The sequence below is a fragment of the Chitinophaga varians genome (assembly GCF_012641275.1).
Taxonomy (GTDB): Bacteria; Bacteroidota; Bacteroidia; order Chitinophagales; family Chitinophagaceae; genus Chitinophaga; species Chitinophaga varians_A.
The window spans coordinates 1,728,337-1,843,679 of sequence record NZ_JABAIA010000002.1 but is presented as its reverse complement, the minus strand read 5'-3'; the positions used below and the strand labels follow the sequence as shown (position 1 = coordinate 1,843,679).

101 protein-coding genes and 1 tRNA gene (2 of these 102 only partly in view) are annotated in these 115,343 nt (G+C 52.2%); 49 read left to right on the top strand and 53 right to left on the bottom strand.

All coding sequences use genetic code 11. The annotated features are described in order from the left end of the window. A protein-coding gene (locus HGH92_RS22265; RefSeq protein WP_168872947.1) for an aldo/keto reductase crosses the window boundary here: on the top strand, positions 1-533 show its 3' portion. Its footprint begins 457 nt before the window's first position; the window shows 533 of its 990 coding nt (coding positions 458-990); its start codon lies beyond the left edge, outside the window; the stop codon is at positions 531-533. A gap of 53 nt (positions 534-586) precedes the next feature. Here the strand turns inward: HGH92_RS22265 and HGH92_RS22260 are convergent, their stop codons facing one another. Beyond that, complete coding sequence (locus tag HGH92_RS22260) at positions 587-3,742, bottom strand: glycoside hydrolase family 2 TIM barrel-domain containing protein (RefSeq protein ID WP_168872946.1); 3,156 nt, start codon at positions 3,740-3,742, stop codon at positions 587-589. Positions 3,743-3,913: 171 nt separating this feature from the next. Between HGH92_RS22260 and HGH92_RS22255 the strand changes: the two genes are divergently transcribed. The 5 genes from HGH92_RS22255 (at position 3,914) to HGH92_RS22235 (ending at position 11,481) form a co-directional block, all read left to right on the top strand. Further along, positions 3,914-4,801 (top strand): AraC family transcriptional regulator, encoded by an 888-nt coding sequence (locus HGH92_RS22255; protein WP_168872945.1) that lies wholly within the window; start codon positions 3,914-3,916, stop codon positions 4,799-4,801. Positions 4,802-4,885: 84 nt separating this feature from the next. After that, complete coding sequence (locus tag HGH92_RS22250) at positions 4,886-7,606, top strand: DUF1553 domain-containing protein (RefSeq protein ID WP_168872944.1); 2,721 nt, start codon at positions 4,886-4,888, stop codon at positions 7,604-7,606. 8 nt (positions 7,607-7,614) lie between these two features. Continuing rightward, positions 7,615-9,105, top strand: coding sequence for a DUF1501 domain-containing protein (locus HGH92_RS22245; RefSeq protein WP_168872943.1), 1,491 nt, complete (start codon positions 7,615-7,617; stop codon positions 9,103-9,105). A 16-nt stretch (positions 9,106-9,121) separates the two neighbouring features. Then, positions 9,122-10,036 carry a twin-arginine translocation signal domain-containing protein gene (locus HGH92_RS22240; protein WP_168872942.1) on the top strand — a complete coding sequence of 305 codons (915 nt, stop codon included), beginning with the start codon at positions 9,122-9,124 and terminating at the stop codon, positions 10,034-10,036. Further along, positions 10,036-11,481: a c-type cytochrome domain-containing protein gene (locus HGH92_RS22235; RefSeq protein WP_168872941.1), complete on the top strand. Its 1,446-nt coding sequence runs from the start codon at positions 10,036-10,038 to the stop codon at positions 11,479-11,481. Before HGH92_RS22240 ends, HGH92_RS22235 begins: the two co-directional genes overlap by 1 nt. Here the strand turns inward: HGH92_RS22235 and HGH92_RS22230 are convergent. Further along, the gene (locus tag HGH92_RS22230) at positions 11,478-12,095 is read right to left on the bottom strand and encodes an HPP family protein (RefSeq protein WP_168872940.1); all 618 of its coding nucleotides are present in this window, start codon (positions 12,093-12,095) and stop codon (positions 11,478-11,480) included. The two genes, HGH92_RS22235 and HGH92_RS22230, sit on opposite strands and share 4 nt — an antisense overlap. A 232-nt stretch (positions 12,096-12,327) precedes the next feature. On the opposite strand from HGH92_RS22230, the gene HGH92_RS22225 reads away from it, so the two are divergent. The 4 genes from HGH92_RS22225 to HGH92_RS22210 all read left to right on the top strand — a co-directional run bounded on the left by HGH92_RS22225 (position 12,328) and on the right by HGH92_RS22210 (position 17,044). After that, positions 12,328-12,446 (top strand) — tRNA-OTHER (locus HGH92_RS22225). Positions 12,447-12,526: 80 nt separating this feature from the next. Then, complete coding sequence (locus tag HGH92_RS22220; RefSeq protein ID WP_168872939.1) at positions 12,527-14,755, top strand: hypothetical protein; 2,229 nt, start codon at positions 12,527-12,529, stop codon at positions 14,753-14,755. Between the two features lie 116 nt (positions 14,756-14,871). Next, complete coding sequence (locus HGH92_RS22215) at positions 14,872-16,032, top strand: BamA/TamA family outer membrane protein (protein ID WP_168872938.1); 1,161 nt, start codon at positions 14,872-14,874, stop codon at positions 16,030-16,032. A 103-nt stretch (positions 16,033-16,135) separates the two neighbouring features. Next, positions 16,136-17,044, top strand: a complete 909-nt coding sequence (locus HGH92_RS22210) for a DNA/RNA non-specific endonuclease (protein WP_168872937.1) — start codon at positions 16,136-16,138, stop codon at positions 17,042-17,044. On the opposite strand, the gene HGH92_RS22205 is transcribed toward HGH92_RS22210, so the two are convergent. The 7 genes from HGH92_RS22205 to lgt all read right to left on the bottom strand — a co-directional run bounded on the left by HGH92_RS22205 (position 17,041) and on the right by lgt (position 23,135). Beyond that, entirely contained in the window at positions 17,041-17,805 is a 765-nt protein-coding gene (locus HGH92_RS22205; protein WP_168872936.1) for a LytR/AlgR family response regulator transcription factor, read from the bottom strand. The genes HGH92_RS22210 and HGH92_RS22205 overlap by 4 nt on opposite strands. Next, positions 17,802-18,839, bottom strand: a complete 1,038-nt coding sequence (locus HGH92_RS22200) for a sensor histidine kinase (RefSeq protein WP_168872935.1) — start codon at positions 18,837-18,839, stop codon at positions 17,802-17,804. The genes HGH92_RS22205 and HGH92_RS22200 overlap by 4 nt, the downstream gene beginning before the upstream one ends. A 30-nt stretch (positions 18,840-18,869) precedes the next feature. Next, a complete protein-coding gene (locus tag HGH92_RS22195; protein ID WP_168872934.1) occupies positions 18,870-19,544 on the bottom strand; it encodes a hypothetical protein in 675 nt (224 codons plus the stop codon). Between the two features lie 146 nt (positions 19,545-19,690). After that, positions 19,691-19,903, bottom strand: a complete 213-nt coding sequence (gene xseB, locus HGH92_RS22190) for an exodeoxyribonuclease VII small subunit (protein WP_247654996.1) — start codon at positions 19,901-19,903, stop codon at positions 19,691-19,693. After that, on the bottom strand, positions 19,878-21,317 hold the full coding sequence (gene xseA, locus HGH92_RS22185; protein WP_168872933.1) for an exodeoxyribonuclease VII large subunit: 1,440 nt from the start codon (positions 21,315-21,317) through the stop codon (positions 19,878-19,880). The genes xseB and xseA overlap by 26 nt, the downstream gene beginning before the upstream one ends. A 47-nt stretch (positions 21,318-21,364) precedes the next feature. Beyond that, entirely contained in the window at positions 21,365-22,327 is a 963-nt protein-coding gene (locus HGH92_RS22180) for a CobW family GTP-binding protein (protein WP_168872932.1), read from the bottom strand. Beyond that, positions 22,308-23,135, bottom strand: a complete 828-nt coding sequence (gene lgt / locus HGH92_RS22175; RefSeq protein ID WP_168872931.1) for a prolipoprotein diacylglyceryl transferase — start codon at positions 23,133-23,135, stop codon at positions 22,308-22,310. Before lgt ends, HGH92_RS22180 begins: the two co-directional genes overlap by 20 nt. Before the next feature lie 138 nt (positions 23,136-23,273). Between lgt and HGH92_RS22170 the strand changes: the two genes are divergently transcribed. Continuing rightward, positions 23,274-24,071 carry an MBL fold metallo-hydrolase gene (locus HGH92_RS22170; protein ID WP_168872930.1) on the top strand — a complete coding sequence of 266 codons (798 nt, stop codon included), beginning with the start codon at positions 23,274-23,276 and terminating at the stop codon, positions 24,069-24,071. Here HGH92_RS22170 and HGH92_RS22165 read toward each other — a convergent pair. Further along, positions 24,031-24,600 (bottom strand): hypothetical protein, encoded by a 570-nt coding sequence (locus HGH92_RS22165; protein ID WP_168872929.1) that lies wholly within the window; start codon positions 24,598-24,600, stop codon positions 24,031-24,033. The two genes, HGH92_RS22170 and HGH92_RS22165, sit on opposite strands and share 41 nt — an antisense overlap. Positions 24,601-24,678: 78 nt before the next feature. Here HGH92_RS22165 and HGH92_RS22160 point away from each other — a divergent pair, with 78 nt between their 5' ends. Together HGH92_RS22160 and HGH92_RS22155 are read left to right on the top strand one after the other, a co-directional pair. Next, positions 24,679-25,134: a PA2169 family four-helix-bundle protein gene (locus HGH92_RS22160; protein ID WP_168872928.1), complete on the top strand. Its 456-nt coding sequence runs from the start codon at positions 24,679-24,681 to the stop codon at positions 25,132-25,134. A gap of 92 nt (positions 25,135-25,226) precedes the next feature. After that, positions 25,227-27,542: a patatin-like phospholipase family protein gene (locus tag HGH92_RS22155; protein ID WP_168872927.1), complete on the top strand. Its 2,316-nt coding sequence runs from the start codon at positions 25,227-25,229 to the stop codon at positions 27,540-27,542. A gap of 25 nt (positions 27,543-27,567) precedes the next feature. Here HGH92_RS22155 and HGH92_RS22150 read toward each other — a convergent pair whose 3' ends face one another. Further along, positions 27,568-28,458: a DUF4349 domain-containing protein gene (locus HGH92_RS22150; protein WP_168872926.1), complete on the bottom strand. Its 891-nt coding sequence runs from the start codon at positions 28,456-28,458 to the stop codon at positions 27,568-27,570. A 108-nt stretch (positions 28,459-28,566) separates the two neighbouring features. On the opposite strand from HGH92_RS22150, the gene HGH92_RS22145 reads away from it, so the two are divergent. Beyond that, positions 28,567-29,325 (top strand): hypothetical protein, encoded by a 759-nt coding sequence (locus HGH92_RS22145; protein ID WP_168872925.1) that lies wholly within the window; start codon positions 28,567-28,569, stop codon positions 29,323-29,325. Here HGH92_RS22145 and HGH92_RS22140 read toward each other — a convergent pair. Next, on the bottom strand, positions 29,322-30,296 hold the full coding sequence (locus HGH92_RS22140) for a helix-turn-helix transcriptional regulator (RefSeq protein ID WP_168872924.1): 975 nt from the start codon (positions 30,294-30,296) through the stop codon (positions 29,322-29,324). The two genes, HGH92_RS22145 and HGH92_RS22140, sit on opposite strands and share 4 nt — an antisense overlap. Before the next feature lie 158 nt (positions 30,297-30,454). Between HGH92_RS22140 and HGH92_RS22135 the strand changes: the two genes are divergently transcribed. Next, a complete protein-coding gene (locus HGH92_RS22135) occupies positions 30,455-31,264 on the top strand; it encodes a lysophospholipid acyltransferase family protein (protein ID WP_168872923.1) in 810 nt (269 codons plus the stop codon). Positions 31,265-31,450: 186 nt separating this feature from the next. Here the strand turns inward: HGH92_RS22135 and HGH92_RS22130 are convergent, their stop codons facing one another. Further along, positions 31,451-31,924, bottom strand: a complete 474-nt coding sequence (locus HGH92_RS22130) for a cold-shock protein (RefSeq protein ID WP_168872922.1) — start codon at positions 31,922-31,924, stop codon at positions 31,451-31,453. A 312-nt stretch (positions 31,925-32,236) separates the two neighbouring features. Further along, positions 32,237-33,079, bottom strand: a complete 843-nt coding sequence (locus HGH92_RS22125; protein ID WP_168872921.1) for a hypothetical protein — start codon at positions 33,077-33,079, stop codon at positions 32,237-32,239. Positions 33,080-33,197: 118 nt separating this feature from the next. Here HGH92_RS22125 and HGH92_RS22120 point away from each other — a divergent pair, with 118 nt between their 5' ends. The 6 genes from HGH92_RS22120 (at position 33,198) to HGH92_RS22095 (ending at position 45,903) form a co-directional block, all read left to right on the top strand. Further along, on the top strand, positions 33,198-33,788 hold the full coding sequence (locus HGH92_RS22120; protein WP_168872920.1) for an RNA polymerase sigma factor: 591 nt from the start codon (positions 33,198-33,200) through the stop codon (positions 33,786-33,788). A gap of 90 nt (positions 33,789-33,878) precedes the next feature. Then, positions 33,879-35,084, top strand: a complete 1,206-nt coding sequence (locus HGH92_RS22115) for a FecR family protein (RefSeq protein WP_168872919.1) — start codon at positions 33,879-33,881, stop codon at positions 35,082-35,084. 273 nt (positions 35,085-35,357) lie between these two features. Next, complete coding sequence (locus tag HGH92_RS22110; protein ID WP_168872918.1) at positions 35,358-38,705, top strand: TonB-dependent receptor; 3,348 nt, start codon at positions 35,358-35,360, stop codon at positions 38,703-38,705. Between the two features lie 10 nt (positions 38,706-38,715). Then, a complete protein-coding gene (locus HGH92_RS22105; RefSeq protein ID WP_168872917.1) occupies positions 38,716-40,110 on the top strand; it encodes a RagB/SusD family nutrient uptake outer membrane protein in 1,395 nt (464 codons plus the stop codon). A 35-nt stretch (positions 40,111-40,145) separates the two neighbouring features. Further along, the gene (locus HGH92_RS22100; RefSeq protein ID WP_168872916.1) at positions 40,146-42,311 is read left to right on the top strand and encodes a T9SS type A sorting domain-containing protein; all 2,166 of its coding nucleotides are present in this window, start codon (positions 40,146-40,148) and stop codon (positions 42,309-42,311) included. Positions 42,312-42,324: 13 nt separating this feature from the next. Then, entirely contained in the window at positions 42,325-45,903 is a 3,579-nt protein-coding gene (locus tag HGH92_RS22095) for a hypothetical protein (protein ID WP_168872915.1), read from the top strand. 1 nt (position 45,904) lies between these two features. On the opposite strand, the gene HGH92_RS22090 is transcribed toward HGH92_RS22095, so the two are convergent. Together HGH92_RS22090 and HGH92_RS22085 are read right to left on the bottom strand one after the other, a co-directional pair. Beyond that, positions 45,905-46,393 (bottom strand): molybdopterin-dependent oxidoreductase, encoded by a 489-nt coding sequence (locus HGH92_RS22090; RefSeq protein ID WP_168872914.1) that lies wholly within the window; start codon positions 46,391-46,393, stop codon positions 45,905-45,907. A gap of 4 nt (positions 46,394-46,397) precedes the next feature. Next, positions 46,398-47,444: a cytochrome-c peroxidase gene (locus HGH92_RS22085; protein ID WP_168872913.1), complete on the bottom strand. Its 1,047-nt coding sequence runs from the start codon at positions 47,442-47,444 to the stop codon at positions 46,398-46,400. A 166-nt stretch (positions 47,445-47,610) separates the two neighbouring features. Between HGH92_RS22085 and HGH92_RS22080 the strand changes: the two genes are divergently transcribed. After that, on the top strand, positions 47,611-48,888 hold the full coding sequence (locus tag HGH92_RS22080; protein WP_168872912.1) for an OmpA family protein: 1,278 nt from the start codon (positions 47,611-47,613) through the stop codon (positions 48,886-48,888). A gap of 31 nt (positions 48,889-48,919) precedes the next feature. Further along, the gene (locus tag HGH92_RS22075; RefSeq protein WP_168872911.1) at positions 48,920-50,116 is read left to right on the top strand and encodes an alpha/beta hydrolase family protein; all 1,197 of its coding nucleotides are present in this window, start codon (positions 48,920-48,922) and stop codon (positions 50,114-50,116) included. Here HGH92_RS22075 and HGH92_RS22070 read toward each other — a convergent pair whose 3' ends face one another. Then, on the bottom strand, positions 50,117-51,997 hold the full coding sequence (locus HGH92_RS22070; protein ID WP_168872910.1) for a M1 family metallopeptidase: 1,881 nt from the start codon (positions 51,995-51,997) through the stop codon (positions 50,117-50,119). A 119-nt stretch (positions 51,998-52,116) separates the two neighbouring features. Here HGH92_RS22070 and HGH92_RS22065 point away from each other — a divergent pair, with 119 nt between their 5' ends. Both HGH92_RS22065 and HGH92_RS22060 read left to right on the top strand, forming a co-directional pair. Next, positions 52,117-52,332: a hypothetical protein gene (locus tag HGH92_RS22065; protein WP_168872909.1), complete on the top strand. Its 216-nt coding sequence runs from the start codon at positions 52,117-52,119 to the stop codon at positions 52,330-52,332. 190 nt (positions 52,333-52,522) lie between these two features. Then, positions 52,523-53,188, top strand: a complete 666-nt coding sequence (locus HGH92_RS22060) for a hypothetical protein (protein ID WP_168872908.1) — start codon at positions 52,523-52,525, stop codon at positions 53,186-53,188. Here HGH92_RS22060 and HGH92_RS22055 read toward each other — a convergent pair. Next, positions 53,178-54,002: an alpha/beta hydrolase gene (locus HGH92_RS22055; protein ID WP_168872907.1), complete on the bottom strand. Its 825-nt coding sequence runs from the start codon at positions 54,000-54,002 to the stop codon at positions 53,178-53,180. The genes HGH92_RS22060 and HGH92_RS22055 overlap by 11 nt on opposite strands. A 153-nt stretch (positions 54,003-54,155) precedes the next feature. Here HGH92_RS22055 and HGH92_RS22050 point away from each other — a divergent pair, with 153 nt between their 5' ends. From HGH92_RS22050 to HGH92_RS22035, 4 genes are all read left to right on the top strand, one after another. Then, on the top strand, positions 54,156-54,686 hold the full coding sequence (locus HGH92_RS22050; protein WP_168872906.1) for an RNA polymerase sigma-70 factor: 531 nt from the start codon (positions 54,156-54,158) through the stop codon (positions 54,684-54,686). A 79-nt stretch (positions 54,687-54,765) separates the two neighbouring features. Continuing rightward, complete coding sequence (locus HGH92_RS22045) at positions 54,766-55,947, top strand: FecR family protein (protein ID WP_168872905.1); 1,182 nt, start codon at positions 54,766-54,768, stop codon at positions 55,945-55,947. Between the two features lie 99 nt (positions 55,948-56,046). Continuing rightward, a complete protein-coding gene (locus tag HGH92_RS22040) occupies positions 56,047-59,625 on the top strand; it encodes a SusC/RagA family TonB-linked outer membrane protein (protein WP_211092687.1) in 3,579 nt (1,192 codons plus the stop codon). A 17-nt stretch (positions 59,626-59,642) separates the two neighbouring features. Beyond that, positions 59,643-61,151, top strand: a complete 1,509-nt coding sequence (locus tag HGH92_RS22035; protein ID WP_168872904.1) for a SusD/RagB family nutrient-binding outer membrane lipoprotein — start codon at positions 59,643-59,645, stop codon at positions 61,149-61,151. Between the two features lie 84 nt (positions 61,152-61,235). Here the strand turns inward: HGH92_RS22035 and HGH92_RS22030 are convergent, their stop codons facing one another. The 15 genes from HGH92_RS22030 to HGH92_RS21960 form a co-directional block, all read right to left on the bottom strand. Beyond that, positions 61,236-63,638 (bottom strand): WG repeat-containing protein, encoded by a 2,403-nt coding sequence (locus tag HGH92_RS22030; RefSeq protein WP_168872903.1) that lies wholly within the window; start codon positions 63,636-63,638, stop codon positions 61,236-61,238. Next, entirely contained in the window at positions 63,635-65,926 is a 2,292-nt protein-coding gene (locus HGH92_RS22025) for a WG repeat-containing protein (protein WP_168872902.1), read from the bottom strand. Before HGH92_RS22025 ends, HGH92_RS22030 begins: the two co-directional genes overlap by 4 nt. 22 nt (positions 65,927-65,948) lie before the next feature. Further along, positions 65,949-67,151 carry a WG repeat-containing protein gene (locus HGH92_RS22020; RefSeq protein ID WP_168872901.1) on the bottom strand — a complete coding sequence of 401 codons (1,203 nt, stop codon included), beginning with the start codon at positions 67,149-67,151 and terminating at the stop codon, positions 65,949-65,951. Between the two features lie 149 nt (positions 67,152-67,300). Continuing rightward, positions 67,301-67,849 carry a hypothetical protein gene (locus HGH92_RS22015; protein WP_168872900.1) on the bottom strand — a complete coding sequence of 183 codons (549 nt, stop codon included), beginning with the start codon at positions 67,847-67,849 and terminating at the stop codon, positions 67,301-67,303. A 5-nt stretch (positions 67,850-67,854) separates the two neighbouring features. Beyond that, complete coding sequence (locus HGH92_RS22010; RefSeq protein ID WP_168872899.1) at positions 67,855-70,053, bottom strand: peptidase domain-containing ABC transporter; 2,199 nt, start codon at positions 70,051-70,053, stop codon at positions 67,855-67,857. Next, positions 70,054-73,194, bottom strand: coding sequence for a lantibiotic dehydratase (locus HGH92_RS22005; RefSeq protein ID WP_168872898.1), 3,141 nt, complete (start codon positions 73,192-73,194; stop codon positions 70,054-70,056). Positions 73,195-73,227: 33 nt separating this feature from the next. Beyond that, positions 73,228-74,433 carry a lanthionine synthetase LanC family protein gene (locus HGH92_RS22000; RefSeq protein ID WP_168872897.1) on the bottom strand — a complete coding sequence of 402 codons (1,206 nt, stop codon included), beginning with the start codon at positions 74,431-74,433 and terminating at the stop codon, positions 73,228-73,230. Positions 74,434-74,564: 131 nt separating this feature from the next. After that, positions 74,565-74,765, bottom strand: coding sequence for a class I lanthipeptide (locus HGH92_RS21995; RefSeq protein ID WP_168872896.1), 201 nt, complete (start codon positions 74,763-74,765; stop codon positions 74,565-74,567). Between the two features lie 68 nt (positions 74,766-74,833). Next, a complete protein-coding gene (locus HGH92_RS21990) occupies positions 74,834-75,016 on the bottom strand; it encodes a class I lanthipeptide (protein WP_168872895.1) in 183 nt (60 codons plus the stop codon). A 79-nt stretch (positions 75,017-75,095) separates the two neighbouring features. Next, on the bottom strand, positions 75,096-75,284 hold the full coding sequence (locus HGH92_RS21985; protein WP_168872894.1) for a class I lanthipeptide: 189 nt from the start codon (positions 75,282-75,284) through the stop codon (positions 75,096-75,098). Positions 75,285-75,323: 39 nt separating this feature from the next. Continuing rightward, positions 75,324-75,524 (bottom strand): class I lanthipeptide, encoded by a 201-nt coding sequence (locus HGH92_RS21980; RefSeq protein WP_168872893.1) that lies wholly within the window; start codon positions 75,522-75,524, stop codon positions 75,324-75,326. Positions 75,525-75,553: 29 nt separating this feature from the next. Continuing rightward, positions 75,554-75,730 carry a class I lanthipeptide gene (locus HGH92_RS21975; protein ID WP_168872892.1) on the bottom strand — a complete coding sequence of 59 codons (177 nt, stop codon included), beginning with the start codon at positions 75,728-75,730 and terminating at the stop codon, positions 75,554-75,556. A gap of 46 nt (positions 75,731-75,776) precedes the next feature. Then, entirely contained in the window at positions 75,777-75,941 is a 165-nt protein-coding gene (locus HGH92_RS21970) for a class I lanthipeptide (RefSeq protein ID WP_168872891.1), read from the bottom strand. A 61-nt stretch (positions 75,942-76,002) separates the two neighbouring features. Then, positions 76,003-76,200: a class I lanthipeptide gene (locus HGH92_RS21965; protein WP_168872890.1), complete on the bottom strand. Its 198-nt coding sequence runs from the start codon at positions 76,198-76,200 to the stop codon at positions 76,003-76,005. A gap of 60 nt (positions 76,201-76,260) precedes the next feature. Further along, the gene (locus HGH92_RS21960; RefSeq protein WP_168872889.1) at positions 76,261-76,440 is read right to left on the bottom strand and encodes a class I lanthipeptide; all 180 of its coding nucleotides are present in this window, start codon (positions 76,438-76,440) and stop codon (positions 76,261-76,263) included. Positions 76,441-76,886: 446 nt separating this feature from the next. Here HGH92_RS21960 and HGH92_RS21955 point away from each other — a divergent pair, with 446 nt between their 5' ends. Then, entirely contained in the window at positions 76,887-79,523 is a 2,637-nt protein-coding gene (locus tag HGH92_RS21955) for a prolyl oligopeptidase family serine peptidase (RefSeq protein WP_168872888.1), read from the top strand. 62 nt (positions 79,524-79,585) lie between these two features. Here HGH92_RS21955 and HGH92_RS21950 read toward each other — a convergent pair whose 3' ends face one another. Genes HGH92_RS21950 through HGH92_RS21920 form a run of 7 tightly spaced genes read right to left on the bottom strand, consistent with a single transcriptional unit; the run spans position 79,586 to position 90,605 of the window. Next, the gene (locus HGH92_RS21950) at positions 79,586-80,656 is read right to left on the bottom strand and encodes a dipeptidase (RefSeq protein ID WP_168872887.1); all 1,071 of its coding nucleotides are present in this window, start codon (positions 80,654-80,656) and stop codon (positions 79,586-79,588) included. Between the two features lie 11 nt (positions 80,657-80,667). Next, on the bottom strand, positions 80,668-81,705 hold the full coding sequence (locus tag HGH92_RS21945; protein ID WP_168872886.1) for a sugar kinase: 1,038 nt from the start codon (positions 81,703-81,705) through the stop codon (positions 80,668-80,670). Positions 81,706-81,759: 54 nt separating this feature from the next. Then, the gene (locus HGH92_RS21940) at positions 81,760-82,224 is read right to left on the bottom strand and encodes a RidA family protein (RefSeq protein ID WP_168872885.1); all 465 of its coding nucleotides are present in this window, start codon (positions 82,222-82,224) and stop codon (positions 81,760-81,762) included. Between the two features lie 22 nt (positions 82,225-82,246). Continuing rightward, complete coding sequence (locus HGH92_RS21935) at positions 82,247-83,566, bottom strand: gluconate:H+ symporter (RefSeq protein WP_168872884.1); 1,320 nt, start codon at positions 83,564-83,566, stop codon at positions 82,247-82,249. Between the two features lie 44 nt (positions 83,567-83,610). Then, the gene (locus HGH92_RS21930; RefSeq protein WP_168872883.1) at positions 83,611-85,863 is read right to left on the bottom strand and encodes a family 20 glycosylhydrolase; all 2,253 of its coding nucleotides are present in this window, start codon (positions 85,861-85,863) and stop codon (positions 83,611-83,613) included. Positions 85,864-85,865: 2 nt separating this feature from the next. Next, entirely contained in the window at positions 85,866-87,413 is a 1,548-nt protein-coding gene (locus HGH92_RS21925; RefSeq protein WP_168872882.1) for a SusD/RagB family nutrient-binding outer membrane lipoprotein, read from the bottom strand. 24 nt (positions 87,414-87,437) lie between these two features. Continuing rightward, a complete protein-coding gene (locus HGH92_RS21920; RefSeq protein WP_168872881.1) occupies positions 87,438-90,605 on the bottom strand; it encodes a SusC/RagA family TonB-linked outer membrane protein in 3,168 nt (1,055 codons plus the stop codon). Positions 90,606-90,946: 341 nt separating this feature from the next. Here HGH92_RS21920 and HGH92_RS21915 point away from each other — a divergent pair, with 341 nt between their 5' ends. The 6 genes from HGH92_RS21915 to HGH92_RS21890 all read left to right on the top strand — a co-directional run bounded on the left by HGH92_RS21915 (position 90,947) and on the right by HGH92_RS21890 (position 97,359). After that, positions 90,947-91,732: a DeoR/GlpR family DNA-binding transcription regulator gene (locus tag HGH92_RS21915; RefSeq protein ID WP_247654995.1), complete on the top strand. Its 786-nt coding sequence runs from the start codon at positions 90,947-90,949 to the stop codon at positions 91,730-91,732. Positions 91,733-92,136: 404 nt separating this feature from the next. After that, a complete protein-coding gene (gene leuC, locus HGH92_RS21910) occupies positions 92,137-93,540 on the top strand; it encodes a 3-isopropylmalate dehydratase large subunit (RefSeq protein ID WP_168872880.1) in 1,404 nt (467 codons plus the stop codon). Positions 93,541-93,578: 38 nt separating this feature from the next. Continuing rightward, positions 93,579-94,175 (top strand): 3-isopropylmalate dehydratase small subunit, encoded by a 597-nt coding sequence (gene leuD, locus HGH92_RS21905; protein WP_168872879.1) that lies wholly within the window; start codon positions 93,579-93,581, stop codon positions 94,173-94,175. Between the two features lie 18 nt (positions 94,176-94,193). Further along, positions 94,194-95,717 carry an alpha-isopropylmalate synthase regulatory domain-containing protein gene (locus tag HGH92_RS21900; RefSeq protein ID WP_168872878.1) on the top strand — a complete coding sequence of 508 codons (1,524 nt, stop codon included), beginning with the start codon at positions 94,194-94,196 and terminating at the stop codon, positions 95,715-95,717. A 10-nt stretch (positions 95,718-95,727) separates the two neighbouring features. Next, positions 95,728-96,801 (top strand): 3-isopropylmalate dehydrogenase, encoded by a 1,074-nt coding sequence (gene leuB, locus HGH92_RS21895; protein ID WP_168872877.1) that lies wholly within the window; start codon positions 95,728-95,730, stop codon positions 96,799-96,801. A 99-nt stretch (positions 96,802-96,900) separates the two neighbouring features. Next, positions 96,901-97,359: an SRPBCC domain-containing protein gene (locus tag HGH92_RS21890; RefSeq protein WP_168872876.1), complete on the top strand. Its 459-nt coding sequence runs from the start codon at positions 96,901-96,903 to the stop codon at positions 97,357-97,359. A gap of 90 nt (positions 97,360-97,449) precedes the next feature. Here the strand turns inward: HGH92_RS21890 and HGH92_RS21885 are convergent, their stop codons facing one another. Next, entirely contained in the window at positions 97,450-98,100 is a 651-nt protein-coding gene (locus HGH92_RS21885) for an RNA polymerase sigma factor (protein ID WP_168872875.1), read from the bottom strand. Positions 98,101-98,254: 154 nt separating this feature from the next. Between HGH92_RS21885 and HGH92_RS21880 the strand changes: the two genes are divergently transcribed. Continuing rightward, positions 98,255-98,596, top strand: a complete 342-nt coding sequence (locus HGH92_RS21880; protein ID WP_168872874.1) for a hypothetical protein — start codon at positions 98,255-98,257, stop codon at positions 98,594-98,596. 294 nt (positions 98,597-98,890) lie between these two features. Continuing rightward, positions 98,891-100,108 carry a TCR/Tet family MFS transporter gene (locus HGH92_RS21875; protein WP_168872873.1) on the top strand — a complete coding sequence of 406 codons (1,218 nt, stop codon included), beginning with the start codon at positions 98,891-98,893 and terminating at the stop codon, positions 100,106-100,108. A gap of 18 nt (positions 100,109-100,126) precedes the next feature. Here the strand turns inward: HGH92_RS21875 and HGH92_RS21870 are convergent, their stop codons facing one another. After that, the gene (locus HGH92_RS21870) at positions 100,127-100,837 is read right to left on the bottom strand and encodes an ATP-grasp domain-containing protein (RefSeq protein ID WP_168872872.1); all 711 of its coding nucleotides are present in this window, start codon (positions 100,835-100,837) and stop codon (positions 100,127-100,129) included. An 88-nt stretch (positions 100,838-100,925) separates the two neighbouring features. On the opposite strand from HGH92_RS21870, the gene HGH92_RS21865 reads away from it, so the two are divergent. The 3 genes from HGH92_RS21865 to HGH92_RS21855 all read left to right on the top strand — a co-directional run bounded on the left by HGH92_RS21865 (position 100,926) and on the right by HGH92_RS21855 (position 102,947). Further along, positions 100,926-101,597, top strand: coding sequence for an ArsR/SmtB family transcription factor (locus HGH92_RS21865; protein WP_168872871.1), 672 nt, complete (start codon positions 100,926-100,928; stop codon positions 101,595-101,597). A gap of 5 nt (positions 101,598-101,602) precedes the next feature. Continuing rightward, the gene (locus HGH92_RS21860; RefSeq protein ID WP_168872870.1) at positions 101,603-102,568 is read left to right on the top strand and encodes a helix-turn-helix domain-containing protein; all 966 of its coding nucleotides are present in this window, start codon (positions 101,603-101,605) and stop codon (positions 102,566-102,568) included. Positions 102,569-102,659: 91 nt separating this feature from the next. Then, positions 102,660-102,947, top strand: coding sequence for a thioredoxin family protein (locus HGH92_RS21855; RefSeq protein WP_168872869.1), 288 nt, complete (start codon positions 102,660-102,662; stop codon positions 102,945-102,947). 84 nt (positions 102,948-103,031) lie between these two features. Here the strand turns inward: HGH92_RS21855 and HGH92_RS21850 are convergent, their stop codons facing one another. The 4 genes from HGH92_RS21850 to HGH92_RS21835 all read right to left on the bottom strand — a co-directional run bounded on the left by HGH92_RS21850 (position 103,032) and on the right by HGH92_RS21835 (position 104,896). After that, positions 103,032-103,172, bottom strand: a complete 141-nt coding sequence (locus HGH92_RS21850; RefSeq protein ID WP_168872868.1) for a hypothetical protein — start codon at positions 103,170-103,172, stop codon at positions 103,032-103,034. 213 nt (positions 103,173-103,385) lie between these two features. Next, positions 103,386-103,919, bottom strand: coding sequence for a hypothetical protein (locus HGH92_RS21845; RefSeq protein ID WP_168872867.1), 534 nt, complete (start codon positions 103,917-103,919; stop codon positions 103,386-103,388). 12 nt (positions 103,920-103,931) lie between these two features. Further along, positions 103,932-104,492, bottom strand: a complete 561-nt coding sequence (locus HGH92_RS21840; protein ID WP_168872866.1) for a hypothetical protein — start codon at positions 104,490-104,492, stop codon at positions 103,932-103,934. A gap of 44 nt (positions 104,493-104,536) precedes the next feature. Beyond that, a complete protein-coding gene (locus HGH92_RS21835; protein WP_168872865.1) occupies positions 104,537-104,896 on the bottom strand; it encodes a DUF4180 domain-containing protein in 360 nt (119 codons plus the stop codon). A 123-nt stretch (positions 104,897-105,019) separates the two neighbouring features. Between HGH92_RS21835 and HGH92_RS21830 the strand changes: the two genes are divergently transcribed. Then, positions 105,020-107,461 carry an SEL1-like repeat protein gene (locus HGH92_RS21830; protein WP_168872864.1) on the top strand — a complete coding sequence of 814 codons (2,442 nt, stop codon included), beginning with the start codon at positions 105,020-105,022 and terminating at the stop codon, positions 107,459-107,461. A gap of 82 nt (positions 107,462-107,543) precedes the next feature. Here HGH92_RS21830 and HGH92_RS21825 read toward each other — a convergent pair whose 3' ends face one another. The 3 genes from HGH92_RS21825 to HGH92_RS21815 all read right to left on the bottom strand — a co-directional run bounded on the left by HGH92_RS21825 (position 107,544) and on the right by HGH92_RS21815 (position 108,472). Further along, positions 107,544-107,783: a hypothetical protein gene (locus tag HGH92_RS21825; protein WP_168872863.1), complete on the bottom strand. Its 240-nt coding sequence runs from the start codon at positions 107,781-107,783 to the stop codon at positions 107,544-107,546. Positions 107,784-107,807: 24 nt separating this feature from the next. Beyond that, positions 107,808-107,987 carry a hypothetical protein gene (locus HGH92_RS21820; RefSeq protein WP_168872862.1) on the bottom strand — a complete coding sequence of 60 codons (180 nt, stop codon included), beginning with the start codon at positions 107,985-107,987 and terminating at the stop codon, positions 107,808-107,810. 128 nt (positions 107,988-108,115) lie between these two features. Then, on the bottom strand, positions 108,116-108,472 hold the full coding sequence (locus tag HGH92_RS21815) for a winged helix-turn-helix transcriptional regulator (protein WP_168872861.1): 357 nt from the start codon (positions 108,470-108,472) through the stop codon (positions 108,116-108,118). Positions 108,473-108,579: 107 nt separating this feature from the next. Between HGH92_RS21815 and HGH92_RS21810 the strand changes: the two genes are divergently transcribed. Further along, positions 108,580-109,503, top strand: a complete 924-nt coding sequence (locus tag HGH92_RS21810; RefSeq protein ID WP_168872860.1) for an alpha/beta hydrolase — start codon at positions 108,580-108,582, stop codon at positions 109,501-109,503. Positions 109,504-109,539: 36 nt separating this feature from the next. Here HGH92_RS21810 and HGH92_RS21805 read toward each other — a convergent pair whose 3' ends face one another. Then, complete coding sequence (locus HGH92_RS21805) at positions 109,540-110,052, bottom strand: GNAT family N-acetyltransferase (RefSeq protein ID WP_211092686.1); 513 nt, start codon at positions 110,050-110,052, stop codon at positions 109,540-109,542. A 129-nt stretch (positions 110,053-110,181) separates the two neighbouring features. After that, positions 110,182-110,697, bottom strand: coding sequence for a GNAT family N-acetyltransferase (locus HGH92_RS21800; RefSeq protein ID WP_168872859.1), 516 nt, complete (start codon positions 110,695-110,697; stop codon positions 110,182-110,184). A gap of 205 nt (positions 110,698-110,902) precedes the next feature. Here HGH92_RS21800 and HGH92_RS21795 point away from each other — a divergent pair, with 205 nt between their 5' ends. After that, positions 110,903-111,448 (top strand): hypothetical protein, encoded by a 546-nt coding sequence (locus tag HGH92_RS21795; RefSeq protein ID WP_168872858.1) that lies wholly within the window; start codon positions 110,903-110,905, stop codon positions 111,446-111,448. On the opposite strand, the gene HGH92_RS21790 is transcribed toward HGH92_RS21795, so the two are convergent. Further along, the gene (locus HGH92_RS21790; RefSeq protein WP_168872857.1) at positions 111,445-112,122 is read right to left on the bottom strand and encodes a class I SAM-dependent methyltransferase; all 678 of its coding nucleotides are present in this window, start codon (positions 112,120-112,122) and stop codon (positions 111,445-111,447) included. The two genes, HGH92_RS21795 and HGH92_RS21790, sit on opposite strands and share 4 nt — an antisense overlap. A gap of 139 nt (positions 112,123-112,261) precedes the next feature. On the opposite strand from HGH92_RS21790, the gene HGH92_RS21785 reads away from it, so the two are divergent. The 4 genes from HGH92_RS21785 (at position 112,262) to HGH92_RS21770 (ending at position 114,501) form a co-directional block, all read left to right on the top strand. Further along, positions 112,262-112,492, top strand: a complete 231-nt coding sequence (locus tag HGH92_RS21785) for a thioredoxin family protein (RefSeq protein WP_168872856.1) — start codon at positions 112,262-112,264, stop codon at positions 112,490-112,492. Positions 112,493-112,558: 66 nt separating this feature from the next. Next, positions 112,559-113,281, top strand: coding sequence for an AAA family ATPase (locus HGH92_RS21780; protein ID WP_168872855.1), 723 nt, complete (start codon positions 112,559-112,561; stop codon positions 113,279-113,281). Then, positions 113,278-114,018, top strand: coding sequence for a YggS family pyridoxal phosphate-dependent enzyme (locus tag HGH92_RS21775; RefSeq protein WP_168872854.1), 741 nt, complete (start codon positions 113,278-113,280; stop codon positions 114,016-114,018). Before HGH92_RS21780 ends, HGH92_RS21775 begins: the two co-directional genes overlap by 4 nt. A gap of 36 nt (positions 114,019-114,054) precedes the next feature. Next, positions 114,055-114,501 carry a GNAT family N-acetyltransferase gene (locus HGH92_RS21770; protein WP_168872853.1) on the top strand — a complete coding sequence of 149 codons (447 nt, stop codon included), beginning with the start codon at positions 114,055-114,057 and terminating at the stop codon, positions 114,499-114,501. Positions 114,502-114,551: 50 nt separating this feature from the next. Here the strand turns inward: HGH92_RS21770 and HGH92_RS21765 are convergent, their stop codons facing one another. Then, positions 114,552-114,719 (bottom strand): class I lanthipeptide, encoded by a 168-nt coding sequence (locus tag HGH92_RS21765; RefSeq protein ID WP_168872852.1) that lies wholly within the window; start codon positions 114,717-114,719, stop codon positions 114,552-114,554. Between the two features lie 139 nt (positions 114,720-114,858). Here HGH92_RS21765 and HGH92_RS21760 point away from each other — a divergent pair, with 139 nt between their 5' ends. Then, on the top strand, positions 114,859-115,343 hold the 5' portion of the coding sequence (locus tag HGH92_RS21760; RefSeq protein ID WP_168872851.1) for a Crp/Fnr family transcriptional regulator. 85 nt of this gene lie beyond the right edge of the window; only the first 485 of its 570 coding nucleotides appear in the window; its start codon is at positions 114,859-114,861; its stop codon lies beyond the right edge, outside the window.

Sequence of the window (115,343 nt, the reverse complement as noted above, 5' to 3'; positions counted from 1 at the left end):
AGGCCACAGCGGAAGAGATCAGAAGAGCGCACGCTGTTACGCCACTCACCGCTGTGCAAAGTGAATACTCTATTATGGAGCGGCAATTTGAAGCCGACGTGATCCCTGTCTGCGAAGCGCTGAACATTGGCTTTGTTCCGTTCTCCCCTTTGGCCAACGGTTTTCTCTCCGGCAAAATCAGTGCTGACACCACTTTCAAAGGTATCGATGCCCGGAGGGTGATCACCCGTTTCGACAAAGACAACATCAAAGCTAACCAGCCATTGCTGGACCTGCTGCATCATTTTGCCAGGGAAAAAAACGCTACGCCGGCACAGATTTCACTGGCCTGGATGCTGCATAAAAAAGATTTCGTGGTACCAGTCCCTGGATCACGCAACCGGGAAAGGATATACGAAAATTTTGGCGCCGCGGCGGTAACGCTCTCCCGTGATGAGTTTGCCGCCATTGAAACAGCCCTGTCGACAATAAAAATTCACGGTAACCGTACTGATGAAGACCTTGCCCGGCTACGGACATTGACAGCCGAATGATCAAAAAAAAATGCGCCACTATAAAAGTGGCGCATTTTTTTATAAGGAGATGATCACATAACTGGTTTTATCCAGAAGCTATATTCCTGGTTGCGGAAAGGTATCCGGTATTGTTCCAGCGGCCATGCGCCCCAGCTGTCGATGCCCTGTACGCCGGACTGCTGAAGGTCAATGTGCATGTAGATTTCAGGCCTTGCCACCAGTTCACCGGAATGGTATTGTTTTTTGTCTGCTTCCGGATCGAGGTCGTTCAGGCTGTAAGGCAACGCTGAGAAATTGAGCAGGCTGTCAGCGTATTCAAAGCGGAGGCCTTTGCCTTTTTTGTTGGTCATGGCCACCCAGCGTACATCTGATTTGTTACCGCTTTCCTGTGGCCTTGCATACGGGAAATATTGCTGATCAACAGACTGATGATAAATGCCGACGAAAGAAGCTGTTTTCCGGTCCCAATAATTTTCCCATGGGCCGCGGCCGTAGAAATCGATCTGGTTAAACTGTTGTTGCAGCTGCAGATCGTTGCCCAGGCGCATGAGCAGCGCGTGTTTGCCTTTTACCGCAGCGAAGCCGTTGGTCACTTTCAGGCTGCCATTGCCGTATACAGCGATGGTTTGCGTCACTACTGCATCCCCGTCAACGATTTCTTTTTTCAGTACTACTTCGTAGCCGTTGGCGGTTTTGTTGACCGCAGCTTCCAGCAGTTTACCGTCAGCATAGGCGTTGCGCCATTTGCGCAGGGAGTGGTTAAAACCTGCGCCGATGTCATTGTCGGTAGGCGCACGCCAGAAAGCAGGCTGCAGGCTGCCTTTCAGCAGTTCTTCTCCTTTCAGTTCGTATTTCTCAAGGGCGCCTTGTTGCAGGTTGAAGCTCACGGAGAAGCCGTTGCCTTTGATCACCGCGTGGCCCGCCTCCTGTTGCAGTGTCAGCTGTCCCGGTTGGATGGCCGCAGGCGCTACTGCCTCACCTTTGCCCCAGGCAAATTGTTCTGCGGCTATTTCAAAACCGGCAGGCAGGAAAGGCTCCTGTTGCTTCAGGACATAACGCACATTGAGGAAATATTCTTTTCCTGCACGCACAGTGCTTTTCACTGGCAGGTGGATGGCCGCTGTTTGTTGCGGGGCCACAGACAAGGCTTTTACGGCGCCTTTTTCGATGATCTTTCCATCTTCCAGCAGTTCCCAGTTGAGCTGGTAGTTGGCCAGGTCCCTGAAGAAATAGCCGTTGCGAACGGTTACCGTATTGTTGCCATCATAGCTGCTTTTGATATGCTGGTATACTTTCTTCACTTCTATCGCCATGGGGGTGAGCCCGCGATGGGCGGTCACCACGCCTTTCACGCAGAAATTATTATCGCTGAAAGTCTCGTTCACCGGGCCGCTCAGCGGGAAGTCGCCGCCATAGGCGAGTATCCGTTTACCATTCTTCACAGTGTCTATGCCCTGATCTATCCATTCCCAGATAAAGCCGCCCTGGAGGAAAGGATGGTTCTCGATAGCGGTCCAGTATTCCTGGAAGTTACCGAGACTGTTGCCCATGATGTGGGCATATTCGCTCATGATCATCGGGCGGTCAGGATTGCGGCCGGAATATTTCACGAGCCAGTCCGGGTCGGGATATTGCGGCACGATGATATCGGTATTATAATCCATTTCAGCGCGTTCATACTGTACGGGGCGGGTATCGTGCGCTTTCAGCCAGTCGTAGGCTTCATAGAAGTTGGTACCGTTGCCTGCTTCGTTGCCCAGTGACCACGTCACTACGCTGGGATGGTTTTTATCGCGTTCGTACATACGCAGTACTCTTTCGAGATGCGGCGTGCGCCACTGTTTGTCGTTGGCCAGCGTATAGGCGAGATCGTAGTAGCGGCCATGTGATTCGATGTTGGCTTCGTCGATCACGTACAGGCCGTATTCATCGCAAAGTTCCATCCAGTAAGGGTCCGGAGGGTAGTGCGAATGACGTACGGCATTCACATTGAGCTGTTTCATCATCTCCATGTCTTTGCGCATGTCTTCGCGGGTGAGCGTGTGGCCTTGTGTGGCGTTGTGCTCGTGACGGTTCACCCCTTTGAGGAACACCCGTTTTCCGTTGACCAGGAAATTGCGGTCTTTCAGCTCGATGCTGCGGAAACCGATGCGTTGCGGCACTACTTCCAGCACGTCACCGGCTTTGTTTTTCAGTGTCAGGTAAAGCGTGTAGAGATATGGTTTTTCGGCCGACCAGCTTTGTACGCCAGGCACTTCCTGATGAAACTGTATATTGGTTTTATAGTTGCCCAGCACGGGTTTCAGTCCACTGTTTTCTTCTTTCAGCACTGTTTTGCCGGTGGCGTCCACCAGTTCCATGGCCACTGCGAAAGTGTCCGGTTTACTGTGGTTTGTTTTTTTGTCTATCCTGTAGTTGCTGACTTCCAGGTTGATGTCCAACACGCCGTTGGCATAAGATTTATCCAGTGACGCGGCGATTTTAAAATCGCGCATGTCCAGTTTGGGCGTAGCATAGAGGAATACTTCGCGTTCGATACCGGAAATACGCCACATGTCCTGGCACTCCAGGTAAGAGCCGTCGCTCCAGCGGTACACCTGTAATGCGACTACGTTCTGCCCGGGTTTCACGAAACGGGTGATGTCAAATTCGGCGGCCAGTTTGCTGTCTTCGCTATAGCCTACTTTCTCTCCGTTGATCCAGATAAAAAAGGCAGACTTAACGGCGCCGAGATGAATAAATACCTGTTTACCGTCCCAGTCCTTCGGCAGGTCAAATTTTTTCCGGTAAGATCCTACCGGGTTGTTGTCTTCCGGAATATCGTAAGGTGGTTTTAAAGCGGCGCCCATTTTAGCGCGGCCGGTAAACTCATACGGATGGTTGACATAAATGGGCAGGCCATACCCGTTTACTTCCCAGTTGGCGGGCACTTTGAAATTGTCCCATCCGCTGTCGTTAAAATCCGTTTTGTAAAAATCGACTGGACGTTTACGCGGGTCCTGTACCCAGTTGAATTTCCAGGTACCGTTGAGCGACAGGAAATTGCCTGATTTGGTTTTATCACGCTGGCCGGCCAGTGCCTTGTTTTCAAAGGCAAAGGCGGAAGCCCGCATGGGCAGGCGGTTTACGGACACTACTTCCGGCGTTTGTAATTCCGATGGAAGCTGTTGCGCCCACCCTGCCGTGGCGGCAGCGGTAAGCGCCAGGGTAAGTAATCTTTTTTTCATTGTTCTGTGCTACGATGATAATAAGCGTATAAAGTACGTGTAATTATATTTAAAAACGTAAACAAATACACGAACGGGAAAGGAGATAATGCAGATGGCGACCGATTTACCGAACAACCTTTCTTTCCCTGATGGATTTTCTTACTTTTATTGGAAAGAAATCCCGCTTACATGATCAGAAAAGGAGAAGGCTTCAAAGGTCAGCGCGCTATCGTCATCCCCCGCAATATTTTGCAGGAGAAATGCGCCGCCGACCCGGTGATGCAGACGATGTACATCACGGACATCGGCTATTATCCCAAAGCGAAGTTCCACTACCGTAAACGCCCCAACGGCGCGCCGGAGCATATCCTGATCTACTGTACCGAAGGCCGTGGCACTATCCGGACCAATAAAAAAGACCATCCCATCAAGGCGGGCGACTGTTTCATCATCCCGAAGGGCTGGCCCCACGCCTACCAGGCGCATGAATCGGACCCGTGGACCATCTACTGGGCACACTTTGCCGGCCAGACCGCTGATGCGATCGTGCATACCGCCATGCAACAGCCTGGCAGCCACCAGACATATCTGCCACATGCGCAGGAGCGACTGGCGTTGTTTGATAATATCTATCAACAACTGGAAAGGGGTTACCGCACGGAGAACCTGGTGTATGCCAGCATGAGCTTCTGGGCTTTCCTCGCTTCGTGTATTTATCCCAGCGCCTATCTCCCGGGGAAAACAAAGGCAGGGCAGGATACTATCGATAACGCCATCGACTATATGAACCAGCACCTGGACCGTATGCTGACGCTGGAACAGATGGCGCGGTCCATCAACCTGTCCATCTCTCATTTCTCTACTTTGTTTAAAAGCAATACCGGGTATTCACCGATCGAATATTTTAATCACCTGAAAGTACAGAAAGCCTGTCAGTACCTGCATTTCACCCATCTGCGGGTAAAAGAGATCGCGTCGCTGCTGGGCATGGAAGACCCCTATTATTTCTCCCGGCTGTTTACCAAAGTAATGGGTATTTCACCAGCGCAGTACCGCACCAAAAAACAGGAACCGTAAAATAATCCATCAAATTCCGCAGATCCTCTATCCGCTTAGTACCGGCAGACGATTACTTTTACAGTGGTTCAATGAAAAAAACACATGCGCTCTACATCCACGTTCAGGGCAGCTCTGCTGCTGTCCGTTGTTGCCGGTATGGTGGTGACAGCCTGCCATTCACGCAAGCGCACTGACTTCAGCGCGGAAGTCAAGCCTATACTCAACAAACACTGTATCAGCTGCCATGGCGGCGTTAAACAAAGCGGCGGCTTCAGCGTCCTTTTCCGGGAAGAAGCCCTTGGCAACACCAAATCCGGCAAACCCGCCATCATCCCCGGTCACCCGGAGAAAAGCGAATTTATCCGCCGCCTGACCTGTAAAGATCCTAAAGAACGGATGCCACAGAAAGGCGAGCCGCTCACCGCTGCAGAAGTGGAAGTCCTCACCCGCTGGGTCAAAGAAGGCGCCGAATGGGGCGAACACTGGGCTTATGTTCCCCTGAAACCCGTTCCGGTGCCGGATATCAACGTCGAGAACGGAAATGATATCGACCGGTTTATTATAGAAAAACTCAAACACGAAGGACTGAAACCCTCCAAACAGGCAGACCCGATGACGCTGCTGCGCCGCGTCAGTCTCGACCTGACCGGCTTACCCCCCACGCCCGCCATGGCGGCGGCCTTCCAGTCAGACCACAGTCCCGCTGTCTATCAACGTATCGTCGACTCCCTGCTGCAGTCGCCGCATTATGGCGAACGCTGGGCCTCCATGTGGCTGGACCTGGCCCGCTATTCCGACACCAAAGGTTATGAAAGAGATGCCAGCAGGAATATCTGGCGCTATCGTGACTGGGTCATCGACGCGTTTAACCAGGACATGCCGTACGACAGCTTCACCATCGCGCAACTGGCCGGTGACCTGCTCCCGCATCCAACCAACAGCCAGCTGATAGCGACAGCTTTCAACCGCAATACCATGACCAACGACGAAGGTGGCACACAGGACGAAGAGTTCCGCACCGCCGCCGTCATGGACCGGGTGAGCACCACCATGGACGTATGGCAGGGCGTCACCATCGGCTGCGTGCAATGCCACAGCCATCCCTACGACCCATTCCGGTTTGAAGATTATTACAAGCTGCTCGCCTTCATGAACAATACCCGTGATGAAGATACCCACATGGAACACCCGAAGCTGCGCCTGTACGACAGTATTGGCCTCGCAGAGGTGAACCGTATCAGCCAATGGGTGCAACAACACGGCAACACCGCACAGGTGGCCGATGTACAGCAGTTCATGAAAGTACTGGAGCCTAAAGTACATGCGCACGACTGCGACAACTACGTGAACGGCGCTTTGTATGATACCAAATACCTGGGCGTGCGCCACAACGGCAGCTGCCGCCTTCCCGCACAGGCTACCGGCGGTAAAACACAGCTGCTGATGAACTACTGGACCGGCAACAAAGGCGGCACGCTGGAATGCCGGCTGGACAGCCTCAACGGCCCGGTGTATTTCACGCAGGCACTGGCACCCACCAACGACCGCCGGGTGATTTCCATCCCGCTAAAACCCACTACCGGCAGACATGACCTGTACCTGAAGTTCCGCAACGCTTCACTGAAGCCTAACGACCCGGTATGTATGGTAGAATGGTTCGCCTTCCGTGACGACCTGCCAGGTAAAGGGCAACCCGGCTATGACTCCATCAACAACCAGCTCCTGGCACTGGTGAACACGCAACCACAGGACATCCCGGTGATGATAGAAAACCCACCGGCCATGCAGCGCACCACCCGTATTTTTGAACGGGGCAACTGGCTCGTGTTAGGCAAGGCCGTCACCCCGGACGTACCGCACTCCCTGAATCCTTTCCCTGCCAAAGCCCCGCGCAACCGCCTCGGGCTGGCCGAATGGATCACCGATCCCGGCAATCCGCTCACAGCGAGGGTGATGGTCAACCGTCTATGGGAACAAATATTCGGCACCGGTATCGTGGAAACCGTGGAAGACTTTGGCACACAGGGCTTCCTGCCTTCCCATCCCGCATTGCTGGACTGGCTCTCTTACCAGTATATTCATCAATACCGCTGGAGCACCAAGAAACTATTGCGCGAAATCGTATTATCAGCCGCTTATCAACAGGACGCCGCCACTACTCCTGAATTACAGGAGAAAGACCCTGCCAACCGCCTGCTGGCCAGAGGCCCGCATTTCAGGCTCACCGCCGAAGAAGTGAGAGACCAGGCGCTGGCCGTGAGCGGGCTGCTGAACCGTAATATGCACGGTCCCGCTATCATGCCATACCAGCCGGAAGGCATCTGGCAAAGCGTGTGGAGCGGAGAATACTGGAACCAGGCAAAGGACGGCAACCAATACCGCCGCGCTATCTACGTGTTCCAGAAACGTACCAGTCCATACCCGTCCATGATCACGTTCGACGGTTCCAGCCGCGAAGTATGCCTGCAACGGCGTATCCGGACCAACACGCCCCTGCAGGCGCTGGTGACGCTCAATGACCCCGTGTATGTGGAAACCGCCCGCGCGCTTGCACAAAATATGCAGCGCAACAGCAACAACGACGCCCCTACGGGTATCCGTTGGGGTTACCAGGCAGCAGTATGCCGGCAGCTGACCGATAAAAAACTGGCGGTGCTGCAAAGGCTGTACAACCAGGCATTGCAGCAGTATAAAAAATCCCCTTCCGATGCAAAAGCATTGCTGCAATGCAAGGACGCGCCGCCACAGCTGGCCGAACTGGCCGCGCTGACAGTAGTGGCCAACGCTATTATGAACCTCGATGAATTTCTGATCAAATCATAACTAACGATATGTCAAGTTTGCACGATAAACTACTTCGGGAAGCCAATGAAGAAACATTGCGCTTCGTCACCCGCCGGCATTTTCTGCTGGACTGCGTGACCGGTCTTGGCGCGGCAGCACTGGGCTCTTTCCTGACCAGCTGCGGCAGCAGTTCCGTCAAACAACCGGATTTCAGTGCCGACCCTATGGCGCCCCGTGCCCCGCATTTTCCCGGCAGGGCAAAAAGCGTGATCTACCTGCATATGGCCGGCGCACCTTCACAGCTGGAACTGTTCGACTATAAACCAGACCTGCAAAAGCTGCATAACCAGCTCTGTCCGCAGTCCCTGCTGGAAGGAAAAAAATTCGCTTTCATCCGCGGCGTTCCTAAAATGCTGGGGCCTCAGGCCGTATTTGCGCAACATGGCGAATCACGGGCATGGGTATCCGACCATCTGCCGCATTTCGCCACCATGGCTGATGAAGTGAGCTTTCTCAAAGCCGTGCAGACGGACCAGTTCAACCACGGCCCTGCGCAGTTGCTGATGCAGACCGGCAGCGCCAGGCTCGGCAGGCCCAGTATCGGTTCCTGGGTGACCTATGGCCTCGGCACGGAAAACAGCAACCTTCCCGGATTTGTGGTGCTCACCTCCGGCGGTAAAACGCCCGATGCCGGCAAAAGCGTGTGGGGCAGCGGTTTCCTGCCATCTGTGTACCAGGGCGTGCAATGCCGCACCAAAGGCGATCCCGTGCTGTTCCTCACAGACCCTGAAGGCATGGACCGCAACCTTCGCAAGCAGTCCATCGAAGCCATCAACGATATCAACCGGCAGGAATATGAAAGTTTCGGCGACCCCGAAACAGTGGCCCGCATTGCACAGTACGAGCTGGCCTACAAAATGCAGATCTCTGTTCCCGATGTCATGGACATCAACAAAGAGCCGGCATATATTCATGAGATGTACGGCACGCAGCCCGGCAAAGAGTCCTTCGCCAACAACTGCCTGCTGGCCCGCAAACTGGTAGAGAAAGGCGTACGTTTCGTACAACTGTACGACTGGGGCTGGGACAGCCACGGTACCGACGAGAACCTGGCCATTGATTACGGGTTCCGTAACAAATGCCGCGAGATAGACCGCCCTATCACCGCACTGCTGAAAGACCTTAAACAACGCGGCCTGCTCGACGAAACGCTGGTAGTATGGGGCGGTGAATTTGGCCGTACGCCCATGCAGGAAAACCGTGACGGCAAAGACACCCCTTACCTGGGCCGCGACCACCACGTAGAAGCCTTTACCATGTGGATGGCCGGCGCCGGCATTAAAAAAGGATTTACCTGGGGAGAAACAGATGAAATAGGTTACGCCGCCGTCAAAGGCAAAGTGGCCATCAACGATATACACGCCACTATCCTGCAACAGCTGGGATTCGACCATGAGAAGCTGACCTATCAGTTCCAGGGCCGCCCCTTCAGGCTGACTGACGTAGGCGGGCATGTGATCACACCGATTCTGGGTTAATATTTAAAATCAACCAATGCATACCAGCAGAAGAAATTTCCTCCGGCAGTCTGCCGTTATGAGCGGCGCACTGGCCCTCTCCTCCCTTCCCTCTTTTGCAGCCCGGCCGGCCAATGGCTACCGGTTGACCGTCATGGCCACCAACTGGGGATATCCCGGCAGCATCGGTGATTTCTGTCGGGATGCCAAAGACGCTGGTTACGACGGCATCGAGCTATGGTGGCCGCAGGACAAAGCAGCGCAACAGGCGCTGTTCGCCGCCCTCGATCAATACAAACTGCAGGTAGGCTACCTCGCCGGTGGTCACGACAGCGACTATACGAAACATGCCAATCAGTTTGAAGCTAATCTCTCTGCCGCCACCAGCACCGGTCCACGGCCGCTATACATCAACACACAATCCGGCAAAGACTATTTCACCTTCGAGCAGAACGCCGCCCTCATTGATATCAGCACGCGTATCACGCAGCGCAACGGCGTTCCCATCTACCACGAAACACACCGCTCCCGTATGTTGTTTGCTGCGCATATAGCGCGTCAGTTCATTGAGAAGAAGCCCGACCTGCGCCTGACGCTCGATATCTCCCATTGGTGCAACGTGCATGAGTCGCTGTTGGAAGACCAGGCCGAAACGGTGAGCAAAGCACTGGAACGCGCAGGACATATACACGCGCGTATCGGTCACCCCGAAGGACCGCAGGTCAATGATCCCCGGGCACCTGAATGGGGGAAAGCCGTGCAGGCGCATTTCAACTGGTGGGACCAGATAGTGCGCCGCCACCAGGAAGCAGGCAAGCCGCTTACCATACTGACCGAGTTTGGCCCGGCCGATTATATGCCCACGCTGCCCTATACGCGGCAGCCGCTTGGCAATCAGTGGGACATTAACGTATTTATGATGCATCAACTCAAACAGCGCTACGGGAAGTAATGAAGATATTAGCCGCAACCGGAAACTGGAATCTATTCATTGGCAGGATTCATCCGCTGATCGTACACCTGCCGATAGGTATCCTGATCATCGCTTTTATACTGGCGTTGCTGTCACGCAGCAGCAAGCGCGCCGGCCTGCGGGCCGCGCTGCCGTTGTTACTGTTGACAGCCGCCCTCTCGGCCGTCGCCAGCTGCGTGGCAGGTTACCTGCTATCGCTCGACGGCGGTTACGACGAACAGTTGTTGAACACTCACCTGTGGCTGGGTATAGGCGTAGCCGTTAGCAGCACCCTGCTGTACCTGCTGTGCATTGTCCCTGCCGGCAAACGGCTGGTACGGTTACAGCTGCCGCTGCTGGCAGTGGTGCTGGTACTGGTGTCCGCCGCAGGCCACTATGGAGGGTCGCTCACGCATGGAGACGACTATCTTGTGCAGGCTATGCCGCCCGCTTTACAGGCTTTCAGCGGCAAACCGAAAACAGCTGATAACGCGCCTGCCTATACGAACGTAGCCGATGCACGGATATACGAAGACCTGGTGGCGCCCGTACTTTCCTCCCGTTGCTACGGCTGTCACAATGCGCAGAAACTAAAAGGAGGGCTGCGCCTGGAAACGCTGGCGCTGATCCGCCAGGGCGGAGAACACGGACCGGTAATAAAAGACAGTATGCCAGAAGAAAGTGAACTGTTCAAAAGACTGGTGCTGTCAGACAACGACGAGCACCGGATGCCGCCTAAAGGCAAGCCCCAGCTGGCCCCCCGCGAGGTAGAGCTTCTTTATTGGTGGATAGCGCAGGGCGCGCCCACCGGTAAAACGGTAAAAGAACTGAAGCCCAACCCACGTATACAGCTGGTGCTGGAAGCCATGACGCCGGGCAAATCACTGGACCATAATGAGTTTGTGCCGGACGCAGCGCCGTCTGCGCCGGATAAAAAGAGTGTGGCGGCCCTGGAGGCCAAAGGCGTGAAAGTGTTGCCGGTAGCTGCCAACAGTCCTTTTGTTTCCGTTACTTGTATCAACGCGACGGGCTTCAGCGACGCAGACATGACGTTGTTGCACCCGTTGCGGTCACAGCTGGTGTGGCTGGACCTGTCCGGCACCCGTATCACCGATGCGGCGTTGCCAGCTATCGGTCAGCTGACCGCCCTCACGCGGCTGGAGCTGAAACACACGGCTGTCAAAGGTTCCGCGGCCACGCCGCTGGCAGGCTGCCAGGAGCTGCGGTTCCTGAACCTGAGCGGCACCGCCTGTACGCCCGCTTTCCTGAACACACTGGGGAAGAATAAAAAACTACAGCAGCTGTATTTATACCAGGCTAACGCCGACGCCAACACGTTGCGGCTGCTGCAGCAGCAACTGCCCAAACTGCGTATCGATACCGGCGGTTACCGGCTGGAGCAGCTGGCATCAGATACCATCATCTATAAAAAGAAAACTGTTTAAAACCATTTACCCTTGTCAGGGTATTGCCGGATGTTGGTCATATTGTTGACGATCACCGCTATCAGCAGCAGTATGGCCACTCCGGAAGCCACCGGCGACAACACGTACCAGAAGCCCAGCTTGCGGATGGCCGGTGAACCGGCGATCGCGAGCAATGCCGTAGCCCCTCCCGGCGGATGCACCGTTTTTGTCACCTGCATCACCACCAGCGATACCGCCACAGCCAATGCGCAGGCCAGCCACTCCCATTCCGGCCATGGTACCAGGTACCGGACCGTTACGCCCACCAGGGCGCTTAACAGATGCCCTCCAACCAGGTTGCGCGGCTGTGCCAGCGGACTTTGGGTATGACCGTATATTAATACCGCCGATGCGCCGAAAGACCCTATCAGAAACAGGTTGTCCTTCACCGGGAGATAAAAATGACTGAGCAACCCAACGCAGGCAATACCGGCAAAAGCGCCGATAAACGACCAATAAATATTTTTCTTATCGATCAGCGTCTCCCGGTACATAACGTAGCGGGCTACCCGTATACCACGGCGTAGTCTGATGAATTTTGTTTTTTGATGATGTTCGCGGTGTGCGGCTTTCCTTTCTTGTACAGATAACATTTTACTACTGTCAGCTTGCCCCTCGGGACTTTTTTTCCGCCGCAAAGATATGTCATCTCCCGTCAAATCCCCTATCAGCAAGAAAAACACTCTCTCTTTTTATTTTTTTTCAGAAAAAAAATATCTGCGCAAAAAGACTGCGCACATGGTCTTGCATCTTTGTATCATCGAAGCGGTCAAGTAAAAGTTACTTCATCATTTGGGATTTACTTTCACCATTACCACTTCAACTAAAGCTGTCGTCTAAATTGGCAAGACACCGGTATAGGAGTTTCGGAATTACCAAAAGGGTCAACCGGGGCTTACTTCCTGAGGGAACCGGGAATGTTGGTTCGAATCCAGCCTGCTTTTCTATCAAGGTCAATTGTCGCTTACTACGTTTTTCTACAAAAAACCAGCGGCAAAATTATCTGATTATAAATGTTAAAACGATGAACAAGATTCTAAAAGTAGCTTTACGTCAACAGGCCATTTACATTCCTTCAACAGCGCTGAACGGCGCGACAGGAATGAATCCTGATACCGCTTTACTGGTGGCCAATATGGCCAAACTGGGATTCGGGGTGTCAGAGCCGTTGCTACGCGCATTGGAACAGACCGACGCTGCCTGCCAAGCGCAGATCCTGGACCAGCTCCGGAACGTAATGGGTGTAAAGCTGAACTGGGCGCCGCTGGTAAAAAACTGGCATGTGCCTACGGGAGAATCTTACGCCGATCATATCATCACCTACTTCACCAACTTATTAGGGCTTACCGGTGGAACAAGACTGGCCTGTGGCCACCTGATACCGCCTCATACCTTTCCGCTGGAGCGTTACAACGGCTGCCCATTCTGCGGTACCCCCCTGGAAACCGCTGCTATAGAACATTACGGACAGCATAAAAAACTGCGTGTACTCGAACTGTGGACACTGGCAGATGCGGAACAGTACCTGGAGAACCTGCTGGCGTCCCGTACCGCGCTGGATGCCACTCAGCAGAGCAGTCTGCGTCGTTTGCTGGCGGAACTGCCTTTGCCGGCAGGAAAAATCGCGATGCGGGAAACAGCGATCACGGTTATTGATATCCTGTTGGAACAGGGCCGTGCTGAAAAAGCGCAGGCATTGTTTACCACGCCTACGGATATACTCCGTTACCTGTGGTTTAAACATACCGGGTTCCTGCAACTGGTAGCGCCCAAAACCATTATCGCGCGGACAAAGCGCAACGGGGCTGAACGCCGCGCCACCCAAAAAAACGAGACCAGCAAAGCTGCCATCGCCGCTTCGCTGAAACTGAAATACCGCCGCGAAGATGCACAGATCGTCGCCCGCTGGATCAATGGTCTGTCTATGGACGCCGCAAAGATCTGCGCCGATATGCATCCTAAACGCCAGATGTGGGTGCGTTTCATCCGTGCCTTACGCCTGGCTGAATACAGCAAACGTGCGGGTTTTGAGCACCTGCGTACCATCATGGACAAATTTTACCGTGGTGACTACGAAGTGTGGCAGGGACGGCTGGACCAGTTCCGTCTGCGTCATGATGCCTCCAGCACTTTTTACCTGTTGCAACAGCGCCCGGGATTATTTGCCCGTTCCCTGTTTGCCAACATGCTGTGGTTTGGCCCAGAAGCCACTATCGATGCGTTTTCCAAGGTCGCCGATAAGGTGCCTGCCCGGCTGTTGTTCACCCTGCAGATGTATGCCGGTTATTATTTCGACCCTTATACTACCCGCGTGGTGAAACCATTGGGAGGTACGGCCAAGCAGCTGCCGGCCAATAAAATGCTGACCATCTACACTGCCGAAGAATTGGACGGGATGCAGCAGGCCGTGGCCAATCTGTGCCTGGAAGCCACCCGTAAACGTTTTGCGGCTATCCCTGCCAACGGACGTACCATGTACATCGATCCTGCGTTGTATAAAATACCGCTCGCCATCGGTGACCGTAGCGAACAGATACAGGACCTGCCCGCAGCCCTGATGGGAACCCGTTTCCCGCTGGAAGGCAACAGTATCCGCCTGTTCATGCAATGGGGCAAAGGGCTGCCAGCCCAGCACCTGGATATGGACCTGAGCTGCCAGATCAGCTATGACCATAAACCGGACTACTGTTCCTTCAGTCGCCTGCAAACCACCGGATGCCTGCATAGCGGCGATATCCGCTCTATCCCTAACAATGTAGGGACCGCAGAATATATAGAACTGAACGTGGACCAACTGGCCGCCGCCGGCGCCCGTTACGTGTCCTTCACCTGTAACGCCTACTCCTCCGGAAGCCTGGTGCCTGAAATGGTAGTAGGATGGATGGATAGCCGCCATAAAATGAAGATATCCGAAAAAACAGGCGTAGCCTACGATCCTTCCTGTGTGCAACACCAGGTGCGTATCACCCGCGGACTGGCCAAAGGCCTGGTCTTCGGAGTACTCGATGTAGCCGCCCGTAACATCATCTGGCTGGAAATGCCTTATGAAGGCCAGGTAGTGCAGCAGCTAAACAATAACAACATCACCGGCCTGCTGAAAAAGCTGGACCAGAAAATGACCATCGGGCAACTGCTGGAGATAAAAGCCGCCGCACAACAACTGCAACTGGCCGACACCGCCGACGCCGATGAGATATACACCGCCAAATGGGCGATGGACACCGCCGCCGTGACACAATTATTCGTTGATTAAAACGTCCCAGGGCTAAAGCCCTGGGCTACGTTTTGTTTTTCAGGTCCTTTTATGGTCATAGACTCTTCACACCCGCCCCCCTTCATTTCGCGAATTATCGTTATTTTCGGGCGGTCATGGTTTTGATAAAAAAACTGCTACTCCCCATATTGCTCTGTTGTAGTGTAACGGTAACCGCCCGCCAGGCCCCATCTTCCGGCAACAGTACAGACACAACGGCCCCCCGGGGCTTGTATCAGCGTGTGCTTCATTATCTGGCGCATACCAACGATGAGCGCAAACACAAAAATCTGGACCTCAGTTTCATCGGTGGCCCTGTCTACACACCGGAGACCAGCGCCGGCATTGCGGTGATGCTGGCCGCACAGTACCGGACAGACCGGACAGACAGCCTGTTGCCGGTTTCCAATGTGGCCGTATATGGTTCTGTGGCGCTGACCGGCTTTTACGGCATCGGTATTAACAGTACCACCATTTTCCCGAAAGACCGTTTCAGGCTGATGATAAAAGCGTCTTTCAGCTCACGCCCCGATAAATACTGGGGCATCGGTTATGATGCCGGTTCCGCCAAAGACGATTATACCGACTATCTGCTGCTCACGGAAAAATTACAGGCCGATCTGGCGATAAACCTCAGCAACCGGTTTTATGCCGGCATCAGCGCCCATATACAGAACGGACAGGCGAAAGACATTGATACCGCCGGCGGTAAACCGCTGATGCAGCCGACGCGCGTTTTCGGTATGGGAGCAGGCCCTTTCATCGTTTACGATACCCGTGACTTCATTCCCAATCCGGCCCGCGGTATCTATGCGCGGATAGGCTACCGCTTCTATCCTACTTTCCTCGGCAATAACACCAGCTTCACCAAACTGGAACTACAATTCGACTGGTACAAACAACTCTGGAAAGGCGGCATCCTGGCCATGGACTTCTATGCAGAAGAACACAGCGGCGATGTGCCCTGGAACATGCTGGCACAGGCCGGCGGCTCCAACAGGCTACGCGGCTACTATGAAGGCCGGTACCGCGACCGCAATTATGTCTCCGGGCAGGTAGAACTACGGCAACACGTATACCGCCGCAGCAGCGCCGTAATATGGGTTGGCGGCGGCAACATATTCCCCCGCTTCGATGCCCTTTCTTTTCAGCAAACACTCCTCAGCTATGGCATCGGCTATCGCTGGGAATTCAAAAACCGCGTCAACATACGGCTGGACTACGGCCGCGGACAAGACCAGTCCGGCTTCTACTTCGGCATCAATGAAGTTTTCTGATGCTATCTGACACGGCTATACGTTTTTTTTATTCCATCAATTTTACCGGCGTATAGCATTAAAATCTTTCCTTTGCGTTTTTAATGTTCACAACGACGGATAGATGAGAATTAATTTTAGGCTGCTGATTACCTACGCGGCCCTGCTGCTGATTGTTGCCTGTACCAAAGACGATATCCGGGAAACCGCTCCCACTCAGCCACCGGCCACAGTCGCTGACAATGACCACCTGCTGCTTGGCAACCCCACCGATGCTAAGTCCAACCTGATTTTCCTGGAGAACTTCCTGATGGACCAAACCTATTTTGTGGAAGCATATAGCAAAAATGCCGGTATCCCCGTATGGGTTAGCTGGCACCTGCAAGCAGAAGACTGCCCTGGCACCATAGACCGCTCCAACGACTTCAGGCCAGACCCCAGCCTGCCGCAGGGCTGGTACCAGGTAAACGCCGGTAGCTACAACGGCAGCAATACCGGCTTCGACAGAGGCCACAACTGCCCCTCCGCCGACCGCAGCGCAGCCAAAGAAGCCAACAGCGCCACTTTCCTCATGACCAACATGATACCGCAGGCTGCAGCCCTCAACCAGGTGCCATGGGCCAATATGGAAGATTTTATCCGTCAACAGGTGAAAGATGACAAAGAGGCTTTCATCGTCATGGGCAGCTATGGCAAAGGTGGACGTGGCAAAGGCCAGACAGCTTTCATGGAAACTCTCGATAATGGTAACATCACCGTACCCGGACAAGTATGGAAAGTAGCGGTCATTATTCCGAAAGGCACTAACGACCTGGCACGTATCAACGCCGGCGCCACAGTCATCGCAGTGGACATGCCGAATGACAACGACCTGTACACCGGCACCGGTAAAGCCGGCGCCTGGAAAAACTATCTCTGTACCGTGGAAACACTGGAAGCCAAAGCGAAAGCGGCCGGCGTGCCGCTAAACCTCTTTCAGAACGTACCGGAAGGCATACGGACACAACTCAAGAAAAAAATGTACAGCCTCTAACTGTCCAGCCAACGGCGAAAGTCCGCACTACGCGAATGGCTCACAAAAATGGCATCATCTTTACAATGCTCCAGCAGGATGTGCGTACGCCCGTTGGAATGCAGCCTTATCTGCTGAAGCGCTTTGATATGACAGAGGTATTTCCGGTTGATCCGGAAGAACGTTCTGGCAGACAAGGTTTCCGCCAGTTCATCAAGCGACTGGTCAGTGACGTTCATTTCTCCGTCAAACGTATAGACGTACACGTGTTTGTCCTGCGCTTTAATATAGGCGATATCGTTACAGTCGATGCTTTTCATGCCGTTATACGTGCGGAACATCATCCGTTCACGGGCACCTGTGGCAGGCGTCAGGGAAGCGATCAGTTTTTTCAGCTGATCGCCGGCAGCGTCAGGCGCCTGAAGAGGCCGAAGCGATTCATATTTGTCTAGCGCCGCGGATAATTCCGCTTCTTCAATGGGTTTCAGCAGGTAGTCGATACTGTTCACTTTAAAAGCCCTGATCGCATATTCATCATAAGCCGTGGTAAAAATCACCGGCACCTTCACCGCTGTCTGTTTAAAAATGGTGAAACAATCGCCATCAGAAAGTTGGATGTCCATCAGGATGATGTCCGGATGTGGGTTGTTAGTGAGCCACTGCACCGTTTCCGCGATACTTTCAGCAACGGGACAGATGTGCCAGTCCGGGCGCAGTTTGCGGAGCATATTCACCAGCTGCCTTGCAGCGGCCGTCTCGTCTTCAACAATTAAAGCTATCATTTTTCGCTGTTTAAATCCTCCGGGAGCAGTGGGATTCCCACCCGCCAGCAGGTTTTATCAGATGTAATGTTTACGGTTTTATCGGTCAGCGGCTGATAACGGCCTGTAATATTGGCCAGGCCGATACCCATGGAAGTAGTCCCTGACTGCCGGAGCTGCAGGTTGTTCTCTACAAAAAGATAGTCGTCTGTGGAGTATATGTTGATGTGCAATGGCCGCTGACGGGATATTTCATTGTGTTTGAGCGCATTTTCCAGCAGCATCAGCAGGCTGTGTGAAACAATTTGCTGAGACAGGACGTTGTCCTTCACGGCTTTGCTGTAAAGGAGTTTGTCACCGAAACGTTGGCCGCTGATGCCCAGGAAAGCGTCTGCAATAGCCAGCTCCGTGGCCACTGTCACCGTGCCGCTGGTCTCCTGCGCTAAGGAATACCTCAAAATGCGGGAGAGATGTTTCACAAAATCCACTGCCTGTTCTTCATCTTCCCGGATCAGGGAAGTCAGCGTGTTTAATGCGTTAAAGAGGAAGTGGGGATTGACCTGGTTTCTTAACAGGTCCAGCTGACTTTGCGCCAGGCGCTGTTCCATTCTGGCGGTGGCTTCTATCCCCTGTTTCCAGTGGTCAATGAATTTGCCGAGGGTGGCAGCCAGCGTGATGGAGAGAAACAGCATGGCCGAATACAGCATGTTCCGCACATAGCCCTGCCAGGCAGGATCGGGCGTATGGAAAATAAAGACCTCCAGTTTCATAAAACACCCTATCAACGTAGCGCCAAAACATGCAGACACCAGTATAAAAACCAGGAAGCTCCTTTCTGTACGGGTATTCCAGTTCAATACTTTCCGGAGAAAAATATCGTTCAATGCTTTAAACCCAAAGAACCCAAAGATGGTCATCAACAGGGTGGTCACAATTTCCGCTCTCATATCAAACTCCCCGGGGGTGTACCCCGATAAATTGTTGATGATATTGATCACCACCACAATAAGCAGTATGATAACATATGACTTGAGTACACCTTTTACTTTTCCCATAAACACCACGTGTATTTTCGGAGGATGAAATTACTGCTTATTAACGATGTAGTCGTTATACTCCCGTACTACCGATTCAATGTTATTAAAGCTGTAATCGCCCCCCGTCTTTATTCTGCGCACCAGCAGGGTATCTTCTTTGAGCCAGGGTGTTAGGGAAGTGATGAAGTCTTTCCGTTTTTTACCGATAAAACAATAGCCGGTGGTATCACCGCTTTTTCTGAGGAAATAGTTTACATACTTGTTGTTCATAAACACACCGACTCCCGCTGATGCAGGCCCTGGTGCAAACCTGCCGGCCAGCGCCACATAACGCATGTATCCCACTTTGCCGGGTTTAAAGTACAAACGGTACAACTGTAGCGGCCCATCAATCACCTGTTCCGCAAATACCTTATCAAAATGATAATGCCAGATACGTGTTCTGATGGTGACATTTTTTAGCGTACAAAAAGAATGGTTCTCAAATGAAAAAGCCTGGCAGCCGGAGACTTTTATCTTCTCGTTTTTGTCTCCCAGCTGTTTTTTGAAATCGAAGGACAACAGGCCCATTTCCTGCATGGAGATGAAGCCGTCAATCTTTTGTCCTGTACTGTCGATGTAGGACCCTTTGAGGTATTTGTTGTTTTTCTGAGCGGCAGCGGTAAAGACAGTCAACAGGTATAACCCTGTCAGCCATAGGTTTTTGTAATAGTGACTTTTCATACAGCATATTTATGATATACTGCAAAGCACCTGAAATTAAAGGCAATGGGCTGGGGAAAGGCGATGAGCTTCCGGACCGCGGGGATAAATGACAGCGTTCTGCCGATGACCGCTGCTAAAAAACGGGGATATGAAAGACCGGAGGATCAGGCCCCTGGTTTGTTTTCCATTTGTTTGATGATATTGTTGACTTCTGTTTCCGTTGCCCGCAGTTTCTGCTGACAGAACTCTATCAGTACGGACGCGCGTTTTACTTTTTCTGCCAGTACGTCCACCGAAACGGTTTCATTTTCGATTTCTTCCGCTATCTGTTGTAATTCGGTGTAGGCGGCTTCATATGTCAGTTCCTGGTTCATCATGTGGTGTTTTAGCAGTAACGGTGGCTTCCAGCGAAGCATCGTGCAGCCTGACGGTGATGGGGCTGCCGGTTTCCACGGGAAGTGCGCTGTTAATAATTTTATCGCCTGCATATACGATGGCAAAACCGCGCTTCAGTATATTAACAGGGCTCATGAGTTTGAATAGTGTATCGTAGTGGGCCAGTTGTCCGCGCCTGTTTTGCATATACAGCCGGTTAAACGAGCGGATATTGGCCGTTATGTTCAGCAGGTCGTTCTGTTTGCCGGCAATCACCGCCCGTGGCCTTGCCAGGATGGCGCCTGACAGTGTGAGCAGTTCCCGTTGGTGATGTTGCAATACTGACCGGGAACCATGTGACACCAGGTTGTGGTAGTTGTGCAGCGTTTCCCGCTGCCGGTGCAGGACGGTACGCGTTTGATTGATCACGGTTGCATTCAGCTGGGACAGCGCCTGGTAGTGACTGGAAAAAAGTTGTTGCGCCCTGATCAGGATGGTGTGTTGCAGGGCAGACACCCCGTCTTCAAATGCCTTGTTATGCGCAATGATCAGCTCTGCCGCTTTTGTAGGCGTTTTCACCGGGCTATGCGCCATCATGTCGGTGATGGTTTCGTTTTTCTGGTGACCAATACCGGTGATAATGGGAATAGGGAATTTGGCCACCGCCCTTCCCAGCAGGAAGGTATCAAACAGCAGGAAGTCAGTTTGCGCACCGCCGCCGCGGATAATGACCACGGCATCGTAGGCCACCCCGCTATTGTATACGTCAATCAACCGTTGCTGCACCAGTTCGGCTTTTGATTCGCCCTGTACGACGGTGAAATAGGTGTCTACCTGAAACGCGTATGCAAAACGGTTATGTTCCAGCGTATGCCGGAAATCCTGGAAGCCGGCCGAATTCCCGGAGGTGATAACGGCGAGTTTCTGTATCACAGCGGGAAGCGGCAACTGATTGTTGCGGGTCACGTAACGGTCCCCTGCTTTGCGGATAAAGTCGGAACACTCCGCCAGCAGGCGCAGCAGCGTTTGTTGTTTCTGCTGTTCCAGCATACCGATGGTGAAGCTGGTGTCGATATCGAGCAGGGTGATTTGCAGGCCATGTACCTGGTGGTAGTTGACCGACACTTTCACCAATACATGTATGTCGTTTTTAAACGGCTGACCAGTCACATATTCAAACTCACGGATACGGACAGACCCGTTGCCCCAGGCCACCGCAGCCACCTTGGCCACGATCGCGCTGGAGTTGGCATCTTTCTCTACCAGGTCGAAATAGTGATATCCTTTCTGTGCATAAAAAGCATGGTTGGTCACGTCCGCCACTACCCAAAAGGTGGCTTCTCCAAATACATTGGAGAGTGCCTGCTGGATTTTGCCGGTCAGCGCAGAAAGTTTGATGGTCTCAGATGCAGTCATGGTGGACTGTAAAGATAGGGAAAAGCGCTGGCATACAACGTATCACATCACCTCAGCGCCGGCCGCAGTATACGGTCTATGGTAGCGCTTTTCAGGCCTTTCCCGATAAACACCAGCGTGGAGGAAGGCGGCGTATCGCCCCAGGGGCCAGCCGGAACAATGGTGAGATAGTTGCCGGTAGACTGCACCAGGTATTTCTCCGGACTGTCCTTTACCGCCACATATCCTTTGATGCGGTATAACTGATCTGTATATACGTTAAAATTCAGTTCCAGTACAAATGCCAGCATCTGCAGATCAAACGGCTGTGGCGACTCAAACAGTACGTTATTGATTTTGTGCGGCGTTTTTTCGGCTGGTGTGTCACAGGAGGCAATGCCGGCCGAAGGGGTCAGTGCCGGTGCCGGCACGCGGCCTTCCTGCGGCAGCATGTCGGCCAGTACTACCTGCCCGTCTGCGGTGGCGGTGATATAGGCCAGCGGGTTCACGTTTTCCAGCAACGCCTGTAACCGCACCAGTTCTGTCACCGCCAGGTCTTTGGTTTTATTCAGCACGATCACATCGGCGCAGGACAGTTGTTTGCCTACTTCGGCAACTTCTTCCAGGCGGCTCTCCACGTTTTCCGCATCGGCCACGCAGATGGTGGACACCAGCTGAAAACGGGCTTTCACGTCGGGGAGGGTGAACATACCGATAATATTACCGGCGTCCGCGATACCTGTTGTTTCAATGAAAATCTGGTCCGGCCGCTCTTCCAGCCGCAGGATATTGCCCAGCACCTCCAGCAGTTCATTGTCGAGCGAGCAACAGATACAGCCTGCCGTCAGTTCGTATATATTTTCTATTTGCGCCGCCACCAGTGACGCGTCGATATTCACTTTGCCAAATTCGTTTTCAATGACGATGTTGCGATGGTCGCGGCTCTGCTGCAACAGGCTGTTGAGCAGCGTGGTTTTGCCCGCGCCGAGGAAACCGGTCAACAGGTATACTTTAATTCTGTCTCTTTGCATGTCTATCTCGATAATATCTCAGAAAATAAATACCGGCCGCTATCAGCGGTAAACTCAGCAGCTGTCCCATATTGAGCAGGTATCCGCTTTCGAACGGTTCCTGATTTTCCTTCAGGAATTCTATGATGAAACGCGCGCCAAATACCAGTACCAGGAAGAGCCCGAAGAAACATCCCGGTTTTTGCGCCAATTTACTTTTTTTATACAGGAAGATGAAAAGGCCGAAGATAACCGCGTAACAGAGCGCCTCATACAGCTGCGCCGGGTGCCGGGGCTGACTGTCTTCCCGTGCAAACACCACCGCCCATGGCAGGCCGGATGGTTTACCGATGATTTCCCCATTAAAAAAATTACCTATCCGTACAAAGGCGCCGGCCAGTGGCACCACAATGGACAGCCTGTCCAGCAGCCATATCAGCGATATCCTGTACCGGCGGGCAAACAACGCTACTGCGCCGAGTATGCCCACAGCCCCGCCATGGCTGGCCAGTCCCTGATAACCCGTCCATAAAAAACGTCCCTTCTCCCACCGGAACGGCAATACGATTTCCGCCGGATGATGCCGGAAATAATCCCATTCATAGAACAGGCAATGTCCCAGCCGCGCGCCGATGATCGTGCCCACTACCACGTATACCAGCAGCCGGTCCAGTAATGCGATGTCTTTTCCCTCCCGGCGGAAGATGTTACGCATCACCACATAGCTGAGCACAAAAGCCGCCATGAAGGCCACACTGTAATAACGAAGCGCAAAGCCACCGATCCGGAATATCTCCGGCGAAGGGTCCCAGGTTAAATTATGCAACATTGTTGCAAATGTAAAATAAATTTATGGATTTCGGGATTTATGAATTTTGGGATTTCGGGGAGCCGGGGAATTTTAGCGCGTTTGAAATAACCCGATATCCAGATATCCAAATGCCCAAATAATTCTATCTTTGGCGGCATGTCACTTTTTATCACGTCATTGAATTCGGGGAGCAACGGAAACTGTTACTACATAGGTAACGGGCAGGAAGCAGTATTGATAGACGCAGGTATTTCCTGCCGGGAAACAGAGAAGCGGATGACGCGCCTCGGGTTGTCGATGACGAAAGTGAAAGCCATCTTTATCTCCCACGAACATACGGACCACATCAAAGGGGTAACCGTGCTGGCGAAAAAGCACCAGCTCCCGGTGTACATCACCCAAAGCACGCTGGCCGGCGGTAACCTGGCACTGCAAAGAGTGATGTCATTTGCGGCGTATCAGCCGGTACAGATAGGCGGTCTTACCGTCACCGCTTTCCCCAAATACCACGATGCCGTGGAGCCACACAGCTTCATGGTGTCCGGCAACCAGGTCAACATCGGGATATTTACAGATATCGGCGCTCCCTGTGACCATGTGCTGAATCACTTCCGGCAATGTCACGCGGCCTTCCTGGAAGCCAATTACGATGAACAGATGCTGGAACAGGGCAGATACCCCTATTACCTCAAAAACCGTATCCGTGGCGGGCACGGGCACCTGTCCAACCGCCAGGCGCTGGAAATATTCACGCAGCACCGTCCCTCGTTCATGACGCACCTGCTGCTCTCCCACCTGTCACAGGACAACAACAACCCTGTCCTGGTAAAGGAAATGTTTGACCAGCACGCCAACGGCACGCAGATCATTGTAGCTTCCCGCCATGTGGAAACAGCCGTATTTCAGATACACGCTACCAACTTTGTGGAAACTGTTGCAGCAACGCCGCAATAAAGTACACCAGCGGCACCACCGCCAGAAAAGCGTATTTCCAGTATGCCCGCTTTTTACCGCGCAGCAGTCCCACTACGATCACCACGACAACGATCAGCCATATCAGCAGCACCGGGCTGAAGAAAAATGACATGAACAGCAGTTCATCAAAATAATCCCAGATATGCAGGGGGTGATAAGTCCGTTTCCATAGCCATGGCCGGAGATGATGCGCGGAAAGGTACGCCTTAAAAGCCGCTTCATTACTGAACCGCTGTACCTCGCAACGTTGTTCGCTGATCACAAAAAAACTGTGGCCGTCTTCCCCGATAATATGGTTTTTATAGAAATACCAGTTTTTCAGGGCCACGGAATGGAGGGAATCACAATTTTCCTTGTAGAAAAAAGCCATGGCAGGCGCGGTGCCGTCATATTCCATTTTATTTCCTCCCGGCGTGGGTTCATTCCAGGCAGACAGGCCTCCGGCATAGATGGGGCAACAGAGCAGCATATAGCCGCATAACAACAACAGATGTGAACAGTACTTCATTTTTTGGCAGAATAGCGTTAAAGATACACAAATCCACTGGCATACTTATAGCGGATGTTTCCGTAAAACCTGTCAGCTATGAACACAAACACAGCCACTGTAGAGACGCTCAACGATCTCATCGGCATTAACAATGACCGTATTTCCGGTTATGAAAAAGCGCTGAAGGACAATAAAGGCAAAGATGCCGACCTCCGGGCGCTTTTCACGCATATGATCGACGAAAGCCGCACGATGCGCAACACCCTGGGCAAAGAGGTGCAGGGGCTTGGCGGAGAGATGGAAACAGGCACCACCACCGGCGGAAAGCTATACCGCGCCTGGATGGAGCTGAAAAGCGTATTTGGCGGCCATGACCGTCATGCCATCCTTTCCGATTGTGAAACAGAGGAAGATGCGGCCATGCGTGCCTATACACAGGCCTTACAGGAAGAGCACCTGCCGGCTTATCTGCGTGAACTGTTGACACAGCAACGCTCCGTCCTGAAAACGGAACACGATAAAATAAAGAAGATGCGCGACGCACAGGCATAGGCACTATCTGCGATATTAATCCTTTTGACGCCAATACTTTAGCAGCGGGATTTTTTATCTTAGCAGTAGCATATCCCAAATTTGAAGCCGTTATGTTACTACTACTGAAAAACCTGCTCCGGCTGGCCGCGCATCTGCTCAAAGCCATCTGGCTGTTCTTTCCCGGGATTATCTTCCTCCTGCTGATCTTCTTCATCTGCTGGTCGCTGGACCAGGGCAAAGACGTGATTGTTGCCTATACCGAAAACCACTACCGTGAACGCATCCTGTTTTTCCTGGCCATTGGTTTCTGGGTTTATGTGACCTGGTATTCCTCCCGGATCATCGCTTATATCAAACGCACCCGCCTGATTGCCGATGTGAAGGACGAAGCCATGATCACCGATGCGGCAGCCACCAAGGCTTACAACGATCACAATGAACATTTTCCCATCAGCCAGTTTTTCCTGGATGAATCCCCGAGGGTATTGGGCCACGGCTGCTTCCTGTTGCTGGAACTGGCCATGCTGCAATCACCCGTATTGTATCACCCGCTCAGCAGCACCGTTTGCTGGATTATTTTCGCTACGGTACTTACACTGCTGTATTTTCTCAACCGGCCCCTTAACCGGCTGTCGATGCAGCCTGCTTTCCGGAAAGTGTTCATGGTGCTGCTGATATCGTGGCTGGCCGCCACGGTGGCCACCAGCTTTATACCACGTATCAGCATCCTGCTGTTGCTGGCGTTGCTGGTGCTGCTGCACGCCCTCTTCCTGTTGTACACCCACCTGCGGCGGGTGGAACTGGACATTTCCGCCAGGAAAAGCCTGTTGCTTACCCATACGCCGCTGGACACCATAATGCGCTACTTTTTTATTCCGCGCACGGAAAAAAGTTTCTTCCGCTGGTTTATTTTCATTGGCTGTGCGGCGCTCGTCACTTATGTGGCCGCTATTTACAGTCTGGGCTTTGCGCGGCGGCTGGGGCCATTCCCCTTTCTGTTGCTCGCATTCGGCATGTTGTTGTTATTTGGCAACATTGTCACCGCCTTGTCTGTCCGCTACCGTATCAGCTTCCATTTTCTTTTTGTGATCACCGCCCTTATTTTCGGGTTGAAAGAAACGCATTACGTGAAGCTGACCACCGCCAAAAACGGTAACCACTATGAATCCAGGCCATCGCTGGACACGTACCTGCGGGCCTGGCTGCGTACCCGCCCCGTTATGGCCGACAGCAGCTACGATGTATATTTTGTGATGGCCAATGGCGGCGCCTCCCGTTCTGCCTACTGGACCGCGGCAGTACTTGGCGAGATCGAAGACGCCAGCATCCGCGAACATGCACAGGACCGCTTCTCCCGCCATGTGTTCTGCCTGTCAGGCACCTCCGGCGGCGGCGTGGGCGTGGCCACCTTCTTTTCCCTGCTGAGAGACAGGGCACATGAACAGCCACTGTACGCCAAATCTGCCATGACATACCTGAAACAGGACTACTTCAGTTATACGTTCACCCGCATGCTGGGGCCGGATTTTTTCCGTTATATCATCCGTACCTCACGGGCAGGCGACAGGGCCGCTGCACTGGAAGAATCTTTCGAGCGCAGTGCCGACGTGGCCGGTGATTCACTCTACCGCGTACCCTTCGATGCCGCACTGTCCTCCTTCCCCGCCATGCGGGAAGACACCGTGTTCCTGCCGGTGTTATGCATCAACACCACGCGTATGCAGGACGGCAATCCCGGAGTGGTCACCAACCTGCAACTGGATGCCGGCATCTTCAACAACCGCGTAGATGTACTCAGTCTCCTGCGCAACGATTCTGATATCACTATTACCTCCGGCGCCATACTGGGCGCACGGTTCCCCTACCTGAGCCCCGCCGGCAGGATACAGAACCAGTATTTTGTGGATGGTGGTTATTTCGATAATTCCGGCGCCGGCGTTATCCAGGAGATCATCCGGGGCATTATCAATATCGGGGAGGACGACAGGCACCTGCATGGCGACAGCAGCCAGCTGTACCAACAGATCAGCCGCCTTCATTTTAAGGTGCTGCATATCACCAACAGCCCTGTGATCCCCGGAGAAGAACATTTCCGTTCCGTGGCACCGGTGAAGAACGACCTGTTTGCGCCCGTGCTGACCATCGCCGGCGCATACGGCATGCAAACTACGGTCAACGATAAACGACTTTCCCACTATGTCAGCGATATCAACGATTACTATTACAAGAAAGCGTCCTACATACAGATACCGTTGTATAAAGACAGCCTGGAATGGCAACAGGACCCATTAAGAAAAAGGTTCCCCAAAGGAGAACCTTCCTATACCATGAACTGGTTTATGTCAGATACAACTATCCGGAGAATTAATATACGGCTGGCCAACAATCAGGCGCTCCATGATTTTATCGCCACAATAAAAAAATAATAAAATGGCTAAATAGTCCGGTATCCTATTTTACCGACATCCGGCGATAACGGCGGTATCCCCACCAGCCCAATACGGCCATGATCAGCAGCGGCCATACCTGGATAAAAAACAGGAGCAGGTCGCGCAGCAGGTTGGCGCCGTCCACTACGGCCGTACGTACTTCCGTACCAAAGCCGGCGCGGGAAACATAACGGGGGTTGATGATCGTTTCCATGCTGGCAGCCTGTGACTGGAACAGTTCCACCGTAAAGGTGGCATAGGCCACATCGTCCAGTATTTTCAGGTTGGAGATGCTTCTGTCTACTTTTGTTTCTTCCTGCTGGTCTTCATATTTCGCCACATCCAGTGTAGTGGTGTTTTTATCGGTCACCACCTTTGCCGCATGCTGGCCTGCTTTTTTATTTTTCAATGCGTTGGCCAGATAAGCCAGCGTATAGTCCTGGTCTGTTTTTGTACGATAATCAATCAGCACCGCCATAGAAGTGAGGATGCTCACCACGGAATCCAGGCTGGCCACCGGCACGCGTAAGGTAAGATTGGCCGTAGGCGTGTACAGCTGCATTCTTTTCAGTGAATCCGCCGTGTAAGGAAGGTCATACTGTCCTGCATACTGGTTCTTCATAGTGCTTTCCACTACAATGCCCTGTACCGAAGACACTACCTGTTCCATACGCGTGGAAGCATGGAACACGTCTGTTACCCGGCAGCGTACATCCGCCGTGCGCACGCGTTTGCGGGACGCAGCAGTTAAAGACGACATGTCACCGGAAAAGTCAGTGGAATCTGCCGACGCGGTATATTGATCGGCGCTTTTTTCTGTCGTGGAAGCAGCATTATCAGGGTAAGGTGCGCTTTTGCCACAGGCGGCAAGCACAATAGCGGGAATAACTAAATAACGGACTGGTATACGCATAAGGGGCATTTTTCCGTTTATACCAACAACCGGAAAAAGGTAACCTTTCAGAAATGTTAAAAAAATCACAACCGGTCAAAAACAGATAAATAAAGTTATCTTCCTGTAATGAAAAAAATTTCTAACCATATCATCACCTGCTTATGTATACTGATGTTGGGAGCCTGCAGTGAACAAAAAGACTACGGGCCTTTTACAGTCATCACCAGCAAACAGCGGTATAACAACCTGAATACAGGAAGTAAAAACACCGCCTACAATTATCGCATCCGTTACAAAGGACATAATATTTCGCCGGCAGACGTCACTAACCGGTCCAATGAATCCGGCTACTACATTGGCGTACAGCCGCTGGACAGCCTGCCCGGAAAACTGCTGGTACACATTGCACAGACATTCAACTTTCCGGTATACCTGATAGAAGAACAACAGGGCAAGCCGCATTACTGGTTTCTCTATAACAACGGCAATCAAATTCCTTATCAACTATTGCGTGACCGTTACCTGGTGCATGAAAAGGAATTCACTCCTGAAGAAGGTTATTTTCAAAACATTATTTTCGATCTGTCGGCAGACAAACAACAACCCTACCGCATGCCGGTATCTTCCGTAGCATACGATGTATCGCCCGACCAGCGTGCCATTGCGGCCGTCAGTGGGTTCTTCGGTAAAGACACCTGCCTGATCAATACCGTTTCACTTTCGGACAACAGTATTACCAGTGAACGGATACCAGCTTCGCTGCAACAGCTGCTGCGCGAAAAGCTCAACGACCGGATGACCGCCACTGAGCGCAAATCTTTTTTTGACCGCTATTTCCAATGGAAAGAACAGAACGGTCAATACTATGCCGTACTAAAACCCTAGTCGATCCGTGACGGACTTACCCCGAAATGTTTGCTGAACTCCTTACTAAAATGCTGTACAGTGGTATATCCTGCTTCATAGGCCACTGCCGTTACTGACAACTCCTTTTTCTTCAGCAGCTGCCATGCCAGGTCCAGCCGGTATTCTCTCAGATAACCGAATACACTGTTGTTAAATACTTTCCTGAACCCTGCTTTCAGCTTAAATTCATTGAGCCCTGTTTGCCGCGCCAGTTGGCCCAGTGACGGTGGCTGATGTACATTGGCCAGCAGGCATTCCCGCGCCGCGTGTATTTTTCGTATATCCGTTTCAGATAGTTTTATATTCGTCTTTGCCGTCTGTTGCCGCTGTTCCTGTTGTTCACAACGGAGCAACAGCAGTTCCAGCGCTTTGGTTTGCAGGTAAAGGTCTTTCATCTTGCCCTGGAACCGGCAGGTATTAATATCGTTTATAACGATTTGCATTTGCCGAGTAACGGGCATGTTTTCTTTGTGTTCCCATTCTTTCCCGGCCACCATATTATCTGCCACCTGGTACAGTACGGGACCGGCGTGTTCCGCCAGTTGCAGGAAACGTTCCGGTGCGAAGCCGATCAGCAGCAGCTGCAGGTTTTGTTGTTGATAGAAAACGCTGGATTGCGGATTGTACGGATTCCGGAAGAAGTTATGCTGTCCCTCGCCGAAGCTATGCGTGACACGGCTGTTATGGCCGGTGGCAGTGATTTTTCCCTGCTGCACGAACACCATTCCCGGGATAGGCTCGTCCGGCGCGCTGGTTACGTAGAGGTCTTCCCGCACATTAATATTACAATGTGCCACATGTACGCCATCGCAGTAGTGTTGTTGCAGATCGATGTCCCAGAAAGGCAGCCGCAGCTGTCTTTCTGTTGTCTGCATCACTTCCTGCAGGCGCATGTTGTTTTGCTCTACATATAGTACATCTCCGGAGTTGTTTCTGAAAGTATTCGCCATAAAAAAATCCGTTTAGCGTAAAAGTCTATCCGTTTGCCGCAACACCTTGCTGTGTAATTGTTGTCCTTTTGTATTGGGCATCGGTTGTGGTACCGACACTTCAGCGGGCAGTTACCCTGCGCCGCCGCTATGCTTTAACTTTTTTTTAACCAATGAATATGAAATACAGGGCCTCTCCTGACGGGTTAGCGTGGTTCATTTTCTTTTTATTATACCGGGTGATGCGTTATCGCTACACGGAGGTCATACAGAATCTGTCGCGTTCTTTTCCCGAGAAATCGTATGGCGAGATCAGGCGGATAGCCGTTGATTTTTACCGGCATTTCAGCCGGCTTTTCGCGGAGATGCCGGTACTGATGATGGTATCGGGGCGACGTATCCGGGAGCGGCTGGTGCTGCATAATTCCGGGTTGATCGGGGAGTACCATGCACAGGGCCGGCCGGTGATTATTATGCTTGGTCATTATGGTAATTGGGAATGTATGTCATTGTTACCGCTGTTGTTACGCTGTCCGGTATATGCCGTGTTTAAACCGCTGAACAACCGGTTTTTCAATCGGCTGATGAAGCGGACACGTTCCCGCTTCGGATTGCGGATGTTGGCGATGGACGAGGCGCCCCGTCATTTGCTGCAACACAGCGTTCCCGGGGCTTATATCTTTATTGCAGACCAGTCGGCGCCCAACAGCCATCATGTGGTGGATTTCCTCCATCAGCCTACCCGGGTGATCACCGGTACGGAGCGGCTGGCCAAAGCGGTGGACGCTGCCGTTGTGTATGCCGTTATCCGCAGGCTGCGGGGGTACCGGTGGGAGATCACATTTTCTTTAATTACCGATCAGCCCTCCACCATGGCTCCTTTTGAGATCACCAGGATTTTTAACGCACGCCTGGAAAAGGACATCTGCCAGTCGCCCGCTTACTGGCTGTGGACCCACCGGCGCTGGAAAACAAACTCACGCTCATGAATACACTCTTATTGGTGCTGGTCTGCCTCTCTTTGGCAGGACTGGCCTTCGTCCTCATACTGGCAGCGTTGCTGTACCTGATGATGATAATACACCGCGACAGTCCGCAATAAAAAAGCTGCCAGCGTCCGGCGGGGGATGACCCTCCGCCGGCAGCCAGCAGCTTTTGCATATCATTATACAGCGTTATTTTGCCAGTTTCACCCGTACCGCGTTGGGGCCTTTGTGTCCCATTTCCACTTCAAAAGTGACTTTGGAATTCTCCCGTACCCGGTCCAGCAATCCGTTGATGTGAACGAAGATGCTTTCCTGTGTCCGCTGGTCTTTAATAAAGCCGTAGCCTTTGGATTCGTTGAAGAAAGTGACTATGCCTGTACGGATCTGGCTAACAGGTTCTCCTTCCTGTTGCCGCGCCACACCGATCTGAATGTCCTCCAGGTTGACTTCTTTCTTTTTGCTGGGGTCCGGAGGAGTAGAGGTAATGTTCCCATCCTCATCGATGTAGGCCATCATGTCTTCCAGACTTTTGCCTTTTTTGCTGTTTGCCTGTCGTTCCTCTTTTTTCTCCTGTTTTTCCCTCTGTTTTTGCAGTTTTCTTTTTTCGATTTCTTTTTTACTGAGATTTTCCTTTTTACCGGAGTTTTCTGATGACTTATTCATAATTTTTCATTTGCCGGTAAATGGTTTCCTCCGTTCAGTTTTTTTAAAGATCGCATTTACCTTCCCCGAAGATACAAAAAAATCGCATACTACCACATATCTCAAAGACGCTATCAGCAAAGGTTTCGTGATAACAGCAAAATCCGGAAAAACGCATGAAATATAATCATATATATCTAGCGGTGAAAAGCGGGCGTATTTACAGGAAGATACTCGTATTCGTCATCCCCTTCGGGTAATCCTTACACTTCTTCTCCCCGCTCCAGCTTTTTCAATCGGGACCGATGACCAGTCTTGAATATTACCGGATGATCACATCCCTGCGAGGATGCTTTCAAATATGTCCAGTTGTTCACCGCAGCCGGGGCAGCGGGCCGTACCGAACAGGAAGGGCCAGCGGGTTTTCAGCGCCGGCATGTTCAGCTGCGAAAGGAAATGATACCCCCAGGCGTAGCTGTTGGCCTCCGTAATGGTGATACCGTCCCAGGCCGGCGCCTGGTCCGGGTGAGGCGTTACCGGCGTTTCCTCCTGCTCCTTTTTAAACACGGGGTCTTCCCGGAAACAAACCAGCCGGTCTTCTTTCGGCCACACGAAAATATCTGCACCGCAGCATTCACAGTGCGCGATATACTCCTCCCCTTCGTAGTAACGGATAAAAACGCGGGCAAAAGCGCGTTGACCGTATGCTACGGCCATAGCTGCCAGGAAATAACTTTTCCCGTCTTCCGCCTGCAGGCGCACGGTTGGTAGCAGCGCTGCGCATAACGCAGGCAGTTGCGCCAGTGCCTTCAGGTAATCATTATATATGCCGCGCACCTGCTCCGGCGCCAGGTCGGCGTTGTCAGCATATTCCGCCGGAATAGTGCCCGGCGTGGGCTCATTGGCATCTTCCGCGATCAGCACCGCCAGGCTGCAGAGGATATCGGCCTGCGCCTCCGCATCGGTACCATTGGCCGCCAGCTCCAGCAGGTGGGGAATTGCCGCGAAAGTATTTTCGTACAGGGTGTTCTGATGATAAATTCGTTCCCAGATAATATCATCCAGCAGTGCTTTGGAATAGCCGGCCTTTAATTCAGCAATGGCTTCCGGCAGATTTTCATCGATGCCGTACGGGCCGCTCAGGAATTGCCAGGCCCTGTCGTCTAATGTTAACATAAGGGCAAGATACATATCTCCCCAAAAAAGAAAAACCAGGAGAACAACATCATTTTGCAAATACCGGCTGATTGTATTATTTTCATACCACACTCCTGTTATATCAACAAGACCACTTTTGGACCACGATAATGAAAAACAATGGTTGCTCGCCGTTGCCAGCGGCGATGAACGCAGCTTCCGGCAGCTGGTACAGCAATACTGGCCGCAGGTGTATGGGACCGCATTACGCCTCACCCGCTCACCGGAACAAGCCAAAGACCTCTCACAGGATATCTTCCTGAAACTGTGGAACAACCGTCAGAAACTTTCCGAGGTAGACAATGCCGGCACCTTTATTTATGTGTGCGCCCGCAACCTGATCATGGACTTTCTCTCCAGGAAAGTACTGCGTACTGACAACCTCGACACGCTGACAGGCCACTTGCAGGCCGACCCGCTTCCCGACGCACAGGCCCGCCTGGAATACCGGGAACTGGAGAGCACCCTCAGCAAAGCGATCGAACACCTGCCTGCTAAAGTGAAAGAGGTATTTATCCTTCACCGCTTCCAGGGGCTCAGTCACCCGCAGATAGCCCGGCAGCTGAATATCTCGGTGGTCAGCTCCCAAACCTATATTGTCAGGGCCCTGCGCAGCATCCGTGAATACCTCGAGCGCCATCCGGAGGGGATTTTCACGTTATTGGCCCTCCTGATCGCATTCCCTTAAAATATTTTTTCATTTTACTGTCTTACCCTGTTCCTGTTTTCCGTCCTTTATCATAAGAGGGAAAACAGATGACCTTAAACCAGCATCCGCATGTCTGACACATCATTTGAAGCACTGTTCAGGGGTTATATGAACGGCACGCTCAATGCGTCCGAGATACACCGTTTCCGCCAGATGGCCATGGAACGGGACAACAAGGCCCTGCTTTCCCGCCTGCTGGAGGAAGCATTCAGTAACCCTGCCTATGCGGAGGCCGCCGACTACGACCCGGCGGAAATGGCGGATGAAATTCTGCTGAAAGCACAACAACAGGAAGTACAATTATCGATGCTGCCGCCAACACGCAAACCACCCGTTTTCCGGCCCTGGTTCAAATACGCGGCCGCAGCAGCCATCTTCGGCCTTCTGATGGCCGGCACCTGGAAATTCGCCTCCCGGCACAGACACAACGCCACTGCCCTGGCAGCCGGCAAACCTGTCAGGCCCGGCACCGCGCAACCCGTGCTGATACTCGGCGACGGCTCCCGCGTAGCACTCGACAGCATCGCCAACGGCACCATCGCCCAACAAGGCAACGCCCGCATCGTTAAACTCGCCAACGGACAGGTAGCCTACCAGTTGACCGAAGGCAAGGATAATAACAACATCCTATACAATACCATGCAAACACCGCATGGCTGCATGTACCAGCTCACCCTGCCCGACGGCTCACGGGTATGGCTCAACGCCGCCTCGTCCATCCGCTATCCCGCTGCGTTCGCAGCCAACAACCGGCACGTGGAGGTAACAGGCGAAGCCTATTTCGACATCGCCAAAGATGAACACAAACCATTTACCGTTACTGTCAACAAACTGGATATACAAGTGCTCGGCACCGCCTTCAACGTAATGGCCTACGCGGATGAAAACGCCATCAGGACCACCCTCGTGCAAGGCGCCGTCAACGTTATTAACGGGGTGGACAAACAGCTGTTACACCCTGGCGAACAGGCCACCATCGCTCCTTCCGGTGGGACTTTCCTCATCAGCAAACCCAACCTGGATGAAACCCTCAGCTGGAAAAACGGTGAGTTTTACTTCCGGGACACCAATATTCGCAGCATCATGCGGGAAGTGGCCCGCTGGTATAATGTGGAAATCAGATATGAAGGCGATATGGATGATATCACCCTTTCCGGAATTGTATCCAGGAATGAGGAAATCGGCCAGCTGCTGAAAGCACTCGAGATGACGAAGATGGTGCGTTTTCGTATAAGCGGGAACGTTGTTTTCGTTTCGCCGGGGTCCCAGGGCTGAAGCCCTGGGCTACGATTAGTTCAGGGTTTAAACTGCAACATTAATTAATAACTAACAAACCAAAATCAATAATTACGTACAATTAAACCAACGTTCAACAACTAAATAGTAAAGCCAGAACAAACGCCACTCTTCTTCCGCCAAAACATTTTCAGCCCGGGGGTTAATGCCCCGGGGACCAAAATTGCCGGGGGCCCCCGGTGCAGGATAGTATTGGGTGAAACGTCCACGTTTTATGATTGCTTCATGTATAAAATCCACGAGTAAAAAAATATGAAATTCTTTGCCACGCGCATTCCCACAGCTGTGAAAATACAGCCGGCCAGGCCGTTGTGGGCAATACTGACCATTGCACTGTTGCTGGCAGGTACAACCGGCTTTGCACAGAAAGTAACTGTCTCCCTGAAAAAAGTACCGCTGGAAAAAGTGTTTTCCACGCTGAAACAGCAAACAGGTTATTCTTTCATCTGGCGCGGCGAATCGGCTGCGGCCTACAAGAACGTATCCCTGGAATGCAAAGACGCGCCCCTGGAACAGGTGCTGAAATCATTCCTCGACGGGCTGTCCCTTACCTATCAGATTACAGACCGCATTGTAGTGGTGACACGCAAAGAAAGCAGTCCACCGCCAGACAACCAGGTACAGGCCGCCCGGCTGCCTGTGTCAGGAAAAATTACGGACGATAAAGGTCAACCGCTGCCCGGTGTCAGTGTCCGGGTCAAGGGCACCGCTACCGGCGTCACCACTGATGCACAGGGAAACTACACCTTGTCTGTTCCAGGGCACAACAGCATACTGCTCTGCACCTCCGTCGGCTTTGAATCGAAGGAAGTGGCAGTCAACGGTCAACAGACGCTGTACGTTGTACTGCAACAAAAAAGCAATTCCCTGAATGACCTGGTAGTGGTGGGATACGGCACCCAGCAGAAAAAGAACCTGACATCGTCCGTTTCTTCCATTAAAGGCAGCGAGCTGACCGGCGTGGCCGTTACCAACCTGGACGCCGCCCTGCAGGGAAAAGCCCCCGGCGTACAGGTGGTACAGAACTCCGGCGCTCCCGGCGATGAAACGTATATCCGTATCCGTGGTAACGGCTCCCTCTTCGGAGAAAACCGTCCGCTGTACATCATCGACGGCGTACCGATGAGCAACCTGCCCGCCGCACAATACGGCGTATCCGGCGACGGGCAAAGGATTACGGCCACCAACAACATCAATCCCAACGATATACAGTCGGTGGAAATACTGAAAGACGCCGCCGCCACCGCCATCTATGGCTCCCGGGGCGCCAACGGCGTTATCCTCATCACCACCAAAAGAGGCGCAGAAGGCAAGTCACGCTTCAACTTCAGCATGTACACCGGATTTTCCGACGTACCGAAAAGACTGCCGCTGCTCAACGGCGACCAGTTCGTGGACCTGTTCAACGAATCCCGCACCAACGCCGGCCTGCCTTTAGACCCGGCCATTGTAAAGACAGGCAGGAACACCGACTGGCAGAACGCTATTTTCCGTTCCGCCCCTGTGTCCAATTATAACCTGTCTATTTCCGGCGGCACGCCGCGCACCTCCCATTACGTTTCTGTCGGTTATCTCGACCAGACCGGCACTATCGTAGGCGTGCAACATTTCAAGCGGGTCAACGGCCGCGTGAACTTCGATTTCATGGCCACCGACAAGATAAAGATCGGCGTGAACCTCACCGGCGTGCATTCCATCAACAACCGTATGGACAACAGCTTCTCCGGACAGTCCGTGCTGGCGCTGGCCCTGATAGAGAACCCCAATGACCCGATCTATAATTCCAACGGCACCTTTTATACAGATCCTAACCGCCGGTGGACCAATCCCGTGATGATCGCCAATTCCTTGCGGTTCCAGTCGGGCGTAGACAGCTACATCGGTAACCTGTACGGTGAATACACCATAATTCCCGGACTGAAATTCAGGACCAGCTTCGGCTTCGACAACCAGCAGGTGACCGATGACCGCTACCAGTCCAAACTGGTCAACAACCAATCACCGGCCACCGGCTTCGTATCCGTGTTTTCCCAGTTCCTGTGGGTCAATGAAAACACCCTTTCGTATACGCCGGCGCTCCGCGGCAAACACAAGCTCACCGCCCTGCTGGGACAGAGCGCGCAGGAAGCCAATGTGCGCCGTATCAGCGTTTCCGGTAATACCAATTCCACCGATATCATTCAGGCCGTTACCGGCTTCACCAACCTTTTCTCGCCGCTGGACTATCGCTCCAAATGGGGACTGGTAAGCTATTTTGGCCGGGTAAGCTATGGCTACGACGACCGTTACCTGCTGGAAGGCGTACTGCGTACCGATGGTTCTTCCCGCTTTGGCGCCAACAGGAAATATGGTTTCTTCCCTTCCATCTCCGCCGCCTGGCGTATCATCAACGAGCAGTTCATGAAGGACCAGCGTTTCTTCAGTGACCTGAAACTACGCGGCAGTGTAGGCGTTACCGGTAACAACGAAGGGCTTGGCAGCGACTTCCCTTCACTGGCCACCTACTCCACCGGTTACAACTACGGCGCTGCGGCAGGCATCGCTCCTACCTCTCTTTCCAACCGCGATCTTAGCTGGGAAGCCACCACCGCCACCAACCTGGCACTGGACATGAGTTTCCTCGACAGCCGCATCAACGTGACCGTAGAAGCCTACCGGAAAATCACCAACCGGCTGATCTTTAAACTGGAACTTCCCTATACCTCCGGATTTAACCGTACCAACGGCGCCAACATCGGGCAACTGATGAACAAAGGCCTCGAGATAGGCATCAACACAGAAAACATCCGCGGTAAATTCACCTGGAACACCAACTTCAACCTCTATTTCAACCGCAATAAAATTACCAGCCTGCCTGAAACCGTGGCCGGCGATCCTTCCAGCTCCGACTTCACCGAAAGCCTGCCTGGCTCCTTCTACACCAGTCAGCCTACCAGTATCTTCCGTGTAGGCGAACCCGTTGGCTCTTTCTTCGGTTACCGCAACAAAGGTGTAGATCCCGCTACCGGCAATATGATTTATGACGACATCAATAAAGACGGCAAGATTACCGCTGCCGACCGGGTGATCCTTGGCAACGCGCTCCCGGACTTCACCGGCGGCCTGACCAACACTTTCAGCTATAAAGGTGTAGACCTCAGCTTTTTCCTCTACTGGTCGTACGGCAACAAAGTCTATAACCAGACCCGCAGCATGCTCGAGCGTATGAGCAACTACAATAACGGTGACGCCAAAACGCTGAACCGCTGGACGCCCACCAACACGCAGACCGATGTGCCTAAAGCCATCTTCAATGATCCCGTGACACCGGGCAGCCTCACCAACGGCGAGGTATCGCAGCGTTTTGTGGAAGACGGTTCCTTCATCCGCATGAAGAATATCACGGTCGGCTATACGTTCCCTACCGCTTTGCTGAAACGCGTACGCATCAGCAGCGCACGGGTGTATGTGAGCGGCCAGAACCTATTTATGATCACCAACTATTCCGGTTATGACCCTGAGTCACAGAACCAGTCCGTTAAAAACTCCCAGCTGGGCATCGACTGGGCCGTACAGCCGCAGCCCCGCACTTTTATGGCCGGATTAAACCTGAACTTCTAAAGCAGCAGACATGAAAAAAACAGGACTTCTTTTAATCGCTATAACTTTCGCCTCCTGCACCAAAGTACTGGACCAGGTGCCGGAATACACCATCGCAGAAGACAACTTCTGGCAAACCGCCAACGATGCGGAGAGCGCCGCCGTAGGCATCTATCCCGCCGTGCAACAGCTGTCGCAGCAGTTCCCGGTAGCTTTTGACGCCGGCTCCGACGCTACCACCGCGTTGCTTATCAACTATGCGCCGTTCAGTCAACATGGCATCCCGGTAGATAATCCCATTGTGGCCGCCTACTGGCAGAACAACTACACCGGTATCGGCAGGGCCAACGATCTGCTGAAAAACGTGCCTGGCATGAAAGACAGCCTGTTTACCGGCAACCGCAAACAGGAGCTGCTGGGAGAAGCACGCTGCCTCCGGGCTTACTTCTACTTTAACCTGCTCAAAGCCTATGGACCTGTGCCACTGGTAACACAGCCCTATAACTCCTTCAATGCGGATTTTACCATAGAGCGTTCTCCCGTTGACGTTATTTTTCAGCAGATCATTGCAGACCTGACCATTGCCGAGTCATCGCTGCCCGCCAGCTTCGCCACCGGCGCCGACACCCGTGGGCGCGCCACACAAGGCACCGCCAAAGCCCTACTGGCCAAAGCATACCTCAGCATGAAGAAATATGACTCTGCCGCCATCAAGGCACAGGATGTCATCAACAGCCCTGTATATGCGCTGGTGAGCGGCAGTACCGCCTACAGTAATATGTTTACCGTGAGTGGCAAAAACAGCACAGAATCCATCTTTGAGATACAGTATGTCAGTTCTTCCGCGCAGGCCAATGGTCTGTACAGTTTTTATATGCCCGTTACCGGTATCCCTGCCGGTCAACAGACAGGCAGTTACCAGATAGCGCCTACCGACAAGATCATCAATGCCTATGCCGCCGGTGATATCCGGAAGAGCGCCAGCCTGGGCGTTTCCGCAGCCACTACGCCGGTGACCTATGTCAGCAAATACGTGCGGCTGACCAACGGTACGGAGCCTAACCTCATCGCGCTGCGGCTGGCAGATATTATCCTGGTGAGGGCCGAAGCGCTGGACAAACTGGGTAAACATGCCGAAGCTGTTGACATGCTCAACATCATCCGCCGCCGTGCGTTCGGTCAGCCTACCACCGCTCCTTCCGCCTACGATTTCCCTGCTGCCGGCGAAACAGATGCCGATCTTACCATCGCCATCGAAAATGAGCGGTTCAAAGAACTGGCTTTTGAAGGCCATCGTTTTTATGATCTCGCACGTACCGGTCGTGCTACCGCCGTACTGGGCATCAGCGCCGACCAGACGCTGTGGCCTATTCCGCTGCGGGAGCTGGGCCGTAATCCCCGTCTTATACAAAATCACGGATATTAATCATCGTCTCTTTTCACCCTCAAACTCCATAGTATATGAAAAAAACATTTACCGTATTATCAGGCCTGCTGCTGGCATATGCCAGCAGCCAGGGCCAGTATATCACCACCTGGATGGGCAACAATTTCTCTGATGTCAACAAACATGTGGGCAACTGTGCCCGCTCTATGTGGGTATCTCCGCAGGGCGTGGTATATACTTCTTCCGGCTGGGATGAAAAAGGCCGTAACATCGGTATCTACCAAAACGGCAACACCCTTGGCTCCATGGGCGGCAACAAAGAATCGCAGGGCTGCGCCATCGGCGGTGACGATACCTATATCTTCACCGCACAGGAAACACCCAACAACGGTAAAGTGGGACGCTACAACCGCGCCACCAAAGTGCGCGACCTGCTCTTTACCGTAAATACCGGCACCAACGACGCCGTGCCAGGCATTGCCGTATCCTATGGACGTGTATACACCAGCGATCTTGTCAACAACATGATCAAGGTATTCACTACCGGCGGTGTGGCCATCAGGCAATGGTCCGTAGCTACGCCTGGCGCGCTGGCCATCGACAGCAGCGGCCACCTGTGGGTGGCACAGCTCAACAGCGGCACCGTGGCCAGCTTTGACACTACCGGTGTAGCCGGTCCCGTTATCACGCTGGGCACTACCGCGCGGCCTTCGGCCCTGTATGCCGACAGTGCCCGCGGCCAGCTGCTGATCGGCGACCAGGGACCGGACATGCAGATCAAAATTTACAGCAACCTAACGGGAACGCCTGTACCGTCGGGTACCTTCGGCGTACAGGGCGGATACCTGGACCAGTCCACCGCCCTGCGCGGCACCGTGGGCGACAAACGTTTCACCCGAGTAGTAGGCATTGGCCGGGATGCGGCAGACAACCTCTATGTGCTCAACAACCCGTGGGGAGGCACATGGGACCTGGGCCGCAACGGCGCCACTGATATCCACTGCTACAACAGTGCCGGCAACCTTCAATGGACATTACAGGCGCTCAACTTTGAAGGCAACGCTTCTGCCGACGCCGGCAGCGACGGCACCTACTTCTACAGTGGCAACATCCTCTACTCCTATACCGGTACCGACGGCGGCACTTATGTGGCCAACACCGTAGATCCCTACCGCTATCCGCTGGACGCCCGCATACAAATGACGGACCACGGCAGGGGCGAACATTTCGGGCATCTCGCCAATGTGAACGGCCATAAAATACTCATCGCCAACAACCAGAACGCCGATGTATTTTACCGCTACTACTTTAATGAAGCGACGGACGGCCACATTGCCATTCCGTTAGACACCATCAGCAAAGTGCGCAACGGCTTCTGCCTCGACTCCATCGGCGATGTATGGATATCGCAGGATAAAACCAATGCCATCCAGCATTATCCGCTGACCAGCTTCGCCGCCAACGGCAAACCCATATACGGACCAGTGGTATCCACGCCAACGCCCACTTCCATTATGCCGTTGAACCGCATTGAATATGTTCCCGCCAGCGATATGATGGTGCTGGCCGGCGGCAACACCGACTGGACACTGATCGGCAACAGGATAGAAGTGTACCGCGGATGGAAAACAGGCAACCGCACCCCTAACCTGGTGATCACGCTGAGCCGTGCGCAGGCCAAATCCATGTCGGCCGCCGGCAACTATCTCTTTGTGGGATACTATGCTATTCCTGATATAGATGTGTTTGACCTCAGCAGCGGCGCACTGGTGCTGACCATGAACAGCAGCAACCCTGCCGTGTATGTGGGCAACGACGTGGATTCACAGTATGGTATCAAAGCCTATCATCGTACCACCGGGGAATACCTGATCACCAAAGATGATTACAACGCCAATAAAGTAGTGCTGTACCGCTGGACACCGGCGCCACCGCCTCCCGGCTCCGACAGCACCGCTGCCACTTCCGCCATGCTCACCCGTAATGCCGGCGCAGCTTTCAAAGTGTTTCCCAATCCTGTAGATAAAACACTGTACATCGACCTGAAACAAAGCGTGTCAAAAGGGTTTAAGCTCGACATCTTTGATTTCACCGGTAAAACCGTAAAAACCATACAGGCTGCCAATGCAGGCGCTATCACCGCCGATGTGGCCAACCTGATGCCCGGCTCCTATGTATTGCGCATCACCGATGCGGCCAGCAGCAAGGTCATAGGGCAACAGAAATTCATCAAGCTATAAAAAGAAAAAACGAATGAAATATTTATGGATACTCGGGCTGTTGGTCAGCAGCGGGTATAACGGTATGGCACAAATGAAAGCGCCAGCCGACTGGGTCCGCTACGAAGAGGTGCTGGGCGTAAAAAACAATCAGCGGCATTACGATTATGATGTGAGCGTAGTGCGTGCGTCCTGCCCCACTAACGTATTGTGGCCCGGAGAACAACCGTCTTACACCCTGCAGGTGGTGAACCGGCTCAACGAGCCAATAGTGGCCACCGGCAGCATTGAACTGATACCTTACGGCACCCGCGGCCTTCCCGGCGATATCTGGTTGCCCGAGATGGTCCGCCAGGGAGAAGTGGCCACCGTTCCCGTGAAAGTAAACATCCCCGCCGGCGGATATATCAACATAGAACATTTACCCAGCATACCCGCCCGCTTTGGCGGGTATGCCCTGGTGATGGACCTGGGGCGGTATGGCCGCCGTATGATCACCAGCCTGGTGCGTACTTTCGCCGCTAACCCGCAACGGTTGCAGTATCCCAAACAATCGCTCGACGATATGGGCGCTGATTTTCTGCAACGTATAGGCGTGCAGGCTATCCGGATGGGCGTGGATTACACGCCTACTACCGCTCCCGACTACACGCAGAAAATGAAGGAACTGGACGCTAAAATAAAAGAGTACCAGTCCAAAAACATTACGGTGCTACTCATGTTTGGCGCCGGCACAGCGCCGCTGCCGCTGGGCATGCCGCGTTCTTTCCTCGATTCCAACCGCGTGATGAAAAAGACCAAGCAGGATTTTGTATGGGCGCCTGGCTCTGATGCTGATTTCCAGCTGTTCGTCAACCGGCTTTGTGTACAGTACGGCTGGCCCAGGGGGCCGGTCACCGCGGTATCACTGTGGAACGAGCCCTGGGAGGGCGCTTCCATCTCCGGATGGCAGTCAGACATACTGCGCTACCGCGAGATATATACCGTGATGGCGCAAGCCGTGCTGGACGCGCGAAAGAAAGGCGCCGATGTATTAGTCGGCGGTGGCGATTCCAACTCCAATGCCTGGGACAAACTTTTTGCCGATGGCAAAATGACCTTCCTTCCTGTTTTCGATTTCTGCTCTATCCATTATCAGGGCATTGAAACGCCGGCCCTTTATCCGGAGTGGGTTAACCGCCAATCACCCAGAGGCCGTGTTAAAATCTGGGACACCGAAAGCTGGGTAGGCAACACCGATGATCGTATAGGCCTTACCGTAGCCACCAACCGGGCCTCCGGCTACGACCGCTCCATGGGCATTTACGCCGGTTACATGTATACCGGCGGCCGTGGCAGCGAACATTTCACGCAGAAAGTACGGACGCCGGAAGGCACCAAAGAAATTACGCGCATCCCGGATACCTGGTCACAGGCGGCCGCGCTGGGCGCAGTGCAGCACCTGGTAGGCGAACGCAATTTCAACCGGCTGCTGTTCACCAACGGGCTGCCCTGGATCATGGTATTTGACGGGCAAAACAATCCGGACGACGGTACCGCTGTCGTATCAGGCGATATCGGTGAAGCATTTGGTCCCGAAAGAGTGCTGTTCCGTGATGTGAGAGGTTTGCCCGAGATGGCAGACAAAGAGCAAATCAGGGCCGCGCTGGCTGCCGGCAGCGCTAATGCTGACAGCCTGCAACAGGCGCAGCAGCAATACCGCCCGCTGAGCGGCGGCCGTATGCTGCTGCCTGCCGCCTCCTATCTGCGGCTATACGATTTCTACGGCAACCAGCTGTTTGCAGAGAATGGGTATCTGATCATACCGCTCAACAGCCAGGGCTACTACCTGCGCACCGACGGTTCGAAAGGTGCTTTCACCAAACTGCTGGCCGCGTTAAAAACCGCGCGGATAGAAGGTTATGAGCCTGTGGAGATTATCGCCAAAGATATGACCGCCCGTATTTCACAGTCACCGGTGATGCGGTTGCAGCTGACCAATATCCTGAACCGGCCGGTGAAAGGGCGTCTCGCTGTGGCGTTGCAGGGATTGCGTGTATCCGTTCCCGATACCGTGGTGCTCGCTCCGCATGAAACCCGTACTATTCCCGTGCAGATCACCGGGGGCGTGGCCGCCGCCAATAACACCTATCCCCTCTCCGTGCATTTTGATGCCGGCACAGACGGGATGGCCACCCACTATGAAGATATGCATGTGAACGTGATATCGCGGTTAAGCATACACGTAGATGGCAAGCTGGACGACTGGCAGCAGGCTTTACCGCAGACCGTCAGCAGCAAAGGCGCCGCCACCGTGAGCGTGACAGAGGCCGCCTGGTACCCGTTCAAAAACTTTGATACCAACGCCAACGGCTATGCCAACGGGTACTTCGCCTATGACGACCAATACTTTTATTTCGCCGCCAAAGTGGCCGACAGTACGCCGCATCCCGGCACGTACCGTTTTGCGCAGCGGCCGGACGACGAGTTCTTTTATCCCGATACCTCCTATGTGCTGGACATGCAGCAGTCGCTCGTCATCAAAGAAAACAGCGTGCCCGCCACCGATGCAGGCGCCTTACAGCTGCCCAATGGCGACGGGCGTATCATGCACTACTGGGAAAGCGGCGACAATACCAATTCCTTCGGGCTGGACCTTCATCTGCCGAAAGCCACACAGGTAGCGTTGTACCTGCCATCGCTGCGGGTGTCTTCCGCCAGGCTGGAAGTGTATGATAACGCCACCGGTAAAAACCTGTTCCGCCGTACGCTCACCAACCTGTGGGGCGGCGCCTGGGAAGTGCTGCGCCTCGAAGGCGATGTGCGCATCGTGTTGCACAGCAACGCCTGGTGGTATACCGCTAAACTGGCCGCGCTGATGTTTGACCAGCCATCATCTGACAGCATTTTTGTAAAAGAGGATTTTGATACACGCGGCAACTGGAAAGGCGCGTATGGCGCATGGGGGCATCACATCGTGGGAACAACGCCACGTTTACCCGCCGGCGTTACCGTCACCCCCGCCTTTAAAGAAATTAAACAACCGCTGATATGGCCGGCAGGCGTACGGCACTACACCTATCAGAAAAACCCTGTAACGCCCGACAATTCAGGACTCGGGTATTCGTACGACAATGTATTGCTGGCGTTCAATGTTATTCCGGAAGGGAAAGACGGCATGTTGTCCCATCCGCCGGGCACAATGCCGCGTTTTACCGGTTACAAATGCACCGACTATGAATATGCGTTTAATCCCGTAGCCGCCCAATATGGCGGAGGCACGGAGATGTGGCGACTGCTGGTACCGGGACTTAACCGGAAACACTTCTTTCCGCGGCAGCCCAAATCTGAAAAAGAGGGGCCTGTTACCAACAGCAAGCTGGTGGTCCGCCGGGAAGGCAATACCGTGATCACCGAATGCGCCATCCCCTGGAGCGAGATACCCGACGTAAAAGCCGCTATGGACAAAGGAGAACGGATAAAGCTGTCTTTCCGTGTAAACGACAACGGCGCTCCCGGCAGCTGCATGGAACTGGCCAAAGAACGGAGCGTGTCCAAACTCAATGCCCGTGCCTTTCACCCCGACTGGAAAGTACACTGGGCCAATGAAGTAGAATTTGGCGTGGAAAAGTAACTCAGTCTTTTGCGAAGCGTATAATCATGTCCGTTACCTGGAAACTGCTGCGTGCAGGTTTCTTTTCTCCGGGTACTACCAATCTGAAGGGCCCCTTTCCGGCGGGCAGCGGTTGTCCGCCGGATTCATCTGCCAGTATCACCACCCTTTCTGTAAAACTGCTGTCCAGTTCCGCCAGCGAGAACAGCACCTCATAACCATCGGCACACCGTACCAACAGGTATTTGCTGAGGTTTTCCCCTCTTAACGTTTTACCGGTAGTAACACCTGCCAGTTCCAGGATTTCCTGCACAGGCACGCCGGTATAGGCGTGATCGTTACCATCGCGGTCTTTCAGGGAAACCGTGGTGCGTTTCATCTGGCGCAGGTTTTCAGGATAGAGCGTCAACGGACGGGTTACCTCTCCGGATACTTTCACTGCCGGTTTTTGTTGAGCCATGGAGGTTGTACCTGTGAGCAGCAGCAGTCCTAAAAAACAGTTTTTTATCATCAGCTTAATTGTTATCAAAAGGGTTGGAAAAGCGCGGGTCTGTAATAAACGTTGAATCCGTGAGCATATGCAGGAAGGCCAGTAGGTCCTTTTTTTCCTGCGAAGTCAGTAGCAGCGGCTGTTGCAAAAAGGGGCTTAGTGTCCCGCTATGGACCACGTGTTCGCTGTAATGATCGATCACACTTTCCAGGTCGGGAAAACGGCCGTCATGCATATACGGTGCTGTAAGGGCGATATTACGCAGCGTGGCCACCCTGAAACGGCCTTTATCATATGCCTGCCCGGTGATCTGCTGCCGGCCTGCATCAGCAGGGAGACTGTCCAGCCCATTGTTGTGAAACAGGTCGCTATACGTTTTAGGGCCACCATGGCAATGTGCGCAGCCGGCCCCGCGGGTACCGCGCACCGGATCATTATTGGCATAGAACAGTGTGATACCGTTGCCTTCAGCAGCAGACGGCTGGTATTTCCCCTGTAGATACTGATCATAGCGGGAGTTGGCCGAAATGAGCGTGCGTTCGAACTGTGCTAGCGCTTTCACGATGCCGTCAGCTGTAATAGTGTCGGAGCCAAAGGCCTGGCGGAACAGCGCAGGATAACGTGGCGTTTGTTGCAGTTTAGCGGCGGACATTTGCAGTGACTGTCCCATTTCATGAGGGGCTGTGAGCGGTATCGTCGCCTGCTCTTCCAGGCTGCCGGCGCGGCCGTCCCAGAAAAGTTGCCGTACCCACAGCAGGTTGGCAAGCGACATGGTATTGCGGGGTTGCAGCACACCATCGGCGCCGGCGCTGAAACGTTCACCATCGGTGAAAGCTTTTGCCTGCTGGTGGCACGTGGCGCAGCTCATCTGCCCGGTGGCAGACAACGCCTTTTCGTAAAACAAACGGCGGCCCAGCGCTATCCCTTCTTCCGTAGCCGGGTTGCCGGCAGGCAAAAACACCCGGTTACCGAAATAATCCGGCCACGACAGGGTTACCGGCACAGGCACGCGCCTGGCAGGCATCTGCGCGGTCATGACGATCATCATCAGCAACAGTCCTGATAATATCATTTTACGGGACGACACTTTTTTGAGGGTAAATATAACAGAAAGCGGTCAACGTTCCCCTAAAGCGCAACTTCCGGAAAAAATAACACGCCCCCTGCGGAATGTATGTGCAACCAACGTACCTTGCAGGGCATTTTATCCATTATTCAGAAACCATATTGTTGTTATCATGAAAAAGGCAATTCTGTTGCTCGGTATCTGCGCCGTGGCAAGTACTACACAGGCCCAGTTATTTGACCGCATCAAAAATAAGGTACAGCAGAAAGTCAATGAGAAAATCGACAAAACCATTGACGACGTTACCGCCCCCAAAAAGAAAGGCGACCAGGGCACTACCGACTCCGGCAACACCACCTCCGGAGAAACCACCAATACCACGCCGGCAGCCGATAACAGCGGCACTGCCAATACAGATATCAAGTCCTATTCCCGGTTTGATTTTGTACCGGGAGAAAAAATCATCATGCACGAGAATTTCGCGCAGGACGCCGTGGGCGAATTTCCCGGCCAGTGGAACACCCGTTCCGGCGCAGAGATCGTGACGGTGAGCAACCGGCCCGGTAAATGGCTGGCCATGAAACAGGACGGCACCTTCTACCCCGAGTACTTGACCAGCAACCTGCCGGACAACTTCACGCTGCAGGTGGACGTGATGGCCAGCAACGGCATAGCAGGCATCGGCATGCTGACCATCAGCATGCTCAAAGCCGCCAATGCCAATGAAAAATTTGACCTGGCCACTGACAATCAGGTCTCAGCGCCTTCCTTTAAAGTAAGCCTGGCGCCTAAATCGTCCGGAGATGGCTTCTTCCGTTATTCCTCCAATGTGATCGGCAGCAATACTATTAATGGTATGCCGGTGTTCAACGTACCGAAGAAAAACTATGTGCGCGTTTCGCTCTGGCGCCAGAAACAACGGGTACGCGTATACCTGGACAGTACCAAAATACTGGACCTGCCACGCGCACTGGATGCCGGCACTATACTCAATACCCTCGCCTTTAACGCGTATGCGCCCGACTATGACAAAAAGGACGGTACTTTTTACATCAGCAATATTACCCTGGCAGTAGGTGCACCGGACACCCGCAACAAGCTGATGACCGAAGGCAAGTTCATCTCCCATGGTATCCTGTTCGATACCAACAGCGATCAGATCAAACCGGAGTCTTACGGCGCGCTGAAAGATATCGCCAATGTGCTCACGGAAAATGCAGCCGTAAAAGTGAAAATTGTAGGCCATACAGATGCAGACGGCAACGACAAACTGAACCTGGACCTTTCCAAACGCCGCGCTGACGCTGTAAAGGCAGCCCTGGGCAAAGATTTCGGCATCGATGTGGCGCGACTGGAAACAGACGGCAAAGGTAAAACCCAGCCTATCGATAATAACAACACCGAAGTAGGCAAGGCCAACAACCGCAGGGTAGAATTTATCAAATTATAAATAACGGGCGCCATGCACTATTTTTAGTGTCATGAGAAAATTCCTGTTATGCATACTGACTTTGAGCAGTCTTTTCGTGGCTGCTCAAAGTCCGCTTCCCTGGGACCTTTCCCGTCTTCGCGAGACACCCCGCACCTATCCTGCCGACTCCTGCCAGGTAACCGGTTTCCGTTCCTTCTTCTACGAAGGCCTTCCTTACAAATCAAATCCCACAAGGGTTTTCGCCTATTATAAAACGCCTGCCGGCACACCGCCGCCGGGAGGATGGCCCGCCGTGATATGTGTACATGGCGGCGGCGGCACTGCCTTTCCCGCATGGGTGCAGGCGTGGGTAGACCATGGTTTCGCCGCCATAGCCATGGACCTGGAAGGACATCTGCCTTCCGGCAGTCATCCCAACAGGCCCGCGCATGCCTATGGCGGCCCGCCGCGTATCACCACCTTCGGCGACATTGAACTGGCCAAAGACGAGCAATGGTTCTATCACGCCGTAGCCGACGTGAGCAGAGCGATGTCACTGCTTCGGTCTTTCCCGGAGATCGATCCCCAACGGATAGGCATACACGGTATTTCCTGGGGCGGCGTGATCACGTCTGCCGTTATCGGGATAGACGACCGTTTCGCCTTTGCCATTCCGGTGTATGGCTGTGGTTACCTCTATCAGACCACCGCCCCCGGTTTTAAAATACATTTTGATGCGATGACGCCCAGGCAGCTGACTACCTACAAACAGCAGTGGGACCCGTCGGTATACCTGAAGAACAGCCAGGCGCCTGTCCTTTGGGTAACGGGCACCAACGATCCCGCTTTTCCGCTGGATATCTGGCAACAGTCGGTCTTAACAGGCCAGGGGCCTCGCCTGCAATCGCTGGCCATCACCAGTAAACATGGCCACCAGTGGGAACAGCCGGAGATATTTGCTTTCGCCCGGCAAGTTGTAAAAGACACTGCAGCACTACCGAAATTTACGCTTGCAGCAGATGATGACGGCCAGCTGGCCATAACACTGCCGCCAGGACATGAAGCTGCACGGGCGGTCATGTGTTATACTACCGACACCACCAGCTGGCAGCGGAAACAGTGGTTGACAGTACCTGCCACGGTACATGGGACAAAAGTAAAAGCGGCAGTACCTGCCGGCACTACCGCTTTCTTTTTTAATATCACCGGTAAGGATTCCCTGACTTACAGTTCGTTGGTGAACCCTGTCGTGTACCGCAGGAAATAATTACAGCTTGCTTTTCCAGGTGTTGTTGTCCGGTGTGGCATCCATAAAGAGATTGCCGTCCAGCGAGATGGAGGCCACTGCTTTGTTTGCCGGCACCGTTAATTGCAGCGTACGCGGATTTTTCTTCCACACCGCCGGTGTTTGATGCACTGTCGATTTGGTGCCATCAGTATAGTTCACTACAACGTCAAATGGAATAGCAAAACCACCTTCGTTGCTGATGTGGAGCGTGGCTGTTTTTCCTTTGGCCAGCACACTTTCCAGTTTCAGATCGATATAGTTATTGCTGAAGAACCAGTTCTGCCAGAACCAGTTAAGGTCTTGTCCGGCCGCAGCATTGAAGCAATAGAAAAAATCCCATGGAATAGGGTGTTTGCCATGCCATTTGTCCATATAGGTGTGCAGGCATTTGCGGAACAGGGCGTCTCCCAACAGGTCTTTCACCGCCAGATAGGACAGTGAGGCTTTACCGTAGGAGTTGACAGAGTAACCGTCGCCCGTCACCTGGTTGGACATGGTAATGATGGGTTGGTCTTCTTCCGCGGACGGGTCGCCGATGTAGCGGGCCACGCGGAACTTTTTATAGAAGTCGTCCGCGCTGGCTTTTCCTTTTTCGTGTATGCGTACAAAATATTCGAACGTAGTGGCCCATCCTTCATCCATATAAGCATAGCGGCTTTCATTGATGCCCATATAGAAAGGGAAATAGGTGTGCGCCATTTCGTGGTCCTGCAGCAGTTGTGCAAAATCAAGGTCCTGTCCCAATGAGCCGTCGTTGACCATCATCGGGTATTCCATGTCCGCATATCCCTGGAAGGCAGTCATCACCGGATAAGGATAAGGTACGCCTGGCCAGCGATGCGAGAAATATGACAAAGCCGTATGCGCAAAGGCCACCGACTGGCGGAAGTCATAGGCCGTATCATTGTAGGCCGCCTGTATGCTGGAGCGGCGGCGTGTGGTGCTGTCCACCATCACGCTGGCAGCGTCCCATACATAGTGGTTGCTAAGGCCCAGGGTTACGTCCACGATATCGTTGTAACTGAACTTCCAGGTATTCCAGTCCTGCTGACGGGTCACTTTTCCGGCCAGCATTTCTTCGCGGGTGGCGATGTGCATGACGGCATCGCTGCTGTAGGATGTTTTCAGCCGGGCCGCATATTCCGGTTGCAGTACTTCCGCAGCGTTCAACAGGTTGCCCGTGCCCCATACCACAAAGTTCTTCGGCACTTTTACCGCTACTGTATAGTCACTGAAATCATTGTAGAACTCAGCGCGCCCCAGATGTTGCAGCATGTTCCAGCCGTTGTAGTCATCGTATACGGCAACACGCGGATAATAGTAGGCAAGAAAATAGGTGGTACTGTCGATAATGCCTTCCCGCCCGCTTTCCACTGACAGTTCATGGTGCCAGCTGATCTGCATTTGCAGGCTGTCTTTCGATGCCAGCGGTGATGGCAGTGATACGGTGCCTACAGTGCCGTTGTCATTGTTGTATGCAACCGTTTTGCCATTGATCACCAGTGTGTCGATCACCATACCGGCAGACAGGTAATCTTTGCTGACATATCCCGAGCGGGGTGATTGTGGCTTGTGTTGATTACCAATCAGATCGAGCACAAGCGTTTCCAGTGCGTCCGGACTGTTGTTGATATAGGTGATGGATTCCCTGCCATATACCACCGGAGAAGGAGGATTAACAGTAAGATGAATATCGTACCGTCCTTTGTTCTGCCAATAGTTGGGACCGGGATTACCGCTACGGGAGCGGGTTTTATTCTCATACGCCTTCCTGATGTTACGTGGTTCGTACAATTGTTGTGCCTGTGCAGCCATCGTTGTAACAGCCAGTAATAACAGGACGTTTAAACATCTTTTCATAAGCCTGAATTGTTGCAGCCTTAAAAATAGGAAAAGTTGGCCCAAAAAAATGGTGTTGTTCAGTCTGCTCGATGGCATACAGGCATAATGATTGTGGTTCGTTTCATAAAACGACAGCCATGAGCACATTTCATATCGATTATCACGGACAGCTGCTGGCCGTTTCACAGGAGTCGGCCGACAGTTTCCTGGTATCATTGCCCAACAGGACCATGCAGTTAGTGAGGAAACAAGACAGTGACGGCGCTGACTTCTGGTTTGAGAAAGACACGGACAATGAAACGCCTGAAACAGCGGAACTGGGCGCAGCCATTAAAGTGGTATTGGGCAGCTGACCCGACATCTCCCTAATTTTAGGTATTTTTTAATTTCGTGTCCCGTGGTTGATGTTCAACTGCGGGACTTTCTTTATCTTTACATATTACTTGATACGACCGGCCGCTTAACCCAATTATTACTGGATCATTTTAGATAGGAAACCTTACTTGATTACTATTCACCTGATATGAAAAACATCTATCGCCCATGATGGCACATTATGATGTCACCAAACTGGAACATCTTGAAAAAAAAACCGACTGGAAAAGGAATTACGCGCATTTCACATCTGGTAACAAATCGTTGTTATTGCCTACCCTGCTGATTATTGCAGGCAGTCTTACGCTGTATGCCCTCAACGGGGGCAGGCTGCTGCAGAGCGGCTACGGGCTGACGGCCGGGCTGATTACAATAGCCGGAGTAGTGCTCTTCGTTATCATCTCCGGAAAAGGGAAACAACAAGTGTTGGAAAACATCTCCCGGAAACCTGTATGTCTCGCCAAGATCATCAAATTCAATGAGCAGCAACAGCTGTACTATGGTATCTTCAGCACCAGCGATACCCGCTGGGACACGGCGCTGCTGCAAAACATTTCCGACCGGGTGGACAATATTCCATTTGACACTAATAATCCTGATGACAAAACTATTGTACGGCTGTTGCGCGCTTCGCAGGTGGGGGTTAACATGCAGACTTACTCCCTGCCCGCTTCCTTCACAGGCGGGCATCAGATCTACCTGAAATCTTTTGATTTTAGCATCCTCGACAAAGCGACGTGTGACTACATACAGCACCGCAACGGTATTTTTCCGGTACTGTATGTAGACAACAGCTATGTGCCGGTAATACTGAAAGATTACATTATTGCTTAGCAGGCGGCACCATCTTGTGGAACAGTGTGTCCAGCCCGCCATAGAGGCTGCGGTGCAGTATCGTGAGATGGTTCTCTGCCGGCATAGGCACGTACTTTGCGCTGACCAGCTGCGGATTGGCCGCCGCCAGTATCCCCGCAAAACGGGTAGCGTCATTTTTCATCACAGCGCCTTCCTCTCCTACGGACAAGTACACACTGACCGGCTGCTTCAGGTTCGCCTGCAACAGTGCCGGCGCTTCCGTCAGCAGTGACTGGTTGCTCCACCAGAAGCTGGGGCTGATGATGGCATACTGCTCAAAGAGCGAAGGACGGCGCAACAGCACTTCCGCCGCCAGCAAACCACCCAGCGACTGCCCTACCAGCGTACGGTTGGGCCTTACACGGTAATGCTTCGAAATATAAGGCTGCAGGTCTTTCTCCAGGAAAGCGATAAACTTCGCCGAACCACCGGTAGTGGGATAGGCTTTTTTATCTTCCGCAATCGTGGTCGGGAAAGTGAAGTCCCGTTTACGGTCCACATTGGCGATACCTACCAATATCACCGGCGGCATAAAACGGATCATGGTCAGGTACTGCACCAGGCCCGACACATGTATAAAGTCCTCATTGGCCGATCCATCCAACAGATACACCACCGGATAGGTAGCCGTGTCTTTACTGTAGCCTTCCGGCAGATAGATATTTAATGTTCTGGATTCTCCAAGCTCGCGCGAGGTTATTTTATCAGTTACACCAAGCACAAAAGGGGTTTGCTGGGCCTTTGCCACCATAATGCTGCCCAGTAACAGGCAGCTGATTAAAAATTTCTTCATAAAAAACAGGTCAACTTGTTGTTCGTGCCCGAAGATAACGGCTATTTGTTTATCTTTTTTGCGATTTTATGTGTATGTTACCACTGCGGTGCTGTTGCCGGCACTGCCCAAAATTCGCACTATATTAGTAACCAGGTCAGAAAGGGAGCGAATATGTCTATGCAATCAGATACACTGGAGCCAGCCAGTCTTTTTAAAGCCTACTACCAGCGGCTGTGTTATTTTGCCTTCCAGTTTACGGGAGACAAAGACCAGGCGCGCGATATTGCACAGGAAGCCTTTGTCAGCTACCTGGGACAACGCGGGCAGGTAGCGCCTCACCCCGTGGCCATCAGGAATTTTCTGTACACCACCGTCCGCCATGCCTGTCTGAACCTTTTACGCCATGAAAAAGTAGTGGAGAAATTTGCCGCTTCGCAGCCTGTTCCTCCGTCCGATGACGCCACCGTGGTATTGACCATGATCCGGTCTGAGGTACTGGGAGAAATTAATCGTGTACTACAGACACTTCCTGAAGCATGTCAGGAAATCATCCGCCTTGGTTATATAGAAGGCCTGAAAAACCAGGAGATCGCCCAACAGCTGAACATCAGCATCAATACCGTCAAAACGCAGAAGAAGCGGGGCCTTCACCTGCTACGGCAACGGCTGAACCCTGAAATTTACAGCCTGCTTTTCCTTTAATTCTTTCTTTTGAAAAAAAACTTTCTGTGTTTGTCACCCCTTTTTTGAGGTAACGTTTCTTTATCATGGAAACGACCAAATGGACCAACATCACGATACTTTTGACCAAGCCGCGCTGATATTGCGTTGCCTGCGCGGAGAAGCCACCAGCGCCGAACAGCAACAGCTGCAAATATGGCTGGCGGCAGATCCGCGTCACGAAGCGTTGTACCGTGACCTGCAAGACCCGGAGCAACTGGCCGCCGGTATTGCCTTCCAGGAAACGATAGACGTACAGGCCGACTGGGAGGCTGTGCAGGCACGCATTTCCACGCCGCCGCCTGTCCGCAGGCCGGTATGGATAAAACTGGCCGCATGGACCGCCGCCGCTGCCGCAGTGGTCACCGGCATTGTATGGTTGTATTCCCGCCCGGAAAACAGCAGGGACGCCCGGATTGTAGCAGACCAATCGCACACTTTCCGTAACGACGTGCTGCCCGGCGGCAACCAGGCCGTATTACAACTGGGCAACGGCAAAACAGTGACCTTGGGCAGTAATGGCAGCCAGACCATCACCGAAGCCGATGGCACCACTATTCAGCGGGGCAATGGCAGTCTTGTTTATACAGATGCCAGCGACAGCGCCACCACCAGCCTATACAATACGCTGACCACCAACAGGGCCGGGCAATACCAGCTAACGCTGGAAGACGGCACCAAAGTATGGCTCAATGCCGCGTCCTCCCTCACTTTCCCTGTTCATTTCAACGGGGCAGAGCGGAAAGTGGCCCTTACCGGCGAAGGATATTTTGAAGTGGCAGCCAATGCCCGTCAGCCTTTTAAAGTGACTGTCAACGGCGTGGACGTGCTGGTACTGGGGACCAGCTTCAATATCGGGGCCTATGACCATACCGTCAACACCACACTGGTCAGCGGGGCCGTTAAAGTACAGTTGCCCGGCAAACGGTCCTGGCAGCTTGTACCCGGCCAGCAGGCCCGTGTACAGCATGAGCAGGTGTCCATCACCTATGCCGATACCGAAAAAGCCATCGCCTGGAAAGAAGGCATCTTTTATTTTAAAGACGATGATCTCCGCGACATCATGGAGCAGGTGGCCCGCTGGTACGACCTGGAGCTGGACTTCAAAGGCCCGCTGCCCACCGGAAAAATCAGCGGCAACATCAGCAGGCAGGCAAGACTGTCACAAGTACTGGAGATGCTGAATTATGTAAGCGGCGCCCATTTTGATATCCGGGGCCGTAAAGTTAGCGTAGGCCTATAACGTAAACGAGTACACGCGAATTAACAATACCTGTAATGAAGAACACTGAAATGCCAAAATTAACGGGACATAACCGCTATTAATCTAAAATTCAAACTGATGATGAAAAGATTTATTTCCGCCTGCCGGCGGGGCATGCTATTCCCTTTGCCTGTAAAAATCCGTGCAGCAGCCCACCTGACCGCCCTACTGCTGTTGCTGGCCGCACTGAGCGTATCGGCCACCGGCTATGCGCAAAAGATCACCCTGTCTATGCAGCAGGCGCCGCTGGAACAGGTATTTGCTGCCATCCGTCAACAGACAGGCTACTATTTCCTGTATAACAACGAGCTGCTGAAAAAAACCGGTAAAGTCAACGTACAGGTAAAAGATGCAGACATCACCACCGTGATGGACCAATGCCTCGCCGGTCAACCGCTTGCCTACAAAATCATTGACCGTACCATCTCCCTGAAAGAAGCGCCGGTAAAGCAGCCCGCCTCCCACCTCGCAGCAGACACCCTCATCACCGGTAAAGTGACCGATGAAAAAGATGTGCCGCTGCCCGGTGTGACCGTTACCGTAGAAGGCTCCACCAAAGGCACCGTGACCGATGGCACCGGCAGATACAGCATACAGCTGCCCAACGGCGCCAAAGCCCTGCTGTTTTCTTTCATCGGTTACAGCAAACAACGCCTCGAACCCAACGGCAGCACCCAGCTGAACGTGAAGATGAGCGAAGGTCCCAAAGGCCTGTCAGAAGTAGTGGTGACCGCGTTAGGCATCAAAAGGGAAAGCAAATCGCTCGGTTATACCGTGGCAGAACTAAAAGGGGCCGACCTCTCCGAAGGCAAAGAAGTAAATGTGGCCAACGCCCTCTCCGGTAAAGTGGCCGGCGTACAGGTAAGCCGTCCCGCCTCCGGCGCCGGCGGTTCTTCCAAAATCGTTATCCGTGGCAACAACTCCCTGCAGGGCAACAGCCAGCCGCTGTACGTGGTGGACGGCGTGCCGCTCGACAACCAGAACATTGGCGCAGCCGGCAGCACCGGCGGTGTAGACTATGGCGATGGCATCTCCAATATCAACCAGGACGATATCGAAAGCATCTCCATCCTGAAAGGTCCCAACGCCGCCGCCTTGTACGGCCAACGGGGTAGCAACGGCGTAGTGCTCATCACCACCAAGTCCGGCAGCTCTCGCAAAGGCATCGGCATCAAATTCAGCAGTGACTACTCTATCGGCAATCCACTGGTGACGCCCGATTTCCAGGATGAATACGGCCAGGGCCTCAATGGTGATTTCACCCACTTCCGCGCTACCGATGGCAAGATATACACCATGGAACAGGCTAAAGCACAAGGCCTGAAAGGAATGCCCAAAATGAGCGCTGGCCGCGACCGTATCGCCCGCAGCAGCTGGGGCCCTAAAATGGAAGGCCAGCAATATGAAGACCAGTGGGGCAATATCCTCAGCCTCACTCCTCAACCCAATACCTACAAACAATTCTTTAACCAGGAAAAACAACTCGTCAACAATATCAGCGCCGAAGGCGGCAATGATAAAGTCAACTACCGCTTTTCCTACTCCAATACGCACGTAGACGGCTATGTGCCTTCCAATACACTGGACCGTAACACGTTTACCCTCCGCGCGCAGGCATCCATCACACCGAAGCTGCAACTGGACGCTAAAATGAACTACATCAACCAGAAAGGAAAAAACAGGCCCACCCTCTCCGATGCATCCGATAACCCCGCTTATCTGTTCATCAGCCAGCCACGCAGCATGCCTATGTCTATCCTCGCAGACTACGCCTGGACAGCGGCAGATGTGGCCAAACAACTTGGCTACAGCGGCGTTACGCCCGGACTGGAAAAAACCTATGCCACCAACAGTTCCACCGCGAATCCTTACTGGACCATTCATAAAACTTACAACGCCGATCAGCGCGACCGTGTGCTGGGCATGCTCCGCCTGTCGTACGACTTCACCAAATGGCTGAAACTCACAGCCCGCGGCGGTACCGATTTTTACACCGAACAACGCCTGCGCTACCGCGCCAAAGGCACCTATCAAAGCCAAAACAGAAACGGAGATATCGAAGAAAGAGTGCTGCGGGTAAGGGAAGACAACTACGACGTATTGCTCAATGCCAACCTGCCACTCAACAAAGACTTTACGCTGGGCCTCAATGCCGGCAGCAGCCATCAGAAAAAGTTCTACCGCATGACCGGCAATACCGGCAAAGAATTCATTGTACCGGACCTGCATGTGATCAATAACACACTGACCAATTCCTACCTTTTTGATCTCCAGGAATCTGAAATCAACTCCGTGTATGGCTTCGGCCAGCTGTCCTTCCGCGACTACTGGTTCCTCGATTTCTCCGCCCGCAACGACTGGTCTTCTACCCTGTCCGCGAAAAACAATTCATTCTTCTATCCTTCCGTGAGCACCAGTGTGATCATGACCGACATGCTCAACCTGAAAAGCAATGTGCTCACCTACTGGAAGCTCCGCGGCTCAGTAGCACAGGCAGGCAGCTCCGGCAATCCTTACCAGTTGACCGGTACCTACAGCCTCGATCAGTTCACCCATGGCGGTCAGCCGCTGGGGTATTTTACCTCAGTGATCCCCGACCCTAACCTGAAAAACGAGCTGACCACCTCCGTGGAATTCGGTACCGACCTGCGGTTGCTGAATAATCGTTTAGGCATCAGCTTTACTTACTATAACGCCGCTACGAAAAATCAGATCCTGGACGTGCCGCTGCCGCCGTCCAGCAAGTTTGAAGCACGCCGCATCAATGCCGGTGAAATCCGTAACCGCGGCATCGAAGTGTCTATCAACGGCACTCCGCTGAAACTGGCCAACGGCTTCACCTGGGAAAGCGCCTTCAATTTCTCCCGTAACCGCAACGAAGTGGTGTCCCTTACCGCCGGCGTAGAAACCTTTGTGCTCGGCAGCGACAGGGGCATCAACGTGATAGCCGCTCCCGGAAAGCCTTTCGGCACCATGATCGGCACCGGCTTCGCCTGGCTGAAAGATGAAAACGGCAACCGCCTGATAGACCCCGCTACCGGGCTGCCGCTGCGTACCCAGGGCCGCCAGTTGACAGAACTGGGTAACGCGCTCCCCGACTGGACCGGCGGTTTCTCCAACACTTTCCGTTACAAAGGCTTTACCCTCGGCACGCTGATAGACATCCGCCAGGGCGGTATGGTTTACTCCCAAAGTAACCGCGAAGAGCTGATCTATGGCACCACTAAAAAGACGCTCGCCGGCCGCGACGGCAGTTATGTGGCCAGTGGCATGATCGCCGCCAAAGACAACAACGGCAACTGGGTAAGCACCGGTAAAGCCAATACCATGGCCGTAAAAGCACAGGACTACTGGAACGTAGTAGCCAGCGACAAAGAAAACGTAGTGTCTGAAGAGATGATGAACGACGCCAGCTACATCGCGATGCGGGAAATAAGCCTAAGCTATCAGCTGCCCACCCGGCTGTTCACCGGCAAAATCATCAAACGCGCCGGCATCGGTATTTATGGCCGCAACCTGTTCTACTTCCAGCGTAAAACAGATGGTTTCTCCCCCGAAGCATCCGGCTTCAACGTCAACAACTCCTCCCTGGGCCTGGAATCTACCGCGCTGCCCATGATGCGAAACTTTGGCATCAACCTGAGCCTGGATTTATAATCAAAAAAAGAAAAGAGATGAAAACACGCAACCGTTCCATATATACCGCCCTGCTGCTGGGAAGCCTTTCCCTCGGCAGCTGCACCAAGAACTTCAACGAGCTGAACACACCGCCCACCTCCGTTACCAATATAGATGCGGCCATCCTGCTCTCCAAAGTACAGAAAGACGCCGCCTTTGCAGAAGGTACCGAAACAGCCAATATACAAGTCGGCTCCTGGGTGCAGTACTGGGCCGGTGGCCTGGTAGCGCCTACCTCCCGGTATATACAACAACCTGATAACAATATGTGGGCGAACCATTACACGCTGCTGCGCAATCTCGGCCAGATACGCAACCAGGCGCTTAAAGGAAAGGAAGACGACCCCACCGGCCGTACCAAACTGGCCATCGCCCGCATCGTGGAGATCTATGTATGGCAACGGCTGACCGACCTCTTCGGCGACGTGCCTTTTTCGCAGACCACAGAAGATGCCGGCAATGTGAACAACAAACCGGTGTACGACAGCCAGGAAGCTATCTATAAACAACTGATCACCGATCTGGACGCAGCCATAGCCAAACTGAACAGCAGCGACGCCTCCTATGGCAACGCCGACTTCTACTATAAAGGCAATGTCGATAACTGGAAAAAATTCGGCAACTCACTCAAACTGCGTTTAGGCATGCGCCTCAAATACGCGTCGCCGCAACTGGCTGAAAAGACCGTTCGGGAAGCTATGGGCGGACCGTTGTTCACCGACAATAAAGATAACGCTGCCGTACCTACGTTCAACGATGCACAGACCACGAACGCACATCCCATCCTGGCACAGTTTATCAGCGGCAGCCCCGATCTGCGTTACCTCGCCAGCGCTTTCGTTAATACGCTGAACAATAAAAAAGATCCGCGGCTGCCTTTCATCGCAGCGCCCACGGTGAATTCAAAAAACAGCGGCACACCGGTATACCGCGGTATCGGCGTAGCACTCACTGATGCATTGCTGGCAGGTATCATCAAAGACGATTACTCTACAGCATCTACCACCACCTATTTCAACAGAACACTGGCTACGCCCATTCCCTGTTATGTGTTCACCTACGCAGATGTCTGTTTCTTTAAAGCAGAAGCCGCGCTGATGGGCTGGGGCGCAGCACCTGCAGATGCAGAAAAATTCTACCAGGACGGTATTAAGGCTGCCATGGCCATGCAGCCATATAATATCACTGCTATTCCGCAGGCGTATATCGATGCTGAATTCTCTTTCGCCGGTCTCACCTCCGAACAACAGCTGGAGAAAATCATGACCCAGAAATGGATACAGCTGTTCGGCCGCGATTACGAAGCATATGCGGAATGGCGCCGCACGGGTTACCCTGTGCTTACGCCCGGCCCCAATCAGGGCTCTACCAATGGTACTATTCCGCGCAGGGCAGTATATTCTTCGCTGGAAACATTGCTGAACACAGACAACTATCAACAGGCAGTGAAAGGACTGTCTAAAGGCGATACCTATCTCTCCAAAGTATGGTGGGATAAAAAGTAACCCAGTGCTTCAGCCCCGGGCTACAAAGCGAAACCGCCGTGCTGTTGAAAGCACGGCGGTTTCGCTTTTATGATATTCTGCGTGTTACCACACGTCCGCATCCGGATTAAACGGCACCACTCCCGTTATTTCCAGCGGCAGTGTTTTTCCGTTACGCAGCAGGTATACGTACCGATCATTTCTTTTGCATAACAAAGGGTAAGTGAGTACCGCTGATTCCGCGTACGGATTATCGGCCGGCGGCAACATCACCTCTTTGAACTGCTCTGCTGTCACGGCTTTACCGGCAGCATCCAGTATGGTAAACCGCGCCTCTTTGTATACCAGGAAACCGGTATTGTTTCTACCAACGAACACTCTGTCATAAATGGCCGGCACCAATACTTTGCCATCACGATCAGCCATTCCTTTGCTGTAGGTACGGGTGTAGTTGTCTTCAGATTTATATAAAGGCAAAAAGGTGCTGTCTTCATAATCGTAAATATAACCGTGTACGTTATAATCATATTCGAGAGGCACCAGCAGTTTACCAGTTGTATCGGCATAGCCATATTTCCAGGCATAACCATTTTGTTTTGCCAGGAGGATAACGCCCTGTTGCAATATCGACACGCCATCGTAAATGGCCGGCACCACTTCCTGTCCAATTGCATTGATGACGCCCATTTTACCGTTTTTTGTGACAGACGCCACGCCAAAGCCAAACTCACCGATGGCACATGATAGCGTAGTGTCATCCTGGTATTTCCTCACCATCGGGAAAGGTGCTGAAACCGGTTTACCAGTGCGCACATCCCAGAGCCAGGAACTACGGCTGTCTGACACGATGAGCGTATTGGCCACGCGGGCCTGGGCAATATCCTTATATGGCAGGGCAGTGATTTTGCCGGTGGCCAGCGAGAATACGGCCGTTTCCCTGTCTTTCATCAGCAGGTACTGGTCCTTATTCAGCGGACCGACAGACGTATATACAGGCGGCACCAGTTCTTTACCCGCTAAACTATAAAGGCCATACACCAGGTCGCCGGATTCGTTTTCCGCGGTAACGCTCAACAGCGAACTGTCCGGTGCTATGGGATTGATGTATTTGAATTTGGCCGGAATGATTTCCTGTTGATTACCGATATCGAAAACACCGGTACCAGTGCCGGCCTTGACAGCCAGAAGCCGGTCTGTCAGCCGCTCACAGGCATCGTACTTTACCGGCAGCAGCAGCGTACCATCTGCATTGTACAGTCCCGGTTTTTCCTGGTAAACGACCTGTATCAGTCCTTTGTCCCTGCCGGAGGTGATCCGGTCCACCTCATGAAATGCCGGGGCGATCACCTTTCCGTTTGCCGGGTTAAAAAAGCCATACAACGCTTTTTGTTTCAGGGCGAAAAGGGTGGCGCCACCGGAAACCTTCAGCGGTTCGATATCGTTATAATCTTCCGGCAGCATGGGTTTGCCGGTACTGTCAAACACATTGTACATGCCGTTGCGCGCTGCAATAATGTAGTCGTCCGTGCAGGACACTTCTTCGTCCAGCACCGGCTCAATGATAATACGTCCGTCAGTATTAACGATGCCGGTTTTATCCCCTTTGCGGACCGTGAGATAAGGCCCGGTGGCATAGTCTCCGTACGGATCAGCAATATCGTCATATACAAAATCGAGCACCTGTTCCCCGTTACGGTTAATCAGTCCAAAGCGGCCGCCTTTTTTCAGTTTCAGCATACCGTTGCCGATCACTTCCATCTGGCTGTATAACGGCGCCCCATATACTTTTTTTTGAGGGATGTTCACCACCACGTCTTTACCGTTCTGTTTGAAGCTGCATACCCACTCATCGCTGCGCATCATGGAATGACTGTGCTCAAAAGCAAATGGCACCAGCACTTCATTGGCTGCGCTGATGATGCCCCACTTGCCGTTTTTCTTTGCATAGAGATAATCACTTTTGCTCCCGCAGCCGCCACAGTAGTCAATTTCGTCGTATACCGCCGGAATTGTCAGCTGCCGCTGCTTCACATCGTATATGCCCCATTTTCCGTTTTGTTTTACATCATAGCGGTCATCGTCCAGTATGCCTGCCTTTTCAAACTGCAGCGGCAGCAGTAGTTTGCCCCAGGTGTCCGCGTAGGTCATCTTCCCCTGTTTGTATAGGGCGAGATAGACATTAAATGCCACTTCCAGCTTGTCGTATTCGGGTTTCAGCACCCACTGTCCTTTTTCATTGACCATCCCTTTCTTCCCGTTGCTGCTTACAATGGCCATGCTGCAATCGTTATTGGCAAAGATGTTTTGCTCAGAAACACTGTCTACCGGGTGATAGACCGCTTCTATCTTATCAAATACTTTCTGACCGGTCGTATCAATATACCAGCTCTTTTCCTTTGTGGTTATACGGGCGAACCCGTTGATAAACACCGAGCCTTGTTGTGCCACCAGCGTATGTGTGGCCAGCAGCAGGCCAATCAGGCCCGTCCATGCTTTTTTATTGATCATAACCCTTTCTTCTTTTTAGAACGCCAGGGCAAAGGTTTTCCCTGTTCATCCAGATACAAATACCATTCACCCTGTTTTACCAGCACCGGGAACCGGGAGTTCGTTCCCCAGTCCTGATTCTGTTCCAGGTCATCATACACCGGTGGAATGATGGCAGTGCCATCAACAGCCACTACACCGCCTTTACCATCTTTGGCAACATCAAAAAAATTCACATCTTTGTTATAGCGGATATCATCATAAGCTGCCGGCAGCAACTCTTTCCCGGCAGCATTCAGCACTCCTTTTTTACCGTTGCGGGTCACGATGTACAGCGACGTGTCATAAATTTTGCTGATATCTTCATATTCCAGCGGCAGCAACACCGTACCATCTTTACGCAGCAGTCCTACTTTACCGCCTTGTTTCATTTGTATCAGCTCATTATCTGCCGGGGCCATGTCATCTAACACCAACGGGTATACTACCTTTTTGTTGACATTGATGATGCCCACCCGTTTTTCCTGATTGAGGGCCACTGCCAGTCCGTTGCTGAAATCGCCCACGTAGGAATATTCGTCGAACACTACCAGTTTACCGGTGCTGTCCACAAACTGATTTTCACGCGCATCGGCCCTTACCTTCAGCAATCCACTGTTGAACTGCAAAGGTCTTGTTTTGTCGAAATCCGGTACCAGCAGGCGATTATAGGAGGAAGCTGTAAATTCCCAGGATTTATTCTGATATAATATCTGCCCGGCTTTATTGATAAGCAACGTAACGCCGTTATCATCAGTATAACGTCTTTCCACTATAAGCTGCGGGCTTACCGCATCGAAAGCACCGTATCGCGTAAGCGGACGGATTATCTTGCCAGTCTTGTCAGCGAGGGCAGTGCTATCGCCCTGTTCGAGACGGAGCATGTCTGCATTCTGCCAGCGGATTTCGGTGTACTCCGCAGGAATCACCAGTTGGCCGGTAGCGATGTTAAACAGTCCTGTTTTCTCTCCTTTCATCACGCTGATGAAATTATTTTTCTCCTGGCCGGCGGCATCGTCGTCATAGTTGCTCATACCGTATTTGACAGCCAGTCCATCGAACCGCACCGGTATCAGCAATTTACCGGAGAAATCAGCCACGCCGCATTGAGCGTCCTTAACGGGTACAACATATACTTTATCGTTGATCGGCAGTACGCCGATATCCGTGTAGCCGTATGGCATCAGCTGTTTGCCGGATACGTCAAAAAAGCCGGCGGCATCGCCTTTTTTGGCCACTACATAATAAGGCGGCGTGTAGGTCAATGGCAAAGGCAAGGCGCCCAAAACGCTGCTGCCTTTGCTATCGTACATGCGGATTTCTGTATGGGCTACAGGGACCACCTCTTTACCGGTGGTATCCGTCAGGCCGCAAAGCGCTCCTTTCCATACCTGGAAGAGTGGCCCCATGCGGGACACCTTTGAATACTGTAACGGCACTGTAAGTTTGCCGGTTGCTACCTCCAGCAGGCCAATCTTACCCTGCTGCGTTACTGCCACCAGTTTGTCTGAAGGGCCTTCCGCGATATCGTCATACACGGCAGGCGTCAGCACTTTCCCCTGACGGTCCATCAGGCCGCATTTTCCGCCAGGCACATAATAGCTGAACAGCTGCCCGCCATTGTTCCAACCGATAAAACGCTCGTACTTTGGCGGCACCAGCACCGTGCCGTCTTCCAGCGCCAGTCCGAATTTGCCTTGTGATTTTACCAGGATGGCATGGTCCGGCACATACGCGGGAGATACGTCTTCATACTTCGGCTCCTGCAACACTTTGCCGGTTTTCATATCGCACCAGCCATACAACCCGTTTTTCTTTATGCTGAATACCTTGGGGGTCAGGACATCGATATTACTGTATTCAGGCTGGCACAGCACATTGCCAAGGCTGTCCACCGCTCCCATCTTACCCTGCTGCTTAACGGTGACCAGGCAGTAGTTTTCTTCCGGACTGTCTTTTTTATTTTCACCCAACACGCGCACGGCATCGTAACGGAACGGGGCAATGATATCACCCTTCCGGTTAATGGCGCCATAAGCGCCGTTCTTCACTACCGATGCGATCTGGTAGTAGCTGACCTGTTCCAGCTTGTCCACCACTACTTTACCGCTGCGGTGCAGCAATTGCTGGTGGCCATTGACCAGTATTTTGGCAAATTCCCCCTCAAAGTGGTCAAGGTAACCGGCTGTTTGCGGTGCTTGCGCAAAAGCAGTGCTGGTCAACAGGAGCAGGCTTCCGGTGAATCGGGCGACAAATGTTTTTTGCTTCATATCATCGATGGGTTTCTGATCATTATTTAACAGGGTTACGCAGTACCTGCAGGGTTCCGTCTGCGGTTTTCACGGCCGCATGACTTTCGGCAAAATCCGATATTTTTTTATAGACCGGAGGTATCACCATTTTTCCGGTGGTGTCTACAAAGCCCCATTTATCTTCCACCTGTACCGCCATCAGGCCGGCAAAGAAAGCACGATGGGAGTCATATATACAATGGCCTTCGGCATTGCAGAGCGGTGTTTTGCCGGTGGATTGCCCGGTGGTATTGTATATCTGCAGATAGCCGTCACGGTTACCCTCCGCGTTACCATTTACCTGAGTAAAAAATACACCGCAGGAGACAGGGTAAGGCTGGTCAGCAAAGGTGGGCGCTATCAGAAAATTTCCTTTTTTATCCATCAGCCCCCATTTATCGTCCTGGTAGAAGAGGGCTGCCCCGTCAACAAATTCTTCCAGTCCCTTTACGGCTGTGGTGAAGAGCGGTTTACCGGTACTGTCGATGACCAGGGTGGTATATTCCGGTCCCCCGGCGGGTAATTTATTGTATAACTGCGCCAGCTCACTATTGCCGGGCATACTGTCCTGCTGTATTTCCTTTCCGGCTACCACGGCCACACCATCAGAAAACTCACGGGCCCAGGCATAGGCAGGGGGAATCACCCAATGACCGGCAGTATCCACAAAGCCATGCAGTTTTCCTTTTCTTACCAGCAGACGGCCGTTATGAAATGAAAGCGGCCGGGCTTTTATTTCGGTATAGGCGCCACCGTAGGTTTTATCGATGATGGAGTCTATACGGATAAACGCAGGGCCCAGGGCCGTTTTCCCCTGACGGTCGATATACTCCCAGACATCATTTTTTCTGACGGCCGCCCGTCCGCAAGAGAAGTCGTAGGCATCTTCATACTGGCAGGGCACCACCAGGCGCCCCTGCCGGTTGACGTACCCATAGCGGATAGTGCCGTTCACTGACTGGCCTACGATGGCCAATCCTTCGCGGAAGGTGCCGGCTTCACGGAATTGCGGCCTGATGACCATTTTACCGGTGGTATCTATATAACCATAGCTTCCGCCGGGTGTCAGCGCCCAGGCAAGGCCTTCTGAAAACAGGCCGATATCACGGATATCTTTATCGGGAACAAAGGCAATAAGAGGTTGTTGGGCAACAGCTGCTTTGGCAAACAGACAACATGCAATCAATAAAACGATGTTCTTCATCCTGTCAGGGTGTGGTTAAAACAGGCACAAAGATGACAAACTTTAGGGATTTACGGCAATTTTCAGGGGCTACATGACATCTACAAGCGGAGAAAAACATCTATCTACAAAACATATACAACAACGGCTAAACGCCCCCTGATGGCGGATTAATCCGCCATCAGGGGCGCCAGGGCCTTTCCTAAAATTCTTTGCAACAGGCTTTTATCATCTGTCATAATTTCAGCCGTTCCTGTCAGTACCGGTTGCCGTGGGATCTGTTTACCGGCGGTAGACAACATGCCTTGTGTGAGCTTTACTTCCACCAGGAAGCTGCTGTCTGTTTCCGCGACAGCGTCGGCCATCACGGTGCCGGGAAGCAGGCCGTAGGTGTCTGACGGGTAGGCCGTGAGGCGCAGCATTACCTGTTGACCGGCTTTCACCCGCCACGCATCGGCGGCGGGGATATATCCTTTCACCAGGAACGACTGTTGCTGCGGCGTTACCCTGACAGGCATCGGCAGTACGTCCGGATAACGGAAGAACCAGGCCCCGATGAGGGCCAGCACCACCGCTACGGCGATCAGTGTGATACCGCTGCGGACCATCCACGGCGGCATCTTGCCCATAATTTCCTGTACCTCCTCGCTCCTCACCTCGGTGAGGGAGGAATGCAGTGTATGGCCGTTAATACGTTTAATCGGTTTGTTTTCCGGCATAACATTTATCCTCCCAGTTCCAGTTGATTTTTTACCAGTTCATAATAATTGCCCTTCCGTGCGGTCAATGTGGCGTGGTTGCCGGTTTCCACGATGCGGCCCCGGTCCAGCACAATGATCTGGTCAGCATTTTTCACGGTGCTGAGGCGGTGGGCGATCACCACTACCGTCTTGCCACGGAAGAACTGATCCAGGTTGTCCATGATCACCCGTTCGTTGTTGGCGTCGAGCGCGCTGGTAGCTTCATCGAAGAACAGGTAATGCGGATTTTTGTAGATGGCGCGCGCAATCTGTATTCTTTGTTTCTGGCCCGCGCTGATGCCGTTGCCGGCATTACCTATTTTGGTCTGGTAGCCCAGCGGCAGGTCTTCTATAAAATGACGGATGTTCGCCATTTCAGCGGCATGCACCAGTTTTTCGTTGTTAATGGTCTCATCGCTGATGGCGATGTTTTTGGCGATGGTGCCGGAGAAGATGAACCCGTCCTGCATCACGTTGCCGCATTGACGGCGCCACCATTTGGGTGATAAGTCCAGCAGGTCATGCTCTCCTACTTTTATCTGTCCGCCGGTAGGCTCATAAAACTGCAGCAGCAGTTTCATGAGCGTTGTTTTGCCGCTGCCGCTGGTGCCTACAATGGCCGTCACTTTTCCTTCCGGCACAACGAGGTTGATATCCTGCAATACGAATGGCGATCTTGCGCCGCCGTATTGAAAAGAGACATTTTCGAGCACGATATCACCTTTGCCCTCAGACTGTGATGGCGGCGGTATCACCAGGTCGCGCGTTTCCTCCTCCGGACGGTTGTGTATCTCTCCCAACCTGTCCAGGCTCATTTTGGCGTCCTGGGCGGACTGGATAAAAGTCAACAGCTGGTCCAGCGGGCTGTTCATCTGTCCGATGATGTAGCTTACAGACAGCATCATACCGAGGGTGAGGTTTCCATTCATCACCTCACGGGCACTGATAAACGAAATCAGGATGTTTTTCAGCTGATTGAAGAAAACGGAGCCTATTTGCTGGTACTGTCCCAGCGCGAGGCTTTTGACGTTGATCCGGTACAGGCCGGCTTGTACATGCTCCCATTCCCAGCGCCGGGCTGTTTCACAGTTGTTGAGTTTAATTTCCTGCATACCGGTGATGAGCTCAAAGAGCACGTTCTCATTGTCGCTCATACGCTGGAAGCGCCGGTAGTCCAGCGCTTTACGGCGGCGCAGGAAAAAGAAGATCCAGGTAATGGCCGCTGCGCTGAACAACACGAACACCAGCAGTATTTTCATACTGTACACCGCCAGTACCGCGGTAAACACCAGCAGGTTCACGAAAGAGAACAAGGTTGACAGGGTAGTCCCTGTGAGGAAAGTCTGGATACGGGTATGGTCGCCGATGCGCTGGTGGATATCCCCGATCATCTTACTGTCGAAAAAGCGGATCGGCAGTTTCATCAGTTTGATCAGAAAATCGGAGATGATATTGATATTGATACGGCTGTTCATATGCAGCAGTATCCAGCTTCGGATCATCTCAATGGCCGTGGAGCCGGCAAACAGCACCAGTTGGGATATCAGCACCAGGTATACGAAATGTACATTGTGGCGGTTGATGCCATAGTCCACCAGGCTCTGTGTGAGGAAGGGCATAATGAGCGACAGGAGGCTGGCCAGTATCAGGCCCAGGAACAGCTGCACCACGTATTTGCGGTACGGGCGCAGGTAGCTGAACAGGAAGCGGAAGCCGGTGGCTGCGCGTTCCGGCGCCTGTTGCCGGTGGAACTGCTCTCCCGGCTCCAGCATCAGTACTATGCCATGGGTCTGTTTGCCCTGCCAGCAGTGGAGGAAGGTGTCTTTGTCCACCTTGACAAGGCCATGGCCCGGATCTGCCACCAGTATTTTGTCTTTGGGATTGTGCCGGTTATAGTCCTGCGGCGGCAACACCACGAAGTGTTGTTGGTTCCAGTGCAGGATACAGGGCAGTTCCACATTTTCATCCAGTTGTTCGAAAGTGATCTTCACGGCGTTGGTGCGGAACCCGATTTTTTCTGCGGCTTCACTGATACCGAGCAGGCTTACGCCTTCCCGGGTGATGCTGGCCAGTTCGCGCAGGTAGTCGAGCGGATATTCGCGGCCGTAGTGTTTGGCCACCATCCGCAGGCAGGTAGGCCCGCAGTCCATCGCGTCCAGTTGTCTGTAAGTAGTAAAAGCCATTTATTTCAGTGTTGCTTCCATCGCCAGTTGTGATAAATAATATTTCTCCAGGAAATGATAGATCACCATTTCGTGTTTGCGTTGTTTGGCCACAAATATCCTGTTGAGGAACATATGAATATGGCTGGCCAGGATATCGAAGTAGCGGTTGTCGTTCTGGTAATGCTGCCGTATCTGCTTTGCCAGCGGGGCGGTGACGGCCGACCGTTGACGGAAGAACTCCACTGCTTCTGCTATTTCGTTGGCCTCATCATTTTCGGCGCGCAGGAAAGAAGCGATTTCCTGCTGGTGCTTACGGTATTTGTCGTTGAGTGGCTTGTGCTGTACTTTGGCACCGCCGAATTCGGACGCAAAACCTTCGCGCAGGCCAGCCAGCAGTTGTTTGCGTTCTGTTGGCGTGAGACCGAAATCTTCCAGCAGCATATCTGTTCCCCGCAGGGCCATGCGCCAGCGGTAGCTCTCTCCTTCTGCGCCTTCCAGCATGTTCACCACGCCCAGTACGGCGAGGCTGTCGGCGCTGAAAAGCTGTTCGCTGATCTCTATCGTTGCGGCGCCGTAGCGTTCTATCTCACGAATATAGGTATCGCATTGGATTTTAGACACCTGCCCGTTGTCCACCATTGGCTGTAGTCCGGTCTGGATGCGGTGCAGGATCTCATCATTATTACCGGGACGATGGCGGTTGCGGAAGCGGAGGCGGATATGTGGCAGGGGATCGCCGTAGCGGAGGAAGAAGAAATCTTCAAACAGGCCATCTTCCTGCCATTGCGGCAATTGTTCCGCAAACCAGGTGGCCAGCAGTTCTTCCGCCACACGGAAACCGCAATATACTTTTACGTATAGCCATTCACTGCCGGGGGCAAAACTGCGTTCCGGCAAAGCTGCCGGCGCTGCCGCCGCAGTGGCGGGCCGGGGCTTGTCACCCGCTTTTTCCGCCACGGGCACGCTACGCATGGGTATCAGTACTTCATGGGCGTATTCGCCGTTGTGGATGTCCCGTACGATACCGCTTTCTTCGGCCAGCAGACATTCCTTCAGTTTTACGGACGACATTTTCTTCACATGGTCGATGAGCAGTCCCACAGCGGCAGGCGCGGTGAGGTCCAGCAACAGCTCATTGTCTGCTTCGGCGAGCAATACCTTGTCCGGCATTTTCTGCTGTTCACGGTACTGATCAATGAAACGCTGGTTTGCTGCGGCGTCATCGCCCAGGTGTTCCACCTCTTTGGCGGTGAGCGTCCACATGGCCCTGCTGAGAATGATGTTTTTATACACCACGCGTGGCAGGCGTTTGCGGTTGGCGAACACGCCCCAGTCCCAGTGCAGGAAGGAGATCAGCGACTGATGTTGCAGATCGCACAGGAATTTGTAGATGGGCAGGCTGTTGTAACCGTAGTTATGTGCGGAGCTCAGACGGGGCAATATGCGTTTGTTGAGCCGTTTGCTTCTAAGGACCACTTCATTCTGTCTGACAGACACCATGATATCGGCCACCGGTATGCGGAATTCTTCCGGTGTGCCGGCCACGCCGATATAGGGTATCTCATAAGGGCGCAGGGTGGGCCTTATCAGCACATTGGCCGCGCGGGCTTCGGGGAAGTGCACTACTTCCGCGATGACCAGGTCGGGGTAAGCGGCGGCTTCTTCATCGAGGATGGCTTTCACTTTTTCTGTCAGCACTTCGTCGCCGTTGCAGAAGCGGCCGAGCAGGTTGGCAGCAGACGGACCGCCCATGGAGTTGAGGGCAAAGCGGTAGTCGCCTTTATCGGCCGCTTCGGCGGAAGGTCCCAGCAGGCTGCCGAAGAGGTAGCAGCTGCGGGCCATATTCACCGTTTCGGGATCGCCGAGTTTTTGCAGGTCTTCGTCGGTGATGGCCACTTCCGAGAGGTCCTGTTGTAAAAACTGTTCGTATTTGTCGAGGCCGAGTTGTTGCAGCGGCGACCAGTTCACGGTCTGGTTTTCGCTGGCAGGCGCGCCGGCCACATCTTCCACAAAGGGGGCGTGCACGGTGTTTTCGATAGCGGCGCCGTAGCCGATGCCTGTTTCACCGTCCAGTACCAGGTTGAGCGGCACTTCCTGTGATTCATAGCGTTCCATGAAACGTGTCATGAAAGACGACATTTCCGATTGTCCTTTGGAATAGCCGAGGCAGAGCGCCATCAGGCTATGTACCTGTGACAGGATATCGTTGACCAGCGTTTCGCTCAACTGGCATTGTTGTGCGGTCTTGAACAGGTCTATTTGCAGCAGGTCTTTGGGGATGCTGACGGGGAAGGCGGTTTCACACTGTTGATGGATGGCGGCCAGGCGGGAGCGTTCAAAGTCCTGCTGCCGGAACAGCTGTTGCAGGGCAAGCAGCGCGTCGCGGAAGGTACTGGCCTCGGGGATGGATAAAAGGCGGTCTGTGAGGGATTGCAGGTTGTCTTCACCTGTAATTCGTGGCTCGGTGTCTGCGATGAGCAATTGTGATTCTATCAGTTCACGGACGAAGCCGGTGGCTTCTTCTTCCGTCACGGAGGGGTCTTGCTCGTGTATCACCTGTACGATCTGTGCGATCGTCAGGCCGGCGGCGGCTTCCCGGATGATAGCGGTCATAAACACCGAATCTTCCACTGCGGTGAGCAGGTATTTGCGCCTGTTGTTGTTGATGGTATATTCCGCGTAGCGGTATTTATCACCGGTTTTATAGATGCTGTTATTGGGATAATAGCGTAATGCCATGCTGATGTCCGGCTGCTGGCTGATATGATTACAGATACGGGTATAGTAGTCCATATCGAGGCGCACGTATTGATAGGCGTCTTTCATATCATTGAGCAGCAGTTGGGTATCAGCGCCGATGGTGCCGGTGGTGCAACCGGCGAAGAGTCCATAGGGCGTGCTGCGGGAGCAGGCGCGCACCCAGTATTTATACAGCGATTTACGCAGCTTGTCGGTCTTCTTCTTGTTGAAGGACGCCGGATCACTGAGGAATCTCTCCAGCTCTTTGAGCAGGTCGCCAGAGGCGATGCAAAGGGCGTACAGGAACAGCGGGTTCTTGTCTGCCAGCTCCTGGAGGCTGTCTTCCAACACGTCACGATACCTGTTCACCGGGTATAGCGGGCTTCTTAATAGGAAAAATCCTGTATGTGATAAGGCCATAGTCGTTCCTTTTGCAGATGTTTACAATAATTTTCAGGAGAGCAGAAAACACTCGTCCCATGGCAGCGGCTGTGAGTGCAGCTGTGACAGCATAGACAGTCCTACGCCGCTGCTGCCGTCCAGCAGGTCCCATACGTATTCCCACTGTTTGTCTTTTCCCAGCCACATTTTAATCCCGTGTTTACTATGGTCTTCCGGGAAAGTGATTTTTTCGACCGCTTTCTCCTGCCAGTGATTGGCACATTGCAGGAAGGCTTCGTCCTGTGTTTCAAACCAGAATCTGCGGTAGAAAGCGGCGATACCGCCGGAGCCGTGGCACAGGCAGTTGTCCATGATACCGGCGGCTTCGTCGGTATCGCGGCGCATATTGTAACGCATGATATGCAGTGCTTCCTCTTTCCACAGTTGCTCGTTGAACAGTTTACCACAATACCACAGCATCATGGCCACGTTCAGATCGCCGTAGCACCAGGATAGGCGGCTTTGGGTTGACTTGCCATCCAGGATGGCCGGGTACAGGGCATGAAGGGAGTCATCGGTAAAAGTATTTTTATGTTCCATGATAAACGGAATACTTTCTGAGATAAGGCGGTGGCACAGTTCCTGTGCGATACCGGCCTCGTATATTTTTGCTACAATAATCAGCAGGGAGCAGGAGCCGTGGGCGAGGCTGAAGGAGTTACAGAAGATGCCTTCGGGTTTATCGTGCGTATAGAAGAAAGGCAGGCTGCGGCCTTTGTCGGTCATGACGCTGTTGTTCCAGAGGGTTTGTACAAAATATTCGAGGTGTTCGGCCACATCGGGGCGGCCGGCGAACCTGATGAGGAAGTTGCACATACCGGAGCTGCCATGTAGAAAGTCATAGTTTTGGTGTTCGAGGTGGAATTTACTTTGCAGGATAGTGGCTGTCACGAAATCGGAGGCCAGTTCATTGATATCGAGGTCCAGGAATTCGTGGCGGGTAAGGTGTTCCAGCAGCCAGAAAGGGCCGGTATGGCCGTTGCAGAAGGAGTAATTGTCTCCTTTTTCCGGTGCGTATTCAGCATATATTTCCTCCAGCAGTGCGGTGGCGTTGTCCGCCTGGTCGTCGGCATACTGCTCGTAATAAAACATGAACAACAGGGCGCCCCAGGGTCCTTTGAACAGGCTGGTGTTATAGTCGGCTCCGTATTTACGTTCCCGTAACATGGGAATGAGGTCATGATAGATGTATCTTAACTGAGTGGCGGTATTATTCATTTGGCAGCATAGATTTAATGGTGTACAACAGGGAAAGACGGGCTTTCCCTGTTGGGAAAAGAACGGAGACAGGGGGTGTGCTCATGCAGGAGTTTCTCCCTGGTCATCCGGTGACCGATACCCTTTTACCATCAGGGTATCTGGCAGCAGGGTGAGTTAGGCGACGGACGCGTAGCTCTGCAACTGGAGATAGCACGTGTATCTTCAGTGCAAACGATATCGCGCGTAACGGCGCCTCCCACCAGATGCTGCTGCTGGGATTCGTTCAATGATGCGACAGTTTCTTTGTTCAGTAGCAGTTTTCTGCTGAGATCGATTTTTTTCTTTTTCATATGGGTGAACAGAAAAATAAGCCCTCCCCTGTCTGTAGCCATGGGGCGGATGTTCGGCTGTGAGGAGATTATCTGGTTGTTCTTACACAACCGGCAGGGCAGGTCACTTCATCAGTTTCCACGCAACATGCGCTCCACCAGGTGATGGGGGCTCCACCAGCGAGTTTTGCCTGTTCTTGTTGGTTCAGTGTTACAACGGTGTCTTTTTTGAGGAGCAGTTTTTTGCTCAGTCGAAGTGTTTTCTTTTTCATGATCGTGTGGGTTTTAGGTGGACACAGGTCTTAGCCGTCCGCGGTTACGGCCGATAGTATGTCCGGGTTTTGGGAAAATTTATGCAGTTGGTTGAGAAGTCCGGACGCAGCCTTCAGGACAGGTTACCTCACGGGTGTTTTCACAGCAGGCGCTCCACCAGGTCAATGGAACACCACCGGCGATTTTGGTTTGCTGTTGCACATTCAAGGTTGCAACGGCGTCTTTTTTCAGTGACAGCTTTTTACTGAGTGCCAGTTTCTTTTTCATAATTGTGATAGTTTATTGATAAGGATTTCAAATAAAAAATCAAGCGCGTCCGCACCCACGGGTGGTGTATACTACGCAGTCATCAGGACAAGTAGCCTCATTGGTGTCCACACAGCAAACGCTGAACATCGTTCTGGGCATACCACCGGCGATTTTGGCTTGCTGTTGCGGGTTTAACGATGCAACCGCTTCTTTTTTCAGTGACAGCTTTTTGCTGAGCGTCAGTGTTTTCTTTTTCATAAGATCAAGATTACAGGAGGGTTAAAAAATCAGGGTACTCTGCATTCGCCAACGCAGTATGTTTCGGGCTCTGTGAGGCAGCAGACGGTCCAGCAGGTAACACAGGAATACACCTGTGACAGTGCTGTCTGCGGCGCGGCCAACGCCCCCACTACCGCTTTATTCAGCGAAAGTTTTTTACGGAGATCAGCTTTTTTCTTTTTCATACAACGGATATTGAATTTTGGTTACCGTATCAGAAAACAGCAGAAATCAGCAAAGCTCGCAGAAAGAAACAGTGGTGGCCTGGCAACAACGGGTGGTCCGGGTCAACGGCGCTCCGCCAGCTACGCCTGCTTGTTGGGTTACGGTAAGTTCTACTACTGAATCTTTTTTTAGTTGCAGTTTTTTACTGAGTGTGACTTTTTTCTTTTTCATATGCAGTTTGATTTGAGGGAGGTCATACCCCTCTGTGGAGGGGTATTTTCCGGGTTAAAAATTAAGCTTCAGGGCAGATGTAGCATTGGTCCTGCCCAGGCATATACGTGATACAGGTTTGGACTACTGTCTCGATGCAGCGGGGCATCACAGTAAAAGGCCCGCCACCTACAACAGCCTGCTGTTGTACGGTCAGCGTGGAAATGGCAGCTTTGTTCAGGGACAATTTCTTGCCGAGGGCAATTTTTCTTTTTCTCATAACAGGGTTTTACGGGTTAAATCGGGTTTACCATCGTTGATGCCGGGTTAACAGCCATCACTACATGCAAACATTCGTTGGACGAGGATGGGACTCGCAGGTCCATTGCGGATCATAGGTGTCGCAATTGGTGGAAAGACGGCCACCTTTTAATCCTACCTGCTGTTTTACCGTCAGGGAGGCTACCGTTGCTTTGGCGAGGGTCAGTTTTTTCGCCAGGTCAATTGTTTTCTTTTTCATATCTGATTAATTTCATAAGGCCCTCCCCTGTCTTTAACCAAGCAGTAACGCCATGGGGCGGATTTTCAGCGTATAGACTTAAGGGTGATGGGAATTGGCAGATTCAGATCCTGATTTATATAAGTTGAACATAGACATATCGGAAAGCGGCTATTTTGAGATTTTGACCTTTTGAAGATAAATAATTTATCAAGAAAAACAAATTTTAACCCGGATTCTTTGGATTTGAGAGGATGGAACTGATCAACCTGCTTCCGGACGCACCTTCTCCCCTACCATATAGTTATCATGACAACCAGCCACCCCCTGATGCCCCTCTTTTCCGCCCGGATAATTTCCTTGTAACCCTTCATGGTTTCAGCGGTTTCGGTTGCCAGTTTATAAAATAAGATGATAACGAAATACCTATCATTGTAACAGCTTTTCCCTCAAACCTGTTCCAACCCATGAAACGATACCTTGCCTTCTTTGTACTCCTGTTTTCCGTCAGTACCCACGCGCAAAAGCGCCCGCTCAACGACACAGACTTCACCACCTGGAACCTGGCCCTCAATCCCAAAATCAGCGACAACGGACGGTACGCGTCTTTTTATATCTACAACCAACCGCCCGGACAAGCCACACAGGTCATACAGGCCATCGATCATTCCTGGAAAAAAGAGCTGCTGGCATTTCAGCCTGTTGCCTTTACGGCCGACAGCAAACTGGCGGTCACAAAACTGACGGACAACCACCTCCTGTTAGTAACATTGGGCACTTCAAAAGAAGAAAAGATAGCATCGGTAAAAAAATTCTCCCTGTTTCAACAAACAGACACCGGATGGCTGGCCATTCAAAAAACAGATAACCACCTCGAAGTCCGTAACCTGACATCCGGCAAGGCTTACCACTACGATCAGGTTACAGACTATGCTACCAGTGGCAACGGACACCTCCTTTTTCTTAAAAGTAAGGCAGACACCAACACCTATACTATCCGGACGGTAGACCTCTCCGATCATAACACCCGGGAAATTTATACGGGAAAAGAACCCGTCAACATTATCACGGATGAAAAAGGAACGCAGTGTGTTTTTATGACGGTCAACAAAGAACAGGCGCCCTCCTGCTGGTATTACCACCGCGATCAGACAGGAAAAGCCATTATGGCCACTCCGCGCATGCAGATCAACGACCGGCTGACATTCAGCAACTTCGACAGGTTTAGCAGTGACGGCTCTTTTATCTTCTGTACGCTGACCGCCCCCAAACCTGCGCCTGATACGCCTAATCCTGCGAAACTGCACCTGCGCACCTTCCTCGACACCAAGCTCCATGACAACAATGAACCGCTCCGCTGCCAGGCAATTTGGTATCTCCATAATAATACCATCCTTCAGACACAGGACAATGACGAATCTACCTTCTACATGGCAGCCTATTATCCCGGCTCCTACAATCCACACAACAACTATCAGCTACTCGATAAAACACTTGCCCACAAAGGAGAATGGAACTGGAATGAAGCAGCCTTGTCGTCCCGGACGCTGGTCAACCTGACCGATGGCTCCAGAAAAATGATCACCACCGCCGGTGACCGCAACAGCGCTTCGTACACCCTCTCGCCGCAAGGCAGGTGGATCATCTATTTCGATGCTGAGCAGCAAAACTATTTCAGCTACAATATTGCCACCAGCGAACGTAAGAACATCACCGCCGGCATATCCGCCAACTGGACCACCTACGATAATGACGACATCCCTTTTGCACCTTATCTCAATCTCCCGCTTGGCGGTTTCAATAAGGACGAAACAATACTATACCTGTGTGACCAATATGATATTTACCAGATTGACCTCACCGGCAAATCAGCACCTGTTAACATAACAGGTGGTTATGGAAAAACTAATAACATCGTATTCCGTTTTGCCTTTCCGGCTAACGAACATACCGGCAAATCCATTTTACTGACCGCTTTCAACCGCGCCACCAAAGAAGACGGTTTCTATGAAATCACCAACGGAAAACTTCGCAAACTCAGCATGGAACCGGCTTTGATCACAGGCCCGGAAGAAAGCAAATATTTTATGCGCGCCGCCCCCGTCAAAGCAAAAAATGCAGCCGTATACCTGGTGCAGAAAATGGATGCCTCCAGCGCGCCCAATATTTATGTTACGAGAGACTTTGTTCATTTTGATGCGATCAGCGACGTTCACCCTGAACGGCAGGTCAACTGGCTGACGACCGAACTGGTAAACTTTAAAACCCGCGACGGGAAAGCGGCACAGGGCATCCTGTATAAACCGGAGAACTTCGACCCACAAAAAAAATATCCTGTTATCTTTTACTATTATGAGAAGATCAGTGAGTGCCTGCACCTTTATATACGGCCGGAACCCAGTATGGGGCCAATGAACATTCCCTATTTCGTCAGCAACGGCTTCCTCGTTTTTACGCCCGATGTACATTTTGAAATAGGGTATCCGGGCCGCAGTTCCCTGAATACGGTGATGGGCGCTGCTGACAGGCTGGTACAGCTGCCCTATGTGGACTCCAGCAGGATGGGCCTTCAGGGGCACAGCTTCGGCGGCTTCCAGACCAACTACATCATCACGCATACCGGCCGTTTCGCGGCCGCCTGTTCAGCCGCCGGCTTTACTAATTTCGTCAGCGCATACGGCTCTATCATCGGCTCCGGATATTCCAGACAGGGCCAGTACGAGTTATATCGCGACCGTATCGGCGCTTCACTGTGGGACAGGCCGGACCTGTACCTGGAGAACTCTCCCGTGTTCAACATCGATAAAATACAAACGCCTTTACTACTCATGCATAATATGGACGATGGTGATGTGCCCGTAGGGCAGGGAATTGAGTTTTTCACCGGTATGAGGCGCATGGGCAAGGTGGTTTATTTCCTGCAATATGAAGGACAGGGCCATAGTATCTTCGACAAGCCTGCGCTGGATTATAACACACGCATGCTGGAGTTTTTCAGCTATTACCTGAAGGGCGCTCCGCTTCCGGCATGGATGACCAGCAAACAGGCCAACGTTCTGAAACTCACGGGGACGAAGGCCCCGCTTCGCCTGCTAACAAAATAATAAACGCAAAAGCGCGAAGCTGTATGGCTTCGCGCTTTTGTAATTTTTTTAATCCGCGTGCGTTATTTCCAGGCATGACGGAGGAACCGTAACCAGTTCCCGTGCATGATGTTTTCAATATCTGCGGCCTTATAGCCTCTTCCGGACAACATATCCGGTAACTTCTGCAGGTCTGCGATCGTTTCCAGATCATAAGGGCATTGCTCTTTTCCGAAAGCGCCGTCCAGGTCTGTACCGATACCTACATGCAGGGAGTTGCCGGCAATCTGGCAGATATGGTCCATGTGATCAATAAGTTTTTCGAGATTGCAGTGCATGCCTTCAGGGGTAGACTGTGCCCGTACCCATCCCGGTACCATCATCCAGGCATCGAGTGCGCCTCCTATGACAGCGCCTTTCTGCACCAGTGTTTTGATCATATCATCGCTGAACTGGCGGTTGTGGTCTACCAGTGCGCGGCAGTTGTTATGGCTGGCCCATACCGCGCCGTTGAAGATGTCCATGGCATCCCAGAAAGCGTCGTCGCACAGGTGGGTGGCGTCGAGTATCATGTTCAGCTTTTCCATCTCCCGGACCAGCTGGCGTCCCTGTTCATTCAGATGGCCGGTAGCGTCGGTACCGTTGGCATAACGTCCGGGTCCGTAGTGGGCGGGCCCTACGGCACGGAGGCCGTTTTGATAAGCCCTGTGCAGGTGGTCCAACGTTACCAGTGAATCGGCTCCTTCGAGGCTCAGGATATATCCAATGGGTTTGTTGTCATTGGGCGTGCCATCGTTCCACAGGGCGATATGCTGTTCCAATGCAGGCAGGTCTTTGATCATTACCATTTCACCGGCATCTTCCATGGCCTTGTACCATGCCAGCTGCCCCTGTGTCTGTGCCCATGCCTGCTCAGGCGAATGCCAGCCCGGCAAAGGATTGTCAGGCGCCACATAACGTCCTATCTGCGTGGCCACTACGAGACCGATATTTCCTTTACGAAGCTCGGGAAAAGCCACTACGCCTTTAGCCCTGTCCGGTTTATCCTGTAGACCTGCCTCCCGGCTGCGGATGGCCATTACCGGCTGCCGCAGGTCCCTGTTCCATTCCAGGGCGTTCATACTGAGGTCGAGGTGTGCATCAATCGTAAACATAATAAAAGTAGTTATCGTACTATCCTTCCCGAAGGGCCGTTGGCCATCAGGTCGGTCACTTCCCGTTCATTCACCAGTGCCCAGTCGCCGTGGATGCTCTGTTTGAGCGTGCCACAGGCTACAGCGAAATCGATGATACGCTGTGGCGGGTACTGGTTGATGACGCCAAACAAAACACCTGCGGTAAAAGCATCGCCGGCGCCTATCTGGTCGGTGACCTGCGGAACAGTAAATCCTTCTGAAAAATAATACTGGTCGCCCTGTGCGAGCGCCCCGAAATACACCAGCTGATTGCCCTGTACTTTCCGGAAACTCATGGCCAGTGTTTTCAGCTTCGGCATATGCCGGCGCAACTGATCATAGCACTGTTCAAATCTTTTCTCCGGCGGGAGCTGTTTATCTGTTTCAATATTGTAATATACGTTCACTGCGTCCAGATCGGCCACGGTCATATCGCTGTGTTGCAATAAGGCAGGCATCACAGCAGAAGGGTGCTGCCCGTATTTCCAGAGCGTGGCACGGTAGTTAAAATCTGACGAGATGGTAAGACCTGCTGCACTTGCTGCTTCCAGCGCTTCCGCGCAAACAGCGGCGCTGCTGGCGGACAATGCGGCAGCCACGCCGGACCAGTGAAACACATCGATGTCTGCCAGTACAGATGACCAGGCGATATCCCCCGGCTGCAAAGTGGCGAAAGAGGAACCGGCACGGTCATAGATCACACGCCCGGGGCGTATGCCGTTACCGGATTCGGTAAAATACAACCCCAGCCTGTCGCCGCCACAGACAACCCTTCCGGTGCCTACGCCATGGCCACGCAGCTGTTGCAGTCCTGTTGCGGCCAGATCGTTGTCCGGCACCCGGGTGATATACTCCGTGGATATGCCCAGGCGGGACAACAGTACGCATACGTTGGCCTCCGCGCCGGCGTAAAAAGGAATATATCCGTCTGACTGACCGAAACGTTTACCGCTGTTGCTGTGAAGCCTCAGCAGAAATTCACCGAAAGCCGCCAGCCTGACTGCTGTTGTTCCATCCCGCTTTTGCATGATCCAAATTTTAAGGGAAAGATAATATTTTCCCCGGCATCTGCTGCAGCCATCTTAATACAATTCAAACAAGGCTTCTATCTCTACCGGGATATTGTCGGGCAGGGAACCGAAGCCCACGGCGCTGCGTACGCCGATACCGTTTTCTTCGCCCCAGATGGCGGCAAACAGTTCGCTGCAACCATTGATGATATAAGGATGCCGTTCAAACTCCGGTGTACAGTTGACCATGCCCAACACTTTGATCACCCTTTTCACTTTCTCCAAACCTACATGTGTGTTGATGGTAGACAACATCGTCAGGCCCACCTGCCGTGCAGCCAGTTTACCCTGTTCCATGTCCATCTCACTGCCTATCCTGCCAATGATCAGCGACTTGTCCTGCTGCACCGGTCCGTGGCCAGACAGATAAAGATACTTCCCGTCAATCAGGAAAGGTTTGTACACGCCCAGTGGCGTTGGCGCCGGTGGTAATTCCAGGCCTAATGCTTTTAATTTTTCTGCTGCTTTGTTTTCCATATATTCTGGTTTAATAAATGCTTTAATGACCAATCAGCGCGTTGAGCGCCAGTACCCCCAGCAGGCCCATGACGCCCACAATAGTTTCCATCACGGACCACGACAGGAAAGTGTCTTTTATGCTGATGTTAAAGTACTCTTTGAACATCCAGAAGCCGGCATCGTTGACATGTGAGAACATCAGGCTGCCCGCTCCTATCGACAGTACCATCAGGTTAGGATCTACCTGCCCCGTGACAATAAACGGCGCCATCATACCTGCGGCCGTGAGCCCGGCCACCGTAGCGGAACCAATGCTGGCGCGGATAACGGCGGCCATCAGCCAGCCCAGCACCAACACCGGGATATGCCAGGAACTCATGGCCCCGGCTATCTGTGCACTCACGCCGCTACCGGCCAGCACTTCCTTCAACGCGCCCGACCCTGCTATGATCAACATTACCATGGCAATGTCTTTCACCGATTCTGCGTATATGTTCATGATATCTTTCAGCGACTTCCGCTGCGCGATGCCCAGCGAAAAAGTGGCGATCAGCAAACAACACAGCATCACTACCGATGCATCGCCGGCAAAAGAGAGAAAACCATGCAGCCGCGAATTCACCGGGGTGGTATGCAACACCCCGGTGGTGATAACTAGCAATAATACCGGCAACAAGGCCGTTAAAAAACTGTTCACTGCTCCAGGCAAAACCTGCGCCTGATTTTCCTGCGACTGAAAAAGAGGAGATGGCGACGCCGGTATTTTTTTCAGATAACGGGCAAATAACGGTCCCGCCACTACGATGGCCGGCACAGCCACTATCAGGCCGTATATCAGCGTCAGTCCCATATTGGCGTGAAACTGTGTCACCAGCGCCACCGGCGAGGGATGCGGCGGTAAAAAGCCATGGGTGACAGACAAAGCCGCCAGCGTGGGTAACCCGATATATACCGCCGGCAGCTTGTATTGGTAGACCACAGAAAATATCAAGGGAACGAGCAACACGAAGCCCACACCGTAATACAACGGGATGCCGATAATAAAGCCAGCCACCAGCAATGCCCACTGTATGTAACGCGTACCGAATAAACGGATCAGCGTCTGCGCGATCTGCCGCGCCGCACCGCTCTCCGCCACCAGCTTGCCCAACATGGCCCCCAGGATGATAATGATCAATAACCCGCCCATCGTGTCACCGATGCCTTTCTGCATGGCGCCGGTAATGGACTGTAACGGCATGCCCAGCCACCAGCCCGCCAGCGCGGACACAATCAGAAAAGCCACAAAGACGTTGCATTTGGCCAGTGTTACCAGTACCATCAGCAACAGGATGCATAAAACAACGATCAAAAATGCCATGCCGTATAAAATGTAATGCTAACGTGGAATCAATACGCACAGCATCAGTTAACAATAATTTCGTCTGCCAGCAACATAGCCCTGCCTCCGGCGCCATATTCGCCGGCAGGGACCACGCCCCTGTTGACGGCAGTCACTTTAATATACCGCGCCTGTACCGGTTTTACGGTCAACCGTACGGCATTAATGCCATTTACCGGGAAACTATCAGCCACGGCTATACGCTCAAAGCTTTTACCGTCTGAAGATGCTTCAAACACCAGCGACACAGGCGCCCACATTTTCTGCCAGTGATAGTTGAGCACATTGGCGCCCACCAGCTTTATTTCCTGTACGTTGCCCAGGTCTATGGTCGCCTGCAGGTCCCGGGCCGAGAAGCCCAGCCACTGCCCGTCATTGAAGCGGTGCGTGCCGGCGATACCGTTTACCAGCAATGAAGGCGCAGCGGTATATTTGGTATTGGGCGGTTGCTGCCATGTTACCTGCGCGCCGGTAGCTTTGCAGATTTCAAACGATTGACGGAACAACCGCCCTACCGGTTTGCCCTGCACAAACAATTGCGCCTGCAACACGGCACTGCGGCTAATATGAACAGGGCCCTTATACGCCGGACTACCGGCAACGGGCACACTCCCATCTGTTGTATAACGGACCACCGCGCCCGGCTGATGTGCGTGCAGGCTCACGTACAGACTGCCAGGGGCCAGGCTGTCCAACCGGTAGTTGATCTCTTTATAGGTGGTATAACGGTCACCCGTCAACGCAGCGAGCCTTTGTGTGAACTGGTTGTAATCCCTCACGGTTGCTGGCGACCAGGCCCTTTCGGCCGTCGCCTGCAACCGGGGATAGATCATATAGTTGGCCTTGGTTTCCGTAGACAGATATTCACTCCAGATGCCGCCCTGAATGCCTGCGATATAAGGCAGCAACGCCGTATCACCGGCAGCCACCAGTGGCTCATAACCATACACCGCTTCCAGTGGCGTATAACCAGCCGCCGCGGTCTGCTCCTCAGGGTACAATGACTGGTAGTGGTCAAAATACAATTCATCTTCCGGTGTCATGATCACCTGCTGTTGTTGCCTGGCGGCCATCACCGCACCTTCCACGCCGCGCCAGCTCATCACCGTGGCGCCCGGCGCCAGCCCTCCTTCCAGGATCTCGTCCCAGCCGATGATACGGCGCCCTTTGCTGTTCACATAATCGCTGATACGGCGGATGAAATAACTCTGCAAGGCGTCTTCATCAGCCAGGTGTTCCGCCTTCATGCGTTGCTGACAGGCAGCACACTGCTTCCATCTCACCTTCGGGCATTCGTCACCACCGATATGAATATACGAAGAAGGGAACAGGGCGATCACTTCATCCAGCACGTCCTGTAAAAAGAGGAAGGTGCTGTCCTTACCCGCACAGAACACATCATCGAAGATGCCCCAGAATTGAGCGGTTTTATAAGGGCCGCCGGTGCAGCCCAGCGACGGATAAGCCGCCATGGCGGCCAGCGCATGGCCGGGCATCTCAATTTCCGGAATTACATTAATGTGCCGGGCGGCGGCATAGGCCACTACTTCCTTCACCTGCTCCTGCGTGTAGTAGCCGCCGTATTTTTTACCGTCGAAACGATGCGGCAGCTCTTTCTTATGCCCGATCATGGTCTGATCGCGCCAGGCCGCCACTTCCTGCAGGCGGGGATATTTTTTGATCTCAATGCGCCATCCCTGGTCGTCCGTCAGATGCCAGTGGAAATTGTTGAACTTATACAACGCCAGCTGATCAATGAAATTTTTGACATAGTCTATCGAAAAGAAATGCCGGCTCACGTCCAGGTGCATGCCACGGTACCCAAAGCGGGGATAGTCCGTGATCATCGCTCCCGGCAATACCAGTCCGCCGCCGGCTGCCGGTTTCCACAGCTGCCGCAGCGTAGCGATACCATGACCGATACCCGCTGCATCATGTGCCGTCAGCGTCACCTGCTGCGGCGTTACGTGCAACAGGTATCCTTCCGGCTGTTTTACCGCCAGTGAATCGATGGACAGGCTAACGGCAGCGGCTGTACGTCCTTTTACCGGGCGGTCACTAACGGCCTGCATATACGATTGCAGCAACGCTGCGTCCTGCTCCAGGCCGGGCATGGCCTTTATTGCCGCGCGGGCGGTAATAAAAGCGCTGTCAGCTGTCCAGGAGGCAGCCACCGGTAAAGGAATCAGGGCTGCCGGAGCGGCAACCCTTTTTCCTTGTGCGAGGAGGCATGTATGAACCGTTATGAGTACAGAAAACAGGAATACTCTTGTCATGATTATTTGTCCCACCATATTCTGGTTGTTAATAAATCTGGTCCTTGTCTCTTTACGGCTTCGTTGTAGTTGGGCCCGTTGATACCCTGTTCTGTCTGCGAATAAGGCAGCCTGCGCGGGATAGTGCCGCCTGTTACATTACCGGTGTAGTTCACCGGCACCAGTACCGGGTAACCGGTACGACGCCAGTTGGCGTAAGCCTCCTGCTCGTCGAGCAGCAGCGCTACCCAGAACTGGGTATGGATCTGTTCCATCTGCGCATCAAAGGAGCCGCCGGTATTCAGGGCGTTATCTGTCACATATTGACTGATACGTTCCGGCGCGATGGTGCCCGCAGCGCCAAACAGGCTCCAGTTGCGCAGGGCAGCGGTCACACCGTTGGCATACAGCTGTGCTTTATCACCGGAGCTCCAGCCACGCAGCGCTACTTCACTGAGTAGCAGGTTCATCTCCGCATTGGTCATCACCAGCAGCGGTGAAGCATAGTTGAGGATAGTTGCCGGATTGGGTTCTGAATAAGAAGCGGGGTTGGCCGGTTTCACATCGGTACCGTTGGCCATGCCTTTTTGTAAAGCGGCGGTAGTATCCGGGTTGCCATTGGTCCATACCACAGATACTACGCCCAGCCGCGGATCATTATGGTTTTTCAGGAAATCGATAAATGTTTTGCTGAACTTGCCCCATTCCTGGTTGCTGGCGCCTTTGGAAGAAGGCACATAGTCCTGGTTTACCAGTTCAAAAGCAATGGGATTGTTGTTATAAGTCTGCGGACCGTTGGAATATCTTACCACTGCATTGTCTGCCGCATCGGTGATCACGCCGCCGGCCACTGCTTTCTGTGCCCAGTCTTTGGCGATCACTTTGGTGCTGGTAGCGCGGGTGGTGCGCATGGCCAGCCGCAGCATCAGGGAGTAGCCGAATTTTTTCCACTGGGCGATGTTGCCTTTATAGATCAGGTCCGCATTGCCAAAGGTGGCTTTGGAAGCATCGAATGATTTAATAGCGTCTTCCGTTTCTTTCAGCAGCGCGGCATAGATATCTTCCTGCGCATCGTATTTAGGCTGGAAGAGATTGGATTTACCGCGGGTAGCCTCGCTGTAAGGCACATCACCATAAAGATCAGTGATACGCTGCATGAGCAATACTTTCCAGAGACGGGCCACCGCGAGCTTGTTCACATTCTCCGGCGCCTGCGCTGCTTCGATGATCTCGGCCAGCGTGGTCATCGTATTCGTATAGATGTTCCGGTAGTAAAAGCTCTGGTAGAAATCATTGACGGCGTATTTGTCACCGGCGCCGGACCCGGCCATCTCCTTGGCGATGGCATAGTGCTGGATATAGGTGCCGCTATGCAGGTACGAGGTGAAGAAATAAGCACGGTCCAATGGCAGGTTACCTTTCAGCAGACTTTGCGTGAACAGCAAATCAATATTTGGTTTTTCGGAAGCATTCGGGTTTACGTTGAGCGCTTCAAAGTCTTTGTCACAGGAAGCTAACCCCAGTACCGCTCCTAAGAGCAAAATGAATTTATATCTGGCAATACGTTGCATGAGCTGATCAATTTTAAGAATGAACTAAAGTTTTACCTGGAGGTTTACGCCATAGCTCCGGGTACGGGGTACCCCGAACATTTCAAAGCCTTGCGCATTGGAGTTGCTGAAGGTTGATTCCGGATCAATATTGGGCGCATTCTTATACAGGATAAACAGGTTCCTTGCTACGAAAGAAACGGTAGCGCCCTGCAGTTTGGCAAAGGCAAACACTTTCGTCGGGATGTTGTAGCTGAGCACCACCTGACGCAGTTTGATGAAGCTGGCGTCGTATACAAATTTCTCAGAGAGGTTTTTGTAGTTGTCGTAGTACGCCTGCAGACCGGTAGCGTAGGTAAATGTTTTGGTAAACGGTTTGCCGTCCTGGTCTACGCCGGTAACGGTAAGACCGTCTTCCCTGCCTGGCAGGGTGATCTTGTTCAGGCCGAAGCGGGTAGCATACAGGTTGGTAGCGGAATATACATGTCCGCCGAATTTACCGTCGATCAGGAAGCTCAGGTTAAAACGTTTGTAGGTAAAGTTGTTGGTGATACCAGCAGAGAAGGGAGACACGCCGGTGCCGAGGTCAGTCAGACCGGTACGCATTTCATAGCCGGTGGCTTTGTCGTATACGGTATTGCCGCTGGCGTCTTTCAGTACTTTAAAGCCTTTGATGGTGCTGTAGGCTTTGCCGATTTCCGCAAAAATATAGGCGTAACTGTTAACGCTTACGTCCAGCTGGAGGCTGTTGATGCCTTCAGTCAGTTTCAGCACTTCGTTTTTATTATAGGCCATGTTGTAGCTGATGTCCCAGGAGAAATTCTTCTGTTTGACCGGTACGCCGGTCAGCAATACTTCCACGCCTTTGTTGCTCATTTCGCCTACGTTGAGGATAGCGAAGTTATACCCTGACGCCGGGGAGATGGCCGCCTGCATGATATCGTTGGTGGTTTTGCGGCTATACACCGTAATGTCTGCAGACAAGCGGTTGTTGAGCATACGCGCTTCGATACCGGCTTCGAAAGTAGTTGAGAGCAGCGGCTTCAGGTTGGGGTTGGGTGCTTGCAGCAGACCGGAACCGCTACCCTGGGAGGTAGTCTGGGTAGGCGTTTGCAGCGGTTGGCCGAGGTGGCCGCCACCGGAAAGCACGGAGTAAGTCTGCCGCAGGATGTAAGGTTGTGGCGTAGCACCGCCTACCTGTGCCCATGACGTACGTACTTTGGCGTAGTTGATCCAGGAAGGCATTTTCACTGCTTCAGACAGCAGGAAGCTGGCGCCTACGGAAGGATAAAAGATGTTGTTGTTTTGTGGCGACAGCGTAGAGAACCAGTCATTGCGGCCGGTGGCGGTCAGGAACAACAGGTCTTTGAAAGACAGGTCCACCGAGCCGAACAGGGAGTTGGTGGCTTGCCGCTGGTTTACGTTGGTGGTGTTAAGGCTTACCACGTTGGACGGGTCATAGAAGCCGGGCGCGAAGAAATCTGTACCGTTCAGATTTGTTCCGTCAGATATGGATTTGCGCCTGTTGCCGCCTGCCATGGCGGTGATGGCGAGATCGCGGCTCAGTTTGCCCTGGTAGTTGATGGTCAGTTCACCGTTGGTTTCAGTGGCGATGGTATTGTACTGCTGATAGAGGCCTTTCGGAGCGAAGAGCGTACCAGTGGGCACGATACCGGTGTAGTTGATGTTCAGATAATCATGGCTTACACGACCGCGCACGAAGAGGTTGTCCAGCAGGTTGTATTTGATGCTGGCGTTACCGATAAAACGTTTGCGGTCATCGTTGTTACGAAAGCGGTTAGCTACAAAGTAGGGGTTGGAAGCGAAACCGGAGGGGTTCCATTCCACTTCTTTATCGGTGGCGTCATAACCCGGATTGAGGTTGCGGATATCTACGGTGTTGGCGATCATGTACGTGCCCCAGTTAACGTTGCCGGGCGCGTCGGAGACGCTGCTTCTGTTTTTGGCCTTTTCCACGTTGTACTGCGCATAGGCCTCAATAGAGAGGCGTTTGCCCAGGTTGGAAGCAATGCTCACCGAGCCGATTTTTTTGTTGAGCGACTGGCTGGGCACCAGGCTGCGGTTGTTCATATCGGACAGGGATACACGATATTTTGTGTTTTCGTTGCCGCCGGAGAACGCCAGTGTATTGGTGAACGTGTTGCCGGTATTATAGAAGTTTTTGATGTTGTTTTTCCGGGCCACATAAGGGCGTTCCACCCCGTCGAACTGGACCACGTTGCTGCCGTCGATTTTCGGCCCCCAGGAGAGGCGGCCTGCCGCGATAGCATCCGCTTTGGTAGCTGGTTTCAGTCCTTTCTGACCGGAGCCGTACTCATATTGCCAGTCAGGGATGACCGACGGTGTTTCCAGGGTGTAGGTGGTGTTATAGTCTACGCCGATGCCTTTCTGTGCCACGCCTTTTTTGGTGGTGATAAGGATAACGCCGTTGGAGGCGCGGGCGCCGTAGAGGGCTGCGGCCGGGCCGCCTTTGAGCACGGTAATGGATTCAATATCGTCGGGGTTGATGCCTGCGATACCATCGCCGCGGTCATAGTTGAGCCCATTGGAAGCGCCGCTGGTGATGGTGCTTTGGGTGGTATTGTCGATGGGCATGCCGTTTACCACGTACAGCGGCTGGTTGTCGCCGTTGAGGGAGCCGTTGCCCCGGATGATGACACGGCTGGAGCCACCGGGGCCGCTGGCGAGGCTTGAGGCGTTCACGCCGGCGATTTTACCGGTGAGTGCGTCTGCCACGTTGATTTCGCGGGCCTGTGTGAATTCGCTGCCTTTTACTTCGGTGACAGCATAGGCCAGTGCTTTTTTCTCTTTTTTGATACCCAGTGCCGTTACCACCAGTTCACCCAGCGCTTTGGTATTTGTTGTCAGCTGGATATTGATGTTGGACTGTCCCCGGGATACTTTTACCTCTTTGCGGTCGTACCCTACGAAGGTGACGGCGAGGGTGATTTCACCGGTAACGGAGGAAGGTATTTTAATAGAGAACTGACCGGTTTCGCTGGTCAGGGCGCCGATGCCTTTAGCGCCGACGAGCGATACGGAGGCGCCGATGATTTTTTGTCCGTCGCCTGCGCTGGTGACGGTCCCGGATACCAGGTCGGACTGGGCATAGCTACAGACAGAAAATAACAGGCCCAGGAGTGGCAGGAATATCTTCGGAAAGTTGGCCACGGTTATGATATGCTTCATCATGTGGTTTGGTTGATAGTTAGTTCTTCAAATAATGCGGAAATTACAGGGATAAAAATAGGGATTCCTGCGAAAACTGCAAATTATTTGCAATTATTTTGCGCCAACTATGCAAAAAATACTGATAGAAATAAAACAATATCAATACAATTAATTAAAAACCAGATATTTAAATCATTACAAAAAGTGCAGAAAAATTATTTATCTTCCAAAAGTGCAAAATTCTGCCGGTTCTGTTATTTTTGTCCCAGACCCATGTTATGGCCATGCAAAAAAGGAGCGGTGCGTTTTTTGCATATGCCCGTTTTTTTGTCTATCATCACCCTTTGAATTTATCAGATGCTATGGATAGTATGAACACACAGGACCAGATACCCCCGGTTTCCCTCACGAAGAAGTCCAGGAAACAGCTTATCATTCAGCAGGTAAACATCCATACCCGTATTACCTACAGCGAACTGGTAAGCCTGATCAATGTTTCTGAAGACACCATCCGCCGGGATGTGAACGAGTTGGCAGACGACGGGGAAGTTGTGAAGATCAAGGGAGGCGCCATGTCCATTGCCTATCATTATGGCCACGAGTCGGAGACCTATGCGCAGAACAATAAACTGGTCATTGCCGAGAAAACGCTGCAACTGCTGCGGGATGACATGATCGTGCTCATCGGCGGCGGCACCACCATCCGCGAATTCATCAAAAAAATCCCTCCTACCCTGCGGGCCACCTTTATTACCGTCAACGTCTTATCAGCCGTGGAACTGCTGGACAAGCCCATGATCAAAACCATCGTGATCGGCGGCCAGATCTCTGCCTACAGCCAGATGACCGTCAGTGGCGAAGTGTTTGAATACCTGTCCAATATCAAGGCAGACCTGTGCATCATCGGCACCAACGCCATCGATCCGGTCAACGGCCTCACCGACGCCGACTGGGAAACTATCCAGGTCAAAAAAGCCATGATCAAAGCTGCCGATAAAGTGGCCATCCTCGCTATATCCGAAAAGCTCAACAGTTCCATGAAAATGAAAATCGCCGATTTACAGGATATACATTATCTCATCACTGAGCTGCCGGCAGGCAGCGAGGCATTACAAGGGTATAAAGCCAAGAACCTGGAGATATTATAAATGCCTTTTAATCCCAGGGCTGAAACCCCTGGCGACATTTTGTTATTTGGTTTTCTTTAATAAAGCCCCGTGTTGAGGCTGAATGACATGTTTTCCCATAAATAAGCCTGAACAGGTTTATTCGTATAGCTACTACCGTTATCCTGCCAGACAGAACATGCACCCTTGTTTCCAATGACAGTTCCATGACAATAATATTTACCCCGACAGCGCCCATTCACTGCTTTTGTCATGCAGGGGAATTTATATATCATATTGATAATCAATTATTTAATTTAACACGGAATCAGTCATCCACCAAAGAATAATCATTCATTTATACTTCTTTTTAGAAAAAATATGACAATCATAAAAATATCTGGATATTTTTTAAGAATTTAGCGCCTACCTTTAAAATTATGAAAATGAGCAAAATACCCGCTACCTTATTTGACAAAGTATGGGATTCACATGCGGTCAGGAAAATCGAAGACGGTCCTGATGTGTTGTTTATTGACCGTCACTTCATTCACGAAGTAACCAGCCCGGTGGCCTTTCTGGGACTGGAAAACAGGGGCCTGAGCGTGATGTTCCCTGAAAAAACCTTTGCTACTGCCGATCACAATACGCCTACTATCAACCAGCACCTGCCGGTACAGGACCCGCTTTCCGCCAACCAGCTGAAAGCACTGGAGTCCAATACCGCTAAATATGGCATCTCCCACTGGGGCCTGGGCAATCCCCGCAATGGTATCGTTCACGTGGTGGGACCGGAAAACGGTATCACCCTGCCGGGCATGACCATTGTATGTGGCGACTCCCACACTTCCACCCACGGAGCTTTTGGCGCGATCGCTTTCGGCATCGGCACCTCCGAAGTGGAAATGGTGCTCTCCTCCCAATGCATCATGCAGCAGAAACCGAAGAAAATGCGTATAACCGTTACCGGTACCACCGGTAAAGGCATTACACCAAAAGACGTAACGCTTTATATCATCTCCCAGCTCACCGCCGCAGGAGCCACTGGTTACTTCGTGGAATATGCGGGTGAAGTATTTGAGCAAATGAGCATGGAAGGCCGTATGACCGTCTGCAATATGAGCATCGAAATGGGCGCCCGCGGCGGTATCATCGCTCCGGACGAGACCACCTTCGCTTATATCAAAGGCCGCGAAAAAGCCCCGCAGGGAGCTGCCTGGGATAACGCTGTCGCCTATTGGAAAACATTAAAAACAGAAGAAGGCGCCACCTTCGACAAAGAATACACCTTCAACGCCGCGGACATTGAACCGATGATCACCTACGGCACCAACCCCGGCATGGGCATGGGCATCACCCAACGCATCCCGGTGGCACAGGAAGCCGGAGGCAGCGCCGCCAGCTACGAAAAATCACTGCAATACATGGGCTTCCAGGAACAGGAACCTATGCTCGGCAAAAAAGTGGACTATGTATTCATCGGCAGCTGTACCAACGGCCGCATCGAAGACTTCCGCGCTTTCGCCTCTGTCGTAAAAGGACGCAAAAAAGCAGATGGCGTGACCGCCTGGATCGTTCCCGGTTCACACATCGTAGAGCAACAGATCCGCGAAGAAGGTATCCTCGACATCCTCACCGCCGCCGGCTTTGAGCTGCGCCAGCCCGGATGTTCCGCCTGCCTCGCCATGAACGACGATAAAGTTCCGGCCGGCAAATATGCGGTCAGCACCAGCAACCGCAACTTCGAAGGCCGCCAGGGCCCCGGTTCCCGCACCATGCTCGCCAGCCCGCTGGTAGCCGCTGCCGCCGCCGTAACCGGCGTGGTAACCGATCCGCGTGAACTGATCTGATCCCTTTTCTGTCATCCTTTAACAACACAAACAACAACATGGCTTACGATAAATTTACGGTACTGAAAAGCTCGGCGGTGCCGATGCCGATTGAAAACGTGGACACCGACCAGATCATCCCGGCCCGCTTCCTGAAAGCGACCGAACGCAAAGGATTTGGCGACAACCTGTTCCGCGACTGGCGATATAACGCCGACGGCTCTCCGAAAAATGATTTCGTTTTAAACAACCCGATCTACTCCGGTAAAATACTGGTCGGCGGTAAAAACTTCGGTAGCGGCTCCAGCCGCGAACACGCTGCCTGGGCCATCTACGACTACGGCTTCCGTTGCGTGGTGTCCAGCTTCTTCGCCGACATCTTCAAAAACAATTCACTCAACATCGGTATCCTGCCCGTACAGGTAAGCCCGGAGTTCTTACATAAAATATTCACCGCCATCGAAAGCAACCCTGCCTCCGAACTGGTGGTAGACCTCCCGGCACAAACCATCACCATCTCCGCTACCGGCGAAAGCGAGACATTCGACATCAACAGCTACAAAAAGCACAACCTGATCAACGGTTATGATGACATCGACTATCTGCAGGCCATGAAAGAAGATATCAAAACCTTCGCCGCCAAGAGTATGTATTAACGATAATTATTCAGCCTTATGCCAGTACCGCAGCGCCACATTGAAATAATGGACACCACCCTCCGCGACGGTGAACAAACCAGCGGCGTCTCCTTTTCGCCCTCGGAAAAACTGACCATCGCTCAGGTCCTGCTCACAGAAGTAAAAGTAGACAGGATTGAAATTGCCTCCGCCCGCGTGTCGGACGGCGAACTGGCGGCCGTGAAAGCGATTACCAAATGGGCAAAGACGAACGGCCTGCTCAACAAAGTGGAAGTGCTCACCTTCGTTGACGGCGACGTGTCTGTACAATGGATGTTGCAGGCCGGCGCCAAAGTCATGAACCTTCTCACCAAAGGTTCACTCAACCATCTCACCCATCAGCTGAAGAAAAAACCGGCGGAACACTTTGCAGACGTCGGCGAAGTCATCGCCCTCGCCCGTCAAAAAGGACTGGACTGCAACGTATACCTCGAAGACTGGAGCAACGGCATGCGCCACTCCCGCGACTACGTATATCAATACCTCGATTTCCTGCAACACCAGCCTGTTAAAAGGGTAATGCTGCCCGATACCCTCGGCGTGCTCACCCCCGGCGAAGTACAGGAATATATCAGCGAGATCGTGCAGCGGTACCCGCAGATGCATTTCGATTTCCACGCCCATAACGACTACGACCTGGGCACCGCCAATGTGCTGGAAGGCGTGAAAGCCGGCGCACATGGCATCCACCTCACCATCAACGGGATGGGCGAAAGGGCCGGTAACGCGCCCCTCGCCAGCGCTATCGCCGTACTCAACGATTTTCTGCCCGGCGTTAAAACAGCCGTGTCCGAAAAATCACTCTACAGCGCCAGCAAACTGGTGGAAACCTTCTCCGGTATCCGTATCCCGGCCAACAAACCAGTGGTGGGCGACAACGTGTTCACCCAAACGGCCGGCATCCATGCCGACGGTGATAAAAAGAACAAACTGTATTTCAGCGATCTGATGCCGGAACGCTTCGGACGTCAACGCCTGTACGCACTCGGCAAAACCAGCGGCAAGGCCAATATCGAAAATAACCTGCACCAGCTGGGCATACAGCTGTCCGACGCCAACCTGAAAAAGGTGACGCAACGCATCATCGAACTGGGCGATAAAAAGGAAGTCGTTACACAGGCCGATCTCCCCTACATCATCTCTGATATTCTCGACAGCAGCCGGATAGAGGAAAAGGTGAAAATAGAAAACTATGTGCTCACCCATTCCAAAAACCTCCACCCTTCCGTGACACTCAGAATATCGGTGGAAGGGGAACTTTTTGAAGAACATTCGCAGGGTGACGGTCAATACGACGCCTTCATGAATGCCCTGAAAAAAGTATATCAAAAGAAAAAACGCGAACTGCCGGCACTCACCGACTATTCCGTTCACATCCCTCCCGGCGGTAAGAGTGACGCCCTGTGCGAAACGATCATCACCTGGAGCTTCCAGAACAAAGAGTTCAAAACGCGGGGACTGGACAGCGATCAGACCGTGTCTGCCATCAAAGCCACCCAAAAAATGCTCAATTTAATCTGACATCATTATCATGGCAACCAAACATATTTTAATTGTTCCCGGCGACGGGATTGGACAGGAAGTAACGGCCGTAGGAAAAAAAGTGCTCGACAAAATAGCTGCCCGCTTTGGCCATACCTTCACCTATGACGAAGCCCTCGTGGGCCACGCCGCCATAGAAGCCACCGGCAACCCGCTGCCGGATGAAACACTGACCAAAATGCGCGCCTCCGACGCCATCCTGTTCGGCGCCGTAGGTCACCCGAAATATGACAACGACCCTTCCGCCAAAGTAAGGCCGGAACAGGGACTGCTGAAGATGCGCAAGGAGCTGGGCCTGTACGCCAACCTGCGCCCCATCAAACTGTTCGACGAACTGCTCGATGCTTCCAGTATCAAACCGGAAATCCTGAAAGGCGCCGACATTCTGTTCTTCCGGGAACTGACCGGCGACATCTACTTCGGTGACAAAGGCCGTAAAAACAATGGCGATACCGCCTTCGATATCGCGGAATACAGCCGCTTTGAAGTAGAACGCATTGCCCGCAAAGCTTTTGAAGCCGCCCGCACCCGCCGCAAAAAACTCTGCTCCGTTGACAAAGCCAACGTAATAGAGACCTCCCGGCTGTGGCGTGAAGTGATTCAGAAAATAGCGCCCGAATATCCTGACGTGGAAGTGGAACATCAGTTCGTAGACGCCACCGCCATGCTGCTGATAAAAGACCCTCGCCGCTTTGATGTGGTGGTGACCGCCAACCTCTTTGGCGACATCCTCACCGATGAAGCGTCCCAGATAGCCGGCTCCATGGGCATGCTGGCTTCTGCATCGGTAGGTGATGGCACCGGTGTATACGAGCCTATCCACGGTTCCGCGCACGACATCACCGGCAAAGGCGTGGCCAACCCGCTGGCCTCCATCCTCTCCGCCGCCCTCCTGCTGGACATCTCCTTCGGCATGAAAGCAGAGTCCGACGCGGTGATCAATGCAGTAGACCAGGTACTGAAAGCCGGTTTCCGCACCCGCGATATCGCCAACGCACAAACGCCGTCCGATATGATCAAAGGCACCGACGCTATCGGAGAAGAAGTACTGAAAAGAATATAACCTTTTTAATACCCAACGCCCGCCAGAAGCCGCTATGGCCTCTTGGCGGGCGTTTCATTTTAGCGTAACTTCAGCTATCATTCTCCAAAAACATATCTTATGGGACCATTGATCATTACCGCCTCCATGCAGATGGCCAAACCACCACAGGAAGTCTTCGACGCCATCGTTGATCCGCAGAAAATGAGCAATTACTTCATCGCCTCCGGCAGCGGCCGGATGGTGGAAGGGGAAACCGTCGTATGGGCGTTTGCAGAAGAGCCGACCAGGTTCGACATTCCCGTAAAAAAAATCGTACCGGACAAAGAAATCCATTTTGAATGGGAAGGTGCTGCACAACATCAGACACAGGTAAAGATCGAGCTGACGCCCACCAAAAGCGGCGGCACCCTGGTCACCGTTACAGAAGGCGAACTGCCGCTGGACGCGAAAGGCTTAAAATGGTTCTCACAAAATACTTTCGGCTGGACCAACTTCCTCGACTGCCTGAAAGCTTATCTCGAATATGGTATCAATCTGCGCAAAGGCGCTTTTGACTTCATACAGGCATCATCCTGATATAAAATCAGACGGCGGCAGGTCATCGCCCGGACACAAAAAAAAGACCGGTCCATACGGGCCGGTCTTTTTGTATAAAATATATTACCGTTATTCGATGTCCAGTTTCCGGAGAACATTGTTGACAACCCTGTCGCACCGGATAAGGTGGAACGGGAACACCACATCGTTTTTATAGAAGTTGGAAATATGTTCACGCAGCATCAACTTCGCCCTGATCTGGCGGACTTTCACATTGACCCGGGAGATATCCAGCACTTTGGCCGTTTCGGCAACATTGAGTTGTTCCAGTTCCCGCAGTACGAAAACGGCCCGGTATTTCTCCGGGATGCTCAGCAGCGCTTTTTCCAGCACTTCGCCCAACTCTTTGTTAATGACTGTGTCCACAGGTGTTTTGGTTTTCGCAGTATCCTGACGTTCCTCCACAGCTGAAATATCCTCACTGGCCCCTCTTTTCGCCCTTTTCAGGTGCTGGTGGCACTCATTGATCATGATCCTTTTGAGCCAGGTGCCAAAAGCGGCTTCCTGCCGGAACTGGTCCAGGTGCTGATAGGCGTTGATGTATGTCTGCTGCATCACGTCTTCCGTGTCCATGTCATTGTTCAGGAAAGACATCCCGATCCGGAACAGACTGGCGTTATAGCGGCGCATCAGCGTTTCATATAACCTTTTCTCTCCTGCCAGCACCCTGGCGATAATTTCATTGTCAGTAAGCGTCTCAACGGGTTGAATAATACTCATTCAGATAGTAATTAGATGGTTAAAGTGAAAATAAGTTACAAAAAATGGAAACATTTTGTAACCTTTTCTGAAATCCGTACTCTAATCCATATCAACAGGCCTATAAAAGCCTGACTATTAACCTAAGTAAACCTAACAAGCGCAAACTAAAACGATGATCACAGGCCGAAAACATCAACAGACCGCCGTTACCCTGCCATCTTTAACGCACCAGCGTATCCAGGAGTTGAAACAAACCCCTAAAGGCCAGCATATTATGCAGGAAGCGTTCCAGGTCTTCCCTGAACTGGTCAAATCCCTTACCGCCGCCTTACAGGAGAAACTTACCCGTTTTGAACAAGCCCGTACTAAAGATGCCGGCTCCCCGGAAGGATTGACACTCAACACGCTGGTAGATGATTACCAGTTTCTGGAATTTGTTCAGCATATTATGTTCGTGAAATGGAGAGAAGAAAAGAATAAACAGTATTTCACTGAAGATACGCAGGTGAATTAACCGACTGTTTTTCAGGCGTTCATTGTTCCTGTTCTTAACAGGTACAACTCTTCATGCCCCAATTGCATGGTTTGATATACCTCAAAGCCCCTTTTCGTGGGCCTCCATGGCACCCGACAAGATAAATACCCGGTAATTTTTTTTGGAGGAAAATGATTTCCTGCTAATTTTGCCGCCATGAGATAACTATTTACATCTTCCTTCGCAGGTATCCTGCCTGCCGTCGTCCGGGCTTCCTATTGCCGGGCGCTTTTTCTCTATTTATTTATTTCAACTTTTACCTCCTGTATTCATATGCAATCTGCATATCATCCTTCCCGTTTGCTATTCATCGTGCTGGTGGTAGTGATAGACACTGCCGGTTTTGGTTTGATTTTCCCGGTACTTCCCCAGTTGCTCCGCGAACTGCTTCATGCCGACATCAGTACAGCAGCCCGTTACGGTGGCTGGCTGGCTTTTGCCTATGCCTCCATGCAATTTGTATTTGCACCGGTGCTGGGCGGACTAAGCGACCGTTACGGCAGGCGGCCGGTGTTGCTGTTTTCCCTGTTGGGCTTTTCTGTTGATTGTTTGTTCCTCGCCGTTGCGCCCAATGTGCTTTGGTTATTTGCAGGCCGCGCCATTGCGGGCATCACCGGCGCCAGCTACGCCGTTGCCTCCGCCTGTGTGGCCGATATCAGCACCAGCGAGAACCGTACCCGCTATTACGGGTTGATCAATGCCGCCTTTGGCCTCGGCTTCATCATCGGTCCGGTGCTGGGCGGATCACTGGGACGGTGGGGCACACATATGCCCTTCATCGCAGCGGCAGCGCTCAGCTTCTTCAATTTCCTGCTGGGATATTCCTTTTTCCCTGAATCCCTGCCGGTGGCGAAACGCCGGGCTTTTGACTGGAAGAGGGCCAATCCGCTGGGCGCTTTGCGGTACCTGACGCGCTTTCCGCTGGTCAAATCACTGATACTGTCTATGCTGCTGGTATCTTTCGCCACACACAGCATGGAGAGCGTGTGGGCTTTCTTCACCATAGAAAAATTCTGTTGGAGCAACCAGCTGGTGGGTTATTCACTGGCTTTAATCGGTGTCTTGTCCATCCTGTCACAAACATGGCTGGTAAGCGCATTGACTACCCGGCTCAGTGACCGGCAGATGGCCATTATCGGACTGCTATGTATGACCATTGGTTACCTGTTGTTCGCTTTTGCCGGATGGCAGTGGGTATTGCTGCCCGCCCTCATTATTTACATCGCCGGCAGCATACAGGGCACCGCAATGCAGAGTATTGTCACCGGCGCCATGCCCGACAATGAACAGGGTGAGCTGCAGGGTGGCCTGGGCAGCCTCATGGGACTAACCACGCTGCTGGCACCGCCGCTGCTGACCAGCAGCTTCGCCTGGGCCACGGCGCGTACCTCACCGGTGTATTTTCCCGGCATGCCCTATCTGATAGCAGCGGTACTGACAGTATGCGGGCTTTTACTGTTGCTGAAAGGGTTTCGGCGGTCAGCACGGTAGCTTTTTCGTATAGCCATATCATGCAGGCACGGTAGCAGCAGTAATACAATCCACCACCAGGGCAGCATCACAGGAGTTAAGGCCTGCGCCCCAGCTGGCGTTGAACTCGAGCACAAACCAGCCTGTTTGCGGAGAACAGGCGATATCCACAACAACGGCGGCCGGCAAATCGCCGGCATGATGCTGCAGAAAGGCGTTAACAAATGCTTCTCCGGCGAACAGGTCGGCTTCCCCCTCATACAGCGCGATGTCTTTCACCTGGCCGTTCAGCACAAAACAACGGGCTTCGGCTATAATGGGCGAAACGACGGACGACATCATTACTGCTTCCTCCGGAGGCAGTGTGCCCGTTGCCTCCCGGAAATCGGCCAGCGTATTAAAGATGCCGGGCCTGAACATTTTTGGGATAACAGGTTTTACAAAAATAGGGAAATCCGTCTCCCGCAGGGCGCCTGCTTCGCGCAGCGAAATAGTCCGCCGGCTCCAACGGACGCCTAACCGGGTAATCAGCGTATCATCCGGCGACAATAGTTCAGCGCCATACAGTTGTGCCAACACAAAAGCAAAAGCCTGATTGCCATACACCGCCACGGGCCGTCCGGCGATCGTTTCATCGCGAACCCAGTATTTACCCAAGCGGCGGACTTCCCCGCCCCTGTCAGCCCATGCGGCCGCCACTGCGTCCAACTCCACATCTGTCTTTTCAGGAATTAATAATATTGGTAACATATCTCCCGGAAATTAGTAAAAAGCAGACAGTAGCACAACTATTCAATAAAACTCTTGAATAGTTGATTTTTCCGTATTTTTATACCTTATGAAAACAGCTGCGAGAAAATTCAAAGACACGGTTTATGCAGAGTTGTCCAAAACGGCGAAAGCACTGGGCAACCCGCACCGCATGGAGATCATAGACCTTTTGGCGCAGGGGCCTTTTACAGTGGAGACCATCGCCCGCTACACAGGCATGAGCATCGCCAATACATCACAGCACCTGCAGGTACTGAAGAACGCGCAGCTGGTGACCATTAGCCGTAAAGGCAATTACATCCACTATCAGTTGGCCGGAGAAAATGTGTACGCCGCCTGGACATCCCTGCGGGAGCTGGGCATGGCGCACAATACCGAAGTCAGAAAAGCGATCGACCACTACCGCAAAGGACGCCGTAACGGCGACGTGGTCACCGCAGAAGAACTGCTGGACAAAGTGCATGCCGGCGACGTTATCGTACTGGACGTAAGGCCGGAAGACGAGTATCATCGCGGACATATACACCGGGCCATTTCCATTCCGCTGGACCAGCTCCGGGAACGTATCCGCGAACTGTCCAAAAAACAGGAGATCGTCGCCTACTGCCGCGGTTCCCTCTGCATGCTGGTAGATGAGGCTGTGAACCTGCTCATACAGGAAGGCTATAAAGCCAGGAAATTTAATGACGGATACAAGGACTGGGCACTGAGAGGGTACCCTACCGCTATGACAATGTAAAAGAGATGAGTTATCTGAAAAACACTTTCCGGGAAGTAAACAACCCGCAGGATTTTAAACAGGAATACCTGTCCAGCCCCGCCCACTCTTTCTGCGAGGCCTGCGATAATATTGCACAGCAACAGACCAGCAATTTTTTCGAGATAGCCACGCTGGAGCAACTGAAGCGTCTGCATAAAAACAAGACTTTCTCCGCCACCCGCCGCAAGTTTTATTCTATCATTCTACTGACAGGCGGCACTGTACAGGAAACCATCGGGTACAATACCTATACCTTTGAGCCGGGAGTGCTGTACTTTATTCCCGAAAGCCAGCTGCATGCGATTCACCACTGGAGCGAAGATGTAACCGGTTACCACTGTATTTTCGACGCAGACTATTTCCTCCTTTGTTTGAAAAATCAGGTCAAGCTGCACCAATACCCTTTCTTTCAGCACGATAAAAAACCGTTTATCCGTTTGTCTTCCGCTGAAACCGAAATGGTGGCGGACCTGTTCAACAAGTTAAGGAAAGAATATTGTAACCGGCAGACATTCAACGACGACCTGCTGGTACGTTTATACCTCAACGTATTATTGATAGAAACAGAGCGGATATTCCTGGCGCTGCACAGCGAAGCCGATCCGCACATGCCCCGCAAAGAGCAGCTGGTAGCCTCGTTTAAGAACCTCGTCACTAAACATTATCACGAATACAAACAAGTATCGGACTATGCCAAACTGCTGTTTGTAAATCCGCATCACCTGAATGACACCGTCAAAGAAATCACGGGGAATCCGGCCAGCAGCTTTATCCACCGGCAACTGATCACGGAAGCCAAAGCACAGCTGATACAAAGCAGCGAGAGTATTGCAGACATTGCGAGTCATCTCAACTTCGCCGACCAATCGTATTTCTGCCGTTTCTTCAAAAAACATACAGGCATCACGCCCATGCAGTACCGCCATGGCCACCGGCATCATGGGCATTAAAAAAACTGCCGTTTGTACTAAAATGCCGACGGAAAGTATCACGGTTGCCGCAGCCACCCACCTAATTTTGCTGGTATAAAAATGAGATGATATGAGCCAGCAACACGCAACGCTACTACAGTTCTTTGCCACCTGGTGTTACCCGTGCAAAGTGCTGACGCCCATCGTCAACGCGGTGGAAACCAAAATGAATAACCAGCTTCAGGTGAGCCGTATTGATATTGACCAGGAAGAAGACCTGGCCAGCCGTTTTCATATAATGGCCGTGCCCACCCTGGTGCTCATAAAAGACAACACGGAAATATGGCGCCATACCGGCGTACTGTCTGAACAGGAACTCAAAACAGCGCTGGGATCAGCGCTGTCCGGCAAGCTGTAAATCTCAATGGTTGGTTTCTGTGACTACAGAAATCTTAAAAAAGGAGATAAAGTCGGGGAAGCCAGTCACAGTATCCCCGTCTTTTTACCTGTACCAGTAGTGTCCATAGTAATGATGATGGTAATACGGGCGGTGGTAATATCCCGGGCGGTCATGGACCACCAGGCAACTACTTAATCCTCCCACCAACACCAGCGCTATGACGATGAACTTTAACGTTTTCATAATCATAAACTTTTGTTGTGATGCATTGGCGGTTCCCTCAAACCCTGCAGCAGTTCGGGTTCCTGGAGGTAATAATGATAAAAGCGTGCCAGAGTGGGGTGAGGAATGTTATTTAGTGTTAATAGCTGGTTATGGTTCATCCAATGGCCTTTCTATCCAACTCACGCTGTCGGGATAAGGCAGGGAAAATATGCAGAAATCAGTGTTCCATCCTCATGTTTTAGTTCGATAACCTAATTCATTCAGTACGTCTGCCATCTTTTCCAGACGGCCCTCCTGCCGCCCAACCGCCAACCTGAGCTTCTTCCCGCTACGAAGCAATACAGACAAACACCATACATTATAAGGCACCCGGACCATCGATTTTTCCCTCCTGATTTCCTGGATATCGTGGACATAAAAACGTTGTTCGGAATAAAGAAACAGTCTCTTTCGAACGACCAGCTCTTTACTTTTCAGGTTGATATTTACACTACTCACCGCATCCAGATCAATCCACAACGCCATCACAAAGAATAACAGCATAGCAGGAAAAACAAACCAGACAATTCCTATCGTTGCCGTTTGACAAATACGCCAACTACAAAGCAATAAGAATATAATCATCAGGATCAACATGATTATTCTACCGGAAGAAAAGGAGGACACTACCAACAGCTGACCAGCCTCCCGGATAAATACGGGATTACCTGCTGTATGGTTCTCCGCAAGCTTTGACAACTTATCTGCTGTAGCATTTTTCTTCATATGATTAATACATCACCGGTGAATTTTTATCTTTTCTGACAATTGCGAATAAAGCGCTTTTAACAGGGGAAACAGTGTCTTATCTATCTCTAATTTTGCAGACATTTTTTTACCCCAAACGATATAATCAGCCCAATCATCAAGAAAACGTACTGTTACACTATCTTCCAACAGCAACAACATCATCACGTCATCTACCTGGATAACATAGTCTTTCAACAACCCTAAGGTGATATAAATAGCGCTTATCAGCTCTCTGTTCACCAGTTGCAGCTGCGCGTTCTCCAACAAATCCAGGTCCACGACAGCGTACGGTTCATAGTCATCCAACCTCGCAACGGCCCATGCCCGCATCTCCGTTTTGTCAAATATCTCATCCATCCGCATGATTTCCGTGTACAGATCATCCGGAGAGGAAAACAGCAGTATCTTGCCTTCTGTGTCTGTTAACCATTTATCATCATAGGACTTATCTGATGTATCGGCGCCCTGAACGGTATAATAAACTTTTCCTGCGAAACGTACCTCCAGTAAAAATTTGCGGTGCTTTTCAGAAACCTCCCAGTTATCCATTTATAGTTGTTTTTATATCTTTCATGCAACGCCAGCGGGCTATTTTATTTTCGTAGCTTCTCCAGCGCCTGCTCCACTGTCGGCACAAAACTAATATGCCGGCCCTTATTGCTTTCATAAATAAAATCACGGATGCTCTTGCCGGGATATTTTTCGAAATCGCCGATAATGCTCAGTTGCATATGATAGTTAATAAACTTTTGCAGCACTTCACCGGCGATACCGGTTTTCAGGTCAAAGAAACCGGGTATGATGTTCTTTTCATGTATCATCATCTTATCGAAATCCTGGTAGTGTACATCAACAATTAATTGCAATGCTTCCTCGGGGTTGTTGATCAGTATTTTATCTGAAATCACTTCAGCAATGCGTACGGTACCGGTTTCGTGAATAGCCAGGGTCATTTCTCTCTGAATTTTAACAGACAGCAAGATAGATTTTTTTTGGAAGATGCCCGAAAATACGCCAACTTGCCTCCTTGTTAACCAGCCGCACATCAGTGCCTGAAAGAAAATAATAATCATGTCATGTCGCACCGTATCTACCTCTACAACCTGGACAACGAAGTAAACCGCCCCGCTCCGGAAACTGCGGTTGACGGCACTTTGGAAAGTATGTTGCCTGTTATCGGCGGCCATGATGGCCACAGCATCACGCTGATGGAGTGGAAGTATGAATTTCCTTTTTTCCTCCATCCTTTATTTGCCGGTCGCCCTTACCTGGGCATTCCCGTTTACAACGGGCAAAACGGCGGCCTCTATGCCGATGCCCCGGCAGGCATTAGCGCACTGAAAAGGCTATACGATTTCATCGATATCCATGCCGGCGTGCTCACCGATGATCCGGCAGCTTTCCGGGATGCTAAAGAAAACATCTTTAATTTCCTGGAAAATAAAGCCGGTCATGACAGCTTCCACCTGGATGCGTGGGACGTGTTCAACATGAGCGATGAGCCCCATGAAGAACAGGCTGCAGAACTGCTGAAGCAGATCAAAGACACCAATGCCGCCATAGAAGCGGCTATTGCCGCCAATGATCCGCTGCTGCTCAACGAATGCCCTGATGTGCAGCACAACCCTTATCACTTCAAAACCTTCCGGGACTTTTTTAGTACCAGCGCCTATGGTTACGGTTGGGATGTCATCCAGTCGGGCTATTATGAGGCTGAAGAAGAAGATTCCAACCAGATAGCATTCACTGAAAATGGGCTCACCGGCCTGAAAGTGGACGGTCAGGTGGTGATACCTGCGGCATACGACGAAGTATTTATCTTTCCGGAAAATGAAGACTTCGCGATCGTTAGCCGGGAAGGCAAATGGGGCTATGTAAACCGGCAGGGGCAACTGGTTTCCGGATTGGCCTATGATGAGGCGTACGACGTGGTTAGCGGTCAGGCCCTGGTAAAATCAGGTACGCAGATGTATATCGTTGTACCGGGGAATGCTCTCCCGGCTAACGGCTACGATGATATCTTTTACCTTTCTGAAACACCGTTGTTATATATCGTGGGCAGGGAAGAGCGCTATGGCGTCGTTGACGCCGCAGGCAACCAGCTCCTGCCCATGGTGTTCGCGCAGGACATTGAACTGTCAGACTTCTCGGGGGTACAGATCATTTCCGCACGCCATTCCGATACCAATAAAAGTCACTACTATACAGCCGGCTTCACCCGCATCGGCGATGACAGCATCGACGAAGTACAATGGGGCGGTACCTGCAAGGACGACTCCCTCCTTCTTTTCATCCGCTACAAACCCAGCAAACAATGTGGTCTTTTTAGCCCGGAAGGAAAGGAATTGCTACCGATCATCTATGATGAACTGGAGGTGCTAATGGGTGGGACCGTCGTGGTACGACAGGGCAGGAACAGTGGTATCTATTCCCTGAATAAAGGCTGGCAGGTCCCGTTGTCTCCCATAGAAATTGAATCCATCGGAGAATATGCCTGTCTGCTTACGCAAAACGGTAAAACAGGGCTGTTCGTAAGCCAACATGATGTGATCATACCACCGGCCTATGATGTGATTGCCCGGGAATTTACCTGGCATGATACCAATGAATGGGACACTCTTGCAGTTAATGCTGACGGCGCGTTTTCCATCCATCACGACGGCGGGGTAACCTCGCTGACAACGGCCGATATTTCAGCCATACTGGGTGAAGATACACGTTACCGTTATTCGGAAGAAATGCTGGATGCCCTTGCCCGGCTGGCCGGCGACGACCTTCCGGCAGACCTGTTGCATGAAAGAGGATCTGCGGCGCTCGAGGCACAGCAATACGAAGAGGCGGTACGTTTGTTTAAAGCGGCTGCCGATAAAGGCAGCAAAGACGCGATGAGCGACCTGGGTTATATCTATGAGGCTATCGAAGGTTACACCGATGACATAGCCGCATTTGAATGGTACGCCCGTGGCGTGGCGGCCGGTTCACCCCATGCTGCCAACGGGCTCGGCAACTGCTATCAGTATGGCACCGGCACCTCTCCCGACATTCGCAAAGCGCTGGAACTATACCAGCAAGCAGCGTCACAGCATGTACCCTACGCACATTACAACCTGGGTATGTTGTACTATGAAGGTATTAAAGTGCCGAAAGATGATCAGCAGGCGCTAAAACACTTCGTATATGCGAGCAGGTTAGGTATTGATTGTTATAACTACGTAGGTACGCTCTTCGAAGTGGCCGAAGACTATAAAAACGCAGTAGACGCCTATCGCAGTGGCATTAAAAACAAAGACGAATACTGCGCCTTCAATATGGCCCGGCTTTATGAACTGGGACAAGGTGTAAAAACAGACGCCCGTAAGGCACTCTCCCACTATATGAAAGCCGTGGAGTTGGGAATGGACGATGCACTCCTGGAACTGCGCCGCATGTATCTCTACAACGAAGACGTAAAAGACGAAACACGGGCACGCCAGTACGAACAACAGGCCCGCGATGCCGGACTGGACATCCCCGGATGATATAAAACAGGGCCGCCTTTTAAAAGACGGCCCTGACAATTACAACACCATCGTCACAGGGTCATCAACCCTACCCCATCTATTAGTCGTGTCCCTGGGTTTTAACGATTTTGTTGTAAATACCAAACAACAGAAATGGTGCTACCCATTGCCCCACAAATAGCCCGGCATGCTTCTTTCCCATACAATGCAAAAAAGAAGAAACCCCCATAGCTGTAACAGCCGTCCATAAAAAGATATCAGATGGCAATTTCGCTGTCTGATTCTCGATTTTCTTTGCTACTTCGCCCTCTTCACGATTTGCAGCCGATAAATTTTCCATGTGCTTTCATTTTTAATGGATGTCTTATTCTTCTTCCTCTGCTGATTCCTTTTCAATCGTTTCGTCCGTTTCGTTCGTTTCCTGAGCAGAAGATTGCTCTTCCGCTTCCGCCGGTTCTGATTGTTCTTGTTTACCCAATAAATCTTTTTTGGTAAATGATGGATTGGATTGCTGATCAATATCTTTTTCTTTATCCTGGTCCATAACAAAAAGTTTACGGTTTACAATGATCATCGCTTCATGAAATGATTTTCCAAATCCATGCCAGCCGAGGCAGCCCCTTGCATACGCGTCATTTCGTATAGCCCTTATCGTAGAGGCCGCCCTGACCGTTATTTCTTTTTGGGATAATCAACCCCTGCTTTGTCCATCAGGTCATAGCCATACTGTATCAGCATACCGATGACCGGCAGCGCCTCCTTTCCTTTGTCAGTGAGCCGGTACTCTACCTTTGGGGGCGCCACAGGGAAAACAGTCCGTTCAATCATACCCAGCGTTTCCAGCTCCCTCAGCTGAGTGGTCAGCATCTTATGCGTGATATGTGGAATTTCATTCTTCAACTCCCCATAACGCAGCACTTTCTCCCGCAACCTCCACAGTATCGGTATCTTCCAGGTACCACCAATATGATGGAGCGCAAACTCCACCGGGTTATAAAAAACTTTGTTATCAACAATAAATTCGGGCATGTATGAATTTTTTAACAGCCATACTCACCTAAAAGTAAGTATCACACTTAAAAGTATAACAGCGATTATTACTAGCGCCCGGGACAACTTTGCGTAAAAATTTTTTTATGCAGACGTACAACAGGCAGGTCAATGCAAATGTACAGGCTTATCTGGAAAGTGTAAATAGCCGCCACTCTTCCACACCGGCAACACTGGAGGCTTTTCGGCAGGCAACGCTGGATGCGATGCCGGTATGGAGCGGGGAAAAAACACCACTCTATCAGGTTTTACAACAACAGGTCAACACTCATGTGAGCGTTGCTATTTACAGGCCCGGACCGGGCATACTGCCGGCAGTGCTCTATTTCCATGGCGGCGGGTGGGTACGTGGCAGCGTAGCCACACATGATTGGTTGTGCCGTAACCTGGCCGCACAATCCGGCGCTATCGTCGTTTCAGTGGAATACCGGCTGTCCCCCGAACATGTATTTCCCGCCGCGCTGGATGACGGCTACGATGCGTTATTATGGCTGATGGACAATGCCGCCTCACTGGACATCGACGCGCAGCGTATAGCCATTGGCGGTGACAGCTCCGGTGGCAATATCGCTATCGCCACCCTGCTGCGTGCCAGGGACGCGGGTATTGGCCTTGCAGCACAACTGCTTGTCTATCCTCCTGTGGAAGCCCGATTTGATACCGGCTCGTATAACACGTATGCAGAAGGTTATCACCTCACCCGTCAAACAATGCAGCAGTGCTGGCAGGCATATACGGGCCAGGAAGAGAATGCACGTCATCCACTGGCCGCTGTGGTCCGTAATGATTTCAGGGGACTGCCCCCGGCGCTGATCATCGCAGCGGAATGTGACCCGCTGCGCGATGACGGCCGGCAACTGGCCGGTCGGTACCGGGAAGATGGTGTTGTTGTCCGTTATTCACTGTATCCGGGCACGATACATCCTTTCTTCCTCATGCCGGCATTGTTGCCGGAAGCGCGGGAAGCGCAGCGGGAAGCAGCGCTGTTTTTACGGGACATGCTACAATAAATACCTGCGGCGGGACTATCTGTTCCGCCGTTTTTTTTATTCCGGCCGGCGCAACACAAAATAAGCCGCTTCTTTCTGGTCACGCACAATATTATGCGGCGCCCTGCTAAAGCCGGCTTTTATCAACACTTTCTGTGAACCGATATTCTCCAGGTGTGTCAGTGCTACCACATCCCGAACGGAAGTATGCGTAAAACAATATTCCACCAGCGCCCTGCTTACCGCGGTGGCGATACCTTTGCCCCAGTATGCTTTCGCCAGCGTATAGCCAATCTCCAGCTGGCCAGGCACTTCCACAAAAGGCCGTGCCAGGCAGGTGCCGATAAAATCGTTGGTCACCGCGTCCCAGATGCCCCAGCGGCTGAACAAGCCTTTGCTGTAGTCTTCCAGCGCCGTGGCAAACAGTTGTTTATAGCGTTCCGGCGTAACGGCAGGCAGGTAACGTGTCACTTCCGGGTCTTCCAACAGGGTCAGGAACAGGTCCAGGTCTTCCGGTAAAAATTCGCGGACAATAATACTGTTGCTTTTGTACAGTGTATGCATGGTCATCGGGTGTTATTTGTTGGCAGTAGTATAGAACCGACCAATTACTGCTAAAGGTACAGCATACATCCCTAAAATCAACAACCCGCTGGCCTGCAGCGGGTTGTTGGTCACTATAAATATTGATTTCCGGGCTTATTCTGTGACATAAAAAGATGCATGGTATTGCACCTCACCCGTAGGCACTATTCCGTCAAACGCCAATACCTGGAAATACTCCGCCGGCGCTTCCGGATACCGCAGCCGTGCATCAGCCTTAAAACCAAACCGGCCGTAGTACGCCGGGTCTCCCAATACCACACAGCCTTTTGCCGGCAGCTGTTCCAATGCCGCCAACGCCGCTTTGATCAGCGCCGTGCCGATGCCGGCCCCCTGCCGTTCGGGCACAACAGACACCGGTCCCAGACCGAACCAGCCATTTTCCCTGGAAGATATTTCCACCGGAGAAATGGCGACATGGCCGGTCAACGTACCGTTTTCTTCCGCCACCAGTGACAACGTTAACTGTCCACTGGCGCGCAGCGCGTGGATGATCAACGGCTCAGTACCGCTGGAATGGGCCGCAGATAGGAATGCTGACCGGGTTACATGATCTATTTGCGGGATATCGGATATTTTTTCTTTTCTGATGATATATTGGTTTGTATTCATTGCCAGATAATAATTGTCCTGACGCCAGGTTGAGTCATGGCATAACAGGTGTGTATAAATGTTTTTCCTTAAAGCATTCGTATGTAAATTACCGGCGGAGAGCCGGTAACTACGCTATTACAATATCCAGCATCCAATAAAGGTAAGAAATTTATTCCCGTTATTTTGCTACGCTGGCAGTAGAATTATTCGGTAAATTTGAAATATGATCTACCGCCTCCTGTTTATACTCCTGTTCCTGCCAACGCCACCCGGTAAAAAAGTGGTTTCCGGCCGTCTCATGGCCGATAAGTCCTGGGATTATGACCATACCTTTTCCCAGGTCGTCGTGAAAAGCAAAGGAAAGATTATTGGCAGAAGTAACATTAGCGCACAAGGGACATTTACCTATACTTTCCCGGACCGTATACCTAAACAGGTGGATATTCACTATACAGAATTCGGCATGGGCGCCGATATGTACCTTCAGCATGTTGAACTGACCGACACCCTTGACACTATGCAGCTCACCATTCCTGTTCCGTCGCCCACCGGAACAGACAGCACCGGTAAAACCATTTGTCCTAAATGCAAAAAGGCAGATGAGACCAGGCAATTGGTTTATGGCGACGGACAGCTCGTTACGAAAATCAGAAAATGGGGAAGGGTTACCTATAGCCCGATTGTGAAAAACAAATATTACATGGGGACTTGCATACGGCCGGCACAGGGCCCGAAATGGCACTGCAACAGGGACGATATCTTTTTCTAAGCCGATACCTGCAATACAAATATCACCGACACAGGGACTTGCGTATCCGGATGTAGCGGTTCCACCAGTTGTTTCAGCGTCAGGCCCGCGTCTGTAAACAGCCGTATCCAGTCTTCCATCGTTCTGAAATACCACTGGTAGGGCTGTACGAATTCCCGTTTCATGCCATTCCAGCTGCCCTCCTTCCATCCCGAAACATAAGGTTCCTGCCGGGCAATCACCAGCGGGTGCAGTGTTTGGATGAACACCAGTCCACTGTCTGTCACCACACGATAGATGTTTTGCAACAATGCTTCCGTATCCGCCTGGTCCAGCAGCGCAAAATTAATGACCGCCGCATCAAACTTTTTGTGTACTGTATAAACGCCGGTGGCGATGTCATGGAAGCTGGCCACGGCGTAGCTGCCGCCGCCTTTCTCCCTTGCGTTGTCTATCAGCGCCGCCACGGTGTCTACGCCGGTGGCTTGCAGGCCTTTGTGCTGCAGCGCGCGGGTGAGCCACCCTTCACCGCAGCCGATGTCCAGCACAGAAGTCAGCGGGTAACTTGTCATCGTGCGGACAATCGCGTCGTTGGTGACGAGCATCCTTGATTCTATTTCACCATGGTCGATGGTAGCGATCCATTGGTCTGCATTGGCATGCCAGGAAGCGATGATAGGATTGGCCTGACTCATATCGGGTAGATTTAACATCCTCAAGTTAACCTTTTTTCAAAACTGGACCACCCCTATTTGTGGAATCTGGACCACCTGTATCATCCGGCAGGCCGGTACCTTTAGGTCGCAATTATGCAATCAACACAATCCGAACATCATGGAAAAGGCAGTTTTTTATCACGCAGGTTGTCCTGTATGCATTAGCGCAGAACAAGATATTTTAAACCTGATTCCGAAAGAGCAGGTGGAGGTTGTCCACCTGGGCACGGACAAGGCGGGAATCGGGAAAGCAGCGGCAGCAGGTGTAAAATCCGTTCCGGCGCTGGTGTTGGCTAACGGGAACGTGCTACACATTAACTTTGGGGCGTCTATCGACGATCTGAAGTAATAAAAACTCCTGATGGTCCCGGCGCCATCAGGAGTATTTCCCAACATAAAAACTGCTTTAGCCGCCATGAATATTTACGATCTGATTATTACGGACAAAGAAACCACCCGGCTGGAAGATGTGTTCCTGCATGAAGAAAAACGGAAAGCCATCGGACAGCTGATCAAAGAACATTATTACGTGGAAGAACTACAGCAGTTCGGTCTGCCGGTCAATAATAAAATACTGCTGCACGGCGCTTCCGGCTGCGGTAAAACCACCACGGCCAAAGCTATCGCGCATGCCCTGGGAAAACCGCTGTTCATCCTCAATCTCAGCAATATCATCTGTGCCCGCATCGGTGAAACCTCGCAAAATATTAAAGCAGTGTTTGACAAGGCCGCACGCGAAAAAGCGGTATTGTTTTTAGATGAGTTTGACCAGATCGGCAAAGCCCGCGGGAACGACGACCGCGACGTAGGGGAAATGAGACGCCTCGTCAATACGCTCATTCAGCTGATCGACTACTTCCCGGAAAAAGCGCTGCTGCTCTGCGCTACCAACCATGTGGATATAATTGACAAAGCGCTGATCAGAAGGTTTCAGCTCAACATTCCGTTTGAGATGCCTTCCCCGGCAGAATTAAACACCTATTATGACACGCTGTTGTCCCGCTTTCCGGAGCACATGCGGCATATACAACGGAAAACAGGCATCTCCTTCGCGGAAGCCAGAGATAATGTTTTCACACAGGTAAAAGCCGCACTGATCGCACACCTGGAGGCAACAGCTCCAAAAGTGGACGTATGACGGACGAAATAATAAACAATCTCCAAAAAATAAACAGCAGGATACAACAGGCCTGTATCAACAGTCAGCGGGGCACCGGCAGCGTTAAACTGCTGCTGGCCACCAAAACCGTTCCCGCAGAACGGATCAAAACCGCCCTGCTCGCCGGGCATACGCTGATGGCAGAAAACAAGGTACAGGAGCTGAAAGAAAAATACGAGGCCTTAAAAACCATCCCCCATGAAAATCATTTCATCGGACATCTGCAAACCAACAAAATCAAAGATATCCTGAAATATGAAGTGACCTGTGTACAATCGATGGGCCGCCTGGAGCTGGCCGAAAAACTGCATCAGCGGCTGCTCTCAGAAAATAAACAGCTGGACGTGCTGATACAGGTAAACACTTCCGGCGAAGAAAGCAAATTCGGCATTTCTCCCGAAGGCGCGCTGCAACTGGTGGAACAGGTATCCCGCCTGAGTACCCTGCATATAAAAGGACTGATGACCATCGGGCTGTTAAGCGCGGAAACGGACAAAGTAAGGCAGTGTTTCCGCCTGCTGAAATCATTGCAGCAGCAGATCATTGCCGCCGCCATTCCCCGCGTAGCCATGGAGGAGCTTTCCATGGGCATGAGCGGCGATCTGGAAACGGCTATTGAAGAAGGCGCTACCATTGTTCGTGTAGGCACGGCCGTATTCGGCCAAAGACCCACCCCTGACGGTTACTACTGGAATGAGTCGATAGCGGTAAGATGATACATGACTGATAACTCAAACACTAAATCATAAGAAATGGTACAAATTGTCAAAGCAGGGATGGAGCATCTCGATGAATTCGCGGAATTATTCAACAATTACCGCATCTTTTACCGCCAGCCATCAGACCTTGAAAAGGGGAAAAATTTCTTACGGGAAAGGATCGCCAATGGGGAATCAGACACTTTCCTGGCCCTGGTAGATGGCAAAGCCGTAGGGTTTGCCCAGCTCTACTCCCTCTTTCACTACAAAAAACTCGAGCGCCAGTGGCTGTTGAGCGATCTCTTTGTTGACCCCAATTACAGAGGCCGCGGTCTTTCCGTGATGATCATCGACCGCTGCAAAGCCTTCTGTGATGAAACCAACGCCTGCGGCCTGCTGCTGGAAACAGAGAAAACCAACGTTATCGGCAATCAGCTGTACCCCAGAACAGGATTTGAAGTGGACAATGAACACAATTATTACAACTGGTGGAAAGCCTAGTTTGATGAAAATACCGGGGTAATGCTTTTACCCCGGTATTAATTTTCTTTTTAGCAGGCACGCGTGCAAAGCAACATGCTGTGCACAGGGTCACAGGGATTTTCCGTCAACGGATCAGAAATCCTGCGGCCGGCCACATCACCGGTTTGTGGCGTGCTCAATCGCGCAACAATTTTTTTGCTTAAAACGAGTTTTTGCAAATGCATTTTCTTTTTCATGGCTTTTCTATTTGAGGCGTTAGAGAAACAATTCTCCATCAAAGTACACCTTAATTCTTCGCCACCGTATCCCGTAAAAAAGGGATTTTTCCGCTGACCGGGATACTGTTAACTTTGGGGCTCATCCTATCTTTCATATATGCAGGAAAAGCTGAGGCTACATATAGAAAAAATAGTCCTCCTTACTGACGAAGAGTTTGCATTTGTGCATTCCCATTTCACCGTTAAAAGTCTCAGGAAAAAGGAATTCCTCTTCCAGACCGGTGAGAGTGTCCGGTATTCCTATTTTGTTGTTTCAGGGCTTTTAACCCTGATGTACCACGATGATTCAGGGAAACAACACATTGTGTCCTTTGCGATGGAAGACTGGTGGGAAAGCGACTTTGAGGCCTATTTTACCCGAACAAAAGCCGGTATGTCGCTGCAATGCCTGGAAGACACGGAAGTATACTGCCTTACCCTGGAAAACTACCAAAAACTCTGCGCCGGTCTGCAAAAGATGGAACACTTTTTCCTGCAGAAAGCCAACGGCGGCCATATTGGTTCCCAGCGGCGCATCTTGTCTTTCCTGACCTCCAACGCCAAACAACGCTATGAGCAGCTCCTACAGCGGTATCCGGCACT

Bases quoted from the DNA above. Each gene is read 5' to 3' on its own strand.
- HGH92_RS22155 (WP_168872927.1), top strand. From the start codon at position 25,227: ATGTTACTACTACTGAAAAACCTGCTCCGGCTGGCCGCGCATCTGCTC.
- HGH92_RS22025 (WP_168872902.1), bottom strand. From the start codon at position 65,926: ATGAAGCAAAAAACATTTGTCGCCCGATTCACCGGAAGCCTGCTCCTG.
- HGH92_RS22095 (WP_168872915.1), top strand. From the start codon at position 42,325: ATGAAATATTTATGGATACTCGGGCTGTTGGTCAGCAGCGGGTATAAC.
- HGH92_RS21885 (WP_168872875.1), bottom strand. From the start codon at position 98,100: ATGAGTATTATTCAACCCGTTGAGACGCTTACTGACAATGAAATTATC.
- HGH92_RS21855 (WP_168872869.1), top strand. From the start codon at position 102,660: ATGAGCCAGCAACACGCAACGCTACTACAGTTCTTTGCCACCTGGTGT.
- HGH92_RS22135 (WP_168872923.1), top strand. From the start codon at position 30,455: ATGAAATACAGGGCCTCTCCTGACGGGTTAGCGTGGTTCATTTTCTTT.
- HGH92_RS21915 (WP_247654995.1), top strand. From the start codon at position 90,947: ATGGATAGTATGAACACACAGGACCAGATACCCCCGGTTTCCCTCACG.
- HGH92_RS21890 (WP_168872876.1), top strand. From the start codon at position 96,901: ATGGGACCATTGATCATTACCGCCTCCATGCAGATGGCCAAACCACCA.
- HGH92_RS22195 (WP_168872934.1), bottom strand. From the start codon at position 19,544: ATGAAAAGTCACTATTACAAAAACCTATGGCTGACAGGGTTATACCTG.
- HGH92_RS22215 (WP_168872938.1), top strand. From the start codon at position 14,872: ATGGTTTTGATAAAAAAACTGCTACTCCCCATATTGCTCTGTTGTAGT.
- HGH92_RS21815 (WP_168872861.1), bottom strand. From the start codon at position 108,472: ATGCCCGAATTTATTGTTGATAACAAAGTTTTTTATAACCCGGTGGAG.
- HGH92_RS21955 (WP_168872888.1), top strand. From the start codon at position 76,887: ATGAAACGATACCTTGCCTTCTTTGTACTCCTGTTTTCCGTCAGTACC.
- HGH92_RS22090 (WP_168872914.1), bottom strand. From the start codon at position 46,393: ATGATAAAAAACTGTTTTTTAGGACTGCTGCTGCTCACAGGTACAACC.
- HGH92_RS22055 (WP_168872907.1), bottom strand. From the start codon at position 54,002: ATGAAGAAATTTTTAATCAGCTGCCTGTTACTGGGCAGCATTATGGTG.
- HGH92_RS21775 (WP_168872854.1), top strand. From the start codon at position 113,278: ATGACGGACGAAATAATAAACAATCTCCAAAAAATAAACAGCAGGATA.
- HGH92_RS22245 (WP_168872943.1), top strand. From the start codon at position 7,615: ATGTCAAGTTTGCACGATAAACTACTTCGGGAAGCCAATGAAGAAACA.
- HGH92_RS22000 (WP_168872897.1), bottom strand. From the start codon at position 74,433: ATGAATAATACCGCCACTCAGTTAAGATACATCTATCATGACCTCATT.
- HGH92_RS22165 (WP_168872929.1), bottom strand. From the start codon at position 24,600: ATGAAGTACTGTTCACATCTGTTGTTGTTATGCGGCTATATGCTGCTC.
- HGH92_RS21960 (WP_168872889.1), bottom strand. From the start codon at position 76,440: ATGAAAAAGAAAACAATTGACCTGGCGAAAAAACTGACCCTCGCCAAA.
- HGH92_RS22080 (WP_168872912.1), top strand. From the start codon at position 47,611: ATGAAAAAGGCAATTCTGTTGCTCGGTATCTGCGCCGTGGCAAGTACT.
- HGH92_RS21850 (WP_168872868.1), bottom strand. From the start codon at position 103,172: ATGAAAACGTTAAAGTTCATCGTCATAGCGCTGGTGTTGGTGGGAGGA.
- HGH92_RS22145 (WP_168872925.1), top strand. From the start codon at position 28,567: ATGAAAAAAATTTCTAACCATATCATCACCTGCTTATGTATACTGATG.
- HGH92_RS21840 (WP_168872866.1), bottom strand. From the start codon at position 104,492: ATGGATAACTGGGAGGTTTCTGAAAAGCACCGCAAATTTTTACTGGAG.
- HGH92_RS21845 (WP_168872867.1), bottom strand. From the start codon at position 103,919: ATGAAGAAAAATGCTACAGCAGATAAGTTGTCAAAGCTTGCGGAGAAC.
- HGH92_RS21920 (WP_168872881.1), bottom strand. From the start codon at position 90,605: ATGATGAAGCATATCATAACCGTGGCCAACTTTCCGAAGATATTCCTG.
- HGH92_RS22180 (WP_168872932.1), bottom strand. From the start codon at position 22,327: ATGCAAAGAGACAGAATTAAAGTATACCTGTTGACCGGTTTCCTCGGC.
- HGH92_RS21930 (WP_168872883.1), bottom strand. From the start codon at position 85,863: ATGACAAGAGTATTCCTGTTTTCTGTACTCATAACGGTTCATACATGC.
- HGH92_RS21790 (WP_168872857.1), bottom strand. From the start codon at position 112,122: ATGAGTCAGGCCAATCCTATCATCGCTTCCTGGCATGCCAATGCAGAC.
- HGH92_RS21785 (WP_168872856.1), top strand. From the start codon at position 112,262: ATGGAAAAGGCAGTTTTTTATCACGCAGGTTGTCCTGTATGCATTAGC.
- HGH92_RS22235 (WP_168872941.1), top strand. From the start codon at position 10,036: ATGAAGATATTAGCCGCAACCGGAAACTGGAATCTATTCATTGGCAGG.
- HGH92_RS22070 (WP_168872910.1), bottom strand. From the start codon at position 51,997: ATGAAAAGATGTTTAAACGTCCTGTTATTACTGGCTGTTACAACGATG.
- HGH92_RS22060 (WP_168872908.1), top strand. From the start codon at position 52,523: ATGATGGCACATTATGATGTCACCAAACTGGAACATCTTGAAAAAAAA.
- xseA (WP_168872933.1), bottom strand. From the start codon at position 21,317: ATGACTGCATCTGAGACCATCAAACTTTCTGCGCTGACCGGCAAAATC.
- HGH92_RS22220 (WP_168872939.1), top strand. From the start codon at position 12,527: ATGAACAAGATTCTAAAAGTAGCTTTACGTCAACAGGCCATTTACATT.
- HGH92_RS21900 (WP_168872878.1), top strand. From the start codon at position 94,194: ATGCCAGTACCGCAGCGCCACATTGAAATAATGGACACCACCCTCCGC.
- HGH92_RS21795 (WP_168872858.1), top strand. From the start codon at position 110,903: ATGATCTACCGCCTCCTGTTTATACTCCTGTTCCTGCCAACGCCACCC.
- HGH92_RS21935 (WP_168872884.1), bottom strand. From the start codon at position 83,566: ATGGCATTTTTGATCGTTGTTTTATGCATCCTGTTGCTGATGGTACTG.
- HGH92_RS22250 (WP_168872944.1), top strand. From the start codon at position 4,886: ATGCGCTCTACATCCACGTTCAGGGCAGCTCTGCTGCTGTCCGTTGTT.
- HGH92_RS22040 (WP_211092687.1), top strand. From the start codon at position 56,047: ATGATGAAAAGATTTATTTCCGCCTGCCGGCGGGGCATGCTATTCCCT.
- HGH92_RS22105 (WP_168872917.1), top strand. From the start codon at position 38,716: ATGAAAAAAACAGGACTTCTTTTAATCGCTATAACTTTCGCCTCCTGC.
- HGH92_RS21940 (WP_168872885.1), bottom strand. From the start codon at position 82,224: ATGGAAAACAAAGCAGCAGAAAAATTAAAAGCATTAGGCCTGGAATTA.
- HGH92_RS21975 (WP_168872892.1), bottom strand. From the start codon at position 75,730: ATGAAAAAGAAAAAAGCTGATCTCCGTAAAAAACTTTCGCTGAATAAA.
- HGH92_RS22005 (WP_168872898.1), bottom strand. From the start codon at position 73,194: ATGGCCTTATCACATACAGGATTTTTCCTATTAAGAAGCCCGCTATAC.
- HGH92_RS22115 (WP_168872919.1), top strand. From the start codon at position 33,879: ATGTCTGACACATCATTTGAAGCACTGTTCAGGGGTTATATGAACGGC.
- HGH92_RS22255 (WP_168872945.1), top strand. From the start codon at position 3,914: ATGATCAGAAAAGGAGAAGGCTTCAAAGGTCAGCGCGCTATCGTCATC.
- HGH92_RS21820 (WP_168872862.1), bottom strand. From the start codon at position 107,987: ATGGACCAGGATAAAGAAAAAGATATTGATCAGCAATCCAATCCATCA.
- HGH92_RS21945 (WP_168872886.1), bottom strand. From the start codon at position 81,705: ATGCAAAAGCGGGATGGAACAACAGCAGTCAGGCTGGCGGCTTTCGGT.
- HGH92_RS21925 (WP_168872882.1), bottom strand. From the start codon at position 87,413: ATGCAACGTATTGCCAGATATAAATTCATTTTGCTCTTAGGAGCGGTA.
- HGH92_RS22150 (WP_168872926.1), bottom strand. From the start codon at position 28,458: ATGCGTATACCAGTCCGTTATTTAGTTATTCCCGCTATTGTGCTTGCC.
- HGH92_RS21990 (WP_168872895.1), bottom strand. From the start codon at position 75,016: ATGAAAAAGAAAACACTTCGACTGAGCAAAAAACTGCTCCTCAAAAAA.
- HGH92_RS21995 (WP_168872896.1), bottom strand. From the start codon at position 74,765: ATGAAAAAGAAAAAAATCGATCTCAGCAGAAAACTGCTACTGAACAAA.
- HGH92_RS21810 (WP_168872860.1), top strand. From the start codon at position 108,580: ATGCAGACGTACAACAGGCAGGTCAATGCAAATGTACAGGCTTATCTG.
- HGH92_RS22100 (WP_168872916.1), top strand. From the start codon at position 40,146: ATGAAAAAAACATTTACCGTATTATCAGGCCTGCTGCTGGCATATGCC.
- leuB (WP_168872877.1), top strand. From the start codon at position 95,728: ATGGCAACCAAACATATTTTAATTGTTCCCGGCGACGGGATTGGACAG.
- HGH92_RS22010 (WP_168872899.1), bottom strand. From the start codon at position 70,053: ATGGCTTTTACTACTTACAGACAACTGGACGCGATGGACTGCGGGCCT.
- HGH92_RS21825 (WP_168872863.1), bottom strand. From the start codon at position 107,783: ATGGAAAATTTATCGGCTGCAAATCGTGAAGAGGGCGAAGTAGCAAAG.
- HGH92_RS22160 (WP_168872928.1), top strand. From the start codon at position 24,679: ATGAACACAAACACAGCCACTGTAGAGACGCTCAACGATCTCATCGGC.
- leuC (WP_168872880.1), top strand. From the start codon at position 92,137: ATGAGCAAAATACCCGCTACCTTATTTGACAAAGTATGGGATTCACAT.
- HGH92_RS21880 (WP_168872874.1), top strand. From the start codon at position 98,255: ATGATCACAGGCCGAAAACATCAACAGACCGCCGTTACCCTGCCATCT.
- HGH92_RS21770 (WP_168872853.1), top strand. From the start codon at position 114,055: ATGGTACAAATTGTCAAAGCAGGGATGGAGCATCTCGATGAATTCGCG.
- HGH92_RS21875 (WP_168872873.1), top strand. From the start codon at position 98,891: ATGCAATCTGCATATCATCCTTCCCGTTTGCTATTCATCGTGCTGGTG.
- xseB (WP_247654996.1), bottom strand. From the start codon at position 19,903: ATGATGAACCAGGAACTGACATATGAAGCCGCCTACACCGAATTACAA.
- HGH92_RS22085 (WP_168872913.1), bottom strand. From the start codon at position 47,444: ATGATATTATCAGGACTGTTGCTGATGATGATCGTCATGACCGCGCAG.
- lgt (WP_168872931.1), bottom strand. From the start codon at position 23,135: ATGTTGCATAATTTAACCTGGGACCCTTCGCCGGAGATATTCCGGATC.
- HGH92_RS22020 (WP_168872901.1), bottom strand. From the start codon at position 67,151: ATGAAGAACATCGTTTTATTGATTGCATGTTGTCTGTTTGCCAAAGCA.
- HGH92_RS22045 (WP_168872905.1), top strand. From the start codon at position 54,766: ATGGACCAACATCACGATACTTTTGACCAAGCCGCGCTGATATTGCGT.
- HGH92_RS22200 (WP_168872935.1), bottom strand. From the start codon at position 18,839: ATGGGAAAAGTAAAAGGTGTACTCAAGTCATATGTTATCATACTGCTT.
- HGH92_RS21780 (WP_168872855.1), top strand. From the start codon at position 112,559: ATGAATATTTACGATCTGATTATTACGGACAAAGAAACCACCCGGCTG.
- HGH92_RS22240 (WP_168872942.1), top strand. From the start codon at position 9,122: ATGCATACCAGCAGAAGAAATTTCCTCCGGCAGTCTGCCGTTATGAGC.
- HGH92_RS21830 (WP_168872864.1), top strand. From the start codon at position 105,020: ATGTCGCACCGTATCTACCTCTACAACCTGGACAACGAAGTAAACCGC.
- HGH92_RS21860 (WP_168872870.1), top strand. From the start codon at position 101,603: ATGAGTTATCTGAAAAACACTTTCCGGGAAGTAAACAACCCGCAGGAT.
- HGH92_RS22030 (WP_168872903.1), bottom strand. From the start codon at position 63,638: ATGATCAATAAAAAAGCATGGACGGGCCTGATTGGCCTGCTGCTGGCC.
- HGH92_RS22205 (WP_168872936.1), bottom strand. From the start codon at position 17,805: ATGATAGCTTTAATTGTTGAAGACGAGACGGCCGCTGCAAGGCAGCTG.
- HGH92_RS22230 (WP_168872940.1), bottom strand. From the start codon at position 12,095: ATGTTATCTGTACAAGAAAGGAAAGCCGCACACCGCGAACATCATCAA.
- leuD (WP_168872879.1), top strand. From the start codon at position 93,579: ATGGCTTACGATAAATTTACGGTACTGAAAAGCTCGGCGGTGCCGATG.
- HGH92_RS21805 (WP_211092686.1), bottom strand. From the start codon at position 110,052: ATGACCATGCATACACTGTACAAAAGCAACAGTATTATTGTCCGCGAA.
- HGH92_RS21985 (WP_168872894.1), bottom strand. From the start codon at position 75,284: ATGAAAAAGAAACTGGCACTCAGTAAAAAGCTGTCACTGAAAAAAGAC.
- HGH92_RS22210 (WP_168872937.1), top strand. From the start codon at position 16,136: ATGAGAATTAATTTTAGGCTGCTGATTACCTACGCGGCCCTGCTGCTG.
- HGH92_RS22050 (WP_168872906.1), top strand. From the start codon at position 54,156: ATGTCTATGCAATCAGATACACTGGAGCCAGCCAGTCTTTTTAAAGCC.
- HGH92_RS21835 (WP_168872865.1), bottom strand. From the start codon at position 104,896: ATGACCCTGGCTATTCACGAAACCGGTACCGTACGCATTGCTGAAGTG.
- HGH92_RS21980 (WP_168872893.1), bottom strand. From the start codon at position 75,524: ATGAAAAAGAAAACACTGACGCTCAGCAAAAAGCTGTCACTGAAAAAA.
- HGH92_RS21965 (WP_168872890.1), bottom strand. From the start codon at position 76,200: ATGAGAAAAAGAAAAATTGCCCTCGGCAAGAAATTGTCCCTGAACAAA.
- HGH92_RS22065 (WP_168872909.1), top strand. From the start codon at position 52,117: ATGAGCACATTTCATATCGATTATCACGGACAGCTGCTGGCCGTTTCA.
- HGH92_RS21950 (WP_168872887.1), bottom strand. From the start codon at position 80,656: ATGTTTACGATTGATGCACACCTCGACCTCAGTATGAACGCCCTGGAA.
- HGH92_RS21765 (WP_168872852.1), bottom strand. From the start codon at position 114,719: ATGAAAAAGAAAATGCATTTGCAAAAACTCGTTTTAAGCAAAAAAATT.
- HGH92_RS22140 (WP_168872924.1), bottom strand. From the start codon at position 30,296: ATGGCGAATACTTTCAGAAACAACTCCGGAGATGTACTATATGTAGAG.
- HGH92_RS22110 (WP_168872918.1), top strand. From the start codon at position 35,358: ATGAAATTCTTTGCCACGCGCATTCCCACAGCTGTGAAAATACAGCCG.
- HGH92_RS22170 (WP_168872930.1), top strand. From the start codon at position 23,274: ATGTCACTTTTTATCACGTCATTGAATTCGGGGAGCAACGGAAACTGT.
- HGH92_RS21865 (WP_168872871.1), top strand. From the start codon at position 100,926: ATGAAAACAGCTGCGAGAAAATTCAAAGACACGGTTTATGCAGAGTTG.
- HGH92_RS22260 (WP_168872946.1), bottom strand. From the start codon at position 3,742: ATGAAAAAAAGATTACTTACCCTGGCGCTTACCGCTGCCGCCACGGCA.
- HGH92_RS22035 (WP_168872904.1), top strand. From the start codon at position 59,643: ATGAAAACACGCAACCGTTCCATATATACCGCCCTGCTGCTGGGAAGC.
- HGH92_RS21870 (WP_168872872.1), bottom strand. From the start codon at position 100,837: ATGTTACCAATATTATTAATTCCTGAAAAGACAGATGTGGAGTTGGAC.
- HGH92_RS21970 (WP_168872891.1), bottom strand. From the start codon at position 75,941: ATGAAAAAGAAAAAAGTCACACTCAGTAAAAAACTGCAACTAAAAAAA.
- HGH92_RS22015 (WP_168872900.1), bottom strand. From the start codon at position 67,849: ATGCCGGAAAACAAACCGATTAAACGTATTAACGGCCATACACTGCAT.
- HGH92_RS21800 (WP_168872859.1), bottom strand. From the start codon at position 110,697: ATGAATACAAACCAATATATCATCAGAAAAGAAAAAATATCCGATATC.
- HGH92_RS22075 (WP_168872911.1), top strand. From the start codon at position 48,920: ATGAGAAAATTCCTGTTATGCATACTGACTTTGAGCAGTCTTTTCGTG.
- HGH92_RS22130 (WP_168872922.1), bottom strand. From the start codon at position 31,924: ATGAATAAGTCATCAGAAAACTCCGGTAAAAAGGAAAATCTCAGTAAA.
- HGH92_RS22125 (WP_168872921.1), bottom strand. From the start codon at position 33,079: ATGTTAACATTAGACGACAGGGCCTGGCAATTCCTGAGCGGCCCGTAC.